At 66.2% G+C, this 112,473-nt stretch carries 110 protein-coding genes, 3 tRNA genes and 7 pseudogenes (2 of these 120 only partly in view); 56 read left to right on the top strand and 64 right to left on the bottom strand.

The window, feature by feature from the left end:
* Both QP029_RS04480 and QP029_RS04475 read right to left on the bottom strand, forming a co-directional pair.
* On the bottom strand, positions 1 to 1,583 hold the 5' portion of the coding sequence (locus QP029_RS04480; RefSeq protein WP_284875643.1) for a DUF885 domain-containing protein. It extends 127 nt beyond the left edge of the window; only the first 1,583 of its 1,710 coding nucleotides appear in the window; the start codon lies at positions 1,581 to 1,583; the stop codon falls past the left edge of the window.
* A complete protein-coding gene (locus QP029_RS04475; RefSeq protein WP_284875642.1) occupies positions 1,580 to 2,200 on the bottom strand; it encodes an LOG family protein in 621 nt (206 codons plus the stop codon). The genes QP029_RS04480 and QP029_RS04475 overlap by 4 nt, the downstream gene beginning before the upstream one ends.
* Positions 2,201 to 2,226: 26 nt before the next feature.
* Here QP029_RS04475 and QP029_RS04470 point away from each other — a divergent pair, with 26 nt between their 5' ends.
* Genes QP029_RS04470 through panC form a run of 6 tightly spaced genes read left to right on the top strand, consistent with a single transcriptional unit; the run spans position 2,227 to position 7,523 of the window.
* Positions 2,227 to 2,988, top strand: coding sequence for an NAD-dependent deacylase (locus QP029_RS04470; protein ID WP_284875641.1), 762 nt, complete (start codon positions 2,227 to 2,229; stop codon positions 2,986 to 2,988).
* 1 nt (position 2,989) lies between these two features.
* Entirely contained in the window at positions 2,990 to 3,436 is a 447-nt protein-coding gene (locus QP029_RS04465) for a hypothetical protein (RefSeq protein ID WP_284875640.1), read from the top strand.
* A gap of 34 nt (positions 3,437 to 3,470) precedes the next feature.
* On the top strand, positions 3,471 to 4,763 hold the full coding sequence (locus QP029_RS04460; RefSeq protein ID WP_284875639.1) for an MFS transporter: 1,293 nt from the start codon (positions 3,471 to 3,473) through the stop codon (positions 4,761 to 4,763).
* Positions 4,764 to 4,822: 59 nt separating this feature from the next.
* A complete protein-coding gene (locus QP029_RS04455) occupies positions 4,823 to 5,896 on the top strand; it encodes an ROK family protein (RefSeq protein ID WP_284875638.1) in 1,074 nt (357 codons plus the stop codon).
* Between the two features lie 17 nt (positions 5,897 to 5,913).
* Complete coding sequence (panB, locus tag QP029_RS04450; protein ID WP_284875637.1) at positions 5,914 to 6,711, top strand: 3-methyl-2-oxobutanoate hydroxymethyltransferase; 798 nt, start codon at positions 5,914 to 5,916, stop codon at positions 6,709 to 6,711.
* A complete protein-coding gene (gene panC, locus QP029_RS04445; protein WP_284875636.1) occupies positions 6,711 to 7,523 on the top strand; it encodes a pantoate--beta-alanine ligase in 813 nt (270 codons plus the stop codon). Before panB ends, panC begins: the two co-directional genes overlap by 1 nt.
* Here panC and QP029_RS04440 read toward each other — a convergent pair.
* Together QP029_RS04440 and QP029_RS04435 are read right to left on the bottom strand one after the other, a co-directional pair.
* Positions 7,520 to 8,026 carry a gamma carbonic anhydrase family protein gene (locus QP029_RS04440; protein WP_284875635.1) on the bottom strand — a complete coding sequence of 169 codons (507 nt, stop codon included), beginning with the start codon at positions 8,024 to 8,026 and terminating at the stop codon, positions 7,520 to 7,522. The genes panC and QP029_RS04440 overlap by 4 nt on opposite strands.
* Positions 8,023 to 8,604 carry an HAD family hydrolase gene (locus tag QP029_RS04435; RefSeq protein ID WP_284875634.1) on the bottom strand — a complete coding sequence of 194 codons (582 nt, stop codon included), beginning with the start codon at positions 8,602 to 8,604 and terminating at the stop codon, positions 8,023 to 8,025. Before QP029_RS04435 ends, QP029_RS04440 begins: the two co-directional genes overlap by 4 nt.
* A gap of 61 nt (positions 8,605 to 8,665) precedes the next feature.
* Between QP029_RS04435 and QP029_RS04430 the strand changes: the two genes are divergently transcribed.
* The 3 genes from QP029_RS04430 to QP029_RS04420 are packed head-to-tail and all read left to right on the top strand — an operon-like array spanning position 8,666 to position 10,230.
* Positions 8,666 to 9,271 carry a DNA-3-methyladenine glycosylase gene (locus QP029_RS04430; RefSeq protein ID WP_284875633.1) on the top strand — a complete coding sequence of 202 codons (606 nt, stop codon included), beginning with the start codon at positions 8,666 to 8,668 and terminating at the stop codon, positions 9,269 to 9,271.
* 9 nt (positions 9,272 to 9,280) lie between these two features.
* Positions 9,281 to 9,685: a four-helix bundle copper-binding protein gene (locus tag QP029_RS04425; RefSeq protein WP_284875632.1), complete on the top strand. Its 405-nt coding sequence runs from the start codon at positions 9,281 to 9,283 to the stop codon at positions 9,683 to 9,685.
* Between the two features lie 38 nt (positions 9,686 to 9,723).
* Positions 9,724 to 10,230, top strand: a complete 507-nt coding sequence (locus QP029_RS04420; protein WP_284875631.1) for a GNAT family N-acetyltransferase — start codon at positions 9,724 to 9,726, stop codon at positions 10,228 to 10,230.
* Here QP029_RS04420 and QP029_RS04415 read toward each other — a convergent pair.
* Both QP029_RS04415 and QP029_RS04410 read right to left on the bottom strand, forming a co-directional pair.
* The gene (locus QP029_RS04415) at positions 10,227 to 10,790 is read right to left on the bottom strand and encodes a hypothetical protein (RefSeq protein ID WP_284875630.1); all 564 of its coding nucleotides are present in this window, start codon (positions 10,788 to 10,790) and stop codon (positions 10,227 to 10,229) included. The two genes, QP029_RS04420 and QP029_RS04415, sit on opposite strands and share 4 nt — an antisense overlap.
* A gap of 18 nt (positions 10,791 to 10,808) precedes the next feature.
* The gene (locus QP029_RS04410; RefSeq protein WP_284875629.1) at positions 10,809 to 11,474 is read right to left on the bottom strand and encodes a DUF1801 domain-containing protein; all 666 of its coding nucleotides are present in this window, start codon (positions 11,472 to 11,474) and stop codon (positions 10,809 to 10,811) included.
* Between the two features lie 95 nt (positions 11,475 to 11,569).
* Between QP029_RS04410 and QP029_RS04405 the strand changes: the two genes are divergently transcribed.
* Positions 11,570 to 12,931: a dicarboxylate/amino acid:cation symporter gene (locus QP029_RS04405; RefSeq protein WP_284875628.1), complete on the top strand. Its 1,362-nt coding sequence runs from the start codon at positions 11,570 to 11,572 to the stop codon at positions 12,929 to 12,931.
* Between the two features lie 84 nt (positions 12,932 to 13,015).
* Here QP029_RS04405 and QP029_RS04400 read toward each other — a convergent pair whose 3' ends face one another.
* Complete coding sequence (locus tag QP029_RS04400) at positions 13,016 to 14,113, bottom strand: Fic family protein (RefSeq protein WP_349293717.1); 1,098 nt, start codon at positions 14,111 to 14,113, stop codon at positions 13,016 to 13,018.
* A gap of 150 nt (positions 14,114 to 14,263) precedes the next feature.
* Here QP029_RS04400 and QP029_RS04395 point away from each other — a divergent pair, with 150 nt between their 5' ends.
* Positions 14,264 to 15,388, top strand: a complete 1,125-nt coding sequence (locus QP029_RS04395; protein ID WP_284875627.1) for an App1 family protein phosphatidate phosphatase — start codon at positions 14,264 to 14,266, stop codon at positions 15,386 to 15,388.
* Between the two features lie 23 nt (positions 15,389 to 15,411).
* Positions 15,412 to 15,906, top strand: coding sequence for a hypothetical protein (locus QP029_RS04390; RefSeq protein WP_284875626.1), 495 nt, complete (start codon positions 15,412 to 15,414; stop codon positions 15,904 to 15,906).
* A gap of 9 nt (positions 15,907 to 15,915) precedes the next feature.
* On the opposite strand, the gene QP029_RS04385 is transcribed toward QP029_RS04390, so the two are convergent.
* The 4 genes and pseudogenes from QP029_RS04385 to QP029_RS04370 all read right to left on the bottom strand — a co-directional run bounded on the left by QP029_RS04385 (position 15,916) and on the right by QP029_RS04370 (position 19,401).
* A complete protein-coding gene (locus QP029_RS04385; protein WP_284875625.1) occupies positions 15,916 to 16,473 on the bottom strand; it encodes an NADPH-dependent FMN reductase in 558 nt (185 codons plus the stop codon).
* 44 nt (positions 16,474 to 16,517) lie between these two features.
* Positions 16,518 to 17,129, bottom strand: a complete 612-nt coding sequence (locus tag QP029_RS04380; RefSeq protein ID WP_284875624.1) for a LutC/YkgG family protein — start codon at positions 17,127 to 17,129, stop codon at positions 16,518 to 16,520.
* Positions 17,122 to 18,601: pseudogene (locus QP029_RS04375) on the bottom strand (LutB/LldF family L-lactate oxidation iron-sulfur protein). The gene QP029_RS04380 and the pseudogene QP029_RS04375 overlap by 8 nt, the downstream one beginning before the upstream one ends.
* Positions 18,598 to 19,401 carry a (Fe-S)-binding protein gene (locus QP029_RS04370; RefSeq protein ID WP_284875623.1) on the bottom strand — a complete coding sequence of 268 codons (804 nt, stop codon included), beginning with the start codon at positions 19,399 to 19,401 and terminating at the stop codon, positions 18,598 to 18,600. The pseudogene QP029_RS04375 and the gene QP029_RS04370 overlap by 4 nt, the downstream one beginning before the upstream one ends.
* Positions 19,402 to 19,503: 102 nt before the next feature.
* Here QP029_RS04370 and QP029_RS04365 point away from each other — a divergent pair, with 102 nt between their 5' ends.
* Positions 19,504 to 20,244 (top strand): FadR/GntR family transcriptional regulator, encoded by a 741-nt coding sequence (locus QP029_RS04365; RefSeq protein WP_284875622.1) that lies wholly within the window; start codon positions 19,504 to 19,506, stop codon positions 20,242 to 20,244.
* A gap of 18 nt (positions 20,245 to 20,262) precedes the next feature.
* Here QP029_RS04365 and QP029_RS04360 read toward each other — a convergent pair whose 3' ends face one another.
* From QP029_RS04360 to QP029_RS04350, 3 genes are read right to left on the bottom strand one after another with little or no spacing between them, the layout of a single operon-like run.
* Positions 20,263 to 21,579 carry a TRAP transporter large permease gene (locus QP029_RS04360; protein WP_284875621.1) on the bottom strand — a complete coding sequence of 439 codons (1,317 nt, stop codon included), beginning with the start codon at positions 21,577 to 21,579 and terminating at the stop codon, positions 20,263 to 20,265.
* Entirely contained in the window at positions 21,579 to 22,217 is a 639-nt protein-coding gene (locus QP029_RS04355; RefSeq protein ID WP_284876149.1) for a TRAP transporter small permease, read from the bottom strand. Before QP029_RS04355 ends, QP029_RS04360 begins: the two co-directional genes overlap by 1 nt.
* Positions 22,218 to 22,222: 5 nt before the next feature.
* Positions 22,223 to 23,278, bottom strand: coding sequence for a TRAP transporter substrate-binding protein (locus tag QP029_RS04350; protein WP_284875620.1), 1,056 nt, complete (start codon positions 23,276 to 23,278; stop codon positions 22,223 to 22,225).
* 281 nt (positions 23,279 to 23,559) lie between these two features.
* Here QP029_RS04350 and QP029_RS04345 point away from each other — a divergent pair, with 281 nt between their 5' ends.
* Positions 23,560 to 23,838 (top strand): DUF1540 domain-containing protein, encoded by a 279-nt coding sequence (locus QP029_RS04345; protein ID WP_284875619.1) that lies wholly within the window; start codon positions 23,560 to 23,562, stop codon positions 23,836 to 23,838.
* 70 nt (positions 23,839 to 23,908) lie between these two features.
* Here the strand turns inward: QP029_RS04345 and QP029_RS04340 are convergent, their stop codons facing one another.
* The 4 genes from QP029_RS04340 to QP029_RS04325 all read right to left on the bottom strand — a co-directional run bounded on the left by QP029_RS04340 (position 23,909) and on the right by QP029_RS04325 (position 27,807).
* Positions 23,909 to 24,676 (bottom strand): hypothetical protein, encoded by a 768-nt coding sequence (locus QP029_RS04340; protein WP_284875618.1) that lies wholly within the window; start codon positions 24,674 to 24,676, stop codon positions 23,909 to 23,911.
* A gap of 152 nt (positions 24,677 to 24,828) precedes the next feature.
* Positions 24,829 to 25,380: an RNase H family protein gene (locus QP029_RS04335; RefSeq protein ID WP_284875617.1), complete on the bottom strand. Its 552-nt coding sequence runs from the start codon at positions 25,378 to 25,380 to the stop codon at positions 24,829 to 24,831.
* A 446-nt stretch (positions 25,381 to 25,826) separates the two neighbouring features.
* The gene (gene amn, locus QP029_RS04330; RefSeq protein WP_284875616.1) at positions 25,827 to 27,254 is read right to left on the bottom strand and encodes an AMP nucleosidase; all 1,428 of its coding nucleotides are present in this window, start codon (positions 27,252 to 27,254) and stop codon (positions 25,827 to 25,829) included.
* 40 nt (positions 27,255 to 27,294) lie between these two features.
* Entirely contained in the window at positions 27,295 to 27,807 is a 513-nt protein-coding gene (locus tag QP029_RS04325) for a ferritin (protein ID WP_284875615.1), read from the bottom strand.
* 54 nt (positions 27,808 to 27,861) lie between these two features.
* On the opposite strand from QP029_RS04325, the gene QP029_RS04320 reads away from it, so the two are divergent.
* A complete protein-coding gene (locus QP029_RS04320; RefSeq protein WP_284875614.1) occupies positions 27,862 to 28,785 on the top strand; it encodes an esterase/lipase family protein in 924 nt (307 codons plus the stop codon).
* Here QP029_RS04320 and QP029_RS04315 read toward each other — a convergent pair.
* Positions 28,782 to 29,735, bottom strand: a complete 954-nt coding sequence (locus QP029_RS04315) for a Sir2 family NAD-dependent protein deacetylase (protein ID WP_284875613.1) — start codon at positions 29,733 to 29,735, stop codon at positions 28,782 to 28,784. The genes QP029_RS04320 and QP029_RS04315 overlap by 4 nt on opposite strands.
* Positions 29,736 to 29,859: 124 nt before the next feature.
* Between QP029_RS04315 and QP029_RS04310 the strand changes: the two genes are divergently transcribed.
* Positions 29,860 to 30,141 carry a hypothetical protein gene (locus QP029_RS04310; protein WP_284875612.1) on the top strand — a complete coding sequence of 94 codons (282 nt, stop codon included), beginning with the start codon at positions 29,860 to 29,862 and terminating at the stop codon, positions 30,139 to 30,141.
* A 44-nt stretch (positions 30,142 to 30,185) separates the two neighbouring features.
* A complete protein-coding gene (locus QP029_RS04305; RefSeq protein ID WP_284875611.1) occupies positions 30,186 to 30,464 on the top strand; it encodes a hypothetical protein in 279 nt (92 codons plus the stop codon).
* A 68-nt stretch (positions 30,465 to 30,532) separates the two neighbouring features.
* Here QP029_RS04305 and QP029_RS04300 read toward each other — a convergent pair whose 3' ends face one another.
* From QP029_RS04300 to QP029_RS04280, 5 genes are all read right to left on the bottom strand, one after another.
* Positions 30,533 to 31,723 (bottom strand): ATP-binding protein, encoded by a 1,191-nt coding sequence (locus QP029_RS04300; RefSeq protein ID WP_284875610.1) that lies wholly within the window; start codon positions 31,721 to 31,723, stop codon positions 30,533 to 30,535.
* Between the two features lie 74 nt (positions 31,724 to 31,797).
* A complete protein-coding gene (locus QP029_RS04295) occupies positions 31,798 to 33,150 on the bottom strand; it encodes an aspartate aminotransferase family protein (RefSeq protein WP_284875609.1) in 1,353 nt (450 codons plus the stop codon).
* A gap of 168 nt (positions 33,151 to 33,318) precedes the next feature.
* A complete protein-coding gene (locus QP029_RS04290; protein WP_284875608.1) occupies positions 33,319 to 33,780 on the bottom strand; it encodes a helix-turn-helix domain-containing protein in 462 nt (153 codons plus the stop codon).
* Positions 33,777 to 34,427: a hypothetical protein gene (locus QP029_RS04285; RefSeq protein WP_284875607.1), complete on the bottom strand. Its 651-nt coding sequence runs from the start codon at positions 34,425 to 34,427 to the stop codon at positions 33,777 to 33,779. Before QP029_RS04285 ends, QP029_RS04290 begins: the two co-directional genes overlap by 4 nt.
* A 74-nt stretch (positions 34,428 to 34,501) precedes the next feature.
* The gene (locus QP029_RS04280; RefSeq protein ID WP_284875606.1) at positions 34,502 to 35,245 is read right to left on the bottom strand and encodes an SDR family oxidoreductase; all 744 of its coding nucleotides are present in this window, start codon (positions 35,243 to 35,245) and stop codon (positions 34,502 to 34,504) included.
* 12 nt (positions 35,246 to 35,257) lie between these two features.
* Between QP029_RS04280 and QP029_RS04275 the strand changes: the two genes are divergently transcribed.
* A complete protein-coding gene (locus QP029_RS04275; RefSeq protein ID WP_284875605.1) occupies positions 35,258 to 36,682 on the top strand; it encodes a succinic semialdehyde dehydrogenase in 1,425 nt (474 codons plus the stop codon).
* Positions 36,683 to 36,686: 4 nt separating this feature from the next.
* On the opposite strand, the gene QP029_RS04270 is transcribed toward QP029_RS04275, so the two are convergent.
* From QP029_RS04270 to bioB, 5 genes are all read right to left on the bottom strand, one after another.
* On the bottom strand, positions 36,687 to 36,851 hold the full coding sequence (locus tag QP029_RS04270; RefSeq protein WP_284875604.1) for a hypothetical protein: 165 nt from the start codon (positions 36,849 to 36,851) through the stop codon (positions 36,687 to 36,689).
* The gene (locus QP029_RS04265; protein ID WP_284875603.1) at positions 36,848 to 37,141 is read right to left on the bottom strand and encodes a hypothetical protein; all 294 of its coding nucleotides are present in this window, start codon (positions 37,139 to 37,141) and stop codon (positions 36,848 to 36,850) included. The genes QP029_RS04270 and QP029_RS04265 overlap by 4 nt, the downstream gene beginning before the upstream one ends.
* A 119-nt stretch (positions 37,142 to 37,260) precedes the next feature.
* Positions 37,261 to 37,500: an antitoxin gene (locus QP029_RS04260; RefSeq protein ID WP_284875602.1), complete on the bottom strand. Its 240-nt coding sequence runs from the start codon at positions 37,498 to 37,500 to the stop codon at positions 37,261 to 37,263.
* Positions 37,501 to 37,573: 73 nt separating this feature from the next.
* Positions 37,574 to 37,744, bottom strand: coding sequence for a biotin synthase auxiliary protein BsaP (gene bsaP, locus QP029_RS04255; RefSeq protein WP_284875601.1), 171 nt, complete (start codon positions 37,742 to 37,744; stop codon positions 37,574 to 37,576).
* Positions 37,744 to 38,739, bottom strand: a complete 996-nt coding sequence (gene bioB, locus QP029_RS04250) for a biotin synthase BioB (RefSeq protein WP_284875600.1) — start codon at positions 38,737 to 38,739, stop codon at positions 37,744 to 37,746. The genes bsaP and bioB overlap by 1 nt, the downstream gene beginning before the upstream one ends.
* A gap of 104 nt (positions 38,740 to 38,843) precedes the next feature.
* Between bioB and QP029_RS04245 the strand changes: the two genes are divergently transcribed.
* Positions 38,844 to 40,172 (top strand): M20/M25/M40 family metallo-hydrolase, encoded by a 1,329-nt coding sequence (locus QP029_RS04245; RefSeq protein ID WP_284875599.1) that lies wholly within the window; start codon positions 38,844 to 38,846, stop codon positions 40,170 to 40,172.
* A gap of 6 nt (positions 40,173 to 40,178) precedes the next feature.
* Here the strand turns inward: QP029_RS04245 and QP029_RS04240 are convergent, their stop codons facing one another.
* Entirely contained in the window at positions 40,179 to 40,943 is a 765-nt protein-coding gene (locus QP029_RS04240; RefSeq protein ID WP_284875598.1) for an Abi family protein, read from the bottom strand.
* A 389-nt stretch (positions 40,944 to 41,332) separates the two neighbouring features.
* A complete protein-coding gene (locus QP029_RS04235; protein WP_284875597.1) occupies positions 41,333 to 41,695 on the bottom strand; it encodes a VOC family protein in 363 nt (120 codons plus the stop codon).
* Between the two features lie 113 nt (positions 41,696 to 41,808).
* Here QP029_RS04235 and QP029_RS04230 point away from each other — a divergent pair, with 113 nt between their 5' ends.
* Entirely contained in the window at positions 41,809 to 42,885 is a 1,077-nt protein-coding gene (locus tag QP029_RS04230; RefSeq protein WP_284875596.1) for an ABC transporter substrate-binding protein, read from the top strand.
* Between the two features lie 12 nt (positions 42,886 to 42,897).
* Positions 42,898 to 44,706: an ABC transporter permease gene (locus tag QP029_RS04225; RefSeq protein ID WP_284875595.1), complete on the top strand. Its 1,809-nt coding sequence runs from the start codon at positions 42,898 to 42,900 to the stop codon at positions 44,704 to 44,706.
* A gap of 143 nt (positions 44,707 to 44,849) precedes the next feature.
* Here QP029_RS04225 and QP029_RS04220 read toward each other — a convergent pair whose 3' ends face one another.
* Positions 44,850 to 45,194: a hypothetical protein gene (locus QP029_RS04220; RefSeq protein ID WP_284875594.1), complete on the bottom strand. Its 345-nt coding sequence runs from the start codon at positions 45,192 to 45,194 to the stop codon at positions 44,850 to 44,852.
* 98 nt (positions 45,195 to 45,292) lie between these two features.
* Between QP029_RS04220 and QP029_RS04215 the strand changes: the two genes are divergently transcribed.
* A complete protein-coding gene (locus QP029_RS04215; RefSeq protein WP_349293723.1) occupies positions 45,293 to 46,252 on the top strand; it encodes an ABC transporter ATP-binding protein in 960 nt (319 codons plus the stop codon).
* Here QP029_RS04215 and QP029_RS04210 read toward each other — a convergent pair.
* On the bottom strand, positions 46,249 to 46,761 hold the full coding sequence (locus QP029_RS04210) for a DinB family protein (RefSeq protein ID WP_284875593.1): 513 nt from the start codon (positions 46,759 to 46,761) through the stop codon (positions 46,249 to 46,251). The genes QP029_RS04215 and QP029_RS04210 overlap by 4 nt on opposite strands.
* Before the next feature lie 10 nt (positions 46,762 to 46,771).
* Entirely contained in the window at positions 46,772 to 47,953 is a 1,182-nt protein-coding gene (locus QP029_RS04205) for an MFS transporter (RefSeq protein WP_284875592.1), read from the bottom strand.
* A 75-nt stretch (positions 47,954 to 48,028) separates the two neighbouring features.
* Between QP029_RS04205 and QP029_RS04200 the strand changes: the two genes are divergently transcribed.
* A complete protein-coding gene (locus QP029_RS04200) occupies positions 48,029 to 48,571 on the top strand; it encodes a hypothetical protein (protein WP_284875591.1) in 543 nt (180 codons plus the stop codon).
* Positions 48,572 to 48,723: 152 nt separating this feature from the next.
* On the opposite strand, the gene QP029_RS04195 is transcribed toward QP029_RS04200, so the two are convergent.
* The gene (locus tag QP029_RS04195) at positions 48,724 to 49,371 is read right to left on the bottom strand and encodes a lipocalin family protein (RefSeq protein ID WP_284875590.1); all 648 of its coding nucleotides are present in this window, start codon (positions 49,369 to 49,371) and stop codon (positions 48,724 to 48,726) included.
* Between the two features lie 548 nt (positions 49,372 to 49,919).
* Positions 49,920 to 50,225, bottom strand: a complete 306-nt coding sequence (locus QP029_RS04190; RefSeq protein ID WP_284875589.1) for a CHY zinc finger protein — start codon at positions 50,223 to 50,225, stop codon at positions 49,920 to 49,922.
* Between the two features lie 35 nt (positions 50,226 to 50,260).
* Between QP029_RS04190 and QP029_RS04185 the strand changes: the two genes are divergently transcribed.
* From QP029_RS04185 to QP029_RS04170, 4 genes and pseudogenes are all read left to right on the top strand, one after another.
* The gene (locus QP029_RS04185) at positions 50,261 to 50,794 is read left to right on the top strand and encodes a DUF488 domain-containing protein (RefSeq protein ID WP_284875588.1); all 534 of its coding nucleotides are present in this window, start codon (positions 50,261 to 50,263) and stop codon (positions 50,792 to 50,794) included.
* Between the two features lie 19 nt (positions 50,795 to 50,813).
* A complete protein-coding gene (locus QP029_RS04180) occupies positions 50,814 to 51,785 on the top strand; it encodes a pirin family protein (protein ID WP_284875587.1) in 972 nt (323 codons plus the stop codon).
* A 331-nt stretch (positions 51,786 to 52,116) separates the two neighbouring features.
* A pseudogene (ctaD, locus tag QP029_RS04175) lies at positions 52,117 to 53,878 on the top strand (aa3-type cytochrome oxidase subunit I).
* A gap of 1 nt (position 53,879) precedes the next feature.
* The gene (locus QP029_RS04170) at positions 53,880 to 54,050 is read left to right on the top strand and encodes a hypothetical protein (RefSeq protein WP_284875586.1); all 171 of its coding nucleotides are present in this window, start codon (positions 53,880 to 53,882) and stop codon (positions 54,048 to 54,050) included.
* A 127-nt stretch (positions 54,051 to 54,177) separates the two neighbouring features.
* On the opposite strand, the gene QP029_RS04160 is transcribed toward QP029_RS04170, so the two are convergent.
* The 4 genes and pseudogenes from QP029_RS04160 to QP029_RS04145 form a co-directional block, all read right to left on the bottom strand.
* A complete protein-coding gene (locus tag QP029_RS04160) occupies positions 54,178 to 55,521 on the bottom strand; it encodes an IS256 family transposase (RefSeq protein WP_284873830.1) in 1,344 nt (447 codons plus the stop codon).
* Between the two features lie 64 nt (positions 55,522 to 55,585).
* Positions 55,586 to 56,478 (bottom strand): annotated as a pseudogene (locus QP029_RS04155) (IS481 family transposase); the annotation flags it as partial.
* 99 nt (positions 56,479 to 56,577) lie between these two features.
* A complete protein-coding gene (locus tag QP029_RS04150) occupies positions 56,578 to 56,943 on the bottom strand; it encodes a GNAT family N-acetyltransferase (protein WP_284875585.1) in 366 nt (121 codons plus the stop codon).
* A 189-nt stretch (positions 56,944 to 57,132) separates the two neighbouring features.
* Entirely contained in the window at positions 57,133 to 57,843 is a 711-nt protein-coding gene (locus QP029_RS04145; protein ID WP_284875584.1) for an IS6-like element ISCef5 family transposase, read from the bottom strand.
* A 1,867-nt stretch (positions 57,844 to 59,710) separates the two neighbouring features.
* Between QP029_RS04145 and QP029_RS04140 the strand changes: the two genes are divergently transcribed.
* The gene (locus tag QP029_RS04140; protein ID WP_284875583.1) at positions 59,711 to 60,979 is read left to right on the top strand and encodes a replication-relaxation family protein; all 1,269 of its coding nucleotides are present in this window, start codon (positions 59,711 to 59,713) and stop codon (positions 60,977 to 60,979) included.
* A gap of 315 nt (positions 60,980 to 61,294) precedes the next feature.
* Here QP029_RS04140 and QP029_RS04135 read toward each other — a convergent pair.
* The 6 genes and pseudogenes from QP029_RS04135 to istA (QP029_RS04110) all read right to left on the bottom strand — a co-directional run.
* Positions 61,295 to 62,146, bottom strand: a pseudogene (locus tag QP029_RS04135) (IS110 family RNA-guided transposase); the annotation flags it as partial.
* An 82-nt stretch (positions 62,147 to 62,228) separates the two neighbouring features.
* Positions 62,229 to 62,405: an ATP-binding protein gene (locus QP029_RS04130; protein WP_349293716.1), complete on the bottom strand. Its 177-nt coding sequence runs from the start codon at positions 62,403 to 62,405 to the stop codon at positions 62,229 to 62,231.
* 87 nt (positions 62,406 to 62,492) lie between these two features.
* Positions 62,493 to 63,239, bottom strand: a complete 747-nt coding sequence (locus QP029_RS04125; RefSeq protein WP_284874266.1) for an ATP-binding protein — start codon at positions 63,237 to 63,239, stop codon at positions 62,493 to 62,495.
* The gene (istA, locus tag QP029_RS04120) at positions 63,236 to 64,798 is read right to left on the bottom strand and encodes an IS21 family transposase (RefSeq protein ID WP_284875189.1); all 1,563 of its coding nucleotides are present in this window, start codon (positions 64,796 to 64,798) and stop codon (positions 63,236 to 63,238) included. Before istA (QP029_RS04120) ends, QP029_RS04125 begins: the two co-directional genes overlap by 4 nt.
* Before the next feature lie 105 nt (positions 64,799 to 64,903).
* Positions 64,904 to 65,548 (bottom strand): ATP-binding protein, encoded by a 645-nt coding sequence (locus QP029_RS04115; protein ID WP_284875582.1) that lies wholly within the window; start codon positions 65,546 to 65,548, stop codon positions 64,904 to 64,906.
* Positions 65,545 to 67,029: an IS21 family transposase gene (istA, locus tag QP029_RS04110; RefSeq protein ID WP_284875581.1), complete on the bottom strand. Its 1,485-nt coding sequence runs from the start codon at positions 67,027 to 67,029 to the stop codon at positions 65,545 to 65,547. Before istA (QP029_RS04110) ends, QP029_RS04115 begins: the two co-directional genes overlap by 4 nt.
* 321 nt (positions 67,030 to 67,350) lie before the next feature.
* Here istA (QP029_RS04110) and QP029_RS04105 point away from each other — a divergent pair.
* The 3 genes and pseudogenes from QP029_RS04105 to QP029_RS04095 all read left to right on the top strand — a co-directional run.
* Positions 67,351 to 68,227: pseudogene (locus tag QP029_RS04105) on the top strand (IS256 family transposase); the annotation flags it as partial.
* 169 nt (positions 68,228 to 68,396) lie between these two features.
* Positions 68,397 to 69,566 carry a DUF262 domain-containing protein gene (locus QP029_RS04100; RefSeq protein ID WP_284875580.1) on the top strand — a complete coding sequence of 390 codons (1,170 nt, stop codon included), beginning with the start codon at positions 68,397 to 68,399 and terminating at the stop codon, positions 69,564 to 69,566.
* Positions 69,563 to 70,885, top strand: coding sequence for an ATP-dependent nuclease (locus tag QP029_RS04095; protein ID WP_284875579.1), 1,323 nt, complete (start codon positions 69,563 to 69,565; stop codon positions 70,883 to 70,885). Before QP029_RS04100 ends, QP029_RS04095 begins: the two co-directional genes overlap by 4 nt.
* A gap of 140 nt (positions 70,886 to 71,025) precedes the next feature.
* Here QP029_RS04095 and QP029_RS04090 read toward each other — a convergent pair whose 3' ends face one another.
* Positions 71,026 to 72,099, bottom strand: a complete 1,074-nt coding sequence (locus QP029_RS04090; RefSeq protein WP_284876147.1) for a hypothetical protein — start codon at positions 72,097 to 72,099, stop codon at positions 71,026 to 71,028.
* 174 nt (positions 72,100 to 72,273) lie between these two features.
* Positions 72,274 to 73,758, bottom strand: coding sequence for an Eco57I restriction-modification methylase domain-containing protein (locus tag QP029_RS04085; RefSeq protein ID WP_284875578.1), 1,485 nt, complete (start codon positions 73,756 to 73,758; stop codon positions 72,274 to 72,276).
* Positions 73,759 to 74,000: 242 nt separating this feature from the next.
* Between QP029_RS04085 and QP029_RS04080 the strand changes: the two are divergent.
* Positions 74,001 to 75,309 (top strand): annotated as a pseudogene (locus QP029_RS04080) (ISL3 family transposase).
* A gap of 258 nt (positions 75,310 to 75,567) precedes the next feature.
* Here QP029_RS04080 and QP029_RS04075 read toward each other — a convergent pair.
* A tRNA-Leu gene (locus QP029_RS04075) sits at positions 75,568 to 75,653 on the bottom strand.
* Between the two features lie 277 nt (positions 75,654 to 75,930).
* Between QP029_RS04075 and QP029_RS04070 the strand changes: the two genes are divergently transcribed.
* From QP029_RS04070 to crgA, 8 genes and pseudogenes are all read left to right on the top strand, one after another.
* Positions 75,931 to 76,776 (top strand): FHA domain-containing protein, encoded by an 846-nt coding sequence (locus QP029_RS04070; RefSeq protein ID WP_284875577.1) that lies wholly within the window; start codon positions 75,931 to 75,933, stop codon positions 76,774 to 76,776.
* A gap of 21 nt (positions 76,777 to 76,797) precedes the next feature.
* On the top strand, positions 76,798 to 77,274 hold the full coding sequence (locus QP029_RS04065) for an FHA domain-containing protein FhaB/FipA (RefSeq protein WP_284875576.1): 477 nt from the start codon (positions 76,798 to 76,800) through the stop codon (positions 77,272 to 77,274).
* Positions 77,271 to 78,725 carry a PP2C family protein-serine/threonine phosphatase gene (locus QP029_RS04060; protein ID WP_284875575.1) on the top strand — a complete coding sequence of 485 codons (1,455 nt, stop codon included), beginning with the start codon at positions 77,271 to 77,273 and terminating at the stop codon, positions 78,723 to 78,725. The genes QP029_RS04065 and QP029_RS04060 overlap by 4 nt, the downstream gene beginning before the upstream one ends.
* The gene (locus tag QP029_RS04055) at positions 78,726 to 80,114 is read left to right on the top strand and encodes an FtsW/RodA/SpoVE family cell cycle protein (protein WP_284875574.1); all 1,389 of its coding nucleotides are present in this window, start codon (positions 78,726 to 78,728) and stop codon (positions 80,112 to 80,114) included.
* Positions 80,115 to 81,559 (top strand): annotated as a pseudogene (locus QP029_RS04050) (penicillin-binding transpeptidase domain-containing protein).
* Positions 81,559 to 83,031, top strand: coding sequence for a serine/threonine-protein kinase (locus QP029_RS04045; protein WP_284875573.1), 1,473 nt, complete (start codon positions 81,559 to 81,561; stop codon positions 83,029 to 83,031). Before QP029_RS04050 ends, QP029_RS04045 begins: the two are co-directional and overlap by 1 nt.
* The gene (pknB, locus tag QP029_RS04040) at positions 83,028 to 85,034 is read left to right on the top strand and encodes a Stk1 family PASTA domain-containing Ser/Thr kinase (RefSeq protein WP_284876146.1); all 2,007 of its coding nucleotides are present in this window, start codon (positions 83,028 to 83,030) and stop codon (positions 85,032 to 85,034) included. The genes QP029_RS04045 and pknB overlap by 4 nt, the downstream gene beginning before the upstream one ends.
* A 50-nt stretch (positions 85,035 to 85,084) precedes the next feature.
* A complete protein-coding gene (gene crgA / locus QP029_RS04035) occupies positions 85,085 to 85,351 on the top strand; it encodes a cell division protein CrgA (protein ID WP_284875572.1) in 267 nt (88 codons plus the stop codon).
* Positions 85,352 to 86,145: 794 nt separating this feature from the next.
* On the opposite strand, the gene QP029_RS04030 is transcribed toward crgA, so the two are convergent.
* The 5 genes from QP029_RS04030 to QP029_RS04010 all read right to left on the bottom strand — a co-directional run bounded on the left by QP029_RS04030 (position 86,146) and on the right by QP029_RS04010 (position 92,292).
* Complete coding sequence (locus QP029_RS04030) at positions 86,146 to 86,589, bottom strand: rhomboid family intramembrane serine protease (protein WP_284875571.1); 444 nt, start codon at positions 86,587 to 86,589, stop codon at positions 86,146 to 86,148.
* A 37-nt stretch (positions 86,590 to 86,626) separates the two neighbouring features.
* Positions 86,627 to 87,831, bottom strand: a protein-coding gene (locus tag QP029_RS04025; RefSeq protein WP_284874050.1) for an IS3 family transposase whose coding sequence is annotated in 2 segments (ribosomal slippage) — positions 86,627 to 87,534 and positions 87,534 to 87,831 — 1,206 coding nt in all. Because the reading frame shifts where the segments join, the coding sequence is not laid out codon by codon here.
* A gap of 378 nt (positions 87,832 to 88,209) precedes the next feature.
* Positions 88,210 to 88,734, bottom strand: a complete 525-nt coding sequence (locus QP029_RS04020) for a peptidylprolyl isomerase (protein ID WP_284875570.1) — start codon at positions 88,732 to 88,734, stop codon at positions 88,210 to 88,212.
* A 72-nt stretch (positions 88,735 to 88,806) separates the two neighbouring features.
* Positions 88,807 to 91,143: a 5-methyltetrahydropteroyltriglutamate--homocysteine S-methyltransferase gene (gene metE, locus QP029_RS04015; protein WP_284875569.1), complete on the bottom strand. Its 2,337-nt coding sequence runs from the start codon at positions 91,141 to 91,143 to the stop codon at positions 88,807 to 88,809.
* Positions 91,144 to 91,305: 162 nt separating this feature from the next.
* A complete protein-coding gene (locus QP029_RS04010) occupies positions 91,306 to 92,292 on the bottom strand; it encodes a methylenetetrahydrofolate reductase (RefSeq protein WP_432418701.1) in 987 nt (328 codons plus the stop codon).
* Positions 92,293 to 92,811: 519 nt separating this feature from the next.
* On the opposite strand from QP029_RS04010, the gene QP029_RS04005 reads away from it, so the two are divergent.
* The 4 genes from QP029_RS04005 to QP029_RS03990 all read left to right on the top strand — a co-directional run bounded on the left by QP029_RS04005 (position 92,812) and on the right by QP029_RS03990 (position 94,637).
* On the top strand, positions 92,812 to 93,018 hold the full coding sequence (locus tag QP029_RS04005; RefSeq protein ID WP_284875568.1) for a CopG family transcriptional regulator: 207 nt from the start codon (positions 92,812 to 92,814) through the stop codon (positions 93,016 to 93,018).
* Positions 93,015 to 93,410 carry a type II toxin-antitoxin system death-on-curing family toxin gene (locus QP029_RS04000; protein ID WP_284875567.1) on the top strand — a complete coding sequence of 132 codons (396 nt, stop codon included), beginning with the start codon at positions 93,015 to 93,017 and terminating at the stop codon, positions 93,408 to 93,410. The genes QP029_RS04005 and QP029_RS04000 overlap by 4 nt, the downstream gene beginning before the upstream one ends.
* A gap of 115 nt (positions 93,411 to 93,525) precedes the next feature.
* Positions 93,526 to 94,404 carry a hypothetical protein gene (locus tag QP029_RS03995; RefSeq protein WP_284875566.1) on the top strand — a complete coding sequence of 293 codons (879 nt, stop codon included), beginning with the start codon at positions 93,526 to 93,528 and terminating at the stop codon, positions 94,402 to 94,404.
* Complete coding sequence (locus QP029_RS03990; RefSeq protein ID WP_284875565.1) at positions 94,386 to 94,637, top strand: hypothetical protein; 252 nt, start codon at positions 94,386 to 94,388, stop codon at positions 94,635 to 94,637. Before QP029_RS03995 ends, QP029_RS03990 begins: the two co-directional genes overlap by 19 nt.
* Positions 94,638 to 94,639: 2 nt before the next feature.
* Here the strand turns inward: QP029_RS03990 and QP029_RS03985 are convergent, their stop codons facing one another.
* The 5 genes from QP029_RS03985 to gyrA all read right to left on the bottom strand — a co-directional run bounded on the left by QP029_RS03985 (position 94,640) and on the right by gyrA (position 99,018).
* Positions 94,640 to 95,560 carry a cation diffusion facilitator family transporter gene (locus QP029_RS03985; protein ID WP_284875564.1) on the bottom strand — a complete coding sequence of 307 codons (921 nt, stop codon included), beginning with the start codon at positions 95,558 to 95,560 and terminating at the stop codon, positions 94,640 to 94,642.
* Between the two features lie 226 nt (positions 95,561 to 95,786).
* Positions 95,787 to 95,859, bottom strand: a tRNA-Ala gene (locus QP029_RS03980).
* A gap of 7 nt (positions 95,860 to 95,866) precedes the next feature.
* Positions 95,867 to 95,943 (bottom strand) — tRNA-Ile (locus QP029_RS03975).
* Positions 95,944 to 96,045: 102 nt separating this feature from the next.
* Complete coding sequence (locus QP029_RS03970) at positions 96,046 to 96,396, bottom strand: DUF3566 domain-containing protein (protein ID WP_284875563.1); 351 nt, start codon at positions 96,394 to 96,396, stop codon at positions 96,046 to 96,048.
* A 3-nt stretch (positions 96,397 to 96,399) separates the two neighbouring features.
* Positions 96,400 to 99,018 (bottom strand): DNA gyrase subunit A, encoded by a 2,619-nt coding sequence (gyrA, locus tag QP029_RS03965; protein ID WP_284875562.1) that lies wholly within the window; start codon positions 99,016 to 99,018, stop codon positions 96,400 to 96,402.
* A gap of 141 nt (positions 99,019 to 99,159) precedes the next feature.
* On the opposite strand from gyrA, the gene QP029_RS03960 reads away from it, so the two are divergent.
* The 6 genes from QP029_RS03960 to QP029_RS14260 all read left to right on the top strand — a co-directional run bounded on the left by QP029_RS03960 (position 99,160) and on the right by QP029_RS14260 (position 101,388).
* A complete protein-coding gene (locus QP029_RS03960) occupies positions 99,160 to 99,372 on the top strand; it encodes a CopG family transcriptional regulator (protein ID WP_284875561.1) in 213 nt (70 codons plus the stop codon).
* A complete protein-coding gene (locus QP029_RS03955) occupies positions 99,369 to 99,623 on the top strand; it encodes a hypothetical protein (RefSeq protein ID WP_284875560.1) in 255 nt (84 codons plus the stop codon). The genes QP029_RS03960 and QP029_RS03955 overlap by 4 nt, the downstream gene beginning before the upstream one ends.
* Before the next feature lie 239 nt (positions 99,624 to 99,862).
* A complete protein-coding gene (locus QP029_RS03950; RefSeq protein ID WP_284875559.1) occupies positions 99,863 to 100,303 on the top strand; it encodes a DUF6918 family protein in 441 nt (146 codons plus the stop codon).
* Positions 100,303 to 100,956 (top strand): metallophosphoesterase family protein, encoded by a 654-nt coding sequence (locus QP029_RS03945; RefSeq protein ID WP_284875558.1) that lies wholly within the window; start codon positions 100,303 to 100,305, stop codon positions 100,954 to 100,956. The genes QP029_RS03950 and QP029_RS03945 overlap by 1 nt, the downstream gene beginning before the upstream one ends.
* Before the next feature lie 63 nt (positions 100,957 to 101,019).
* The gene (locus QP029_RS03940; RefSeq protein WP_284875557.1) at positions 101,020 to 101,283 is read left to right on the top strand and encodes a hypothetical protein; all 264 of its coding nucleotides are present in this window, start codon (positions 101,020 to 101,022) and stop codon (positions 101,281 to 101,283) included.
* Positions 101,284 to 101,310: 27 nt separating this feature from the next.
* A complete protein-coding gene (locus QP029_RS14260) occupies positions 101,311 to 101,388 on the top strand; it encodes a hypothetical protein (protein ID WP_432418718.1) in 78 nt (25 codons plus the stop codon).
* A gap of 81 nt (positions 101,389 to 101,469) precedes the next feature.
* Here the strand turns inward: QP029_RS14260 and gyrB are convergent, their stop codons facing one another.
* The 5 genes from gyrB to dnaA form a co-directional block, all read right to left on the bottom strand.
* A complete protein-coding gene (gene gyrB / locus QP029_RS03935; RefSeq protein WP_284875556.1) occupies positions 101,470 to 103,524 on the bottom strand; it encodes a DNA topoisomerase (ATP-hydrolyzing) subunit B in 2,055 nt (684 codons plus the stop codon).
* A gap of 132 nt (positions 103,525 to 103,656) precedes the next feature.
* Positions 103,657 to 104,202 carry a DciA family protein gene (locus QP029_RS03930; RefSeq protein ID WP_284875555.1) on the bottom strand — a complete coding sequence of 182 codons (546 nt, stop codon included), beginning with the start codon at positions 104,200 to 104,202 and terminating at the stop codon, positions 103,657 to 103,659.
* Positions 104,195 to 105,367 carry a DNA replication/repair protein RecF gene (gene recF, locus QP029_RS03925; protein WP_284876144.1) on the bottom strand — a complete coding sequence of 391 codons (1,173 nt, stop codon included), beginning with the start codon at positions 105,365 to 105,367 and terminating at the stop codon, positions 104,195 to 104,197. Before recF ends, QP029_RS03930 begins: the two co-directional genes overlap by 8 nt.
* Before the next feature lie 28 nt (positions 105,368 to 105,395).
* Positions 105,396 to 106,583, bottom strand: coding sequence for a DNA polymerase III subunit beta (dnaN, locus tag QP029_RS03920; RefSeq protein ID WP_284875554.1), 1,188 nt, complete (start codon positions 106,581 to 106,583; stop codon positions 105,396 to 105,398).
* Between the two features lie 675 nt (positions 106,584 to 107,258).
* Positions 107,259 to 108,821 carry a chromosomal replication initiator protein DnaA gene (gene dnaA, locus QP029_RS03915; RefSeq protein WP_284875553.1) on the bottom strand — a complete coding sequence of 521 codons (1,563 nt, stop codon included), beginning with the start codon at positions 108,819 to 108,821 and terminating at the stop codon, positions 107,259 to 107,261.
* An 835-nt stretch (positions 108,822 to 109,656) separates the two neighbouring features.
* On the opposite strand from dnaA, the gene rpmH reads away from it, so the two are divergent.
* From rpmH to QP029_RS03885, 6 genes are all read left to right on the top strand, one after another.
* Positions 109,657 to 109,800, top strand: a complete 144-nt coding sequence (rpmH, locus tag QP029_RS03910) for a 50S ribosomal protein L34 (RefSeq protein WP_015402223.1) — start codon at positions 109,657 to 109,659, stop codon at positions 109,798 to 109,800.
* A 15-nt stretch (positions 109,801 to 109,815) separates the two neighbouring features.
* Positions 109,816 to 110,199, top strand: a complete 384-nt coding sequence (rnpA, locus tag QP029_RS03905) for a ribonuclease P protein component (RefSeq protein ID WP_284875552.1) — start codon at positions 109,816 to 109,818, stop codon at positions 110,197 to 110,199.
* Positions 110,189 to 110,479: a membrane protein insertion efficiency factor YidD gene (gene yidD, locus QP029_RS03900; RefSeq protein ID WP_284875551.1), complete on the top strand. Its 291-nt coding sequence runs from the start codon at positions 110,189 to 110,191 to the stop codon at positions 110,477 to 110,479. Before rnpA ends, yidD begins: the two co-directional genes overlap by 11 nt.
* Before the next feature lie 6 nt (positions 110,480 to 110,485).
* The gene (yidC, locus tag QP029_RS03895; RefSeq protein WP_284875550.1) at positions 110,486 to 111,454 is read left to right on the top strand and encodes a membrane protein insertase YidC; all 969 of its coding nucleotides are present in this window, start codon (positions 110,486 to 110,488) and stop codon (positions 111,452 to 111,454) included.
* An 82-nt stretch (positions 111,455 to 111,536) separates the two neighbouring features.
* On the top strand, positions 111,537 to 112,181 hold the full coding sequence (gene rsmG, locus QP029_RS03890; protein ID WP_284876143.1) for a 16S rRNA (guanine(527)-N(7))-methyltransferase RsmG: 645 nt from the start codon (positions 111,537 to 111,539) through the stop codon (positions 112,179 to 112,181).
* Positions 112,182 to 112,245: 64 nt separating this feature from the next.
* Positions 112,246 to 112,473, top strand: partial view of a ParA family protein gene (locus QP029_RS03885; protein ID WP_284875549.1) — the start only. The gene runs 738 nt beyond the window's last position; only the first 228 of its 966 coding nucleotides appear in the window; its start codon is at positions 112,246 to 112,248; the stop codon falls past the right edge of the window.

The raw sequence follows: 112,473 nt of genomic DNA, 5'->3' as shown, positions 1-112,473 counted from the left end.
TGGCCGAGGGCGTAGGAGGGGGCCTGGCCGGGCCAGCCGAGGTAGCGGTTGAGCTCGAAACGCAGGTTGGCCTCGTCCATGGCGGAGTTCTCCCGGAGGAAGGACTTGGCGTAGGAGGCGTCCCAGATGCCGGTGCCCTCGGGCACCTTCTTGCCCAGGTGGACGCCGATGTCGAGGACGACGCGGGCGGCGCGGAGCCGCTGGGCGTCGAGAAGCCCCATGCGGGTGCCCGGGTCCTCGTGGTAGCCGAGTTCGGCCATGAGCTGCTCGGCGTAGAGGGCCCAACCCTCACCGTGGCCGGAGTTCCAGCAGGCGACGCGGCGCCAGAGGTTGAGCTTGTCGCGCTCGACGAGGGTCTGGCCGATCTGCAGGTGGTGGCCGGGGACTCCCTCGTGGAAGACGGTGGTCAGTTCCTGCCAGGTGTGGAAGGTGTCCTGCGCCTTGGGCACGGACCACCACATGCGGCCCGGGCGGGTGAAGTCGTCGGACGGCGGGGTGTAGAAGATGCCGCCGGTGCCGGCCGGGTCGATCCGGCACTCGATGGTGCGGACCTGTTCCGGGATGTCGAAGGCGCTGCCGTGGAGGTCGGCGACGGCGCGGTCGGCGGTCTCCTGCATCCATTCGATGAGTTCGTCGGTGCCGTGGAGGGTGTAGCGCTCCTCGGCGTCGAGCTTGCGGAAGGCCTTGCGCGGGGTGGTGTCCTCGCCGTAGAGCTGGCGGGCGATGGCCTGCTGCTCGGCGGTGATCTCGCGGAGGCGCTCGAGTCCCCAGGAGTAGGCCTCGTCGAGGTCGACGGTGTCGCCGACGAAGAGGTGGGAGAAGCGCTGGTAGCGCTCGCGGCCGACGGCGTCCTCGCGGGGGGCGTGGGTGGCCAGCTGCTCGGAGAGCCAGTCGGCCATGTCGGCGAAGGCCTGCTTGGCGGAATGGACCTCGGCGGAGTCGGGGTCGACGCCGAGGCTGTCCAGGAGGGAGTTGGAGTCGGCGAGGTCACCGCACTGGGAGGTCAGTTCGTCGATCTGGCGCAGGGGGGCGACGTGGCCGTGGCCGGAGGCCTCGGAGAGGGATTCGCGGTAGCCGGCGAGGGCGGCCTCGACCTTGGACAGGCGGGAGCGGATGGCGTCGATCTGCTCGGGGGTGTCCGAGGGCATGAGGATGAGGGTGTCGCGGATCGTCTGGACGGGGGAGGCGATGTTGTTGAGCATCGCGAGGTTCTCACCGTGGTGGTGCAGGTCCAGGTCGAGGCAGAGGCGGTCGCGGAGGACGGCGGCGGTGACGTGGTCGACCTCGTCGAAGTCGTCCTCGTCATCGGATTCGTCGGTGCCGTCGTCGAAGGCGTCGACGTCGGCGATCATCTCGCGGGTGCGGTCGGCGACGGCACCCCAGTAGTCGGGGGAGAAGTCCTGCAGTTCGCCGTCGTGGCCGGGGATGCCCCAGGCGGTGGCGTCGGTGGGGCTCAGGGCCGCGAGGTCGTAGACGAATCCCTCGCAGGAGGCGTCCAGCAGCGACGGAGTACGCGGTTCGGTGTCCAGGTCGGTGGAATTCGCCGTCGAATTCGCTGAGGTCACAGCGGTCTCGGAACTCATGACAGGTCAGTGTAGCCGGGGACGTTGCCCGGTTCCCACTTTCCGCCGGGTGCGCTCCAGGTGGCGAAGGCGTCGAGGACGTCCGCCGGGGAATTCTCCACGATGAGCGACTCGACGTACTTGGGTTGGAGGAAGCCCTCCGCGGTGGCGCGTTCGAGCATGGCCACCTGGGGGTCCCAGAAGTCGTCGGTGTTGCACAGGGCGACGGGGCCGCGGATGTGGCCGAGCTGCTGCATGGTGAGGACCTCGAAGAGTTCCTCCAGGGTGCCGGCGCCGCCGGGCAGGGCCACGAAGGCGTCGGCAAGCTGTTCCATGCGGGTCTTGCGTTGCGCCATGGTGTCCACGACCTCGAGGTCGGTGACGCCGGGGTGGGCGAGTTCGAGGTCGAGCAGCTGCTTGGGGATGACGCCGGTCACCGCCCCCTGCTTCTCGACGACCGCGCTCGCCACCTCCCCCATGAGCCCCACCGCACCACCGCCGTAGATGAGGCGCAGGCCCCGGGCCGCCAGTCCGGCGCCCATCTCCCGCGCCGCCCGGGTATAGGAGGAACGGGCCCCGTGGGAGGAGCCACAGTAGACGGCCACCGATGTGATGTGCCCCGGCGCGACGGAATCCATGGCCCGGATTCTATAGCCTGGGCCCCATGGAGGACGCCTTCTCGCACGCCCTGGGCCTGGCCCGCGACGCCCGCCGCATCGAGGTGTTCACCGGTGCGGGCATGTCGGCCGAATCGGGGCTGGACACGTTCCGCGATGCGCAGACGGGCCTGTGGACGCATGTGGATCCGGTGGCGATGGCGTCGGTAGGCTCCTGGGCGCGTGACCCCGAACCGATGTGGGCCTGGTACCTGTGGCGCGCCCAGAAGTGCCGGCAGGTCGAACCCAACGCCGGGCACCGCGCGATCGCCGAGTGGGCCGGGCTGCCGGACACGACGGTGACGGTGACCACCCAGAACATCGACGACCTGCACGAACGCGGCGGCGCGGAGGACGTGGTCCACCTGCACGGTTCCCTGTTCGACTACCGCTGCACCATCTGTTCCCGCCCCTGGCGCGGGCAGGTCGAGTTCCCCGCCGAGCCCGTCGACCGGCTCGCACCCCCGGAGTGCCCGCTTTGCGGCAACCTCATCCGTCCCGGCGTGGTGTGGTTCGGGGAGGCGCTGCCGGAGAAGGCGTGGGCGCGTGCGGAGGCCCGCATGGAGTCCGCCGACCTCGTCATCATCGTGGGCACCTCCGGTGTCGTGCAGCCGGCCGCCGCCCTGCCCCTGCTCGCCGTCCAGCGCGGCACCCCGGTCATCGAGATCTCCCCCGAACCGACCGAGCTCACCCGCTTCGCCGATGTGTCCTGGCGCACGACCGCGGCCCGGGGGCTGCCGGAACTGGTGCTGGGCCTTACTCTGGGGTGACGTGACCACTTCCACCCCCGTGCCTCATGTCCTCGCCGTCCCCGCCGACGAGCACCTCCGCCTGATGTCCTCACCGCAGCGCGTCGACCGCACCCTCGAGCTTCTCGACGCCGACGAGTACCCCACCCTGCGCCTCGGCACCGACCTCACCTGGGTCGGACTGCAGGCGGGCCTGAACAACACGCCCGCCGCCCCGGCGCTCAGTGGCGGTGAGATGTGGCGCCATCACCCGCCGGTCCATGCCCTCGCCGACATGCAGGTGACCATGCTCGCCGACGCACTGGCGGACACCGACCCGGCGACCGTGGAGGAGACCGGCGGCCTCGTCCTGGAGGAGAGTTTCGGCGAGGTCTCCGACGGTGACATCGCCGCTGCCGTCACCCGTCTCACCGAGTTCTTCCGCGCGGCCGCCGACCGCGGCGACGCGGTGATCATCGCGTTCGTGTGATCACGGACGGGCCGTAGGGCTACGATCTCCGTTCGTGAGCTTCCGTGATCTCTTCGCCGACACCCGACCGCTGCAGGTACCGGCCTACCGCCGGTTGTGGACGGCGAACATCGCGACGACGATCGGGGCGCAGCTCACGGTCGTGGCGGTGCCGGCGCAGATCTACACGCTCACCGGTTCCAGTGCGTATGTCGGGCTGACGGGCCTGTTCGGGCTGGTCCCGCTCATCATCTTCGGCCTTTACGGCGGGTCGATCGCGGACAGCCTGGACAAGCGGCTCGTCCTCGTCGGTTCGACCCTGGGGATGATCCTCACGGCCGTGATGTTCTGGGCGTTGACGTGGTCGGGCAACACGAACGTGTGGTGGTTGTTGTGGACCTTCTCGCTGCAGCAGGCGTTCTTCGCGGTCAACCAGCCGACGCGGACGGCGGTGAACCGGGCGATCCTGCCGCTGGATCAGCTGCCGGCGGGTGCGAGCCTCAACATGATGCTCATGCAGGCCGGTGCGATCGTCGGCCCGCTGGTCGCGGGTGCACTCATCCCGTTCATCGGTTTCTCGTGGCTGTACTTCCTCGACGCGCTGCTCCTGCTGCCCACGCTCGGGGCGGTGCTGGCCCTGCCGGCGCTGGCGCCGAAGGAGGTCGGGCAGAAGGCGGGCGTGCACTCGGTGGTGGACGGCCTGCGGTACCTGTGGGGTCAGCCGATCCTGCTGGTGGCGATGCTGCTGGATCTCATCGCGATGGTGTTCGGCATGCCGCGGGCGTTGTATCCGGAGATCGCGGCGGACCGGTTCGGGGAGACGGAGCCGGGCATCATGCTCGCTCTCCTCTATTCCTCCATGGCGGTGGGTGCGGTGCTCGGCGGTGTGTTGTCGGGGTGGGTGTCCCGGGTGGTGCGGCAGGGCCTGGCGGTGATGGTGTGCATCGTCGTCTGGGGCGCGGCGGTCGTGGTGGCGGGCCTGGGTGTCATGCTCAGCCCGGGGACGGTGACGATCTTCGCCTGGTTGGTGGTGCTCATGCTCGTCGTGGGTGGGGCGGCGGACATGTTCTCGGCGTCGTTGCGCACGGCGATTCTGCAGCAGTCGGCGGCGGAGCATGTGCAGGGCCGGATCCAAGGCGTGTACATCGTCGTGGTGGTCGGCGGGCCGCGGTTGGCGGATGTCCTGCACGGGTGGGCGGCGGGGCCGTTCGGTGTGGGCATGGCCACGCTCATCGGTGGCGTGCTGGTCGTCGTGGGGACGGCGGTGTGCGCGCTGGTGGTGCCGTCGTTCAGCCGGTATACCCGGCCCGGGCCGGACACGGTCGACTCCACCGCCCCGACGAACTGATCTGTCTAGATTCAGAGGTCCACATTAGACTGTGCGGTCTAATCATGTATGATCATCCCATGACCACCGCAGGCACCGTCTTCTCCCGACCGCGCACCCCCGCGGCGAAGTGCCTGCATCTCATCCGTCAGCAGCAGACCGTCACCCGCAGCGAACTCGTCGACGCCACCGGCCTGTCGCAGCCGACGATCACCCGCGCGGTCTCCTCGCTCATCGACGCCGGCCTGGTCCACCAGCGCACCGACCTCACCCGTTCCCAGGGCCGGGGCCGCCCCACCATCCCCCTGGAGCTCGCGCCGGGGCCGTGGGTGCTCGCCGGCATCGCCGTGGGCACCTCCACCACCTACATCGGGCTTTTCGACGCCCGGGGGCGCACCATCCGCGACGCGGATGTGCCGACGCCGGTGGCGCGGCTGTCGGAAAGCGACTTCATCGAGCACGTCATGGCGGGACTCAACCGACTCACCGCGGGCCTCGACCGACCCCTGGTGTCCGTCGGGGTGACCACGTCGGGGCGGGTGAGCGGTGACGGTGTCGTCGACGCGCCGAACCTCGGCTGGCACGGTGTCGACGTCGCCGAGCGGCTGCGCTACCAGTTCTCCGTCCCCGTCGTCGTGTCCGCGGCGGTGCCCGCGATCCTCGGCTCCGAGATCCAGTCCGCGGACCTGCCCGCCGGTTCACCGGCGACGATGGCGCTGTTCGCCGACGACTCCCTCGGCGCCGCCATCGCCGACGACGACGGTGTCGCCCAGATCGCGCTGCCGCCGTCCGCGGAGGAGCTCAGCACCGCCGGCGTCCTGCAGGGGCGCTTCGAGTCCCTCTCCGAGGCCGTCCTCGTCGACGACGCCCGCCCACTGCTCGATGACCGCGCCCGCCGCCTGGGCACACTCGCCGCCAACCTGGCCCAGGAGCACCGGCCCGCCACCATCGTCGTCGCCGGCTCCGCCTTCATCGACGATCCGGCCGCCCCGAAACTCTTCGCCGGCGAGGTCCGCAACCGGCTGGGCGGGACCGGGGTGGAACTGCGCATGATCCCCACCCACCGGGAGATCGTCCGCGCCATCGCCCGGGCTGTCGCGCTCGACCAGCTGCTGCGCGAACCCCTCGGCCTGGTGTCGGTCGGATCACACTAGACCTATACTCTTGAGCCATGTCAGCCCGGATGCGCACCCGACACTTCGCCCAGGCCAAGGCCGAGGGGCGGAAGATCTCCTGCCTCACCAGCTATGATGCCCTGACGGCGGCCATCTTCGACGAGGCGGGGATCGACCTGCTGCTCGTCGGCGACTCCGCCGCGAACGTGGTGCTGGGTCAGGCGTCGACGCTGTCGATCACCACCGACGAGATGCTCTCGATGTCGCGGGCGGTCGCCGGGGCCGTGGAGCGCGCCTTCGTCGTCGCCGACCTGCCCTTCGGCACCTACGAGGAGGGTCCGGCCCAGGCGCTGGCGACGGCGGTGCGCTTCATGAAGGAGACCGGCGTCCACGGCGTCAAACTCGAGGGCGGCGTCGAGGTCGCGGACACGATCCGCACGCTCGTCGACGCCGGCATCCCGGTCGTGGGCCACATCGGCTTCACCCCGCAGTCCGAGCACACCCTCGGCGGTTACGTGGTCCAGGGCCGGGGCGGGGCCGCGGAGAAGCTGCGTGCCGACGCCCGCGCGGTCGCCGAGGCCGGCGCCTTCGCGGTGGTCCTGGAGATGATCCCCGCGGACGTCGCCGCCCAGGTCACCGCCGAGCTGGACATCGTCACCATCGGCATCGGCGCCGGCAACGCCACCGACGGCCAGGTGCTGGTGTGGACCGACGCCTTCGGCCTCGGTCGGGGCAAGACCCCGTCATTCGTGCGCCGCTACGCCGACCTCGGCTCCGTGCTTCTCGACGCCGCCCGCGCCTACAAGGCCGACGTCGAGGACGCCTCCTTCCCCGCCGAGTCCGAGTCCTTCTGATGCAGCTGCTGCGCGCCGTCGCCGAGGCCCACGCCTTCCGCCCGGTCGGCTCCGTCGGCCTCGTCCCCACCATGGGCGCCCTGCACTCCGGGCACGGCGAACTGGTCCGGCTCGCCGCCGCGGAGAATGACCACGTGGTGGTCAGCATCTTCGTCAACCCCCTGCAGTTCACCGACCTCGGCGACTGCGAGGACTACCGCCGCTACCCGCGCGACCTCGACCGGGACGTCGCCTTCCTGGAGATCCTCGGAGTCGACGCCGTCGTCGCCCCGTCGGTCGAGGAGATGTACCCCGGCGGGGTCCCGGAGGTGTGGGTCCGTTCCGGCACCATGGGCGAGCGCCTCGAGGGCGCCAGCCGTCCCGGGCATTTCGACGGCGTGACCACCGTGGTGGCCAAACTCTTCGCCCTGCTCGCCCCGGACCGGGCCTACTTCGGGGAGAAGGACGCCCAGCAGCTGGCCATCATCGAGCGCATGGTCGCCGATCTCACCCTGCCGGTGACCGTCCGGCCGGTCCCGATCATCCGCGGCGCGGACGGCCTGGCCGAATCCAGCCGAAACCAGCACCTGACCGCACGGGCACGGGAGCAGGCACTGGTCCTGCCCCGGACCCTGGCCACCCTCGCGGCCGGTGAGGTGACGGTCGATGAGGCCCGCGCCCGCCTCGCCGGGGCGGAGGGTGTCGAGCTCGACCATCTCGAGGTCGTCGACCCCGGCACCCTCCTGCCGGTGGATCACCCCGGCCCGGGGGATCTGGCGGTGGCGGCGATCCACGTGGGTGGGACCAGGTTGATCGACAACCGTCGGCTCTAGAGTTCGGCGTGCTTCTTCGACAGCTCGACGTAGCGGCCGGCGTGCGGGATGAACCCCTCGTACTGCTCGGGCTCCAGCTCCCGGCGGAGCTTGGCGGGCACGCCGGCGGCGAGCATGTGGTCGGGCACCTCAAATCCTTCGAGCACCACGGCGCCGGCGGCGATGAGCGCCCCGGAACCGATCCGGGACCGGGAGAGCAGGGTGGACTTCATGCCCACGAGGGTGCCGTCGCCGACGGTCGAGCCGTGGACCAGGGCCATGTGGCCGACGGTGACGTCCTCGCCGAGGGTGCAGGGGGCGTCGCGGTCGACGTGGAGGACGGAGTTGTCCTGGATGTTGGAGCGGGCGCCAACGCGGATGGCGTTGACGTCACCGCGGAGGACGCAGCCGTAGAACACGGAGGCGTCCGGGCCGATCTCCACGTCACCGATGATCACGGCGGTGGGGGCGACCCAGGCGGTCGGGTGGATGCGCGGGGTCGTCCCCTCGAAGGGAATGATCATGTCAGGACCTCTCGGACGGAGTCGGGGCCGGTGAAGGGCACGGCGCGCAACCCGGCATCCGTGGCGGCGGCCAGGTGGGCGGGATCGGTGTCGAGGAAGACGGTGTCCCGGGCGTGGACGCCGAGCGCGTCGACGGCGACGGCGAAGGCGCGGGGGTCGGGGGCGGCGACGCCGATGTCGCAGGAGAAGGTGACGGCGTCGACACGCTCGATCCACGGATGCTCCGCGCGCACCAGTTTCGCCAGGCTGCACGGCAGATTGGCCAGGATGCCGCAGCAGCGGTCGGCGTCGACCAGCTCCGTGACCACCGTCCTCATCTCCTCATCAGCGACGAGCACGGTCTCGTGGTCGGCGGCGATGGCCTCCATGATGTCGAAGGGAGCCAGGTCCGCGCGGACCTGCAGCTGACGCCAGAAACGTTCATCGCTGACGTCGCCACTGTCGTAGGCGGGACGCAGGTCATGGTAGATCGGCCAGATGCGCTCGTCGCCGCCGACGGTGCGCTCGATGAGACGCCGGTCCGCCTCCGTCCGGGGCCGCATGAGCACTCCGGGCAGTCCGAACAACAGGGCAGTCATGTCGGGGGCTCCTTCCTTGCTGTTTCAAGCTTAACCACGTCTGTGCCTACACTGGGCCGCCATGATCGACTTCTCCGCTCCCGCCGACGTCGTCGCCCCGCAGTTGCTGGGGTGCACGATCATGCACGGCGGTGTCTCGGTCCGTCTCACGGAGGTCGAGGCCTACCTCGGTGCGGACGACGAGGCCGCGCACACCTTCCGCGGGCGGACCCCGCGCAACGCCGCCATGTTCGGCCCGCCGGGCAGGCTCTACGTGTACCTGTCCTACGGCATCCACCTGGCGGGCAATCTCGTGTGCGCGCCGGCGGGCACGGGGCACGGCTGCCTCATGCGGGCCGGTGAGGTGGTGGCCGGCGTGGACGAGGCGTATCGACGCCGCGGCGACGTCCCCTTCCACAAACTCGCCTCCGGCCCCGGGAACCTGGGCAAGTGCCTCGGCCTGGCGTTGGCGGACAACGGCACGCCCGTCGACCTCAGCGTCCGCACCGCGGAACCGGAGTGGGTGGCAGGACCGCGCATCGGCATCTCCCGCAACGCGGAGGCCCCGCTGCGCTTCTGGATCCCGGGTGACCGGACCGTCTCCGGTCGGCGCGGTCGGCCCGGTCGGGCAGGGTCCGGCGGAGACGGTTATGGTGGGGAGGGAAACGTGATCGCCCCCACACCGTGAGGATTCATCATGAGCTCCACCGCCGAGATGCTGACCACCCACCTGAACAACGCCGGCGTTGACACGTCCCTGCTCGCCGCGACGATCGAGGCGCTCAATGACTGCGCCAGCACCTGCACCACCTGCGCCGACGCCTGCCTGTCCGAGGACTCCGTCGCCGACCTGCGCGCGTGCATCCGCAGTGACCAGGACTGCGCCGACATCTGCACCGCCACCGCCCGGGTGCTGGCACGCTTCACCGGTGACAACGCCGTGGTGGTCAAGCAGCAGCTGACCACCTGCATCACCGCCTGCTCCTCCTGCGCCGAGGAGTGCGAGGCCCACGCCGACCACCACGAGCACTGCCGGGTCTGCGCCGAGGCGTGTCGCCGCTGCGAGAAGGCGTGCGCCGAACTGCTCGGTGCCCTTCCGTGATGACCGGGAACGACCGGTCCGGGACGTAGGATGCACCCATGGACACCCTGACGATCCGTCGCGAGGCCGAGGCCGACATCCCGGCCATCCGTGACCTGACCTCCCGCGCCTTCGTGGACAAGCCCTACTCGGACCAGCGGGAGGCCGAGATCGTCGAGACTCTCCGCGACACCGACTCGCTGACCTTCTCCTTCATCGCCGTCAAGGGGCCCGCCGTGGTCGGCCACATCGCCGCCTCTCCGGTGAGCATCTCCGACGGGACGGGCAACTGGTTCGGCATCGGCCCCATCAGCGTCGACCCCGCCACGCAGGGCGAGGGCATCGGATCGCAGCTCATGCAGCGTGCCCTCGACGAGCTCGAGGCGATGGGTGCCGGCGGGGCCGTGGCCCTCGGCGACCCGACGTTCTACCGGCGCTTCGGACTGGCCACCCGCCCGGGCCTGACCTACCCCGGGTTCGACCCGCAGTACTTCCTCGCCGTCGCCCTCGCCGACCCGGACGTCCCCGCCGGTGAGGTCACCTACCACCCGGCGTTCACCGGTTAACCGTTCTTCGGGACCGGGGTCTCCCGCCGCTCGTACTCGAAGCGACGCTTCTCCCCCTCCTGATACACCCGCCCCGGATCCTTCGGGGTCGGGGATTCGGCCGTTCCCGCGGGCACGGTGACCATGTCCACCTCGATCTCCACCGGGGACGCACAGTGGATGAGCAGCTCCCGACCCGAATCAAGCGTGATCCGCACCCCGCTGTCGCGCCACCATTCCCACTCGGTGGTCTGCTCCGGTTTGGTGATCTGCCGGATCCCGTCCTGCACCCGCTGGATCGCCGTGATCGTCCCGGGCAGCGGATACTCCTCCCCGCCCGGGCCCTCCGCCGACAGGGGGTGAACGGTGAGCACCGACTCGACGCGTTCACCCTCGTCACCGAAGTCGATGACCGTCTCCAGATACTCGAGGCTGACATACCCCTGATCGGTGTGCAGCCAGGCGCCGAACGCGCCGACGCCCTCGTCGAGCTCGATGTCCGTGCCGTAGCCGAGCAGTTCCGCGCCGATGAGCTCCGTGAGCCGCGCCAGACTGTCCTGGCTGAGATACGTGGTGATCATGACTGCCTTTCTACCCGCTCAGCATGCCTGCGGCGGGGTCTGCCAGGCGTGGGCGATGAGTTCCTCCAGCACCGCGAGGTCGATGTCCTCCGGCTTGTTCACGTAAACACAGGACACGGCCGCCTGGTGCTTGCCCAGTTTCGCCAGCAGTTCCTCGGAGCGGGGCAGCCCCTGCAGCCCGTAGAGGGAGATCTTCGCCTTGCGCGGGCTGAACCCGACGTGGAAGGTGTCGCCCTCCCGCCCGGTGGCGTAGCGGTAGTGGGTCTGCCCGTAGCCGATCATGCTCGGTCCCCACATCACCGGTTCCGCGCCGGTGGCGCGGTGGAGGATCTCCAGGAGCAGCCGCCCGTGCTCGACCCGGCGCGGGGTGTCCAGGCTCTCGACGAACTGCTCCGGTGACTGGTCGGTGGCGTGCGTCTTCAGGTCCGGGGCGTTGTCGCCGGTGTTGCCGCGGGTCCACTCGGCCTTCCGCTCCTCCGGCGCGGGGGCGCCCGCCATCCCCAGACCCTTCTCCTGCAGGGCCGCCTGGATCCGCTCCAGTCCGCGCTTTCCGACGCCGTGCAGCTCCAGCACCTCCGCCCACGCCACTCCGTCGAGAGACTCGAGATCGCGGTACCCGGCGAGAGTGAGTGCGTCCCGGGCGGGGCGGCCGACACCCGGAATGGAGTCGAAGGAGGTGCTCATGAGGGCAATCCTAGAGAGATTCCTTCGATGTGGAATAGTATTTCCATTCGCAGCGTCATACCCGGTGACACCCCTTCTCCCCGGTAGGAGCATTCATGTCCACCATCACCCACACTGAATCCCGGCGGCGGATCCTGCCGTCCTGGATGACCGGCTTCGGCGCCCAGGTCATCGCGGGCCTCATCATCGGCCTCATCCTGGGCCTGGTCGCCCGGTCCATGGACGCCGGCCTGCCCGACGGGGAGCACGGCTGGCTGGCCGGCATCCTCACGTGGGGCGGCAACACCTACGTCCAGCTGCTCAAGCTCATGATCCCGCCGCTCATCTTCGCCGCGGTGGTCACCTCGGTGGCCAACCTGCGCAAGGTGGCCAACGCCGCCAAGCTCGCCGTGTCCACACTGGTGTGGTTCGCCATCACCGCGTTCTTCTCGGTGCTCGCCGGCATCCTCGTCGGCCTGGTCATGCAGCCGGGTGTGGGCGCAGCTGTCGACGCCTCCGCCGCCGCCGAGCCCTCCACCCAGGGGTCCTGGCTGGGCTTCATCAACTCCGTCGTGCCGTCCAACATCCTCGGTCTCGGGGCCTCCGCGAATGACTCCGGGGTCTCCCTGTCCTTCAACGTGCTCCAGCTGCTGGTGATCTCCCTGGCCATCGGCATCGCGGCCGTCAAGGCCGGCAAGGCCGCCGAACCCTTCCTCGCGTTCACCGAGTCCCTGCTCAAGGTCGTCCAGGTCATCCTGTGGTGGATCATCCGCCTGGCCCCGATCGGCACCGCCGCGCTCATCGGCAAGGCCGTGGCCACCTACGGCTGGGAGGCCCTCGGCTCCCTGGGCAAGTTCGTCCTCGCCATCTACGTCGGCCTGGCCATTGTCATGGGCATCATCTACCCCGTCACCCTCATGATCAACCGCCTGCCGGTCCTCGGCTTCTTCCGGCGCGTGTGGCCGGTGACCTCCCTGGGCTTCGTCACCCGTTCCTCCATGGGCGTCATGCCGGTCAACCAGCGCGTCGTCGAGCAGTCCATGGGCGTGCCCCGCGAGTACGCCTCCTTCGCCATCCCCCTCGGCGCGACCTCCAAGATGGACGGCTGTGCCGCGATCTACCCGGCCATCGCCGCGATCTTCGTCGCCCAGTTCTACGGCATCCAGCTCGGCGTCACCGAGTACGTCCTCATCATCCTCGTCTCCGTCCTCGGGTCCGCGGCCACCGCCGGCACCACGGGCGCGACCGTCATGCTCACCCTCACCCTGTCCACCCTGGGTCTGCCGCTCGCCGGCGTCGGCCTGCTCCTGGCCACCGAGCCGATCATCGACATGGGACGCACCGCCGTCAACGTGACGGGCCAGGCGCTGGTGGCCGCGGTCGTCGCGAAGCGGGCCGGCATCCTCGATGAGGATCAGTGGGACGCCGGGGAACACGGCGCGCTCGAGGAGACCGCCCCCGAGGAAGCTCGGGTCTGAATCAGCATCAGCGCCATATGTCGACGGAATCGACATATGGCGCTGATATGTCGATTCTGGGCCAATAAATCGACATATAGTTCTTTAAGTGCTGGTCAAAATGCTCAGGGCTCGCGTATTGATGAAGATTTTCTGTCGACCGATCTTCAACTCCTGGAGGATCCCGGCCGCGACCAAGCTCGCAAGCCAGCCTGACGCGGTCTGACGCTTGGCAAGTTCCGCGTCAATCACGTCCTGGATCCGCACGTAGGGATTGACCAAAAGAAGCTCCGACACCTCCGCAGCTGGCTGAATATTGCCCAGGGCGCGGATCTCCGCCACAGTCGACTCCTGCAACTCGCGAAGCGAATTGATCAGGCGAATGGCAGAACGCGCCGCCTGCTCTACGCCGCGCAGCATGAACAGGAGCCATTCCTCCCAGGCGCCATGCTCCGTTACTTTCCTCAACAACCTGTAGTACTCGGTTTTATTGGCGACGATGAATCCGGACAGATACAGCACCGGTAGTTCAAGGAGCCCCTCCTGAATGAGGAGCAACACATTGAGGATCCTCCCGGTCCGACCGTTTCCGTCGTGGAACGGGTGAATCGCCTCGAACTGGTAGTGAGTCAGGGCCATGAGCACGAGTGGATCCAGCTCATGGTCGGAATAGATGAACTTCTCCCAGGCGGACAGATGATTCTCAATCACTCTTTGGCCCTCCGGCGGTGTGTACACCCGCGTCTGTGCAACGGGATCACCGATGTAGGTCCCTGGAGTGGAGCGGATCAGTGCAGTTCGCCCCAGAAGGATTCCGCCTACCAGCTCAGCTGTCTTCACCGACACCGGGCGCTCCGCCAGGTGGGTTACTCCAGTGTGGAGAGCCTCCCGGTAGCGCAGGGCCTCCTTCGTCGCCGGAGATGGGTCGAGATCCACGTCCCACGCAGCCCGGAACAGCTCATCGTTGGTCGTGACAATATTCTCGATCTCGGTGGACGCCTGAGCCTCTCGCAGCGGAATCGTCGACGTGATGATGTGGGGATTCGGAATGAGTCGGCAGGCGGTGTCCAATACCGCGAGCTGTTCCCGGGCAGAAATTACCGCTTTGAGAATTCGTACGGTCTCCACCTGCTCCGCCGGGGGAAGCGGGGGCAGGTCGTTGTAGGGAACAGTAGGGTCGAAATTCGCCAGCTCAGGGCTCATGTCGACAGCTTAAACATATGTCGGAAATATGTCGATTCTGAGCAGAAAAATCGACATATGGTTCTCTACTCGCTGGTCAGAGGAGATCGAACCGCTGAGCTCGTCCCCGCGGTCCGGTGTGTGTCCGGCACTCCCGCTACTCTCGTGTGCATGGCCATCGCAGACATCGCCCGCAAAGTAGAGCGCTCCATCAACCGCGTCGGTACCCGGAAGAAGGCCGAGGACGGCTGGGTGCCCACCATCACCGGTTTCTCGGGCTACGGCTCGCAACGCCGGGTGCACGTCGTGGGCCGCGTGCTCATGCAGGATCCCGCGCACGCCGAGAACGACTCCCACCCGGACCTGCCGCCCACCACGCACCACATTCCGCGCAACCCGCAGACCCTGCGGGAGCAGGCGCAGAAGGCGACCGAGGAGGCGCAGCGCGGGTGGCGGCAGTTCTTCACCATCCAGGTCGGTGACCTGCCTGTGACGGTCCGCGCCGGTGACAAGGTGGTCCATTCCCGGACGAACAGCAACGGTTACATCGACGTGCTCGTCGAGGACCACGGCTTCGAGCCGGGCTGGCACGAGGTCACCATCGAGGCGGAGGGCGCTGAGCCGGTGCAGACCCGGGTGCTCATCGTCTCCCCCGGCGCGAAGGTGGGGCTGATCTCCGACATCGACGACACCGTCATGGTCACCTGGCTGCCGCGTGCCCTGCTGGCCGCCTGGAACTCCTGGGTCCGCCACACCAACACCCGCCAGCCGGTCGACGGGATGGCGGAGTTCTACCAGGACATCCTCGACGAGCACCCGGACGCCCCGGTCTTCTACCTGTCCACCGGCGCGTGGAACACCTACGAGACCCTCGAGTCCTTCCTGCTCAAGCACCGTTTCCCCGCCGGCCCCATGCTGCTCACCGACTGGGGTCCCACCCCGACCGGCCTGTTCCGCTCGGGCCAGGAGCACAAGAAGGTGCAGCTGCGGAATCTCATCATCGAGTACCCGGACATCCAGTGGATCCTTGTCGGCGATGACGGCCAGCACGACCCGCTGATCTACGGCGAGGCCGTCTTCGAGCACCCCGACCGCATCGCGGGTGTGGCCATCCGTCAGCTCACCCCGGGTGAGCACGTCCTCTCCCACGGCACCGCCGTCCCCTTCGACGAGGCCGCCGAGGCCGATCAGGGCGGCAGCGTCCCCACCATCTACGGTGCCGACGGCCACGAGCTGCTCACCGAGTACCGGAAGGCGCCGTTCCCGGCGGTGGAGGAGACCGCGGACCGCGTGTAACTCACCGCCGGAAGGAATCCCGCGTGTCGACGCCCGTCCTGTCCCCCACCACTCCCCGCCGCAGCGTCGCCGAGGAGCTGCGAACCTGGCCCGCCCGCCGGTGGTGGTTCGCCCTGGCCACCGCGCTGGTCACCGTCGTGGTCATCGCGGTGCCCACCGTGCTCATCCCGAACCCGTGGTTCAACCGGGACGTCCCGATGACGTCCTGGGCGTGGCCGGTCCTCATTGTCACGAGCCTTCTGGCCGGGCTGGTCGCCGCGACCTACGTCGCCCGCAAGGACGGCGAAGACCCCGACCGGGGTGGAAAACTCGGCGCGGCCGGTGCGTTCCTCACCTTCTTCGCGGTCGGCTGCCCGGTGTGCAACAAGCTCGTCCTGCTGGCCCTCGGTTACACCGGTGCCCTGCAGTTCTTCGGACCCGTCCAGCCGTTCCTCGCCGCCGGCTCGGTTCTCCTGCTGACGGCGGCGCTGGTCATGCGGGTGCGGCGGGAGCGGAGTTGCCCGGTTCCGGCACGCTGAACGGAAAAACTAGGAGCGCACGGTCTTCAGCGCCTCGGACCAGGAGACGACCTGGTCGTAGACGGCCTCGAGAGCAACCGTGGAGCCCTCGGTCGGGGTGAACTCGCTCATGGAGGCGAAGTCGTTGGCGAAGGTGAGGAACACCTGGGCGCGGACGTCGGCCATCTGGAGTTCGGCGGCGATGAGGCGCCAGGCCTCGACGGCGCGGGTGCCGCCGGCGGAGCCGTAGGAGACAAAGCCGATGGCCTTGTTGTTCCACTCCGCGTAGAGGTAGTCGACGGCGTTCTTCAGGGCGCCGGGGACGGAGTGGTTGTACTCGGGGGTGACGAAGATGTAGCCGTCGAAGGAGGCGATCTTCTCCGCCCACTTCTTGGTGTGCTCGTTCTCGTACTGGCCCATGGCGGGCGGGTTGGGTTCGTCGAGAAGCGGGAGGTCGTAGTCGGCGATGTCGACGAGCTCGAACTCGGCGTCGGTGCGGTCCTGGGCATTCTCGTACACCCAGTCGGCGACGGCGGGTGCGTTGCGGCTGGGGCGGGTACTGCCAACGATGATGGCGATGCGGGTCATGTGTTCCTCCTGGTGTGGTCAGTGGGGACAGGGCCGACGATACGTCAGGCCAGGATGATCACGTCGAGCATTCTGGGCCCATGCACGCCCTCGACGCGTTCGAGTTCGATGTCGGAGGTGGCGGACGGCCCGGAGATCATGGTGATCGGCGCGGTGGGTTCGACACGCGCCAGGGCCTCGGGGAACAGTTCGACGACGGAGTCGGCGGGCACGACGCAGATGTGGTGGTCGGGCACCAGGGAGATGGCGCGGCGGCCTTCATCCTCCCGCGCGGTGAGGACGATGGTGCCGGTCTCGGCGCAGGTGACGGTGGAGGAGGTGAGCACGGCGTCGAGGGCGTCGAGCTCGCGCACGCTCAGCTGCGTATCGACGACCCCCTCCACCGACGCCGGCACCCATCCTCCCGGCAGGCCGGCGGGGATCACGACCCGTGCGCCGTCGCCCAGGAGGGCGGCCACACGACCGGGGAGGGTTTCCGCGGTCTCCCGGTACACGCCCGCCCGGTAGTCCACCAGCCGGTCCTCGAGCATGTCGAGGATCTCCTCACGCCCCAGTGCCGAGGATCGGCGGTAGGTGCGGGGGATGGTGGGGGACGCGGGGGCGTCGATAAGCGAGGAGCGGATCCGGGCGAGGATCTCGGTCTTGGCGTCAGTCATTGTCGGCCTCCTGGGATGCCCACCAGTGACGGAAGGACTGCCGCGGTGGGGTGGGGACGATCTCGCTCCTGCGCCCACCCGCCGGCGATGCTGGGCAGCCAGCCGATGCCGCGGCGGCCGACGAGGTGGCCGAGCGGGAGCAGGCGTTCGGCCACCGACATGAACAGGCCGCGGGACATGAGGACGGACGCGCCCTTCATGAGCAGGTCCATCTGGCTGGGGATCGTGTGATTCTCCGCCTCGACGGCCTGGGCGCGGAGATGGACGAGGATGTCGGGGATGTTGATCTTGACGGGGCAGACGTCGTAACACGCCCCGCACAGGGAGGAAGCGAACGGCAGGGAGGCGTTCTCCGCGGAGGTGATGCCCGTGAGCTGCGGCGAGAGGATCGCCCCGATGGGCCCGGGGTAGGTCGAGCCGTAGGCGTGGCCGCCCGCATGCTCGTAGACGGGGCAGACGTTGAGGCAGGCGGAGCAGCGGATGCAGTGCAGGGCGGAGCGGCCGGCCGGGTCGTCGAGGACGGCGGTGCGGCCGTTGTCCAGGAGAATGACGTGGACGTCCTGGGGGCCGTCGTCGGGGGTCACTCCGGTCCACATGGAGGTGTAGGGGTTCATCCGCTCGCCGGTCGAGGACCGCGGCAGCAGCTGGAGGAACACCTCCAGGTCGTCGAAGGTGGGGACGAGCTTCTCGATGCCCATGACGGTGATGAGGGTGTCCGGCAGCGTCAGACACATCCGTCCGTTGCCCTCGGACTCGACGACGGCCAGCGTGCCGGTGTCGGCGACACCGAAGTTCGCCCCCGAGATGGCCACGGAGGTGGACAGGAACTTCTCCCGCAGGTGGGTGCGGGCGGCGTCGGCGAGCTCGGCGGGCTCGGTGGACAGGGAGGCGTCGACGCCGGGCATCTCGTTGAGGAAGATCTCCCGGATCTCGTCGCGGTTGCGGTGGATCGCGGGCACGAGGATGTGGGAGGGCTTGTCGTGGCCGAGCTGGACGATGAGCTCCGCCAGGTCCGTCTCGATCGCCGCGATCCCCTCCCCCGCCAGGTACTCGTCCAGGCCGATCTCCTGGGTGGCCATGGACTTGACCTTGATCACCTCGTCGACCCCGGTGGCACGGACGAGGTCGGCGACGATCTCGTTGGCCTCCGCGGCGTCACGCGCCCAGTGGACGTGCGCGCCGCGGGCGGTGAGGTTGGCCTCGAACTCCTCCAGCAGCTCCGGCAGGCGGGCGCCGACGTCCTGCTTGATCGCCGAGGCGGCGTCCCGCAGGGCCTCCCAGTCGGGCAGCTCGGCCGTGACGTTGGCCCGCTTGGCGCGGATGGTGTGGGTGGCGTGGTGGATGTTGGCGCGCATCTGTTCGTTGCGCATCTGCTCCTTCGCGGCGGCGGGGAAGGCGGTCTCCGCGTGGAGGTTGCCGTGGCCGTGGACCGGGGGACGGGCGACGGGCAGGCCGAGCGGGGTGGGGCTCATCGCCGGGCCCCTTCCGGGATGGAGTGGTCGTAGCTGGTCGGGTCGAGCGGGTGCTCACGGGTGGCGGCGAGGATCTCCGCCAGGTGCAGGGTCGTGGGCCCGCTCCCCCGCTTCCGCATCGCCCCGCCCAGGTGGAGGAGGCAGGCGGCGTCACCGCCGGTGCATATCGACGCCCCGCTGGCCACGATGTTGCCGATCTTCTCCTCCGCCATCGCGCCGGAGACGTCCGGGTTCTTCAGGGAGAAGGTGCCGCCGAAACCGCAGCATTCGGCGGCGTCGGGCAGCTCGCGGTAGTCGATGTCCCCGACGGTGCGCAGCAGGTCCGACTGCCGGTCGCCCAGGCGCAGGAGGCGGGTGCCGTGGCAGGAGGGGTGGTAGGTGACGGTGTGGGGGAACCAGGACCCCAGGTCAGTGGCGGCGTCGGTGACCCCGAGGACGTCGACAAGCAGCTGGGAGAGCTCGTAGGTGCGGCCCGCGAGCTCGGCGGCCTCCCGGGCGAGGGCCTCGTCCCCGCCGGCGCGGGCGACCATGGGCTGCTGGTGGCCGAGGGAGGCGACGCAGGAACCGGAGGGGGCGACGGCGACGTCGAAACGGGCGTCGGCGAAGGCACGGACGTGGTTGCGTACGACGGGCAGCGCGTCATCGAGGTAGCCGCTGTTGACGTGCATCTGCGAGCAGCAGCCCTGGCCGGGCGGGAAGATCACCTCGTGGCCGAGGCGTTCGAGGATGCGGACGGTGGCCAGTGCCACCCGTGGGTACATGGCGTCCACGATGCACGTGGAGAACAGGGCGATTCTCATGGGTCCTCCGGGAGGCGTCTGTGGTCTGACCATAATAGGTCGGTGACGCGGGTCACGCAACCGGGAACGGTCCGCGTATTCTCGCGGGTTAAGATTGTCCGCATGCCTCCCGCCACCCCCCGCGCCTACACCGTCGTCCTCGACTGGCTGGAGGAGCGCCTGCGCGCCGGAGAGATCACCGTCGGCGACAAACTCCCCGGCGAACGCCAGCTCGCCGAGAACTTCAGCATCTCCCGGGCCTCCGTCCGGGAGGCGATCCGCGTCCTCGACGCCATGGGGCTGGTCCGCTCCGCCACCGGCTCCGGCCCCACCGCCGGCGCCGTGGTCATCTCCGAACCCTCCGCCGCCCTGTCCTGGGCCCTACGACTGCACGTGGCCACCCGCTCCCTGCCCGTCGGCGACATCGTGGCCACCCGCCTCCTCCTGGAGACCCAGGCCGCCGTCGAAGGGGCGCTCGCCCCCGACACCCCCGAACGCACCGCCGCCCTGTCCCGGGCGGCGAAGCTGCTGGCGACGATGGACGATCCGGACATGTCCGCCGACGAGTTCCACCGACGCGACGCCGAATTCCACATCCTGCTCACGTCCCTGGCCGGCAACGTCGTCGTGGAGACGGTCATGGACTCGCTGCGCCAGGCCACCATCGGCTACGTCCGGGAGACCGTCGCCGAGCTGCCCGACTGGCGTTCCGTGAGCTGCTCCTTGCAGGACCAGCACCACGGGATTCTCGACGCCGTGATGGACCGCCGGGGCGAGGACGCCGCCGCGCGACTGCGGCAGCACATCCTGTGGTTCTCGGAGCTCGCGCCCGAGATGGGCGACACCACCCCGGAGCGCAGTTGACCGGCGGTTAGCCTGCGGTTAACCGGCGCCCATCAGGCCCATCGTCTCCGGCAGCCACAGCGAGATCTGCGGCACGAACACCACGACGAACAGGGCGATGATGATGGCCACGAGGAACGGCCACAGCTTCGCGATGACCGACTCGATCCGCAGACCCGCCACCTGCGCACCGACGAAGAGCACGTTGCCCACCGGCGGGGTGATCACGCCCACGGACAGGTTCATCACCACCATGGCGCCGAAGTGGACCGGGTCCACTCCGAGCTCCATGACCACCGGCAGGAAGATCGGCACGAAGATGAGGATCGCCGGGGTGGGGTCCATGAACGTGCCGATGAGCAGCAGGATGAACATCATGATGAGCAGGATGACCACCTTGGAGTCGGACACCGCGAGCAGGCCCGAGGAGATCATCTGCGGGATCCGGGCGAACGCCATGACCCAGGACAGGATGGAGGACACCGCCACCAGCAGCATGACGATCGACGTCGTCCGGGTCGCCCGCAGCAGGATGTCCGGCAGATCACGCACCCGGATCGCCCGGTACGCGAAGCCGAGGACCAGGCAGTAGACCACGGCGATGGCCGCCGACTCGGTCGGGGTGAACCAGCCGAGCAGGATGCCGCCGATGACGATGAAGATCATGAGCAACGACGGCACGGCCCGCCACAGGGTGAGCAGCACGACCGAGAAGCTCGGCCGGGCGACGTCGCGGCGGTAGTTCTCCTTCCGCGCCAGCAGGGTGCCCACGATGAGACAGGCGATCACCCACAGCAGGCCCGGGCCGACACCCGCCATGAACAGGGCCGCGATCGACGTCGAGGACACCAGCGAGTAGACGATGAAGGTGTTCGACGGCGGGATGAGCATGCCCGAGGGGGCGGAGGCGACGTTGACGGCCGCGGCGTAGGAACGGGAGTACCCGTCCTCCTTCATCCGCGGGGTCATGACGGTGCCCACCGCGGAGGCGGCGGCGACGGCCGCGCCGGAGACGGCGCCGAACATGGCGTTGGCGACGATGTTGGTCTGCGCCATCGACGCCGGGAGGCGGCCGACGAGGACCTTCGCGGCGTCGATGAGCCGTCCGGCGATGCCACCGGAGTTCATGAGCGAACCCGCCAGGACGAAGAAGGGGATGGCCAGCAGACTGAAGGAGTTGGTGCCGGTGAACATGCGTTGCGCCGCGGCCTGGGCGGCGTTCTCCGGACCGAGGACCGCCATCGCCGCGAGCAGCGAGGACATGCCGATGGCCACGGCGATGGGCACCGAGGCGATGATGAGCAGCACGATGCCGATGAGCAGGATGAGGGCGGCGACCGCCATGGGGGACAGCATTACTTCCGACCACCTTCCGGTGCGGTGTGCGGGGCGGACGTGGCAGGGGTGGATCCCGGGGCCGACGCCGGCGCCGAGGCCGGAGCTGACTCGGTGGCAACCGCGCTGACCTCAGCGGCCTCCTGCGGACGCAGCGGCTCCTCCGGATCCTCGATCTCCGGGTAGGGCTCCTCCTCACCGCGCCACAGGGCGATGAGATCCATGAGGGCGAAGACGGTGATGAACACACCGGCGGCGGGAATGACCAGGTAGACCCAGCCGATGGTGAACGGCAGGGCGGTGAGGTTCTGATTCCACGCGATCGAGGAGGCGAGGTAGCCGCCCCAGATCATGGCGCCGAGCGCGAAGGCGATGATGACCACCTGCACGACGATGGCCAGGACCCGCCGGGCCCGGGGGCCGAAGCGGCGGGCGATGAAGTCGACGGCGATGTGACCGCGCTCTCCGAAGAGGAAGGCCGAGCCGATGAAGGACAGCCACACGAACAGAATCTTCGACAGCTCCTCCGACCACGTCGAGGAATTGTCCAGCACCTGGCGGGTGAACACCTGCCACACGGTCACGCAGACGAGCAGGGCGAACAGGATGATGCTCAGGATCCCGAGGAGGGAGAGCAGGGGCTTCTTGAGGTTGTGCACGGTGATCACTCGCCACTTTCCGGGTCGGTGGACTCAGCGGTGTCGGCGGCGCGCACCTTGTCGAACAGCTCCCGCTGGAACGGTGTGGTGAGGAACTCGTCCTTGATGGGTGCGAGCGCCTCCTGGAAGGCGGCCCGGTCGACCTCGTGGAAGGTCGCCCCGCCGGCCTTGGCGTCCTCGATGGCCTGGGCCGTCTCGGCGTTCCACAGGTCGGTGTGCTCGACCATGGCCTTGTCCCACTCGTCGAGGAAGGCGTCCCGGTCCTGCTCGCTCATGGCCTCGAGCAGGTCGTGGCGCATGACCATGTAGTCCAGGCCGACGAGGTGCTCGGTCTGGCTCCAGTGCTCGGCCACCTCGTAATGGTTCTGGGTGACGTAGCTGACCTCGTTGTTCTCGGCGCCGTCGAGGACGCCGGACTGAATGGCGGTGTACACCTCGCCGTAGGACAGCGGGGTGGCGGAGCCGCCCATGAGCTGGATCATGCGGATGTGCATGTCGGATTCCTGGACGCGGATCTTCCGGCCGGCCATGTCCGCCGGCGTGAGCACCGGCGAGTCGGAGGTGTAGATGCTGCGGCTGCCCTGGGTGAATCCGCCGATGACGGAGATGTTCTGGTCCTCCAGGCTGGTGAACAGCGGTTCCATGAGGTCCTGGTCACGGACGACGCTCATCTGGTGGTCGACGGAGCCGAAGGTGGTGGGCATGTTGAGCACCTGGAAGTCCTTGTTGAGGTTCTCCAGCTGGGTGCCGGAGACGATCGCCATCTCGATGGCGCTCGACATGACGAACTGCAGCACCTCCTGCTGCGATCCGAGCTGCTCGTTGGGGAACACCTCGATGACCCAGCGGCCGTCGGTGCGTTCCTCGAATCGTTTGGAGAGGTTCTCCAGCGCGATGAAGCTGGGGTGGCTCTCCGACTGGTTGAGCGCGAGTTTGACGTAGGTGGTTTTGTCGGGGGCTCCGACGGTGTCCAGGTCCAGTCCGCCGAGGTCGGCGCACGACACCAGACCGAATGCCAGGACAGCCGTGGCGCCGAGGGTGAGGGGTCCTCGTGTACGCACGTGTGCTCCGTTCTAAGGGCGGCTCGGTGCCGCGCAATAGGTCAATGAAACTATCATTAGCGTGCCACAGGCAATAGATAGCATCAAAAATGTCGTGGGCCACACCCGAACGGGGCAGGCGTCGGAGATCACGCCCGCTTATCGACGCCGCCGTGGTCCCCCCACACCGCGCGAAGCGCAGCCTCACCTTCCTTGTTTGCGCTAGTCACCGCGGTTAGAATCGGGTCACATCAGATACGCGGAACACCTGTCCAGCTTTTCGGCTCAAGGAGATTCGCACCATGTCCACCATCACCCAGGTCTCGTCCTGCACCACCACCGCCTGCGCCTTCAACAACGAGGGCTGCACCGCCTTCGCCATCACCGTCGGCGGAGCCGACACCGCGGCGTGCGACACCTTCACCACCCTCGACCTGCGGGCCGGCCTCTCGGACGCCCACGGCCAGGTCGGCGCCTGTCAACGCCTCGACTGCACCCACAATGAGGCGCTGATGTGCACCGCCTCCGGCATCTCCATCACCGGTGACGCCGCCACCTGTGCCGACTACTCAGCACGCTGACCTTTTCCTGAACGGCGAAACGCGCGGAACCCTGTCTCCAGGGTCCCGCGCGTTCCTCGGTTGACGGGTATCAGATACGCGGTGAGGCGTCCCGCACCGAGGTCTGGGCGGCCAGGGCGTCCACGGCCCGGGCCAGGCCTTCGAGGGTGGACACCGGATGCGGGAAGCGCACCAGGACGGTGATCACCCGGACATCGGTGGTCTCCATGACGACGATGCCGGAGCGGTCGACGTCAACCACGGCCAGCCGATGCTGCAGACCCGCACACATCGGCTGCTCCTGATCGGAGAGGACCACACCCGGGATCATCCCGACGAACACGCCGGTGACCAGGCCGGCGAGCTGTCGGTCGGTGAGCCGGGTGATCTCGTCCCGGGCGTCGAATTCCCGCCGGGTGATCTCATCCGGGACCATCTCCCCGAGCCACAGGTCCGCCACCTCGCACCGCGTGGTGCCGTGCGGGGTGCGGATGAACAGGGTCTCCGTGTCCACGATGCCGAACCTCAGGTAGGGCGACGCCTCGATTCCGAGCCCGGGAATCTCGATGTCAGGCTCACACCAGGTGACCAACCCGAGGGCGTGGATGCTGGCGGCGATGATGTCGACGTCCACCTCCATGCCCTTCTTCACCCCGTCGATCCGCACCGGCGTATCCCCCATGCGCTCCGCCTCATCGGCGGTGCACACGACGATGATCCTCCCCTGCTCGTCCACGCCGTGACCGAGAGCGGGGACGGACCGGGCAGGGTCAACGCGGTACGGCACCAGAGCCAGTGCTCCGGTGCCGGACAGGATACGTCGAGCGGTGTTCTCGGCGTAGGTGATCGTGCTTGCCATGTGTTCTCCCTTACCTAAGGTAAGGCTAACCTAGAACACGGGTCGGGGCGGGTCAAGGGTTCCGCGAGAAAATTTCGGCTCCAACGTCTGACACCGGGCGGGAATCCGGCCGAATTCGGCCCCGGTGTCAGACGTCAGTGCTGATTCCGGTGTCAGACCGCCGCCGGCAGGTGGTTCCCGGACCTCCCGGCCGGAATCAGGTGCCCGGCGTCCCCCGCCAGCGCCTGACACAGCTCCGTCTGCAGCCGGGCGGCGATACCGTTGTCCGCCGCCAGGTCCCACTCGGAGGAGCGGCGGGCCGCGACGGCGGCCCGGTCGGCGAACTCGTTGAGCAGATGGCCGTTGTGCCCGCGAACCCAGTGCACCCGGACCGTCACACCCTTGCGGCGCAGGTCATGCAGACGGTGCAGGCATCGGGACTCCTCCGGGCTGCGACCCTGGGTGGCCAGCAGGTCCTCCTGGTTGAGGCGGCGCCACACCAGCTGGGAGTCGGTGAGGATGTCCATGGTCCAGGTCCGCTGCCACCACTTCCGGAGGGCGAGGTCCACGGCCGCGAACTCACCTGCGAGCACCGTCTTCGTACGGATGGCAGCCAGGGAGACGTTGCCCGCGGAGGTGACGACGCCCAGCCCCGTCTCCTTCCCCGGCTGCCCCGGGAGGCGTCGGTGGCGATGACCAGCGGGGCGGCGTCCACCGGAGAACACCGCCGCACCGGCACGGGCTCGCGGGTGACGCGTTCGCGTTCGAACTCGTTCCGGCATCGTCGCCAGGTCCCGGTCAGGCGCTCGCCGCTGACCACGTCGCGCACGATGAGCCCCGGGAACGTCCCGGCCTGTTCCTTCAGCAGGTTCCGGACCACGGGATCGGAGACGTAGAGAATGAACCCGGTGTCCCGGTGCTGTGCCCACAGGTCGAGGAAGGCGTCGATGATTCGACCACGTGGTCCGGAGTCATCCAGCCGGTGCCAGACGGTGGTCACGGATCCTCCGTCCACGGCGTGGGCCACGAGGATCTCGGCTTCCGGCTGGTGACGCTCGGCGAAGGTGCGGTGGTGGAGGACGGCGACGGGGATGGTGGTGACGTTCATGGGGAAAGCCTCCCCCGGGCCGACGACACGACTCGGCGCATCCTCGAACAGGCTCGCGAGCCTCTACCTGAACGGCACCTCACCGATCGTGCGCCGCAGTTTCCTGGTGCGGAGCCGCTCGGGATTGCGCGCCAGAGCTTCCACTGCCCGGACGGCGCACATGACGTGGGCCTCCTTGGAGTTGGAGTAGAAGGCCTGGGCCTGGGCGGGGAGTTTGGGGACGGCGTGCAGGGGGAGGTCGGAGACGGAGAGGAGGGTGCCGTAGGGGACGCGGTAGCGGTAGCCGTTGGTGGCCAGGGCGCAGGATTCCATGTCGACGGCGGCGGCGGTGGAGCCGCGGAGCCATTCCCACAGGTCGCGGGGTGTCTTCCATTCCCAGTTGCGGTCGTCGGTGGACAGGACGGTGCCGGTGCGCATGAGGGATTTGTCGTCACCGTAGATGGCCTCGACGGAGGCTTCGAGGGCGCGTTGGATCTCGGGGACGGCGGGGATGGGGATGTCGCGGCTGATGCGTTCGTTGAGGATGTGGTCCTGGCGCTGGTAGGCGTTGCCGAGGATGAGGTCGCCGATGCGCATGCGGCCGTCGAGGCCGGCGCAGTGGCCGATCATGATCCAGGCTTCGGGGCGCAGGACGGCGAGGCAGTCGGTGATGGTCTTGGCGTTGGAGGGGCCGACGCCGATGTTGAGCATGGTGATGCCGTCGCCGTCGCGGGTGCAGAGGTCGTAGCGGGGCATCTGGTAGGCGGAGCCGAGGTCGAGTTCGGCGGCGTCGATACGCGCGGCGTGGTCGCGGCTGATCTCGCGGCCGGAGGGCAGGACGAGGGAGGTGTAGCGGGAGCCGTCCTCGAGGAGCTGTTCGAAACCGAATTCGACGAATTCGGTGGTGTGCATGGCGTAGTTGGTGAAGAGGATGAACTTCTGCAGGGAGTCGACCTCGATGCCGGTGTAGTGCTCGATGCGGGCGCAGGCGATGTCGAAACGCTGGGGGCCGAAGTGGAAGAGGGGTTTCTCGGGCCCGTGGAAGGCGTCCCAGTCGCTGTCGATGATGCCGTCGTGGACGTGGTCGAGGGTGGGCCGGGGAATGGCCTTGGCGCTGTCACCGGCGCGGCGGGCCTCGGACACGCCTTCGACGCCGCGGATGTACTCGGGCGGGATGCGTTCCTCGGAGGGCCCGACGAAGATGTCGCAGGGGTAGTTGCCGGTCAGGCGGCTGAGTTGTTCGTGCAGGTAGCCGCGCATGAGGTGGGGTTTGGAGAGGGTGGCGGCGTAGCGGCCGGCCTCGTCGACGTAGCCGAAGGGTTCGGAGCGGTCGATGGGCCGCCACTCCTTCACGTCGACGACGACCCTGGGGTAGACGACGTCGCGGTAGTCGACGTAGGTGCCCTCGTCGAGGATGGTGCGCGCCAGGGCGGCGGATTCGTCGTAGAGATCGACGAGGCGGTCGATGGCCTCGTCGACGTCGGTCACCTGGGTCAGTTCGTCAGCGGTCACGGTGCGTCCTCCTGGCCGCCAGGGTAGTGCCGATTCCGGGTTACTGCGGGCCCGGGGCGGGCGTGCGTTCGGAGCCCAGCTCGGCGTCGATACGCAACAGGCCGGAGCCGTTGTCCCCGACGAGGACCAGCTGGTCGACGATCTCGGAGACGGTGGCCTCCTCCTCGATCTGCTCGTTGAGGAACCAGTTGATGAGGGCGCGGCTGTCGAAGTCGTGGACCTCGTCGGCGACGCGCGCGAGGTTGCGGATCATCTCCGAGACCTTCTGCTCGTGCCCGAGCGCCGCGCGGAAGGCGGCGACGGGGGAATCGGCGTGCAGCGGCGGCACCTCCACGGTGCCGAGCTCGACCTTCTCGCCGCGGGCCAGCAGGTGGTCGGCGAGCTTCTTCGCGTGGACGCGTTCCTCGTCGGCCTGGGCGGCCATCCACGTGCTCAGGCCGGTGAAACTCTGGGCGTCAAGATCATAGGCGAGCTGGCTGTAGATGAGGGAGGCCTGGTGCTCGGCGATGACCTGGTCGTTCATTGCGTCTCGGAGTTTCTTGTCCATGTTCATACGCCCATGCTAGGCACATCTGTGGCCCGTGTCACCCACCACTATGGTGGGGTCATGGCCACCGATTACCTGGCTGAACTCCAGCGCGACCTGAGCAACCGCATCACCCGCTACCTGCCCACCCGCATCCCCCGGCGTATCGACGCCGCGCAGGACACCACCGCAGACCCCTCCACCGCCGATCACTCTCCCGTGGAACGCCACATCCCCTCCAGCGCGTTCCCGCTCGGCGCCCGCCTCCCGGCGCGCGGGCACGTGGAGGATGACTGGCGCGCCCGCCCCACCGCGGACCGCCCGTGGCCGGTGATCCTCATCCACGGCACCGGCGACACCAACGGCATCTGGGAGAAGCTCGCCTGGGAGCTGCGGACGGACGGGTGGGCGGTGTTCGCGCCGGAGTTCGGCAACCGCTGCACCCTGCCGGTCGAGGAGTCGGCCGAACAGGTCGGCGCGTACATCGACGCGGTGCTCACCATCACCGGGGCGCGGCAGGCGGTGCTCGTCGGCCACTCGCAGGGTGGGGTGCTCGCCCGCTACTGGATGCGCGTGTTCGACGGCGCCCCGAAGGTGCGGCACCTGGTGTGCCTGGCTGCCCCGAACCACGGGACGACGATGGGCGGGATGCTCTCCTCGGTGCTCACCACCCGTGTCGCCGAATCGATGATGAACTCGGCGGTGCAGTCCTGGTTCGGCCCCTCCGGGTTCCAACTGATCACCGGCCACCCGGTACTCGCCGAGATCAACGCCGACGGCGACGTGGAGGAGGGGGTGGGCTACACGTGCGTGGCCACACGCTATGACGCCATCATCCAACCCCCTGACAGCTGCTTCCTCCACTCCGCCGACCCGGACGCCGACATCACCAACCTCTTCGTCCAGGACGTCGCGCCGAAGGCCCGGATCCTCCACGTGGAGATGCCCACCGACGCCCGCGTGCGCCGCATCGTCCGCGATGCCCTCGACGGCATCCCGCACTAGAGATCGAGGGCGTCGAGCAGGTCGTCGAACGCCGGGGCGACGCGCGTGCGCCACAGCGTGGTCGCGTGCCGGTCCGCCCGCCCCGGACCACCATTGATCACCGCGACGGGCTTGCCCTGCTGCCGCGCATCCAACGCCAGCCGGTAACCGCTCATCACCGCCAGGGAGGAGCCGGCGACGATGAGCGAGGCGGCCTGCCCCAGCATTATCGACGCCCGCTCCTTCCGCGCCGCCGGCACCGGCTCACCGAAATACACCACGTCCGGCTTCAACCGCGGCGACCCGCACCGCGCGCACCCCACCATCCGGAAGCGGTCCACCGTGGCCTGCGGCAACGTCACGTCACCGTCCGGGTTGACCATCTCCGGGTCGAGGAGGATGGACTCGAGGTACCCGGGATTGGCGTCCTCCAGCCGTTCATCGAACTCGTGCCGGTCCTCCCGGTGATGACAGTCCAGACACATCACCGTGTCCAGATCCCCGTGCAGGTGCACGAGATTCTCCGTCCCCGCCTGCCGGTGCAGCCCGTCGACGTTCTGGGTCACCACCCCGCCGATCACCCCGGCCCGCTCCAGCTCCACCAGCGCGTAATGGGTCCGATTCGGCCCCGCCACGTCCATCTGCCGCCACCCGACGAAACTGCGCGCCCAGTAGCGGTGCGACGCCGCCCTGTCATGGCTGAACTCCTGGAAGGTCATCGGCCGGTGCCGGCTGAGACTGCCGCGTGGGCCCCGGTAGTCCGGGATGCCGGAATCCGTGGACACGCCCGCCCCGGTGAGCACCAGCGCCGGGCCATGCCGCAACTGGTCGACGATCTGTTCCAGTGCCTGCCCCGGCGGCGTCGGCGTGGCCGTCTCCTCCACCACCCGGGCGATGGAGCGCAGCGCCGCGCGATGCGAGTCGTTGATGCCGGGGTCGGGGAAGGGGGCGTCGGAAAGCGGGGTGGTCACGACCGCAACCCTACCCCTCACCTCGGTGACCAGCAGGTTCCATGGCGCGGGCAGCGGAGGACCGGCGCAGCCGGGACTTCGTTTACGGTGGTAATGACATTCGCTGTCTCTTATAGGAGGACCCGTGTCCCGCACTCTTCGTCACACCGCTCTCGTCGCCGCTTCCGTCTCCGTTGCGTTGGGCGCGACCGCCCTTGCTCCGGCTGCCGCGGCCGCCCCGAACGACGCCATCAACGTGCAGACCAACAGCGATCCCTTCCAGATCACTGTGTTCCCCCTCGGGTCCTCCGCTGTGGGGCCGGTCAACGCACAGATCGACTCGCTCATTCTTGACGCCGGCGACGTCACAGCCATCCTCGACACCGTGTCGCTGCTCTCCTGGGTCCAGGGCCCGATCGCCCGCTGACCCCTCCCCCGCATAAAACACCGACCACGCAAGGAGTCCCTCCCATGACCCGCACGTCCCGCTACACTGCCATCGCCACCGCCGCCCTCTCCGTGACGCTGGGCGCGGCCGCCCTCGCCCCGGCAGCCAGCGCCGGTGTCGATGACTCGATCAACGTCCAGACCAACACCACCCCCACCCAGATCACGGTGTTCCCGCAGGGTTCGTCCCTGGTCGGACCCGTCAACGTCGAGATCGGCCAGGTCATCGTCGACGCCGGCGACCTCAACGTCATCCTCGACACCGTTTCCCTGCTCTCGCAGGTCATCGGGCCGATCGGCTGATCTGGGCAAACAGGGCGCGGGAGGTCCGCCAGCCGAGCATCGACGACCCTGCTACCCCTGCACCTGACTCATAGCCCGGGGATACGGGGCTGCTCCTCTTCTCCCAGTACGGCATCGAAGGCCTCATTCACGATGTGTCCCCTGAGATAGTCGCGCATGTACGGCAACTCGAACTCGACGTATCCCTGAGCAACCGAACGAATCATCTCAGCCTCTATCAGACGACGCCGATATTGATTAGCGTATTGCGCGGTCACTCCCAGCCGAGTCGCAACCTCCGCTGTCCGCGATGGCCCGTCATCACGCGCCATCGCTGCTAGGTACGTTCTGTCGACATCGGAAAGATCTTCCAGTGCGGGCTCATGAACCAGCTGCCCAAGTTTGCGCTGCGCCTTCGCCACCCCTCGATCTGCGGCTTCACGATAGACGACGTCACCATCGGAGAATCGGAGCGACCATTGCCCGACCAGCTGGATCATGAACGGGTAGCCACCACAGGCGGACACCGCTACCGCGAGTGCGTCTGAAGCCCACCGCCCACCGATATCCTCCACCGGCCCGACGAGTCCGAGCTCCACCTCCACGTCCTGGACTGCCCCCAGCTCCACGCGGTTCGCCCGACGTAGAAATGTCACTGGATTCTGCGCGTCATTACTAGCCAGTAGTGGCCTAATAGCACCTGGAATTCCGGCCATCGCGACAGCGATCTCCGCGTCCTCTCTCACCAGGTGCTGGATCGTTGCACCGAAATCACGGACTTCATCACGGACTGAATAGTGCAATTCATCCAGCGTGATGAGTAGTCCCACGGGGTCCTGTCTCAGGTTCGCATCGAGTTGCCGTTGGAGATCCAGGAATTCAGTCAGCACGTCTCTCAAAGTGGTGTCGGGGCGATGTGACTCGGCGTTCTCCCAGTTAAGTGAGTAGCCGCCCAAAGTGACGGAACTGAGCCGTTGCCGGTGCTCGCGGAGATGACCGACCATGCGACGGTAGGCAGTATCCCGGATCCGATTCACGAACCCGGGCGTGGCAGTTTCACTGATCACCCACCAGGTTCGCTCGGTGGCGGCATTTTCGAATGCATTGAGCAGCACTGTCTTACCGATGCCTCGAGCACCTGTGATCAAAGTGACCCGTTCATGCGACCCGGGCCCTTCGTCCAACGCCAGGGCAAAGTCCTCGAGAACATCACTGCGACCTACAAGCACCGGTGGGGTAGCACCTAGAGTTGCGCGAAACGGGTTGAATTTGCGGGCCATACTCCCAACCTACCGCCCCGGACGTTGTACGGCTTTACATCTTTTTTATTCTTTTACAAAAGACCGCGCCGGCCCTACTCCGCGTACGTGGCCAGTCCCTCGAGTGCCTCGTCGATGATGTCCAGTCCGCGGATGAGATCCTCCTCCGGGATGGTCAGCGGCGGGGCGACGTGGGTGCGGTTCATGCCGACGAACGGCCACAGGCCGGCCTTCTTGCAGGCAGCGGCGAACTCGTTCATCGGCTTCGCGTCGTCACCCTGCGCGTTGTAGGGCACCAGGGGCTCGCGGGTCTGCTTGTTCTTGACCAGCTCAATCGCCCAGAACATGCCCAGGCCGCGGACGTCACCGACGATGGCGTGCTTCTCCCGCATCGCCTCGAGGCGGGGACGGATGACGCGGTCGGCGAGGTCGTTGACGCGGTCGAGGATCTTCTCCTCCTCGAACACCTCGAAGGTGGCCACCACCGGGGCACACGCCAGCGGGTGACCGGAGTAGGTGAGCCCGCCGGGGAAGACCTTCTCGGCGAAGGTCTCGTAGATGGCATCGGACATGACCACACCACCGAGGGGGACGTACCCGGAGTTGGAGCCCTTGGCGAAGGTGATGATGTCCGGGGTGACGTCGAAGTTGTCGAAGGTGAACCAGGTGCCACATCGGCCGAAACCGACCATGACCTCGTCGGCGATGAAGAGGATGCCGTACCTGTCGCAGATCTCCTTGAGTCCCTTGAGGTAGCCCTTCGGCGGGACGATGACGCCCATGCCGCCGACGACCGGCTCCATGATCACCGCGGCGATGGTGTGGGAGCCCTCGAGGATGATCAGCTGTTCGAGGTGCGCCAGCGCGCGCTCGCACTCCTGCTCCTCGGACTCCGACCAGAACGGCGACTGGTAGGTGTAGGGCCCCATGAAGTGGACGACGCCGGAGTCGGTGTGGCGGTTGTTGAAGCGGCGCGGTTCACCCGTGAGCGTGATAGCGGTGGCCGTGGCGCCGTGGTAGCTGCGGTAGGCGGCCATGACCTTGTCGCGTCCGGTGTGGATGCGGGCCATCTTCACGGCGTTCTCCACCGCCTCCGCGCCACCGTTGGTGAAGAAAACGTGGTTGAGACCCTCCGGTGCCACCGAGGTGATGAGGCGGGCGGCCTCGGAGCGGGTGTCGTTGGCGAAGCCCGGCGCGATCGTGCTCAGCTTCGCCGCCTGGTCCTGGATGGACTTCACCAGCGTCGGGTGCTGGTGCCCGAGGTTGACGTTGACCATCTGGGAGTTGAAGTCGAGGTACTCGTTGCCCTCGTAATCCCAGAACACGGCGTTCCGGCCACCCGCCACCGGCATCGGGGTGATCTTGTCCTGGGCGGACCAGGAGTGGAAGACGTGGGCGCGGTCGAGCTCGAAGGCCCGCTGGCCTTCCTCGGGGTTCGGGGTGGTCATGGGTCGTTTCTCCTTCTGCGGGACGGCTGTGTGTCCCACCCTAACCGGGAAGTCGGGATCGCTCCCGTGACCCTCGTGCACAGATTCGTTCATCTTTCCGGCGTCGAGAATGGTGACCTGCGGAAATAGTCCTCACCCCGTCCAGAATGAACGGATCTGTGTACACGCCTACCCCGCCATGCTCGCACTGGGCAGCACACCGACCGGCCAGGGTTTCGGCGGTGCGAGGGCCAGAATGCGTTCCTGCATGACGGCGGAGGGTACGACGCGTCCGGCGAGATAGGTCGACAGGCGGGATGCCGAGGTCCCCAACACTTCAGCCACCTGGTTCTGAGACAACCCGGACATCTCCACCGCGCGCCGCATATCGAACGCGCAGGCACGGCGGTGGCTCCCCTCATCGGAGCCCTCGATGAGGTACGCCACGACCCCGGCACCACCTTCCCGGCCGAGGACATCGCACGCCTCGAGGAACTCCTGCGCCACCTGCGGATCCCGTCGACAGGCGCGGACAATCCGGTGGTAGTGGGAGAGGACGCCCCGCTCGACGGCGATGATCTTCGCCTCAAAAGGCCAGGAGGCCGGATCATCATCAACGTGTGCGTCAACATTGCGGAATGTCATCGTCATAGCCGCGCCCCCACCTTCCGACACAGCGCCTCGACCGTTGACCAGTCGTGCCACCTTCTGTCCAGGTTCCGGTAGCGGGGCAGGTCGTCCAGGACACGGGGGTCGGACACGCTCGGACTGATGAGTGCCTCGGCGAGCCGCACGGTCACCGTTTCCGGTTCTCCGGCGTCATAGAAATCGTCCATGCCGCGCAGCGCCCCAGTCGCGCGGTCTACTGAACCGGCGTCAATGAGCGCCGCCACGTCGAGGTAGTCGCGGACGGATCGTCGTTGCAGCACCAGCCACGCTTTGATCCGGAGCATCTCGTCGAAGGTGGGCACGGTGACCGTTCGACCGTCTCCCAGTGCGACCTCCTCCACTTCGAGTGGTCGGGCGCGTCGTAGCTGCCGCAGGCCGGCCTCCACGCCGTCAAGGCTGCCCATGATGGTCACCGGTGGTCGGGAGTAGCGTTGCGCCAGGACCCATCCCTCCGTGTCCTCCATCGCCTGGAGAACGGTGTCGTACCGGGACACCAGATCCGTGAGTACGTGATCGTGGTCGAAGGACACCCGGTGATGGGCGTAGAGGCCCACTGCGGTTCCCCCGACCCGGACAGCGTCGGGCACGACCTCCTGGAGGCGGGCCGCCGACGCCAGGATCTTGTGCATCAGCGGATCGACGCTGGGCCTCACACTATCTGCCATGTCCCAATCTTATCTGATCCGATAATCCATCTCCACCCCTACCCCGCCAGGAATCGGGTGATCACCTTCGCCATGCGGTCCGAGCCGGACTTGCGCCCCAGGGCCAGGGCCTTGTCCAGGCGGGAGACCCCGTGGTGGACCTTGGCGCGGCCCCAGCGTCCCCGCGGATGGACCGCGTCCCACACGGCGTCGGCGACCTGCTCCGGGGTGATGCGGACGCCGAGGCGGCGGACGGAGGCGGCGTCAACGTCGGCGACCTTGGTCTTCGCCCACAGTGGCTTGATGTCGATGACGCGGATCTGCTCCCGTCGCCATTCCAGGCCGAGCGCCTCGGTGAGGCCGGAGACGAAGAACTTGGACGCCGAGTAGGCGGCGATGTCGGGCTGGCCGTAGATCGCGGAGGCCGAGGACATGTTGACCAGGGTGCCGCCGCCGCGCAGGTACGGGAACGCGGTCCGGGCGCCGAGCACCACGCCGAGGCAGTTGACGTCGAGGAGACGCTCCACGTCGGCAACCGCGGCTGAGGCGAGCGGACCGTCGATGATGATGCCGGCGTTGTTGTCCAGGACGTCGATACGCCCGCCGGTGTGGGTGGCGAAGTCCGCCAGCGCCGCATCCCATGACGCGGCGTCGCGGACATCGAGATGGCCCGCGACAACCTCATCGGACCAGGTCACCGGGTCGATGTCGTAGGCGCCGACGGTCCAGCCCTCGGCGAGGAATCGTTCGGCGACGGCGCGGCCGATACCTGTGGCGGCGCCCGAGATGAAGATGGATGGCATACCGTTGATCCTATGACTGCCGCGACCGCCACCGCAGATGTCCGTGACGCCTTCCTCCGTGCCCGGCGCGCCCAGGCCCAGTGGGCCACCACGCTGATTCCGGACCGGAAACGCATCATGCTCGCCTTCCATGACCTGGTGCTGGACCGGCAGGAGGAGCTGCTCGACGTCATCCAGCGCGAGACCAACAAGACCCGTTCGGACGCGTTCGACGAGGTCATGGACGTGGCCATCACCGCCCGCCACTACGCCTACCGCGCCGCCCGGCTGCTCAAGGACCGTCGGGTGAAGGGGGCGCTGCCGCTGCTCACGCAGACCCGTGTGGAGCGGGACCCGGTGGGGGTGGTGGGCATCATCGCCCCGTGGAACTACCCGCTGAGCCTTGCCATTTCGGATGCGATCCCGGCCCTGCTGGCCGGTAATGCGGTCGTGCTCAAGCCCGACGTGAAGACCCCACGTACCGCGCAGCTGGCCCTCCGGCTCCTGGAGGAGGCCGGCCTGCCCGGGGAGGTCATGCAGGTCGTCGAGGGTTCCGGTGAGACCGTGGGGCAGGGAATCGTCGCGGAGTGTGACTACCTCATGTTCACCGGTTCCACCGCCGTCGGCCGGAAGCTGGCGGCGCAGGCGGGTGAGCGGCTCATCGGTTTCTCGGCGGAGCTCGGCGGCAAGAATCCGCTCATCGTGTGCGCCGACGCGGACGTCGAACGCGCGGCACAGGGGGCGGTGACGGCGTGCTTCTCCAACGCGGGCCAGCTGTGCATCTCCGTCGAACGGATCTACGTGCACGAGGCCGTCGCCGACGCGTTCACCGCCCGCTTCGTCGAACTCACGCAGGCGATGCGTCTCGGCCAGGCCTGGACCGATGACATGGGGGCGCTCATCTCCACCGATCAGCTGGACCGGGTCTCCTCGCTTGTCGACGCCGCCGTCACCGCCGGCGCCCGCCCCCTCACCGGGGGCCGTGCCCTCCCGGACCTCGGCCCCACCTATTACGCCCCGACGGTGCTGGCGGACGTGCCCGCCGACGCCGAGCTGCACGACGACGAGGTCTTCGGCCCCGTCGTCTACCTGGAGACGGTGGCCAGCCACGATGAGGCCGTGGCCCGGGCGAACGATTCCGCCTACGGCCTCAACGCCTCGGTGTGGGGGTCGGTGGGCACCGCCCGGGAGGTGGCGTCGACACTCCACTCCGGCACGGTGAACATCAACGAGGGCTTCGCCGCCGCCTGGGCGTCCGTCGACGCGCCGATGGGTGGCTGGAAGGCCTCCGGTGTGGGCCGCCGGCACGCGGACGACGGCCTGCTCAAATACACCGAACCCCGCACGGTCGCCGTGCAGCGGCTCTTGCCCCTGCGCGGGCCGGCGGGGATGTCAGCCGAGTCCTACGCCACCACCCTGACGTCGGTGCTCAAGGCGGGTAAGCGGATCCTGCGGTAGCGGGTCAGGGCTCATCCTGCGCGGCGGGGATGTCCACCTCCTCCGACGCGGCGGCCTCGCCGAGCTCGGCGGCCTCCGCCTCGTCGGCGTCGCGCACGGCTTCTCCGGCGATGTCCTCGATCTCCTCGATGTCAGCTGGGCGGTCGGGGTTGGTGTCCGGGTGGGTCATGGCTGATCCGTTCGCTCGGGCGGGGTGGTCGGTTCGGGGACGTACTCGGGGTCGGGCTGGGTGACCGGGTCGGGGTTGGTCACCGGCTGGGTTCCGGGCCGGGTGGTGGGGTCGGGGTTCGCGGGATCTCCGGGGCCACCGGGAGTGGTGCCGGAGGGGTTCTTCCCCTTGCCCAGCTTGTCGGAGGCGATCTTTCCCGCCTTGTCCATGACCTGGCGGGAAACCTGCTGGCCCTTCTCCGTCTGGAGGAATCGGGTCGCGGCGCGGGTGGCCTTGCTGATGAGGCTCATGACACTGGTCCTTTCTCGGGGGTGTCCGGGAGTCCCCAAAATACGCCTGCGCTGTGACCGGCGCCATGAAAAGAGCGCCGACCGGGGCAGGTCGGCGCGTCGATGGATGAAAGTGGGGGCTACGGGCGGTCGTCGGCCTGCGGGTCCTCGGAGGCGGGGGCGTCGGTCTCGTTGTCGACGCCACCGATGTGGTCGTCCGCGGCGTCGCGTGCCTTCTGGATGTGCTCGGCCTTGTCCTCGCCGAGACGGTCGGTGGCGTGCTGGGCGCCCTTGTCCATCAGGTCGTCGGTCTTCTGCTCGCCCTTCTCGCTGTTGAGGAACTCGTTGGCCTTGCCCTTGGCGTTGTCCATGATGCCCATGGTGGTCGGTCCTTCCGGTCGTTGAGTGCGGGTACGCCCCCGAAAATACCGCCCCCTACCCCTGTGCGCCACGTCACTTGTCCAGGAGGACGGAGTGCCGGGAACACCGCGCCCGCCAGCCGTCGGGCCGGACCTGGACCGTCATGCGCCGCTGACAGATCGGGCAGCGACGGGGCGGTTCGTACACGGGCACGTCGGCCAGCGTGAGCTCCCCGGTGGTGATTCCTGCGGCAAGCTCATCCATCAGATGACCTGGCCGACGGCCTTGATGGGGATGCGCAGACCCTCGAGCATGTCGAGGTCGCGCTCCATCGGCCGGCCCAGCGTGGTGAGGTAGTTGCCCACGATGAGGGCGTTCGCCCCGCCCTGCAGGCCCTTCTCCACGCCGAGGTCGCCGAGCGTGAGCTCGCGCCCTCCGCCGAAGCGCAGCGTGGTGCGGGGCATGGCGAACCGCAACATGGCGGTGGCGCGGAGGGCGTCGGGGGCGTCGATAAGCGGGCGGTCGGCGAACGGCGTGCCGGGGCGTGGATCGAGGAAGTTGACGGGCACCTCCTCCGGGGCGAAGGCGGCGAGCTGGACGGCGAACTCGGCGCGCTGCGCCAGCGACTCGCCCATGCCGAGGATGCCGCCGGAGCAGACCTCGATGCCGGCGTCGCGGACGAGTTCGAGGGTGCGGTGCCGGTCGTCCCAGGTGTGGGTGGTGGCCACCTGCGGGAAGAAGGAACGGGCGGACTCGAGGTTGTGGTTGTAGCGCTTCACGCCGGCGGCGTTGAGGCGGGCCACCTGCGCAGGCGTGAGGATGCCGACGGAGACGGAGATGTTGATGTCCACTTCCGCACGGACCGCGGCGATGGCCTCCTCGAGCTGGGTCATGAGGCGCTCGTCCGGACCCTTGACCGCGGCGACGATGCAGAACTCCGTGGCGCCGGTCTTCTGCGTCTGCTTCGCGGCCTCGACGAGTTCGGCGATGTCGAGCTGCACCGAGCGCACCGGGGACTCGAACAGGCCGGACTGGGAGCAGAAGTGGCAGTCCTCGGGGCAGCCGCCGGTCTTGAGCGAGATGATGCCCTCGATCTCCACCTCCTCGCCGCACCAGCGCAGGCGCACCTGGTGGGCGAGGTCGAGAAGCTCAGGGAGGTGGTCGTCGTCGAGTTGGAGGACCTCGAGCAGGTCGGCTTCGGACAGCCCCTCGCCCCGGTCGAGGGCGATGCTGCGGGCGCGGGCGAGGATGTCGGTCATGGGCTGCCCCTGGTTGTCGGGTGTGAGTTGAACGGTGTTCAGGGCAGTGTATCTGAACGGTGTTCAATACCGCGTCCGACAACGACTGATTAGGGTGGAATCCCATGTCCCTCTATGACGACACCCTCGACCTGCTCCGCGAGCTCATCCGCAACGCCTGCGTCAACGACCTCACCCCGTCCTCGGGGCAGGAGGTCCGCAACGCCGACACCCTCGAGCGTTTCTTCGCCGACACCCCCGGTGTGGAGATCGCGCGCTACGAGTCCGCCCCCGGTCGGGTCACCATCGTCGTCACCGTCCCCGGCACCGACCCGGCCGCCGAGCCGTTGACACTGCTCGGGCACACCGACGTCGTCCCCGTCGACACGGACCGCTGGACCACCGACCCCTTCGGCGCCGACATCATCGACGGCCGCCTCTACGGCCGCGGCGCCATGGACATGCTGTTCATCACCGCCACTATGGCCGCCGTCACCCGCGACGTCGCCCGCTCCGGCCGCCCGACCGGCACCCTGCACTTCGTGGGCGTGGCCGACGAGGAGGCCCGCGGCGGCCTGGGCGCGAAGTGGCTGTCCGAGGAACACCCGGACGCGTTCTCCTGGCGCAACTGTCTCTCCGAGACCGGCGGCTCCCACCTGCCGGTCGCTGACGGTTCCGATGCCCTGGTCCTGGTCGTCGGCGAGAAGGGTGCCGCCCAGCGTCGCCTCCACGTCACCGGCGATGCCGGACACGGCTCCAACCCCTACGGGCGGGAATCGGCGATCGCGAAGATCGGTGAGGTCGCCCGCCGCATCGCGCTCATCGACGTCCCCGTGTCCGAGGACCCGCTCTGGCAGGGCTTCGTCCGCGCCTTCCGCTTCTCCCCCGAGGTGGAACAGGCACTTCTCGACGGCACCGACACCACCGCCTTCGAGCACTTCGGTGAACTCTCCCGCTACGCCCACGCCCTGTCCCGCCTCACCATCTCCCAGACCGTGGTCCGCGCCGGCAGCGCCATCAACGTCCTGCCCTCCTCGGCGATCCTCGAACTCGACATCCGCCCCCTGCCGGGCACGACCCAGGACGACGTCGACGCCATCCTCACCGACGCCCTCGGCGACCTCGCCGACGATGTCCGCATCGAGCACCTCATCACCGAACCCGCCACCGTCTCCCCCACCTCCGGCCCGCTTTACGACGCCCTCCTCGCCACCTTCGATGAATTCTTCCCAGGCGTGCCCGTCGTCCCCACCGTCGCCGCCGGCGGCTCCGACCTGCGCTTCGGCCGTCGCCTCGGCGGCGTCGGCTACGGCTTCGCCCTCCACGCCCGCCAACGCACCCTCGGCGACGTCTTCGCCCAGCTCCACACCCACGACGAACACATCGACCTCGAGGATCTCGACCTCACCGTGCAGGCCTACCGCTCCCTGGCCCGCCGCTTCCTCGGGGTGTGAGGGGCCTCATGCATGTGCCGCGCTCCGGAGATCTGCCAGCGCCTTCTCAGCGGTGGAATCATTGGTGAGAAACTCTTCAAGATGATGGTCAATGATCCGGGCTAACGTCCGACACGCGGCCAGACCTTCTTCAATCGACCGCCGTAGGGGATGGCCCGAGGGATCTTTCATGCCGGGCATGGAGTATCCGTTGATCAAAGCCTCATGATGGGCGATTCTGTTTCTGAGGACGTGCACTTCCTTGACCACGTCGAAGACCCATTTCCTGGTCAGCTGGACTCCCTGCCCGCCAGCTTCCAGGCTGCTGCCGGGAAAAGCGGCCAGAAGCGTCGGGCGATCCCAGATCAAGTCATGATCGGCACGGTCTCGAGGAGCTGCCAAACCCGTAGTTGTCCCCTCGTCCGGCAGATTCGACCACGTGCGGAACATGTTCGCCGCCAAGAGCCTGCCACTCATCGTCCCTGATGTGCATCTCTCCCTGGTAAAGCTTCCAGGGAGTTGGGCCCACGCCTCGCAGATGTTCTCTGTGGTGCGCCGATCGACCGGCAGTGCCATGTTGCCCGGCCAATCGGGCCCGTATTTCCCCACCAATGCCCTGTCAATCGCATTCCTCAACGCCACTTCCACTATGCCTATCTCAAAGAAGACAGCTGCGGAGAGTTTGCGATCCAGTAAGTACAGTTCCATCGCCCTATTGGGGTCCCCGTGCGCGTGACTGAGGTAGGGCGTCAGCCGCTGAGACGCGATGTGGTCGACATCTGGTACGTACATGTGTGCATATTGCCACGGTGGCGGCACAGCGGTAGGGTGAGAGCCGTATTCCCCCCCGCGTTAGGTCGTCCGCACACCGGATCCGGCCGCGGGGGGTTTGATTTTTTCATTCTGCGCGGGGATTCCGTGAGTCGCTGGAACGGCTCCCTGGCCCGCCGCTTCCTCGGGGTGTGAGTGGCACGTGAATCAGCTCCAGCGTCTGACACCACGGCCGAAAACCGCCCGAAACCGCCCCGGTGTCAGACGCCAGTGCTGATTCGGCTGACGGCCTGCCGAAAAACACCCTTCCCCCGACCCTCCAGGGAGCCCAGTGGCTCCAGCGTCTGACACTACGGCCGAAAATCTCCCGAAACCGGGCCGGTGTCAGACGCCAGTGCTGATCCAGCCAACTAACCGTTGAGGATGCAGAACTCGTTGCCCTCCGGGTCCGCCATGACGGCCCAGGTGTACTCCTCCCGCAGGTCGGCGACCATCGTGGCACCGAGGGACAGCGCCCGCTCAATCTCCTCGTCCCGCGAGGCGCCGCCGCTCGGGCGCAGGTCGAGGTGGGCGCGGTTCTTCACGGTCTTGACGTCCGGGGAGTAGTAGAAGAGGAGCACATAACCATCGGGGCTGATGAGGTAGCACTCCTCCGATCCAGGCCGGTACGACTCGGGTTCGGTGATCTCCCAGCCGAGCAGCTCGCGCCAGAACTCGGCGACGGGATAGGGATCGCGGGCGTCGAAGGTGGTGTGGGACAGGCGAAGACTCATGGGCGCGATGGTACGGGCCCGTTCGCCCTGCGGGATCGCTCAAACAGTGGGACGATGAGTCATCGCCGGCACGGCACCCGAACACTTTCCCGGACTCTCAAGGAATCACCACCATGCGCTCCTTCACCCGCCCGATCACGCACCGCTCGTCTCGTCGCCCGCTGGTGGCCACCGCCGCGGCCGGTGCCGCCGCCCTCCTGCTCGTCGCCTGCGGTGAGCCCACCGAGGGGTCCTCCGATGATGCGGCCACCACCGGGGCCGCCGACGGGGAGAAGACGACCATCACGGTCTACACCTCTGAGCCGGAGGAGAAGGTCGACGAGATCAACGCCGCGTTCATGGCGGCCAACCCCGACATCGAGGTGGAGGTCTACCGCGCAGGTACCGGCGACCTCAACGCCCGTATCGCCGCGGAGAAGGAGTCCGGTGACATTGAGGCGGACGTCCTCTGGGCGGCCGACTCCGCGACGTTCGAGTCTTACAAGGCCGAGGGGGATCTCGCGCAGCTGCAGGACGTGGACACCAGCGCCCTCATCGAGGAGGCCGTCGACGAGGACGACCACTACGTGGGTACCCGCATCATCCCGACCGTGATCGCGTACAACACCGATGTCATCGACGAGGCCGACGCACCGCAGTCCTGGGCCGACCTGGTGGACCCGAAGTACGCCGGCCAGCTGGTCATGCCGGATCCGGCCGTGTCGGGTGCTGCGGCGTTCAACGCGTCGGTGTGGAAGAACGACGAGCAGATCGGTGAGGACTGGATCAACGCCCTGGGTGAGAACCAGCCGATGATCGCCCAGTCCAACGGCCCGACCTCGCAGGAGATCGCGGGCGGCGGACACCCGGTGGGTGTGGTCGTCGATTATCTGGTCCGTGATCTGGCGGCCGCGGGCTCCCCGATCGCCGCCGTGTACCCGGACGAGGGTGCGCCGTACATCACGGAGCCGGCCGGCGTGTTCGAGGATTCGGACCAGAAGGAGGCCGCGGAGCGCTACATCAGTTTCCTGCTCTCCGAGGAGGGCCAGAAGATCGCGGTCGAGCAGGCGTACCTGCCGGTGCGGGAGGACGTCGGCACGCCGGAGAACACCCCGCCGCTGAATGAGATCGCCCTGATGACCCCGGATCTGCAGGTGGTCACCGAGGACAAGGACGCGGCCGTCGAGCTGTTCCAGAACGCCATGCAGTAATCTGCCTCGTTCATGCGACTGTTCACCTCCCTCTCCCTCGTCCGCGTGGGGGTGTGGCTGATCGTCCTCGGACTGTTCGTCACTCCCCTGGCACTGGTCGTGGGTCTCGCCCTCGGCGGTAACCAGATCCCGGTCCTGCTGGACCAGGGGTTGGGGACCGCCGTGTGGAATTCGCTGTACACGACGTTGTTGTCGGCCGTCGGTGCCGTCGTCGTGGGCACCGCGATCGCCCTGGTGCTCGACCGGACGGACGCCCGTGGCACGGGAATCCTCCGACTGTTCCTGCTGTCGCCGCTGCTCATCCCGCCGTTCATCGGGGCGATCGCGTGGCTGCAGTTGTTCGGCCCGAATCAGGGGCTCAACCGTTTCTTCGGCACGGAGTTGTGGGACATCTACGGGGCGGACGGGGTGACGCTGCTGCTCATCCTGCACTCGTACCCGATCGTCTATGTGGTGGTGGGCAGCGCCCTGCGGTCGATGCCCTCAGACCTGGAGCAGGCCGCCCGGATCAGCGGTGCCGGCACGGGCACGGTGCTGCGGACGGTCACGCTGCCGTTGCTGCGCCCGGCACTGTTGTCGGCTTTCACGCTCACGGCGGTGGCCAATCTGGCGGACTTCGGTATTCCGGCGCTGCTGGGGTCGCCGGCGCGGTTCGAGACCCTGGCCACCATGATCTACCGGTTCATGGAGTCCGGGACGGTGGCCAATCCGTTGCAGACGGTCTCCACGATCGGTGTGGTGCTGTTGTTCCTCGGCATCGGTGCGGTCATCGCCGATCATCTGGTGGCCCTGCGTTCGGGCTCGCAGTTGCAGGAGACGGGTGAGGCCCTGCGGTTCCGGCTGGGGGCTGCCCGTTGGCCGGTCACCCTGGTCACCTGGGTCGTCGGTCTGGCGGTCACGCTCGGCCCCATCGCCGGCCTGGCCTACCGCGCCCTGCTGCCTGCTCCGGGCATTCCGCTGACGTGGGAGATGGTGACGCTGCAGAACTTCGAACGCTCACTGGCGAACCCGCGGGTGGTGGAGGGCTTCACCAACTCCGTCACTCTCGCACTCTCGGCCGCGGTGATCTGTGGCGTGCTGGGTTGGCTCATCGGCCTGCTGGTCACCCGCACGCGGCTGGCGGGCAACACGGCACTGACGCTGACGGTGCTGCTGCCCACGGCGCTGCCGGGCCTCATCATCGGCGTGGGGTGGCTCATCCTCGGCCGCTACACCGGCATCTACAACACGATGTGGGTGATCCTCGGCGCCTACGTGTGCGCGTTCACCGCGATGGTGGTCCAGGCGGTTCGCGCGCCGCTGCAGGGCACGCCGCTGGCGGTGGAGGAGGCCGCCCGGATCAGCGGTGCCGGCCGGGTACGTTCCCTGTTCGACACCACCGGGGCCATGGCGATCCCGGCGGCGTTCTCCGGGGCGGTGCTCGTCGCCGTCACTGCTGTCCGTGAGCTCACGGTGTCCATCCTGCTCATCGCCCCGGGCACCACGACCCTCGGCGTGCAGGTGTTCAACCTGCAGCAGGCGGGCAACTACAACCAGGCCTCGGCGCTGTCCCTCATGTTCGCGCTCGTGGGCGTCGTCGCGCTGGCGCTGACGGTGCGCTCCAGAAGTCCGCCCCGAAAGTCAGGAGCTGAAATCTTGTCCTTCATCGATCTCAGTGGCGTCACCGTCACCTTCCCCGACGGCACCGTCGGTCTCGACGGGGTGGACCTCGACGTCCGCGAGCAGGAGTTCTTGGCGCTCATCGGCCCCTCCGGGTCCGGCAACGGAGAACCTCTGATCCTATTCGTGGCATTAGAAAGAAAGTGCTTACCGAAAAGTTAGAAATGGGAGGAGTCTGCTACCAGGCATGGGAAGTGATGGTCAGGTATCGCCAAGCAAAATTGAGAATCCGACGCTCAGTGGGGGTGGTCAGCGCACACAGAATATGAACGTGAAGTGTCTAGTTTGCCGCGCGACGACTCTGATTAGAGGAATTCGCCGCAGCTGGCGCAAACTTCCTCCCCTTCGTCGTACATCATTCCACAGCAGTAGGCTGGGTTGTTGCCCCCGGCATCAAGCTCCTCGGCATCAAGCTCCTCGTAGCAACTTTCGCAGATGTCACTCACGTGGGACGGGCGGCCCTTTTCGCTCAAGCTGATGTCTACCCAGATTAGGTCGTCGCTCTCTTTTCCGCAGTAATCACACGTTGTAATTTCGCTCTCGACAACGGGCTCTTCCTCAGTTCCGCTGTCGCTGTTTCTTTCGAATATCCGACTAAAGAAACCCATGGCTTTCCGTTCATGAATGGGGCTATTTGCTGTCTGTCTCACTTTACTATGTCTCCAGGGCTTCCGGCGGGTTTTATCATGAATATTCTCCTCATGGGAACAAGATCCAAACCGGTGGTTATATGTCGCTTTTGTAGTGCCTGTTAGCTGGACATCATCGTACTAACTTCCCGGGTTCGGTTAAGACGACGCTGCTGCGCACCATCGCGGGTTTCGTCCAGCCCAGCGAAGGCCAGGTGCGTATCGACGCCCGCGACCTCACCCACGTCCCGCCCGAGAAACGTGGGATGGGCATGGTGTTCCAGCAGCATGCCGTGTGGCCGCACATGTCGATGGCGGGGAACGTGGAGTACCCGCTGAAGCGGGCGGGCGTCGAGAAGCGGGAGCGGGTGGAGCGGGTGGAGCGTGCTCTCCGGCTGGTCGGCCTCGACGGTTTCGGTGCACGGAAGCCGGCGAGCCTGTCGGGTGGGCAACGGCAGCGCGTCGCCCTGGCCCGGGCGATCATCGCGGACCCCTCGGTGCTCCTGCTCGATGAGGCGCTGTCCGCCCTCGACGAGCCGCTGCGCGACAGCCTGCGTCGCGAGCTCGTCTCCCTCACCCGGCGCGAGGGCCTGACCACGGTGCATGTCACGCACGACCGCTCCGAGGCGCTGTCCATCGCCGATCGCGTCGTCGTGCTTATCGACGCCCGCGTCCAGCAGGTCGCCGACCCCGCCACCCTCGTGCGGTACCCGGCGTCGCCCGAGGTCGCCGCGTTCATCGCCGACGCCGCCCTCCTCGACGCGGTGCGTCAGGGGGACCGGATCAGCTGTCCGTCCCTCGGCCTGAGCTGGCCGGCCGCGGAGGTGGAGGTCGTCGGCACTCCTTCGGAGTATCTGCGGCTGGCGGTCCTGCCGACGGCCGTCGAGGTCCTGCCCGCCGGCACCCCCGATGCGGCGGCCGCGACCGTCGCCTCCGTGCTCTACGACGCCGGGAACTTCAGCGTCACCGTGGAGACGGAATCCGGCGACCGGTTCCGGGCGACGGTGACCGGCGCGCGGCCGGAGATCGGCGAGGCCGTGGGCCTGCGGATCCATCGGCCACTGGCCTACCCGGTCTAGGCCCGGACCTCCGTCATGCCCGCGACGTACTGGGCCTGCGCGATGTGCTGGACGGCGTCGATGAGGATGAGGGACAGGCGGTCCTGGCGGGTCTCGGGCTTGCCGGCGAACTCACCGATGACCTCGTCGAAGGCGTCCGCATCGAGACTCTCCACGTAGGTGCGCAGGGCCTTGAGGGAGGCGACGATGTAGTCCTCGAGCAGCTGGTGGTCCTCGACGATGATGGTGGCGGCCTCCTCGTCGGTGTGGCCGAAACCGGTGGCGTCCCCCAGCTCGCCGACATTGAAGCGGGCACGGAAGTCCTGGTCCAGCCACACCTGATCCTGGCTGGCCAGGTCCGCGGCACCCATGGCGTCAAGGACGCGGCCGGCGTGCCACAGGTTCCACGCCACGGAGTTCGGATGGCCCGACGGATGCGCGTTGAGCTGGGCGGGGGCTAATTCCGGCAGGCGGTCGAGGGTACCGATCGCCCGGTCGATGAGGTTGAGGTACGTGTCGGTGGTGTTCATGGCCACAAGGTTACGCGCGGCGTCGTAACGCGGCGTTGCCCAGCAGCACCACGGCGACCAGGACGATGACGCCGGTGGCCATGACCGGCATCCCGAAGGTGGAGACCACCGTGCCGGAGACGACGCCGCCGGCGGCGCCGGTGAGGTTCATGGTCAGGTCGCTGCGGCCCTGCAGGCCGGCCTTGTGTTCGGGCGGGGCGGCGGCCGCGACCTCGGCGGAGGAGCCGACGAGTGTGGCGGACCAGCCGAGGCCGAGGAGCGCCAGGGCGGCGACCACGACGGTCTCGTTGCCGGACCAGGGCACGAGCAGGCCGGCCGCGGTGAGCGTCATGCCCATGCCGAGGAGCATGGTCTGCAGGGAGCCGATCTTGTCGGCCAGGAAACCGAAGACGGGAGCGAGGCCGTACATGCCGCCGACGTGGAAGGAGATGGTCAGGCCGATGAGCGTCATGGAGGCGCCGTGGCCGTGCATGTGGACGGCGGTCATGGACATGATGGCGATCATCGCGAAGTGGCTGATGGCGTTGGTGAGGATCGCGGACGCCACCACCGGGTGGTCGCTCAGTCGCACCTTGGGTGCATCGGTGCTGCGTGCGGCCACGGGCGCGGGCTGCGGCCGCAGCATCACCTGGAGGACGAGGATGGCGATCCACTGCGCCACGATGCACACCAGGTATGCGCCGGTGAAGCTCGCCAGACCGAGCGCCTGCCCGAGCGCCTCGGTGGGCCCGAAGAGGTTGGGGCCGAGGACGGCACCGACGGTCGTCGCCCACACGACCAGCGAGATGTCGCGGCCCTTGTGCCTCTCGTCGGCGACATCGGCGGCGGCGAACCTCGACTGCAGGTTCATCGCCACCGCCGCACCGAGGAGGAAGAATCCGAGCAGGACGAAAGGATAGATGACGGTCTGCGCGCCCACCAGGGCCGATGCGGCACCGAGCGAGCCCAGCGCCAGACCCGTGCTTAGCGACGCCCTCCTCCCCCGCCGCTGCACGATCCTCGCCAGGGGAATCGCCCACAGGCCCGCACCGATGGTGGTCACCGTCGACGCCGCCCCACCCCACGCCGGGCCCGCCATCTCCGCCGAGAGCAGCGCCCCCATGGAGAAGGTCACACCGTGCGCCAGTCCCGCCATCACCTGGGCGATCATGAGGGCGGTGAGGACGCGGACGCGGGACGCGGGTTGAGCCATGCGGCCACTATAAGCCCGCCTGTGAGATCACCGTTCCACTTTCACACCGGTCACATCCGTGCCATAGTAAGGCGCATGACTTTTCTCACCCGTCGTTCCGTGACCACCGGTCTGGCCACCGCCGCCATGGCCGTCGCCCTCGCCTCCCCGCTGACCGCCCACGCCGACGTCGTCGATGACGCCCTGGCCAAGCTGCCGTCCGGCCCGATCACCTGTGAGCAGGCCAACCAGTACTGGACCAACGAGGCCGACTTCAACAGCAAGCGCACCCAGGCCCTGGCCGTCGCCCCGTTCCACCCGCGTGGTGGCGAGATCCGCGCCGCCATCGGCCGGGTCGACGAGGCCGCCGACCGTTGTGGTCTCCGCGGTGGCGGCGCCCCGGCGCCGTCGAACCCGGCCCCGGCCCGCCCGTCCAATCCGGCGCCCTCCAACCCGGCTCCGGCGCAGCAGGCCCCGGTCGGCCAGGTCATCTCCATCCCGGTCGCCCCGGGCACCCCGACCGTGAACATCCCGGTGGGTAACGCCGCGACGATCGTGGCCCCGGATGTCGCGAAGATCATCGCCGACTTCCTCGCCCAGTTCACCGGCGGCGCCCCGGCCCTTGGCAGCTCGCTCTAGTCTCACGCACCGACAAGGCCACCGGCCCCCTGATTGTCCAGGGTGGCCGGTGGCCTTGTTTCAATGTTTCACGTGGTCTGGTCTGCCGGCAGGGATGTTGCCCCGCGGCCGCTCCATCATGCGGATTGTTGTGAGCCCGGCCGGGCCGGGCACTACAAGGTGCACAGCGGTGCGACGTCGCCACGCCCGCCCGCCATGGGCACGGTGAGGAAGGTGCAGGAGTTCCAGCCCCGGGACTCGACGATGCCGCGTACCTGCGACCACTGCTCGGCGCTGAGGTTCGGGGTGCGCGAGAGCACGAAACCGGACAGGCGGTTCGGGTCACCGACGACCGACAACGAGTAGTCCTCGGCGAGGTGGGTCACGCGGTAGTTCACCGGGCCGTTCTCGTCCTGGAAGGGGACGCCGGGGAAGTTGACGCGCAGGGAGGCGTCCGACCGCACGGACGCGGTGCCCTCGATGACCGAGCCCGGGCCGACCAGGGTGCCGCAGGCGTTGCGGACCGAGATCGTGGACTCGTCGATGACGCCGTACTCGGCGGTGGTGTCGCGTGCACACTGCAGGGTGTACGGCTGCGGCAGGGCCGCGACCTGGTACCACTGGCCCGAGTATCGCTCGAGGTCAACGGCCTGATCGGTTTCCGGGAGCTCACCGCCCGGCAGGGACAGACCCGGCGGGATGAGCTGAGACGAGCCGCCGCCGATGCGGCCACCGTCGAAGAGGTCCTGGGCTCCGGCGACCGGCACGGTGAGCGCGGCGGCGAGGGTGAGAGTGGTCAGGGTGGTGAGGAGGCGGCGCATCGGGGATGTCCTGTCGTCGAAGGAGTGTGACCCCTCACACACTAGCGGAGGCGAGAAGCGATCCGCAGGAGATATAGACATGAATTTATGACTTCGGGGGCCGGGCCAGTCTCAGTGTCTGGAGGCAACGGTAGCTTGCCAGGTGAAAAGTGATGACCACCTAAGGAGCAGCACAATGTTGGCCACTATCACCGTCCGTGTCCAGGAGTTTGTACACGGCACAGCGCCGGAAACATATCTACTCGTAGGCTTGAACGCCGCAGGAATCTGGCTCTTGGCCGCATTCGGCACCTTCCTCCCCCCTACCGCCTCCCTTCCCCCGACCCTTCAACGGTGGTTCGCGCAGATCCAAGATCTCATCAGTCTCCTTGCCGGCCTCCTGCTGTTCGCCGCTCTCGTGGGTTTTATATGGGGCCATATCCCCGAGGCATTCATCGTGGCAGTTCCAGTGGCCATCTGGACGGAGAGACAACACCAGTCACGTGCCACCTTCGAACGATTGATCGAGCAAGAAAGAGCACTGCTCCCGTCGGGAGCACAAGTCGAACCTAGGTAAGAAAGTACAGAGACGAATGCATGGAACACCCCGGATTGAAGTCATGGCCGCATGACGGGCAGGCGGTGGCCTGGGAGTACACGCCGTACCCCATGGTGTGGCCGCAGTTTCCGCAGAGGACGGAGGCGGGGGCGTCGATACGCATACGTCCGAAAGGATGGGCAGTGAGCTCGTCGTGGCAGGCATGGCACGCCCAGAAGTCATCACAGGTGGCGCAGCGGTTGGCCACGATGTCGCGCTCGCTGCGGTAGTGCGCGCAGCGTCCCTGCGTATCGACGTCCACGCCCCGGATCTTCATGCCCCTCACCGTAGTGCGGGCGTAGCGTCGGGGCCATGAGAATCTTCACCGTCGGCCACTCCACCCATGCCATCGGGGAGTTCGTCGATCTGCTGCGGGCACACGGGGTGGAGCAGGTCGCGGACATCCGGACGGTGCCGAAGTCGCGGCACAACCCCCAGTTCTGGGGCGACGCACTCGAGGCGAGTCTGGGTGAGGCGGGCATCGGTTACCGGTGGTTCCGCCAGCTCGGCGGGCTGCGTAGGACCAGTGATGATTCGCCGAACGGGGCCTGGCGCAACGCGTCGTTTCGTGGGCACGCCGACTACATGCAGACCCCGGAGTTCGCCGACGGCCTGGCGGAGCTGGAGGCCTGGGCCACAGAGGCGCCGACGGCGCTCATGTGTGCGGAGGCGGTGCCGTGGCGGTGCCATCGTTCGCTTGTCGGCGATTCGCTGCTGGTCAGAGGGTGGGAAGTGCTGGACATCTTCAGCCTCACCAAGGCCACGCCGGAGAAGCTCACCGGCTTCGCCGTGGTCGACGGCGATCGGATCACCTACCCGCCGGAGGAGGGGGAACAGAAGCGCTGACCGGGTTGTTGACATGTACATGACTACCCCGAACATCCCCTTCCGTCTGACCACCCCGTGGCAGGGCAGCGACCCCTTCCTCTTCGCCGTCTTCCACAACGACGCCTACCCCGCGGGTGACGCCGACATGGGCCCCGGCGACCACCGCCCCGACGGCTGGCAGATGTACCACGGCCGGAAGATCCCCGGTTTCCCGGCGCACCCGCACCGCGGCTTCGAGACGATCACCGTGGTCAACTCCGGCTTCGTCGACCACACCGACTCCGTGGGTGCGGCCGCCCGCTACGGCCAGGGTGACGTGCAGTGGCTGACCACCGGCGGCGGCGTCACCCACTCCGAGATGTTCCCGCTGGTCAACCAGGATTCCGACAACCCGCTCGAGCTCTTCCAGATCTGGCTCAACCTCCCGCCGGAAGCCAAGACCGTCCCGCCGGAGTTCACCATGCAGTGGGGTGAGGACATCCCCGTCTGGCACTCGCCCGGCGGCGGAACCGTGAAGGTCATCGCCGGCGCACTCGGCGACGTCACCCCGCTCAGCCCGCCCGTCAACTCCTGGGCCGCCGATCCCGCCAACGACGTCGCCGTCTGGCTTATCGACGCCCCTGCGAACTCCACCATCGACCTTCCCGCACCGTCTCAGGCCACCACCCACCGCACCACCTACGTCTTCCAGGGTGACGCCGTCATCGGCGAACACGCCGTCGCCCAGGGCTGGGGCTACCTCCAGGTCGGCACCGAACCCACCACGATGACCGCCGGCGCAGAACCTGTCCGGGCGCTGATCCTCCAGGGGGTTCCCATCGGCGCTCCCGTCCACCAGTACGGCCCCTTCGTGGCCACCTCCCAGACCGAACTGCAGGACGCCTTCGACGAGTACCGCCGAACCCAGTTTGGTGGGTGGCCCTGGCCGACGACCGAGGAGGTCTTCCCCCGGGAGCAGGGACGCTTCGCCCGTTTCCCCGACGGTTCGGAGCAGCGGCCGGGGCAGTAACACGGCGCAGGCATAGCCCGGCGCGCCACCCCCTCCCTGCCCCCGGTACGCAGATGGGTCCGAACTGTTACCTCCGACTTTTCAGGCCCCTCCCGTCGGGATCCGGCCGCTTTCTGAGCACCCCCGGCGCCCAACGCCGCGGGCCCGACACATAAGGCCGGGATATTCTTTGGCGCCCGTCAGGACGGGCACAGTTTGGGGGTTTGTGCACGTCACAACGGTAATGCGCCGGCCCGGGGGACCCGTAGTGCGGGACGTTATACAGGTCTAGGCTGCGGCCTACACAGCCATACACAGTCCCTACGCGTCACTGTCGGGTCAGGAGGATCCCATGACCGCCATCGCCCCCCAACGTGAAGACCATGCACCACCCGAACGTCCCGAACCCACCGGCACCTCAGGTCGGAGCCTCAAGGGTTCGAAGGCGTGGGACATGCTCACCACCACCGATCACAAGCAGCTGGGCATCATGTACATCATCATGGCGCTGAGCTTCTTCGCTCTCGCCGGCCTGATGGCGCTGCTCATCCGCACGGAGCTGTTCAGCCCGGGCCTGCAGTTCCTGTCCAACGAGCAGTTCAACCAGTTGTTCACCATGCACGGCATCGTCATGCTGCTGGTGTTCGCCACCCCCATCGTGTGGGGCTTCGCCAACTATGTCCTGCCACTGCAGATCGGCTCACCCGATGTCGCGTTCCCGCGGCTCAACGCCTTCGGCTTGTGGATCACCGCCACGGGCGGCATCACCATGCTCACCGGCTTCCTCACCCCGGGTGGCGCGGCCGACTTCGGGTGGACCATGTATTCCCCGCTTTCCGACGCCACCCACTCCCCGGCGTCGGCGCCGACCTGTGGATCATCGGTGTCGGCATGACCGGCATCGGCACCATTGTCGCGGCAATCAACATGCTCACCACCATCTTCACCCTCCGAGCGCCCGGCATGACCATGTTCCGGATGCCCATCTTCACGTGGAACATCCTCGTCACCGCGATCCTGTCGCTCATGGTGTTCCCCGTCCTCACCGCCGCGGCCCTGGGCGTGCTCTTCGACCGCCAACTCGGCGGGCACATCTTTGACACCGGTAACGGCGGCACCATCCTGTGGCAGCACCTGTTCTGGTTCTTCGGCCACCCCGAGGTCTACATCATCGCCCTGCCGTTCTTCGGCATCGTCTCCGAGGTCATCCCGGTGTTCTCCCGGAAACCGATCTTCGGGTACGTCGGGCTCGTCTTCGCCACCCTCGCCATCGCGTCACTGTCCATGGCGGTGTGGGCGCACCACATGTTCGTCACCGGCGCGGTCCTGCTGCCGTTCTTCTCCTTCCTCTCCTTCCTCATCGCCGTGCCCACCGGCGTGAAATTCTTCAACTGGACCGGCACGATGTGGAAGGGGCACATCACCTGGGAAACGCCGATGCTCTTCTCTCTCGGTTTCATGGCCACGTTCCTCTTCGGCGGCATGACCGGTGTCATCCTCGCCGCCCTCCCCTGGACTTCCAGCTGGCCGACTCCTACTTCCTCATCGCCCACTTCCACTACACGGTCTTCGGCACCGTCGTCTTCTCCACGTTCGCCGGCATCTACTTCTGGTTCCCCAAGATGACCGGCCGCATGCTCGACGAACGCCTGGGCAAGATCCACTTCTGGCTCACCTTTGTCGGCTTCAACGGCACCTTCCTCATCCAGCACTGGCTGGGCAACATGGGCATGCCCCGCCGCTACGCCGACTACCTCGACTCCGACGGCTTCACCATCCTCAACCAGGTGTCCACCGTCTTCTCCTTCATCCTCGGCTCCTCCCTCCTCGTCTTCGTGTGGAACTCCTTCAAGTCCTGGCGCTACGGCGAGGTGGTCACCGTCGACGATCCCTGGGGTTACAGCAACTCCCTCGAATGGGCGACCTCCTGCCCGCCGCCGCGCCACAACTTCACCTCCCTGCCCCGCATCCGCTCAGAACGGCCCGCCTTCGAGCTGCACTATCCCCACATGGTTGAACGCATGCGCCGGGAGGCCCACACCGGGCGACATGACGAACGTGCGGAGAAGACGCAGTCCCCGGATCCGGCGGAGGTCAGTGCTCCACGACCGTGATGTGCTGATCCGTCCCGGGCCGTTCCACCTCGTCGACGGCGGCGACGGCGAGGTCCTCCGCGCTGATCCGGGAGGTGCCGCCCGGGTCCTGCGCCGGATGGCCGCACCGACCCGGCTCGTCATGTTGCGCAACTGCGGACAGCGCGGCTTTCCTAGGTGTACTTCCCCGTGACGTTGTGAACGCGTTGCAGGGGAGTTAACCCTCCGATAGCAGTGTGAGCCCGGTGGCAATTGTAATCGTGGATGAACCTCGCATACGCTGCGAGCGTGTCAAGTTGTTTGTGTGTGGGGCGTGATTATTAGAGGTAGGGCTCGAAGCGGTCCGGGTAGGCCACAGACATCTGGTTGATGGCCTGCTTCCAGTTCGTCACCCGCCTGCCCTCGATCAGCCGGCCACTGGTAGCCGCGACCCGTTTGCCCTGCTTAGCGCGCTTGGCGGCCCGTTTGTCCTCGATGTTGCAGATCATCAACCACAAGGTTTTGATCGCGGACTCATCGTTGGTAAACTGCACCCGATTCCGGGTGGCTTTGCGCAGCTCGTTGTTCATCGACTCAATCGAGTTCGTGGTGTAGATCACCTTCCGGGCCATGGGAGGAAACTCCAGGAACGGGATGAACCGGTCCCACGCATCGCGCCACACCTTGACTGACTGCGGGTACTTTTCCCCCAGCTCGGAGGCCTCGAACTCCGCCAACGCCGCCAGAGCGGTCTGCTCGGTGGGGGCGGTGTAGATCTTCTTCAGCTGGGCGGACACCGCTTTGCGATCTCCGTAGGCCACCCACCGGTTCGCTGCCCTGATCAGATGGACGACACAGGTCTGGACCATCGAATCCGGCCAGGTGGCTTCCACAGCCTCCGGCAGGCCCTTGAGCCCGTCGCAGCACACGATAAACACATCGTGTACGCCGCGGGTAGCGAGGTTGGCGCACACCTGGGCCCAGAACGAGGCTCCTTCCTCTTTCGCCAGCCAGATACCGAGGATGTGTTTGATCCCGTCCATGTCCACCCCGATAGCCAGGTACGCGGATTTGTTGACCACCCGGCCCCCGTCACGGACTTTGATGCGTAACGCATCGAGGAAGATCACGGGGTAGAACTCCTCGAGTTGGCGGTTCTGCCAGATCAGCACCTCCTCGAGGACCGCATCGGTGATCGCGGAGATTGTTTCATGGGAGATGTCCACGCCCATGGCGGTGACCATGTGGTGCTGGATGTCTCGGACGGTCATGCCACCGGCATAGAGACTGATGATCATGTCGTCGACGTCGGTCAGCCGGCGGGATCCTTTGGGCACCATTGTCGGCAGGAAGGATCCGTCACGGTCCCTGGGAACAGCGACATCGACCGGTCCGTAGTTCGAATCGACCCGCTTGGGGTAGGAACCGTTACGGGAATTGTTCTGACCAGCGGCTTCCTTGCTGTCCCGGTCACCGTGCTGGTAGCCGAGGTGGGCATCCATCTCGGCGTTGAGGCCGCGGTTGATCGAGGCCTGGAGCAGGCCCCGGACGAGATCGTTGGCATCCGTTGTGGAGGTGCCGAGCTCGTCGATCAGTTTCGCCATCTCAGGATTGGCCAGCAGCTTTTCCTCGATCGCTTTGATCTTTGCGGAGTCTTCTGGGTTTCGTCGTGCCACGGTAGTCATTCTGGTTCATCTCCTTGGTGTGAGGGGAATCCCTCACACACAAACCATCTGACACCCTCTACGCTGCCTGCCGGGCCTTCTCACTGTCATAAGCTCTCACATAGGCCCACTCCTGCATCAACGTGCGATTAAACCTCTCGACCTTGCCATTGGTCTGCGGACGATACGGCCTGGTGAACTTATGGACGATACCCTCACCAAGCGCGTCAGCAAACACATGCGCACGGTAGCAACCCCCGTTATCAGTCATCACCTGTTTGACGGTGAACCCGCACCCAGCGAAAAAGGCCCTCGCCCGCTTCCAGAACCCGGCAGCAGTATCTTTCCGCTCGTCTCCCAGGATCTCCGAGTACACCAGCCGTGAATGATCATCGACGGCATGATGCAGGTAGGAATATCCCCGCCCGGGTTTCGCCCCGGCCTTGTACAGCACGTCTCGTCGACGCCCGGCCGCCCGGTCCTGGGCAGAACCGCGCTGATGAACGCGCCATCCACCGCCATCAGGATCTGGCTCAGCTTCTTGATGTCGACATGGACCAGATCACCGGGTGCGTCGCGTTCGTAGCGCACTGCCGGCTGCCTGCGCACCGGCAGTCCGGTGGCCTGGTCGATGCACTCAAGCTTCGGCATCCGGTAGCGGGCCAGGACCCTACCGACGGTGGATCGGGGGATTCCCAGGTGGTATCCGATGCGGTGGGGTCCCCATTGGCGGGTGAACCGAAGTTTGATGATCCGGCGTTCGCGTCGCACGGCAAGCCGGTTAGGACTGGTGGCAGGTCGGCTGGGGTGGTCGTTGAGGTCCTCGGTGGTGCGGGCGCGTGTGACCCAGCGGTTTACGGTTGCCGCAGAGACCTGGTAGCGCTCGGCGACCTGGCGTTGGCTTAGTCCTTCGGTCAGGACAAGGTCGACCATTTTCTTTCTCCCCGTCGGGGTCAACGGTGCGTTACGGTGTGTCACTAGGAACCTCCGGTGTTGGTGTGCGTGTAGTTACCCACCTGCGTACCGGAGGTTCCCTTTATTCGCTCACACCGTTCACAACCTCCCGGGGAAGTACACCTAGGACTGTTCCGGCATCGCCCCGGGCCGCCACATCGCCAGCTCCGGATCCCGGCCGGGCGTCGGAATGGGGTTGACGCCCATGGGGACGAAACCCATCCGCTCGTACAGCTTCGCCGACGCGGGTGTGGACGCCTCGAGGTAGGCGGCGTCGTCACCCACCCGGTCCAGGCCGTGCTCGAGCAGTGCGGTGCCGACCCCGGATCCCTGGGATTCGGGTGTCGCGCCGACCATGTAGAGGTACCAGTGCGGGAACTTCGGATGGTACCCGCTGGCACGCAGGCCCTGAGTCATCTTCCGCGCTAATCGACGCCCCATCAACCTCACCACCTGCGGTGCCACCGCCACCTTCGCCTTCACTCCCATCGAGGATCCCGGCCGGTCCCACAACGCGGCACCGACAATCTCACCGCGCTCATTCTCAGCGACATCGACCTCACCCGAATCCAGGTAGTGATGACGGATGATCGTCTCGATGGTGCTGTTGCAAACTTCAGGCGGAGAGCCGTGACGACCCAGTCTTCATCCTCTGATGCTCGCTGCGGGTCGGCGTTCTCAGGCAGCCTCGAACACCCGGCTGACGATCACCGCATCCGGGTTCGGTTGCCCGTAGGCAAACATCGCGCCCTGGCCTTTCCGTAATGAGTGCATCGCTTCCATCCCTTTCAACGTCCGGTACGCCGAGGTCCGGTTTTTGAACGCCCCCTTCGGTCCGAGGATCCGTTTCAGCCGCCCATGATCTCCTTCAATGACGTTATTGAGGTATTTCACCTGCCGGTGTTCCACGGTCTGCGGGCAGATTCCCTCTGACTTCAACTCGGCGATTGCCCTGGCCAGGGAGGGTGCTTTATCGGTGTTGATCACCCGCGGGAACCCGGTTATCGTGTTCGACCTCAGGGTCTTGGCCAGGAAACGCTTCGCTGCGGCGACGTTACGCTTTTGGGACAGGTAAAAATCCAGGGTATGCCCGCCCGCGGTGATGGCCCGATAGAGGTAGCACCACTTTCCCCCGACCCGGATATAGGTCTCGTCCACCCGCCAGGACCGGGCCTGCCAATCCGGGACTTGTCGGTACCACCGGGTCTGCTTCTCCAGCTCAGGAGCATATTTCTGGACCCAGCGGTAGATGGTGCTGTGATCGACCGGTACGCCGCGTTCGGTCATCATTTCTTCCAGATCGCGGTAGCTGAGCCCGTAGCGGCAGTACCACCGGACCGCCCACAGGATGATTTCACGGGGGAAATGACGACCGGAGAAGATGCCCATGGCTGTGATTATTTCACGCAGGTCTTCCTGTCGCCCGAACTTTGCAACAGCACCGCCTGTGTCTTCACCTCGTGCAGCTCGGTGAGAAACGCAACGATTGCGTCGTGGGTTGCTGTGCGTATTTTGTCTGCGCCCGTGCCGCAGGCGCATGCATGCGAGGGCGAAGCTCACGTCGTGGTCGACGACGGGGGCTCGCTTCGGGCGCGACGAGGTCACGCCGACGATTGCGTCTGGTGGGGCCTTTACCCGAGTGTGTGCCGTCGGCTGTGACCGTGACGGCGGACGGATAAGCGGATGGGCGGGTGCCGCTGGTGCTGACGGAGGCAGGGCAAGGGTCGGGCTTCGCCCACGCGGTCACGCCGACGACACCTCGGTGGGGGCTGCACCGGTGTGCGGGCGCACAGCATCACGCGGCGAAGCCACGCCGACGATGCCTCCAGTGGGGCCTTCGCCCGCGGGTGGGCGGCATGCTTTTCGCGGCGCCGGCGATCCTCCAACTCGGTGGGGCATTCGGCGTGAAAAGGGGTTGCGGTGGCGGCGCGACGCGGGTGATGCGCTCGGGTCGGGCGACGCGTGATCACGGCCCGTGGCGGCATGCGGTGGCGGAAGTTTTCTCCCGAAGAATTCTTCGGCAGGTCCCCTCGTCGTCGACCTCGGCGACGGTGACGGTGCGGGTGTATGACAGCGACACACGGCACCCGGTGAGAGGCACACATCGGTGTCTCGACTCACCGAGTTTTTGTGGCTGCGGCGGCCGCGCACAACCTGCCGATGAGGTCTCGGGCGAAGGCCCTACCGGGTGCCGTCGACAGCAGATTTTCGCCGCGAAAAGCAGGGCGCCCGCCCACGGGTCAAGGCCCCACCAGAGGTGTCGTCGGCGTGACCTCGCCGCGCCCGAAGAACACTACGAAGATGACTTCGCGGCACACACCCAACGCACCACCCGCAGCACCGCTTCGGCGGGACCTGACGGACGGTGGCATAGCAACGACGACGAGGAACGAGGAGGCGTCTGCGCCACCCGGCCGGCACCCGCCGAACCGACCCTTTCGCAAGCCTTGCGAGACACGCCCGGACGACAAGGGAGACAGGCACCGATTGGGGAACCGAGCAAGCGAGGTTTCACAGGCGGAGACTGCCCCTGGAGTCAGTGTCACGGAAGGACCGAAAGGGACGGACCCGAGACTGCCAGACGGACACACCACCACCCCGCAGCGAAGCAAGGAAACGTGTGGGGGTGTGGACGACCGCAGGAGAGGGTAGTCAATCACGTATAGCGCTCCTCCGTGGCCCAGTAAAAGAAGGTGTTTATCCAGGTCAGAGGGTTTGAGGGCAGGGTGAGTGTTTAGGCCGCGGGGTGGTAGACCGCGTGGTGTACTTTTTCAGCGCGATTTCCGGCCCGAAAACAAGACGCCTGCGCGCGCTCGATCGTGAGGTCGTGAGCACTGCCGCTGCGAGATGAGTGCAGAGCGCGACAGCGTCGCTGACACGTCTGAATCAGACGTGTTTTTCCGGCCTCCGCACGACGGGGTGGACGCCGATGATGTCCCATCGTGTCACCACCGGCAGCACACCTGGCGTAAGGGGCGCACACGGGGTGACAAGAGGTGAGAAAAAACTTTGTGGGGTGCTGCGAAACATCCCCGCGTGATGGTGGCCAGCACACCAAGAGAGCGCGTCTTTCCTATCCGACGAGGACGAGGGCTCTCGGCCCGCGCGCCGCAGAGAATCCCGGTGGGTGCCACAGGCGCGGGCGCTGACCGGCGACATCGCAAAATCCTGTCGCGACGTGAGCTGGGCAGAGGCGTGCACACTCGCTGGATACAGTCACCACAACCCGTATCCCCTCAAGCCAAGGAGCTTTGTCATGGCACGTATCGTCAGTGTCTCCGAGCAGGTCCGCATGAGCACACCACCCACTGTGTCCAAGGCACGCGACGCCCGTGAGCGACGCCGTCGCCGCCGGGGCGCTGAGGCCGGCACACGCAGTGGTGACGGGTGGCGTCGCTCCCCCGAAGACGAGCGCCTGTTGACGTGGGCGAGTCGTCTCGGTGCGATCACCATCCGACAAGCGCACCGGTATGTCTATCCGCGCGTGAGCTATCAGACCGCCCGGAAAAGGATTGCCGCGATGGCGCAGGCCGGTTTGCTGCAGCGCATGGATTCCGCCCCGTGGGCGGGCACGGTTGTCTGGCCGACCACAGCCGGTCGGCAAGCGGTCACGGATCCTGAGTCACCGCTGCGCGCCCTGGAGGCGCCGGCGGATTCCACCCTGCCGCACCGACTGCTGGTGGCCGAGGAAGCACTCAAACTGTTGGCGGCGGGAAGAACGATCATCACCGAGCGGGAAATCCGCCTCTACGAAACAGTCTCCGGCGCCAATCACACAGCCCGCGATCAGTTCCTCGCTGAGGCCGGTGTGCGCCGCAGCATCAACGGGTCCGCTGGTGTGGTCCCGACGGTGGAGCGCACCGAGCACGGACGTCTCGAACGCTGGCTGACGCTGCCGATGCCGGGTGTGCACACGGCGTTTCGCATCCCCGATCTCCTGGAGGTCACCGTCCGCGGTGAGCTACGTGCGATCGAGGTCGAGACTGCCCAAAAATCCCTTTCCCGCATGCGCGAGATCCTGGCTGGTTACCGCGACGCCTGCCTTGGTCACAACATGGTGTTGCGGGACGCCGGTTACGATTTGCCGACCGCCGGTGCCCTGCGGCGCCAATTCGTGGGTGTGCGGTGGGTGGTCACCGACCCGGTGATGATCCAGCTGCGCGGTCACCCCGGCGGTGTGGACCCCGTCACCGGAAAAGATGATGTCGGCCTGGTGCGCGAGGTATGGGACAAATCAATGAACACACATTTGTTCTACAAGGAGAAAGACACGTGGGCACTCAGCAAAAAGAACTGGCCACTGAGCGCCGCCGCCCTTGATGTCAGCCACGACCCCGGGCTGGAATATCAACTGCATCAACGCGTCCTGCCGGTGGCGTATCGCACCTCTATGCAGGAGTGGCGAGTGTGGCGAAAAGTCTGGGAAGACGACGTCACAGACGACGCCGAGCCCGTTCCGTTTGTCCAGTGGCTGCGCGCCCCCGGCAACCTCAAGCGATGCCGAGAGGCCATCCACGCCTTGTGATACGTCTCACCATTATTTTTATGCCGCATGGTTTGCGTCGAGGTTGTTATGCGACAGTGAGTGTCTGTCCGGAAGGGGCTGAGGGGGTCATTCACGCCTGATTCATCCCATAAATTTGATCCCCACGTCCGCGGCCTATCACCGTCGCCCGGGTAAAGAGAGTAAACCAATTGGGGGTGTCCCTATGTTGTTGTCAAGGGGCAGACGGTGTACTCACCGAAGGGTTTCGGGGGTAGTGCGTTGCTGATTGCCGGGCATGGCTGAGTAGCTGGCCAAAGAAGACTGCTTTCGACCAGCTCAGCAGCTACTCTTTGTCTATGCGGCGGTTCTGGCAGGCACCTCCTTAAAGAACTCGCCGCGGGTCAACATCGCGTAAATGACGTTGCACCGCCGTCTGGCCAGGCACATCACCGCCGCATTGTGACGCTTGCCTTCGGCGCGCTTCTTCTCGTAGTAAACCTTGGACGCCGGGTGGGACCGCAGGGACGCGAACGCCGAGTAAAACAACGCATTCTTAAGTCTCTTATTGCCCGACCTGGCGGGGAATTCGCCTCTGATGGATGTTCCGGACCGTCGGGTGACTGGGGCGATGCCGGCATAGGCGGCCAGGTGCCCGGCGGACCGAAAGTCAGAACAGTCGCCGACGGCCAGGAGAATATTTGCGGCGGTCTTGATACCCACTCCCGGCATGGACATCAAGACCTCGGAAAGAGGGAAGTCCTGAAGCAACTCCTCGACCTGATCAGCGATGGTTTTCCGCTGGTTCAGCAGGGACTTGATGTTGGCCGCTAACTGCGGAATCACCACCTCAGCTGCCGCGGTGCCGGGCACGGTGACGGTCTGGGCCTTGAGCCCTTCAAAGATCGCGTCCACCAATACCGTGGGATCTTTCGTGGACCGTTTGGCCATCCAGCCCAGTACCCGCTGGTAGCCGGCCTTCTTCAGCTTCGTCGGCCCGCCATAATGGATCAGCATCTCCAAGACCAGAGGCCTGGTGATCACGTCACCGGGCAATGCTCGTTCGAAGCTCGGGTAGATCTGAGTCAGCACACTGCGCAGCCGGTTGATGGTGCGGGTGGCGTCTTTGGCGATGTCGTCATCGAAGCCGGACAGCATCTTCAACGCCGACAGGACCTCATCGTCGCGGTCCACGGACCGCAACGTGTGCAGTGTGTTTTGTCAACTTTTTGTCTGCCAAAAGAGCGCGGAAAACCCGGCCACCTCAGCGGGTTTTCCGGCCATGTGAGCGTCAGGTCATCAGGGCGTGCTTGACGCGGTAGGACTCGCCCGTGAAGTGCAGGAGCCTGCCGTGGTGGACGATCCGGTCGATGACCGCGGCGGCCATATGATCATCACCGAAGACGGCACCCCACTTGGAAAACGCCAGGTTCGTCGTCAGGTGAGTATTCGCAGTTGTGAAGGCCACCCGATCATGCGGTTGGGGGCCAGCGGTATTGCCTGCGGGGGCCGGTGACCGTAGGGATGGGGGCCACCGGCCGACGCTGGGTGTTTCCTACTGGTTCATCGTGACGTGCTCCCGCATGTTGTGGGTGCCGGTGTCGACCCAGATGGTGTTGTGCACGATCCGGTCCATGATCGCATCGGCGTGCACCCCGGATCCGAGCCTTTGATGCCAGTCCTTCTTGGCGTATTGGGTGCAGAACACCGTCGATGCGGAGTCGTAGCGACGCTCGAGCAGTTCCAGCAGCATGCTGCGTATGGCCTCATCCGGATGATCCAGCAGCCACTCGTCGATCACGAGGACAGTGAACGCGGCGTACTTCTTGAGGAACTTCGTCGCTCCCTGGGGTTTGTCGCGTGCGGTGGCCCAGGCTTCCTCCAGATCCGGCATCCGGATGTAGTGCGCCCGATACCGGTGCTGGCAGGCCTGCTTCGCCAGCGCGCACCCCAGGTAGGACTTCCCCGACCCGGTGAAGCCCTGGAACACGACATTCTGGTGGCGTTCGATGAACCCGCAGGTCGCCAAGGTAGCCAGCAGGTTGCGATTCAGTCCTCGTTGCTCGACCAGGTCGATCCGACGCAGATCAGCAGCCGGATAGCGCAGGCCGGCCCGGCGGATCAGCCCGTCGACCTTGCCGTGGGTGAAGGTGGCATACGCCTCATCGACGATCAGTCGCAGCCGCTCCTCGAATCCCATCCCCAGGACGAGGTTCTCGTCTTCGGCGTCGATGGCCTCCAGCAGGGCGGTCGCGCCCATGTCGCGGAGTTTGCGTTTGGTTTCCATGTCGATGCCGCTCATTTCACGTCTCCTGCGTAGTAGTCGGTGCCGCGGACAAATCCGCCTTCCTCCACCGGTTCCTCCCGGGGTGGACGCTGCCGGGCGGCCTGATCCTGTCCGGTGGCCAGGATCGGGTGCAGGTGCACGTACCGCGGGGACCGGACATGCCCGGCCAGCGCCAGCCTGCAGGCGTCCTCGACCCGCTCGGCGGAATACCGCCGCGTCAACCGCAACACCGCCAGGGCGGCATTCAGGCCCTGCTCGTCGACGGCCACCGATTCGAAGATCCGGTTGACCACCACCGTCGCGGACGGACCCACCCGGCCTGCCCACTCCCGCACGCGCGGGGCGTCCCACGGCTGGTAGCGCTCCCCGGCGGGTAGATCAGCGTCGTTGGTGCGGTACTGATTGGCTGATCCCTCGGGAAGCAGCACATGGCTGCTCACCCTTTGCTGGCCGGAGTAGACCTGCAGCACCCGGTCGGTGATCCGCAGATCCACACCCGTACCGATATGGGTGACTGGCACCGAGTAGAAATTCTTCTCCCACACCACGTGCCCGTTGCGCCCGACCCTCCGGCCGTAGACCCACCGGCTGATCTCATAGGCGACCTGCGGAAGCCCGGTCAGCAGGGGGTGTTCCTCGGTGGTGAAGACACTGGCCCGGGAGCCGTCCCGCTTCTGGAAAGGCTCGGCGTTGTAGGCCGCGACCTGGTCGGTGACCGCGGCCGTCAGCTCCGGAAGCGACGTGAACTGCTGGTCACGTAGCTGCGCGATGACCCGCATCGCGACATGCCAGACAGTATTTTCCACGCTCGGTTTGTCCTTCGCTTTGCGCACCCTGCCCGGTAGTACGGCGGCCGAGTAGTGTGCGGCCATCTCACGGTAGGCGTCGTTGAGGACGATCTCACCGTCGCGGGGATGTGTGATCACTCCGGTTTTGAGGTTGTCGGGCACGATCCGCGGTACCGATCCGCCGAAGGCGGTGAACATTGCGACATGGGCCCGCAGCCAGGACTCCTGCGTCATGTCCAGGCTGGGGTAGACGAACGAGTAGCGGCTGAAGGGCAGGCACCCGACGAACAGGTACACCGGCCTCGGGGTGGCGTTGACCGGGTCAAACAGTGTCATCGTCGGTCCGGACCAGTCGACTTCGACGCTCTGGGCGGCCTTGTGTCCGACCCTCGATGCCGCCCCGGTGACCAGGACGTGGCGCTGGTAGGTCCGACAGAACCGGTCGTAACCCATCGCCGGGGCACCGGTGGCCGCACACCTGTCGGTGTACTCGCCGTGCAGCAGCTTCAGGGTCACGCCGACCCGGGCGAGTTCCCGGTGGACGTTCTCCCAGTCCGGCTGGGCGAAGATGCTGTGGTGCTGTCCCCGGCCCGGGAACAGCAGGTCATAGACTTCGTCCTCGGGACGCTCGGCGACATCATCCCAGCTCACACCCGCGGTGTCGGCTGCTTCCAGCACAGCGGTGATGCTTTTTCGGGACATACCCTGTGACGCGGCGATCGTGCGTCCTGACAGGCCCTCGGAGCGTAGCTGGAGTATCAGCTTCGCTCTGATCTTTCGTACCATTGGCTTGCTCCTTCCGCCGTGTGCCCTATACACACGGCGGGAGGAGCGTAAGCGTGGTGGCCCCCGAGCGCACCACGAGTGGCCCCGAGGCCTACGAACCCGTCCTCAGCCTGCCGGCCCCCGGACACGCGACCGGTGGACCCCAGTGAAGCGAATATTCATCAGGATCAGACTGCGCTTTTCGTAGGCGTCGGCGATGACCTGGAACAACAATCTGGCTCCCTCGGTATCGATGGGCAGGTAGCCGAATTCATCGATGACCAGCAGCCGATTCTTGGCCAGACTGGCCAGTTCCTTATCAAGCCTGTCCGCGTCTTTCGCCCGGCGTAGATGCGCGACCAGGGAGGCGGTGGTGAAAAACCTCGCGGGGATGCCCGCCTGGCAGGCCTGGGCGACCAGCGCGCAGGCCAGATGTGTTTTCCCGGTGCCGACATCACCGTAGAAGACCAGATCACCACCGGTGTCGAGGAAGTCCAGACAGCGCAGCTGATCCCGGCCGTAGCCGGCAGGGAAGCCGATGTTGCTCCAGTCGTAACCGTCGAGGGTCTTGATCATGGGCAGTTTCGCCGCGCGTAACAGCCGGGTACTGCGCGCTGTGTGACGGGACTGCTGCTCGGCGATGAGCAGCCCGTGGAGGTACTCGCGTTGCTTCGGGGTGCCTTTCTCAGCCCATTCCGCGAGCACCGCCGCGGTCAGCGAGGTGGCTTTCCCTGCGGTGATGATGTCGACCGCGGTGATCGGTTCTGTCATGCCCCCACCTGGACTTCCTGAGTGTTGGACAGGTGTGCCCGGGTGGTTTTCGGCAGCAGGTCATAGATCGACAGATCTACGCCCGTGGCGGCAGGCTCGGTGCCGTGGGCGATGCGGCGGGCGAGCATCCCCAGTCCGGGGCCGGCGGGATCCTGTCCCACCGCGATCATCTGTTCACAGGCGGTGATGGCGGTGGTGAAGGAGGTGGCGGTGCTGGCCTGGTTGATGCCGGCCAGCATGCGGGCACGGTCGGTGGCGTCGGCGGCGTCGAGCACGTCACGGACGGTGTCGGGCATCAGGGGGCGCACGGGTGAGTTTGTCCAGGCCCCGGGCTTGGCGATCAGCGCCGGCAGCAGGGATATGGGGGTGAAGATCGTCTGATCCTGGTGGTCATAGGATCTGGGGAAGGTCACCACCGGGCGGGAGGTCTCATCCAGGATGTCGATGATGTCATGGCGGATCGCCACTGTCAGTGCCCTGCTGCCGAAGGAGGGGCCGGCGAGGTAGAAGTTGTCGTCGACGGTGATGGTGCCGGTCTTGTCGGCCTTGCGGGATTCGTAGCGCACCGGATCAAAACCGACCCCGGGCAGGTCCAGGCAGGCGGCGAGATCCTCGGCGAACAGCTCGATGATGGGTTGGTGTTTGCGCCAGTGCGGTGTCAGCGCCAGATCCTGACATCGGGTGAGGAAGTTGGTGTTGAGTCCGGTCAGGGTGGTGGCCACAGGTTCGGGGACCATGAGGTTGCGGCGCAGGAACCCGACGGCGTTTTCCACGTTGCCTTTCTCATGACCGGAGTACGGGTTACAGTAGCGCGCCGTGGTTCGGTAGTGCAGCTTGAACGCGGCAAACAGCTTCGACTCGATGACCTTGGCCCCGGTGCGTCGGCCGACACCGGTGGCATTGTCGAAGATCAGCTGCCCGGGCACACCCCCGATGTGTTCGAAGATGGTGCGCAGCCCATGGCAGACACATTCCGCGGTTTCCCCACGGTAAGCCTGGATGAAGCGCATGTTCGAGTAGGGGAACGTCACGATGAGGATGTGCAGGTTCATACGTTCGCCGTCGATGATGGCTTCTGCCTGCCCGAAGTCGACCTGGGCGGTGCCGGGTGCCCAGGTCAGTTCGATGTAGCCGTCACCAGGTTGGCGGTGGGCCTGGCGCCAGGCTTTGATGTAGCGCTGGACAGGTGAATACGAGCCGGCGTAGTCATATTCGGCCACCAGGCGGTCGAAGACGCGTCGGCTGGTGTGGCGTTGCTTGCGGGGGCGTTTCTTATCGTCCTCGAGCCAGCCGTCGATGATGACCTCGAGTCCGTCGAGGACTTTCGATCCGGGACGTTTCATCGTTGGCGGGGTTGGGGAGAAGTCCTCGATGCTGGTGTATTTGGCCACCGAGTCGCGGCTGACGTTGAGTCGGCGGGCGATGTCGCGGCCGGAGACTCCCTGGGAGTCGAGTCTCCTGATATCTTCTACAACGGTCATGGGTACCGCCATCTTCTTTCGGGTTCCTTATCTCTTAGCGCCCCCGCTTGTGAAAAGGGTCGGGAAGCGTCGAGGAGGAACCTATCTAACGGTGGCGGGGCCTGTGACCATTGGCTTTAGGTCACAGCCGTGGATGGGGTGCGGGCCCGGCCACCTGGGGTGAGTGTGATCGTGTCTTCGGGGATAAACACACCGGCAACCGCCGCCGACGGGTGGAAGGCGGGTGTGCGGTGGGGTGGCCGGTTTCCCGTGCTCTTTTGGCAGGAAACCAGCCGCTGAGATAGCCGGGAGATGTTGCTCAACCGGCCCACAAAGAGTTGATCACACACAACAATCTCCGCGATCACCGATGCGGTCCTCGAGGAGGTGATGATCTGGCAGAACCGCCAACTCGAGGAGTTCTACCCCGTGATCTTCCTCGATGCGTTACGCATCAAAGTCCGTGACGGGGGCCGGGTGGTCAACAAATCCGCGTACCTGGCTATCGGGGTGGACATGGACTTCGATCAAACACATCCTCGGTATCTGGCTGGCGAAAGAGGAAGGAGCCTCGTTCTGGGCCCAGGTGTGCGCCAACCTCGCTACCCGCGGCGTACACGATGTGTTTATCGTGTGCTGCGACGGGCTCAAGGGCCTGCCGGAGGCTGTGGAAGCCACCTGGCCGGATTCGATGGTCCAGACCTGTGTCGTCCATCTGATCAGGGCAGCGAACCGGTGGGTGGCCTACGGAGATCGCAAAGCGGTGTCCGCCCAGCTGAAGAAGATCTACACCGCCCCCACCGAGCAGACCGCTCTGGCGGCGTTGGCGGAGTTCGAGGCCTCCGAGCTGGGGGAAAAGTACCCGCAGTCAGTCAAGGTGTGGCGCGATGCGTGGGACCGGTTCATCCCGTTCCTGGAGTTTCCTCCCATGGCCCGGAAGGTGATCTACACCACGAACTCGATTGAGTCGATGAACAACGAGCTGCGCAAAGCCACCCGGAATCGGGTGCAGTTTACCAACGATGATTCCGCGATCAAAACCTTGTGGTTGATGATCTGCAACATCGAGGACAAACGGGCCGCCAAGCGCGCTAAGCAGGGCAAACGGGTCGCGGCTACCAGTGGCCGGCTGATCGAGGGCAGGCGGGTGACGAACTGGAAGCAGGCCATCAACCAGATGTCTGTGGCCTACCCGGACCGCTTCGAGCCCTACCTCTAATAATCACGCCCCACACAAACAACTTGACACGCTCCCAGATGAGCACAGGGTCGGGCCCATGTCCCGGTTATGTTTTGGTTAAATGGATAGACTCATTGAGTGAAAATAATATAGATACTTAGGTTAACGAATCAGGAATCGCGGATTCCAGGATAGAGAGAGTTACCTCATGAAACTTGCTAAATCAGACCTTCAGATTGAAACAATCGTGACTCGTATCAATGCAGGAGAGCTTGATCTCCAACCGGATTTCCAACGGGGGGAGATCTGGGACAAAAAACGGCGGCAGCGCCTCATCGATACGATTCTTAGGGAGTGGTATGTCCCCGGGGTGCATATCGTAAAAAATCCTGAAGGGGAAGAAGTTGTCCTCGATGGGCAGCAACGCCTCGCAGCGATTCGTGATTTTTTCGATGACAAGATGACAATCGATGGCAGCATCGAACCACATGACGACCTGATCGCAAGTCTTGATGGATTGAACTATTCAGAGCTTCCGCCTGCAATCAAGAAAGCTGTGAACAGGTTTGCTTTGCCCACGCTCACGCTTTATGACTATGGCCCGGAGGAGCCAAATGAACTTTTTTTCAGGCTCAATCAATCCTACAACCTGACTCCATCCGAGAAGCGGAATGCTCTCCATGGCAAGCCTCGCGATCAAGTCAAGCAACTAGTTGATGAGTTAACCGATTCTGGACTTCTTCATAGCACGAGAATCGGTTTTACGAACGGGCGATTAGCGTATGACGACATCGTTGCACGAACATGTGTGGCACTCGAGAGAGGCACCCTACGACAGCACATCAACAACAATGTAGTTGAACAATTCTATCGGAAGGCAGCGCCTTTTTCTGGCGAAACTGTAGAAGGTGTCCGAAAGTCTGGAGCAGAGCTACTTCAACAAATCGAACAGAGTGAGGAACGGATTAAGTTCAACAAGGGCACTCTGCAAACATGGCTTTCCTTTTGTTACTGGGCTCCTGTTACCTCTGGAGAGCTTCCGCCGCGGTTGCTCGCACAGTTCGAGATGGATCGCGCGCTTGTTAAAAAGGGAATGCAGCCAATTAACAGGGATAAGAGCGGTGCAGTTATTGAGATACTGCGGCTCTACGATGATCGTGCTTCCTATCGAGTAACAGATGTTTCATCAGTCCTTATACGTGACCTGGCAGTTCATCTTTACTCGGAAACTGTATTCGAAACGCCGCCTCGCCAAGGATCTGATGAATTGATTATGCGGCTAAACAACGATTTAGGATCTGCTCAAACACTTGTTACCGAGTACCTAAACCGCAGTCAATGGGGAGAACAGCTCGTCAAACCTAAGGTTGAACCATGAGACGGGCAGCTGAACAAGATGTGTGGAGAGCTCTCCACAAGAGTCAGCAACAGCAAACAAGTAAGCCTGTCGCTTTTGGCAAAGTCAACTTCGATATATCGGTCCCTTGTACGGTTATCGGAGGGCGAAATGGCGCGGGAAAAACTCGTCTTTTGAAATATATTGAAGATCATCTAGGCGATAACGGTCTGCTGCTCAACCTTCACTTTCTTTGTGAACAGGCGCTCATAGTATTACGGTCGCGCGATGACTTTAGCGAAATGACCCAAGAATTCGAAGTTCTTGGTCCTGATAAAGATCGACAAGATGATGTGCAACGTATCATCGGCCGAGAGTACGAGCGTATTGAATGGTATGCGCTCGAAGTGGAGCCGAGCGATAAGACGGTCGCTGAGCGATTTTGCTGGGGAGGCGAACAACCATTACTCCCGTATTTTGAGGTTCAAAGCCATGGGGTGCGTTATTCCTCAGAGAGTATGGGCTTAGGTGAATTCTCTGTCCATATGCTTTTCTGGATACTTGAACAATATCGCGGAGTCGAAAACCTGACCCTTTTACTCGATGAGCCTGACGCTTATCTCCCCCCAATTGGTGCTTCTGCACTACTCGTCCGTCTCTTGAATATTTGTTTGCAGCGAGGGTGGCGATTAATTATCTCCACTCACTCATCTGAGATGATCGCTGAGGCTCTGGGCGCTGAGGCTTTCATGCTTCTTCGCACTGATGTTGAGGGAGGAATCATAGCAGTTCATTCCCAGGATGATCCCAGTAGCGCCGATACGCTTCTGGCACGCCCGCCGATTCGTCATATTATTTTTGTAGAAGACGAGTCTGCATTCATGCTTGCCCGCATATTGATTGAAAAGTTGGACAGGCGTTTAACTAAGACCAGCGCAATCATTTGGGGGAATGGAGCTGGCTATTTGAGTGCGCTTCAGCAGCATTTGCCACGCCCACCGAGCTCCGATCTTCACTACGTTTATCTTTTTGATGGCGATCAGCATGAAGATTTCAAGAAATCGACTAGTAAACAATGGCCTGCGCTCCTCCTTCCAACTAAAGACGATCCAGATGAACTCTTTCGAACTCTTCGAACTAGTGTTGGGAAACTTGCGGAGCGCTTGCGTATCCCCGGAGAAGAACTCGGTCGCTTCTTGGACAGCATAGAAGGAGAAGATCCGCATGATTGGGTTAATGACTTCGGACATGAGTATGGACGCCAACAGGTGTTGAGGACACTCTCCGAATTATGGGTGGAAAGTAATGAGGCGGCTGTCAGACCTTTCCTTGAAGAGCTTAAAAAAGCCCTTGGCAAATGATCAACCTTGGTATACTTGAGTACTCGGTGTTGATGCAGTTTACCTAGCTTGGATATTCCATCAAATTGCCGCTTTCGTCTTCATTAACTCAATCGAAACCTTTATTCCGCCTTGGAGACTCTCGTCTTGGGCGGAAAAATTCAATCTACAACAATTGAGTTGTGGGTGCTGCCGATTTCGCCTACGGCTGTGGGGTTCGGAGCGGCTGCGCGGCGTCGATTGCGGGCCTCCTTATGCATGGTAATGGGGGTTGCATCCAGTACTCGGTTCACCATAATCGATAGAAACCGCCCTGCAGACAGTGCTCTTGGTACTTCTCTGTGGAGTAGATCAACACGGGGAAAATTAGCCGGGGAGGTAGCTACGTCGTCTTGTGGTGTGGATACCGGAGTATCACTATTATTCTCGGCTCCGTCGACACCAGGTTCAGCAAGTGTTGAAATTTCTGATTCTTCTTCATCGGAGTCTTGAATGAGGTCGTCATAGTCGAACATGATCAGACAGGTCGCGTGGTAGGCGTCTTCTTCATTGCCGAGTTTTCCGAGTAGGTCGATCAGCCATTCTGCGGTGTCAGGTTCTTTGGTGAGAATGTCTGATCGCAGCCCGTAGACGAAGCCGAGTGCAGCCTGGGGATGTCTCATCCTTAGGTTCTTCACGTCACCGTAAGACTCTTCAATTCTGTTGGCGGCGTTTTTTCCGTAGGAGGAGTCCATACGCTTGGTGGAGATCAACAGCTCAGGTCCTGTCGCCCAGTCCGTCATGATCACATCCACCTGCTTGAGATAGTTCTTACCGAGGATGTTTGCGCTTGCAGCGGTCACTCCCCGGATGGAGGATTTTGAGGCCAGTCGCTCCTGTAGGGAGGCTCGCTCTGCACGGGGTAGGGCCGCAAGTAGATGAGAAATCGACATCGGCAGGATGCGGGGGTGTTCGGCTCGGGGCCATGTGTGGTCCGAGTGAAAGCCGGCTCGTCGGAGCTCATAGCTAAGCCATACGTCCAGAGCCAAAGCCGGGACACCACTTTGGGACGTGGCTTTCAGCTGCAGTGGAACGCCGAGTAAGTGTGTCAGCGTATCGAAGTCAGGTTCGTAGCGTAGGGACCCGTCATCATTTGTTGCCCATGGATGGCTGTGCTCTCCTCCGGGTGCTGCCTGCTTGACAATCTCGTCGAACAGGATCCACGCTTTGTCTTTGGCACTTGATTCAGCGGCCACTGATCCCCCTTGCACTACGTCGGTGAGCCATACGCTCACGAGCTTCTCGGACGGCACCGAGATGTCGAAGTATATCTGCATCGATGTTGTGGAAGAGCACATCATCGACAAGGCGGACAGCATCGAGGAGTCTGCTGGTAGCTAGGAGTTTTCTTACTTGATCTTTGATCTTCCTCAGTGCGTCTGCGTGGGTGTCCACCAGGGCGGGGAAGGCGTCAGCCATATATCGGCTTCTCGGGGTTCTAGTTTCAGGACACCGCCGCCATATGCACGTCCGACAATCTCGGCGTGCATGAGTGTGATGGAGTTCAAGCTGGCCAGGGGAAGCAGCTCACGTCCGAGCTCCTGGTACTGGTCTGCTAGGTAGACGCCATGGACTGAGTTCAGGTGGTAGGCCTTGGCTTCGTTGGTTGTCAAGCGTGGGGTATCGGCGTTCATACAGGTCAGTAGTAGGTCTGCCGGAGCTATCAGTGGTACTTGGTACCAGGTTTTGCGGACTCGGCATTTGTAGGCGGTATCAACTCCGGTGTCGTGGCCGGCTTGGATGTAGGCGGCTGCGGCTTCGGAGTGGTGTTCGCTGGGGTGGAACAGACGCGTGGATTTTCCCTCTTGGCCAAGGCGTTGCAGTTGCTTTGTGGTCAGCTCCAACCCGCGTAGGTGGGCACTACCGGGTGGGGACAGCAGGAGGGTCTCGCTGCGTGCAAGGCCTACTTGTTTGACTCGTTGGGGAGATAGCGCGAAGTACTTGTTATTGCCGGTGACAATTCCTAGGGTTGTCTTACCCCATGTCTGGAGACCAGAGAAGGCTTCTTGCGCGGATAGTGCCTGCAGGGCTACGAGTGCTTCTGCCCCGGCGAGGCTGCCCGTCCATTTCCCGGATGCAGTGGGAGGGGTCCAGGAGACCGACTCCTCACTGAGGGAGGCGAGGCTAGTAGCATTTTTCGTCAACCGCATGGTGGCCTCGGTGGTGGGTCCCTGTCCGTAGCCATCAGCTAACAGAAGCACGACGTCTGTTTCAACACCGGGGAAAACCTGTTCGTCGAACAAGACGAGTTGGATATTCGCGAAGTTATCGAACAGGAACTGGCGAACGGGGGCTGCGTAGTTGACACTCATCAGTTCCGCAGGCAACACGAGCCCGAGTCGTCCTCCGGGTTTGAGGAATAGGGCGGAGTGGATAACAAATGCTGCCCAACTCGAGGCCAGCCGGGAGAGGCGTACTCCCGCCTTCAGAGCAGCTTCAGCTGCCCTGATACGGGAGACTCCGGAGAAATCCTGGTAGCGAATATACGGAGGGTTACCAATCACCGCGTCATAGACGGGGTGCGGGGACACAGTGAAAAAGTCACTGATGGTGATCTCCGGGCGGCCCCCTGCGGCCACGACCCGCTCATGTCCGATCGTGGCGCTGTGCTCGTGGATTTCCACACCTTCGATACGAGGGACCGCTGCCGGATTACCCGCGAGGACTTTTAATCGATCCACAGCAGCAACCATGAACGCGGCATCGCCGGCAGAGGGTTCCATGACTCGGTCAGTAGCGTTGCGAATAGCCCAGGTGGAGATGAAGTGAGAAATGCCTTCCGGGGTGAAGAAGGCGCCGCGTGCCTTTCTCAGGGCAGGCGTATCGGCTTCGAACAAGGCTTCCAATTCAGGCATGGGTCTATTGTGCGCATTCTCTAGTCGAAAATACAATGAGACCTCCTTTTCGGGCAACGTCAAGTTGGGTTTCTATCTTTTTCTCCGAGTCGATGAGAAAACGGATTAGGGGCTCTTCCGGATCTGGGGTGCGTAGCCGGGATGAGAGAGCCAGCATGAGGATCGGGACCCACCACAAGATATAGGGGTCCCCGGTGCGAAGATGAAAGCTCCTACACAACCATCTTTCGCCCCGAGGACCTATGCCCGATTCTACGTCTCTTATTGCTGACACCATCATCCGGACCGTTGAACTCGGCCTGACCATCACGGGCGCCGCGATCGATGAGCGCCACACGTGGATCACCTGCCGCCCGGTGGAACAGGATGCCTCCTGCCCGGCCTGCGGTGACGAAGGCCGACTGCGTGATCACCGGATCCGTGAACTCGTGGACCTGCCCGTCGTCGGGCATCCCACCCGGTTACGGATCCGGCTACCCCGGTTCACCTGCACCAACACCGCCTGTGCGACAAAGATCTTTCAACAGCAACTCGTGTGCGCGAAACCGAAAGCCAAGCTCACCGACCGCTGCACCCGCTGGATCCTCCAGCGCCTGGCGATTGACCGCATGAGCGTTGCCGCGATCTCGAAGTCCCTGGACATCGGCTGGGATCTGGTCAACCAGGTAGCCCTCGAACAGGCTTGGGAGCTGATCTACGCTGATCCCACCCACCTGGCCGGAGTCCGCGTGCTGGGGGTCGATGAGCACAAATGGAAACACCGCCGTGGCGACGGTACTCCCGGTTTCGTCACCGTCATCGTCGACCTGACGCCGAACGTGGACGGCACCGGGCCCGCCCGGCTGTTGGACATGGTGCCGGGCAGATCCGCTGAGGTGCTGCGCCGCTGGCTCGCCGCCCGGGAGAAGTCCTTCCGCGACCGGGTGAAAGTCGTGTCGATGGACGGATTCGCCGGCTACCACACCGCCACCACCGAGCAGTTGCCGAAGGCGAGGAAGGTGATGGATCCGTTCCATGTGGTGCATCTGGCCGCTGACAAGCTGACTATGACCCGGCAGCGGATCCAGCAGGACACGTGCGGGCATCGCGGCAGGTCAGGCGACCCGTTGTACGGGGTGCGGCGGATCCTGTTGACCAGGATGGGACTGCTGACCGACAAGCAGAAGGCGAAGCTGGACGCGGTGTTCGCTGATGAGCGGCACACGGCTGTGGATGTCACGCATTGGACGTATCAGGACATCATCGCAGCCTATGAACATCCCGACCGTCGGGTCGGGAAACGCTGGATGTACAAAATCATGTGCCGGATCCGGAAAGATCTCCCCGCCGGGGGTGCAGGAGCTGGGGCAGTTGGGTCGGACGATGTGGAAACGACGGGCAGAGATCCTCGCGTACTTCGACACCGGCGCTTCCAATGGCCCCGTCGAGGCCATCAACGGACGGTTGGAGCACCTGCGTGGCATCGCACTCGGGTTCAGGAACCTCAACCACTACATATTGCGGTCACTGATCCACTCCGGAGGACTCCAGGCCAAGATCAACGCACTCTAAAACCGGAAGGGCCCGTTTACGTTGAGCGACAGTAACTACGTTTTATGCGAAGAAATTTTCCAGCTTCCCTTCACCCCCTTTAGCATCTTGCCCGAACCCCTGCCATGTAACTGATCTCAGCACCAGAACAAGGACTTGCACCCGCAACTCCTCCTCCCCCACATTTCCCGTCACCCCACCCAGAAATGACGAAAAACCGGAGGTCACAAACCCCTTCGAGTTTGTGACCTCCGGTCGTTGCGGTTCGAGAACCGCTCGTGGTGCCCGGGGGGGACTTGAACCCCCACGTTCTTACGAACACTGGCACCTGAAGCCAGCGCGTCTGCCAATTCCGCCACCCGGGCTGGGTGGTTCTACATTGCCCGGTGATTAAATCCGCCGGTCGGTGTGCGACTTCATTAAGATAACAGCCTGCCGGAAATTTCCCAAACAAGCAGGTCATCTAACGTTTCCGCCGGGGGAGGGAACGTGAGTTTCGTCGCGTTCCGGATACTCTCGTCTACGTAACTACGGGGTGTGCCCCTTATACTAGTGTCCGTCATGGGCGCGGGCGTTACATCCCGCGCCAATTGGAGTTGCCGAATCGGCTGATAAGCAGGACGGATAAGGAGGTCGCGCATCATGGCCATGATGGCTCGTTTCGCCAAGTTGGACAGTGCTCTGCAGCGCGGCCTCGACAACGGATTCGCCTTTGTCTTCGGTGGCCGGGTGGTCCCGGCGGAGATTGAGGAGCTGCTCAAGCAGGAGGCGGAGGATAACCTCGCGGTCACGGAGTTTGGTACGGAAGCACCGAATGTGTACGTGGTGGGTGTCTCGTCGAAGGATCTGGAGTCGCTGTCCCAGGCGAATGATCATCTGCCGACCGGTTTCGCGGATCAGATGTCACGGTTCTGCCGTAACCACGGGTGGCAGTTGGCCGGCCCGGTGGTGGTGCGGATCGCGGAGGAGTCCGGTCTGCGGACGGGTCAGTTGCGGGTGTCGTCCTATGCGGACGGTAATCCGGCCGACAGCAGCGGGTTCGATGCGATCAGTGCCGGGGATCCGGCGACTGATCCGCAGGCCGCAGCCGTGAACAAGGATGGTGCGGTCAGCCGCGCGAATGTTTCCCAGGAGGAGAACATGAACGATCACGACGTGCCCACCGAGCTGACGGAGGTGCCGAAGGATCCGGTGGTCAGCCTTCTGCTGCAGGACGGTTCGTCGCGCACGTACCTGGTGCAGGAGGGGTCGAACATCATCGGCCGCAGCAATGACGCGCATTTCCGGCTGCCGGACACGGGTGTGTCTCGGCAGCATGCGGAGGTGACGTGGGATGGTCAGGATGCGGTGCTGGTGGATCTGGAGTCGACGAACGGCACCACGGTCAATGACACTCCGGTGGAGAACTGGCTGCTCGCGGACGGCGATGTCATTACGATGGGCCATTCCCATATTGAGGTCCGCATTGTGGACCCGAATCACCGCTAGTCAACCACAGAGGAGGTAGCCGTGGATTCGATCGTGTTGCTGGTGTTCCGCATCGGTCTGCTCGTTCTGCTGTGGTTGTTCGTGCTCATGGCGTTGCGTGCGATGCGCAATGACGTGAAGGTGGCGGCCGGTCCGGTCGCCACGGGCGCCGGGAACGCTGCGCCGCGGTCACGTGCCGCGGCGGTGGTGCCGGGGCGTCGAGAAGCGGCGCGACAGCTGACGGTGGTGGACGGACCGCTGACGGGGTCCCACATGGAGGTGGCGACCCTGTCGGAGGTGGTGCTGGGCCGCAGCCCGGAGAGTGATTTCCAGGTGGGGGACGATTACGCGTCGTCGCGCCACGCCCGCCTGTTCCGCCGCGGCTCTGACTGGTTCGTGGAGGACCTGGATTCACGCAACGGCACGTTCGTCGGCGGATACCGTATTGACCAGCCTGAACGCGTAGGCGTGGGCACCGACATCAAGGTCGGCCGGACGACTGTGAGGCTGGTTCCGTGACACCGAATTCGACTCTGCGACTCAACTACACCGTCCAGTCGGACCGGGGTCTGGTCCGCGGCAACAACGAGGATTCCGCGTACGCGGGCCGAGATCTGCTCATCATCGCCGACGGCATGGGTGGGCACGCGGCCGGTGAGGTGGCCAGCCAGCTCATGGTCACGCACCTGGAGCGGCTCGACGCCGACCCAGCGGACAATGACATGCTCGCCCTGCTCGGCGGGGTCGCCGATGACGCGAACCGTGAGATCGCGCAGGCGGTGCGGGACCATCCGGAGACCGACGGCATGGGCACGACCCTGACGGCGCTGATGTTCAACGGCCGGGAGTTCGGCATGATCCACGTGGGTGATTCCCGTGGTTACCGGCTGCGGGACGGCAAGCTCAGCCAGGTCACCGTCGACGACACGTTCGTGCAGTCGCTGGTGGACGAGGGCAAGCTCGACCCGGCGGACGTGTCCTCGCACCCGCAGAAGTCACTCATCCTCAAGGCGTACACGGGCCGGCCGGTGGAACCGACCCTGGCCACCCTCGACGCCCGCCCCGGTGACCGTCTGCTGCTGTGCTCGGACGGCCTGTCCGACCCGGTGACCGCCTCCACCATCGAGTCCACCCTGGCCACCGGCACCCCGGCGGATGCGGCGCGCCGTCTCATCGAGCTGGCGTTGCGCTCCGGCGGGCCGGACAACATCACGGTGGTCGTCGCCGATGTCCTCGACGACGACGCACTCGATGACGACGCCCGCGCCGCCCTGCCCTCCGTCCCCGTCACCGCGGGCGCCCTGCTGGGTGAGTCGGAGGAGAACTCGCACCCGGACACCTCCGCCGGTCGGGCCGCCCTGCTGGGCCGCCAGCCGAAGAAGATCTCCCCGGACGGGGAGGTGGAGACCCAGGACATCGGCGCCTCCACCATGGCCCCGCCGGCCACCGGCGCGACCGTCGCCCAGCGGCCGGCGGGAGGTGGTGGCAGGGCCAGGACGTTTCGTCTCTCCGCCCTGATTCTCGCCCTGCTCGCCGTCATCGGCCTGGCACTGGCCGGCTGGTGGGCGTACTCCGCCATGGACCGCACGTACTTCATCGCCACCGCCGACAACGACCACCTCGTCGTCGAGCGTGGCATCGACTACTCCGTCTTCGGCCGCGACCTGCACTCCCCGTACCAGGAGGCCTGTCTCGACGAACGCGGTGACCTGCGGATGGTGGACGTGGGCAGCGCCGAGGAATGCTCCCCCTTCGAAACCACCGACCTCCCTGAGTCCGTCCGCTCGTCGGTCGACGGCCTGGACAGCGGCTCCTACGACGACGTCACCCAGCAGCTGCGCCGCCTGGCAGACGAGGCCCTGCCCGTCTGTCTGGACCGCCCGGCCGGGGACGCCGACACCGCTGACGAGGCGGGCAACGGCGACGGTGACCTCTCCAAACCCGGCGTCAACTGCCGGGAGGTGGCGTAGATGAAAGCCCTCTTCCGTCGCCGCACCGAGCTGGGACTGCTCATCCTCGCCGCGGTCTTCCTCGCCGTCACCCTGGCCAACCTCGAGCTCAGCCAGGGCAACGCCCTGACCACCGACATGCTGTGGCTCATCGGCGGATTCATCGTCGTCTTCTCCATCGCGCACGTCGCCCTGTGTCTGCTCGCGCCGCACGCCGACCAGATCATGCTGCCGGTCGCCTCGGTGCTCAACGGGCTGGGGCTGGTGACCATCTACCGGCTCGACATCGCCAACGGCACCGGCATGGCCACCCGCCAGGTGATGTGGACGCTGGTGGGCATCGTCCTGCTCATCGGCGTGCTCGTGGTGCTGCGTGACCACAAGTCGTTGACCCGCTACTCCTACCTGCTGGGACTTATCGGCCTCGTCCTGCTGGCCCTGCCGCTGGTGTGGCCGACCTCGATCAACGCGGACGCCCGCATCTGGATCAGCATCGGCCCGTTCTCGGTGCAGCCGGGTGAGTTCTCCAAGATCCTGCTGCTGCTGTTCTTCGCGCAGCTGCTGGTGAGCAAGCGTGCCCTATTCAACGTCGCCGGCTACCGCTTCCTCGGCCTGGAGTTCCCCCGCCTGCGTGACCTGGCCCCCATCTTCGCGGTGTGGGCCGTGGCCATCCTCATCATGGCGGTCTCCAACGACTTCGGCCCGGCCCTACTGCTGTTCACCACGGTGCTGGGCATGATGTACCTGGCCACCGCCCGGGCGTCCTGGCTGCTCATCGGCGTGGCCATGGTCGGTGTCGGCGCGTTCGCCGTCTACCAGGTGTCCGCGAAGATCCAGGAGCGCGTGACCAACTTCCTCGACCCGGTGGCCAACTACGACTCCACCGGTTACCAGCTCTCCCAGTCCCTGTTCGGCCTGTCCTGGGGCGGGATCACCGGCACCGGCCTGGGGCAGGGCCACCCGGAGATCGTGCCGGTGGCGCACTCGGACTTCATCCTCGCCGCCGTCGGCGAGGAGCTGGGCCTGATCGGCCTGGCCGCCGTCCTCGTGCTCTTCGCCCTGCTGGTCTCCCGGGGTTTCCGCGCCGCCCTGACGGTGCGTGACTCCTACGGCAAGCTCGTCGCCGCGGGCCTGTCGCTGACCATCGCCATCCAGATCTTCGTGGTCACCGCCGGCATTTCCGCGCTCATGCCCATGACCGGCCTGACCACCCCGTTCATGTCGGCCGGTGGTTCCTCGCTCATGGCCAACTACATCCTGCTCGGTCTGCTGCTGCGGATCTCCAACTCCGCACGCCGCCCGGCCGACAGCACTGGCGCCACGGAGAACCCGGCCGCCCTCGAGTCCGGGAAGGCGGGCGACGGCACCGGCCTGTTCCCGGCGCCCCGACCAGGGGAGGTGACCCGCTAGATGAACCGTTCCATCCGTCTCGTCGCGGGCTTCGCCCTCCTGCTCACTCTCGTCCTGCTGGCCAACCTCACCGTCATCCAGGCCTTCCGCGAGGACGAGTACGCCAACAACGCCCTCAACCAGCGTGGCTTCCTGGAGATGAAGTCCATCCCGCGCGGCCAGATCTCCACCGGCGGGGTGGTGCTCGCCGCCAGCCGGGCTGGCGCCGAGGGGTTCTACGACCGTTCCTACCCGGCCGACAACCCCGCCGCCTATGCCTCGGTCGTGGGTTACCTCTCTGACCAGTACGGTGCCTCCGGCATCGAGGCCTCCTACAACCAGGTGCTCAACGGCACGGATGATGCGCTGGCCACCTCCCGGTGGTGGGACACCATCACCGGCAAGGAGACCGCCGGTGCCAACGTGGAGCTGACTCTCAACCCGAACGCCCAGCAGGTCGCCCACCAGCAGCTGGTGGCCAACGGCTACGAGGGTGCAGCCGTGGCACTCCGGCCCTCCACCGGTGAGGTGCTGGCCATGGCGTCGTCCCCCAGCTTCGACCCGAACCCGATCGTCAACGACGCCACCGCCGAGCAGGCGTGGGCCGAGGTGAACAACCGCCCGGGTAACCCGCTGATCAACCACGCGAGCCAGGAGACGCTGCCGCCGGGGTCGATCTTCAAGATCATCACCACCGCCGCCGGCCTGCAGAACGGCTACTCCGCCGATTCGCGGGTCACCGGTGCCTCGGAGATCACCCTGCCGGGCACGGAGACCACGCTGACCAACTACGGGGTCAGACCTGCGGCGGTTCGGAGGAGGTCTCGCTGGAGACCGCCTTCGCGCTCTCGTGCAACACCGCTTTCGTGGAGATGGGCGTGGACATGGGCCCGGACGCCCTGCGCCAGTCCGCGGAGGCCTTCGGCGTCGGCGAGACCTACGATCTCGGGGTGCCCATGGCGAGCGGCTCGCTCGGCGAACTGCCGGATGCCGCGGCGCTCGGCCAGTCCGCGATCGGCCAGTACGACGTCACCATGTCGGCCCTGCAGGCCGCGGTCATGGCCGCCACGGTGGCCAACGACGGCCTGCGGATGGAGCCCTACCTGGTGGACCGGATCACCGGCACCGACCTGCGGGAGCTGCGCAGCCACGACACCCACGAGGTCACCCAGGCCGTCAGCCCCGAGATCGCCGACCAGCTCACCGACCTCATGTTCGCCTCCGAGCGCAACACCGCCGGTGGCGGGGACAACGGCCTCGCCTCGAAGACCGGCACCGCCGAGCACGGGCCGGAGGGTACGCCGCCGCACACCTGGTACGTGGCCTTTGACCCGGACGCGGACGTGGCGGTCGCGGTCGTCGTGAAGAATGGTGGCGGGTACGGCACCACCGCCACCGGCGGGCAGGTGGCGTCCCCGATCGGCCGGGCCGTCCTCGACGCCGCCCGCAACGAGGGAGGACAGTAATGGCTGACACCGAGGGTCTCGACCGCCTCCAGCGCCTCATCGGCGACGACTACCGCCTGCAGTGGATCATCGGCCACGGCGGCATGTCCACCGTGTGGCTCGCCGACGACATGGTCAACGACCGGGAGGTGGCCATCAAGGTCCTGCGCCCGGAGTTCTCCGACAACACCGAGTTCCTCGACCGCTTCCGCAACGAGGCGACGACCGCCCAGCTCATCGACTCCGACAATGTCGTGCGCACCTACGACTACCGGGAGGTCCCCGACCCGTCGGGACACACCTTCTGCTTCATCGCCATGGAGTACGTCCGCGGCGAGTCCCTGGCGGACCTGCTGGCGCGGGAGAAGCAGCTCGACGAGTCACTCGCGCTCGACGTCCTCGAGCAGACCGCCCACGGTCTGTCCATCATCCACCGCATGGACCTGGTCCACCGCGACATCAAGCCGGGCAACCTGCTGATCACGCAGAACGGCGAGGTGAAGATCACCGACTTCGGTATCGCCAAGGCGGCGGCCGCGGTTCCGCTGACGCGGACCGGCATGGTCGTGGGCACCGCCCAGTACGTCTCCCCCGAGCAGGCGCAGGGCGGGGAGATCACCGCCGCGTCCGACGTGTACTCCCTCGGCGTGGTCGGCTACGAGATGCTCGCCGGACAGCGCCCCTTCACCGGTGACTCCTCCGTCTCCGTGGCCATCGCCCACATCAGCCACGCCCCGCCCGCCCTGTCCACCGGGGTGAGCGCCCCGACCCGGGAGCTCATCGGCATCGCCCTGCGCAAGGAGCCGGGGCAGCGTTACGCCAACGGCAACGAGATGGCGCTGGCCGTCTCCGCCGTCCGTCTGGGCGAACGCCCGCCGCAGCCGAAGTCCGCGGCCATGACCCAGGTCGCCCGGGAGCCCTCCCCGACCGAGTCGACCCGGATGCTCGGCGCGGCGACGCATCCCACGACGGTGCGTCCGGCCACCGCTTCTCGACGCCCCGTCACCTCGCCCGGTGGCATCACCGCCGTCCCCACCCCGGCCGTGGTCCCGGCGCGGCGCTCCGGCGGCGGCGGGTTCGGCGCCGGCATCGCCCTGGCCGTCATCATCGCCGCACTGCTGGCCGGCGGCATCTACCTGGCCTACCAGTCCGGACTGCTCGACGGCGTCACCGGCGGCGGGGAGACCTCCACCCCGGAGACCACGACCTCCGAGCAGGAGATCATCACCGAGTGGGTCACCCCGACGGAGCAGGCCCCGGCGCCCGAGCCCACCCCGGAGCCGAGCCCGGAGGCCATCACGGAGTGGATCACCCCGACCGTGGATTCGCCGTCCCCGGAGCCCGAACCCACCCCGGAGCCGGCACCCACGCAGCCGGCCCAGCCGAGCCCGCCGGCCCAGCCCACCCAGCCGGCGCCGGCGACCCCCACGGACGCCCCGGCCCCGGGGCTGCCCGCCCTGCCGGGGAATCTTCCCGGTCTCGGAGGTAACTGATGACCCTCATCGGCGACCGTTACACCCTCGGTGAGGTCATCGGCACCGGCGGCATGTCCGAGGTCTACGCCGCCGAGGACACCCTCATCGGCCGGGGCGTGGCCGTGAAGATGCTCCGCCTGGAGCTGGCCCGCGACGTCAACTTCCGGGAGCGGTTCCGCCGGGAGGCGCAGAACTCCGGCAGGCTCAACCATCCGTCGATCGTGGCGGTCTACGACACGGGTGAGACGGTCGTCGACGGCATCGACGTGCCCTACATCGTCATGGAGCGTATCCACGGCCGCACCCTGCGGGAGGTCATCCGGGAGGGCGGGCCGTTGAGCCCGGCGCGCGCCGCCCAGACTCTCGTCCCGGTGTGCCATGCGCTGCAGGCCAGCCACGACGCGGGCATCATCCACCGGGACATCAAACCGGCGAACATCATGATCACCAACACCGGTGACGTCAAGGTGATGGACTTCGGCATCGCCCGGGCGCTCGACGACTCGACCTCGGCGATGACGCAGACCTCCGCGGTGATCGGCACCGCCCAGTACCTGTCCCCGGAGCAGGCCCGCGGCAAGGCGGCCGACGGACGTTCCGACGTCTACGGTCTCGGCTGCGTGCTCTACGAGGCGATCACGGGCCGCCCGCCCTTCGAGGGCGAGTCCCCCTTCGCGGTGGCGTACCAGCACGTGCAGGAGAATCCGACCCCGCCGTCGGAGCTTGTGGCGGAGCCGCTGTCGCCGACCGCGGCCATCAACGTCGACGCCGTGGTGCTCACCGCCATGGCCAAGCACCCGGCCGACCGCTACCAGTCGGCCGCCGCGATGGGCGAGGACCTGCAGCGCCTGGGCCGCAACGCGGTCACCGACGCCGCCCGGCACCACATCGCCGCGGAGGAGGACCGGGCGCGGGAGGAGGAGCCCCCCACCGTCGTCGCTCCCCCGGTGCGCCCCACCCGGGTCGCCGGTGCAGCCCCCGCAGCGGCCCCGGCCACCGCTGCGGCTGCCCAGGCAGCCCCGTCGGGTGGCAGCCACCGCCGCGAGGACCGCGGCAACCGCTGGCTCGCGTGGGTCGCCGCCCTGCTCGCCCTCGTCGCCGTCGGCGTCGGCGGCGCGTTCCTGTGGGACCTGGTCCAGGGCCGCGACGACGAGGTCACCATGAGCCAGCTGGTCACGGTCCCGGATGTCACAGGCACCCAGCGGGCGGAGGCCGTCGCCCAGCTCGAGGAGCTGGAGCTGCGGGTCGACGTCAACGAGGAACCCAGCCCCGACATCCCCCGCGGGGAGGTCATCCGCACCAACCCGACCGCCGGGTCCCAGCTGCAGAAGGGCACCGCCGTCACCGTCACCGTGTCCTCGGGCCGGGAGATCACCGACGTGCCGGACGTGCGGGGCATGACCCCGCAGGAGGCGGCCGACGCCCTCGCGGCCGTGGACCTGCAGCTGGAGCAGCAGGTCCGGGAGGTCTCCTCCGAGGACGTCACCGCCGGCCGGATCGCCGAGCAGTCGCCGGCCCCGGGTTCCCAGCTGTCCAAGGGGTCACGGGTGTCGGTGGCGGTGTCCACCGGCCCGGCGCTCGTCCGGGTGCCGTCGATCACCGGCATGCAGCTCGAGCAGGCCGAGGAGACCCTGGCGTCGGTGGGCCTGAGTTCGCAGGTCACCTCCGTCGACTCCTTCGAGCGGGAGGGCCAGATCCTCAGCGTGGCCAACGAGGGCGCGATGGTCGCCCCGGGCACCGCGGTGGGTCTCGAGGTGTCCAACGGGATGCTGGTGACCATGCCGGATCTCACCCGCCTGTCGCAGGCCGACGCGCTGGCCGCGCTGCGTGAGGCCGGCTGGGAGGGCACCGATGCGCAGCTGCGCACCGGCGATCCGGTCCCCACCGGCGCGCTGGTGGACCAGGGTCTCATCGGTGCGCAGGAGCCGGCGAACGGGGCGTCGATACGCAAGGACGCCACGGTGACGGTGCGCTACTGGGAGTTCGACGTGGGCACCCTCATCCCCGGCACGCGCCCCTGACCGGGTGGCGCTGCTACCCTGAATCCACCTGACGTACGGAAAGGCGAGACATGCCCAAGGCAAAGATCACGAAGAGCTCCATCCCCACATCGACCACCCCGACCAACCGCACCCCGGTCAAGATCAACACCGGCGGCACCCCGCTCTGGTACAAGATCCTCATGTTCGGGTTCATGCTGCTCGGCCTGGTGTGGCTCGTGGTCAACTACCTCGCCGGCGACCAGATCCCGTTCATGCTCGAGCTCGGCGCGTGGAACTACGGCATCGGCTTCGGCCTGTTCGTCATCGGTCTGCTCATGACCATGGGCTGGCGCTGACCCACCGGGAGTGAGCGTGGACCGGGCACCGTGGGGGTGGTGGCGCCGGCACGCTCTGCTTGTCGACGTCGCCCTGGTCGCCGTCGTCCTCACCTACAGCCTGCCCATCCTCCCGCAGGTCCCCGGCGCTGACGGCCGGGTGGGCCCGCTCACCGTCGTCTCCCTCGCCCTCGGCGCCGCCTACCTGGCCCCCGTCGTCGGCCGTGGCCCGCCTTCGGCGGCATGGTCGCCCTGGCGCCACCGGCTTCCGACAGCCCGTCGTTGCCCAGACGGTGATCTTCCGGCTTTCTCCCCTGTCGACCGGCTTATGACGCTCACCCGGGCGACCCTGACTGCTGCCCGCCGATCGTCAGGGGTCACCCCTGCCGTCACCCTGCAACCGGGACTGAGCCGGCTTGCCACCACTGACGCCGCCACTGCGGGACGTCACCGTGCAATTCCCTGCGCTCTCCCCCGACCCCGACACGTCGGGGTTGTCCCCACCCCGGTGGACAACCCCGGCGTGTTATTCACCGTTTCTCCACCGGCGGTCGGCGCGGAATCTGTCCACAGGAGTTATCCACACTGTGGATAGTTACAGTGATGTCATTTCTCGAATGGCACGCCGTCGATGGCGAGAACCATGCCTGGACGGTGCGGTTTTCCACAGGTATTCGAACATTCGTGCAGGTGGGGAAAACTGCCCACAGGGTTATCCACAGGGTGTGGGAAAGTTGGGACACATAAACTTCGTCACACTTTCCACAGAATGTTTCACACCCTGTGGATAACTTTTCCCCCACAGTCCCCGGGAATCACACGGCGACGACGAGCGCGCAGGCGATGGCCAGCAGGACGAGGACGCCACCCCAGCGCACCTCGCGGCGGGGCTGGAAGACCAGCATCATCATGAGCAGGCCGCACAACAGACCTCCGAGGTGGCCCCAGAGGGAGACGTTGGCGGCGAGGAAGGTGTAGGCGACGTTGACGGCGATGAGGGCCAGCGGGGCACGCAGATCACCACCGCGCAGGCGGTTGACGCCGACGAGCAGCACCATGAGGGCGAAGACCACGCCGGATGCGCCGGCGGTGGGGGTGTCATAGTCCAGCCACAGGACCGCGGCCGATGCGCCGATCCCGCCGGTGAGGAACACGGCTGCGTACAGGGCCGTTCCCAGGTGACGTTCGATCTCCCGGCCGATGAGCGCGAGCATGATGCAGTTGATGGCCAGGTGGCCGGCGTCGATGTGGAGGAACACGGGCCCGACCCCCGGAAAGTAGACACGGGGGATGTGATCAGGAAGCAGATCTCAGCGTAACAGGACATTGCTCCTCAAACACTGCTGGAGCGAGATACCCGCACCAGGAATGCCGACGCGTGGTGTTGTAGCGGGTACACCAGCGGAAAACAACTCGCCGGCACTGCAACTGATTGGCAAACGTCTTTGCGTCCTGGAGGACCTCACGCTTCAACGCGGCGTTGAAGGACTCCGCCAGGGCGTTATCAGCGCTGCTGCCGATCGCGCCCATCGACTGCCGGATCCCCAGCTGCGTACACGTGTCCTGGAACGCATGGGAAGTGTAGACACTGCCATGGTCCGAGTGAAAAATTGCGTCGTCGAGACTTCCGCGCTGGCCCTTGGCCATCACCAGGGCGTCCTGGACCAGGGAAGAACGCATGTGATCGGCAATCGCGAAGCCGACCAGCCGGCGGGAGAAACAGTCGATGACCGTGGCCAGGTACATATTCGACCCGTCCGCGATCGGCAGGTACGTGATATCGCCGACGTAGACCTGGTTCGGTGCCGGGGCGGTGAACCTCCGGCCGACGAGATCCGGAAACACCGGCTTCCTCCCATCCGAGACAGTCGTGGTGACCTTGCGTTTCTTGGAGTAGCCAACCAGTTGCAACGAGCGCATGATCCGGGCGACTTTCTTGTGATTGACCGGACTGCCGGGCGAGTCGTCGTTGAGTTGCGCCGTGATGCGTTTGGAGCCGTAGCAGCCGCGTTCTGCGGCGAACACGGCCTTGACCCGTGCGCCGAGGATCGCGTCGCTGAGCAGGCGTTGTGTCCTGGCGGAGGAGGTGTTTCTCCATTTGTAATACGAGGACCGGTTGAGTTTCAGAACCTCACATAACCGCTTGACCGAATGGCTGTTCTTGGCGTCGTCAACGAACTGGAAGCGGATCACCAGGTCGTCTCTTCCGCAAAATATTTCGCGGCCTTGCGCAGGATGTCGCGCTCTTCCTTCAGTCGGGCGTTTTCCCGTTCCAGCTGGCGGATACGTTCGGCATCGGTCACCGATGTCGGGGTCTGCGAGGCGGCCTCGGTGCTGGTGGTGGTGCGGGCGCCGGTGCCGTATTTGCGGACCCAGATCTGGAGGGTGTTGCGGTTGACGCCGAGTTCGGTGGCGAGGGCGTTGATCGATACGCCGGGGGAATTCTCGTAGAGGGCGACCGCGTCGTGGCGGAATTCCTCGGTGTAGGTCTTGCTGGGCATGGTGGCAGGTTACCTTTCTTCCCCGGCAGAAAGCCGGGTTGTCGGGTGTCTACCAAACAGGGGTCAGGTCCCACCGCACCGAGGGCGCGGAACCAGTCGAGTCCGTCGGTGGACACGTACGGCCCCCACAGCAGCCACGACTCGGCGAGGGAGGAGCCGGCGATGCTGTTGCGGATCGAGCCGGACTGGGCGGCGGTGATGATCCACACCACGACGGCCGCCAGGGTGGCCAGGGTGGTCACCGGGACGTCGTGGTACCAACGGCGCAGGGTGTCCAACGGTGACTCCTGGGGTACGGGGAGAGAAGGAGGGTGGGGACAGGAAACGACCCGCGCGACGTCGATAAGCAGACGCGGCGCGGGTCGGACCTGGAGGGACTTACTCGGAGATGGTGACGGACTCGATCATCACCGGATCGTTCGGGCGATCCATGCGGTCGGTCGGGGTCTTCGCGATCTCGTCGACGACCTTCTGGGAGGCCGCGTCGGTGACCTCACCGAAGATGGTGTGCGCGTTGTTGAGGTGCGGGGTCGGGCCGACGGTGATGAAGAACTGGGAACCGTTGGTGCCCGGGCCGGCGTTCGCCATGGCCAGGAGGTAGGCGCGGTCGAAGCGCAGCTCCGGGTGGAACTCGTCGGCGAACATGTAGCCGGGGCCGCCACGGCCGGTGCCGGTCGGGTCGCCGCCCTGGATCATGAACCCGTCGATGACGCGGTGGAAGACGGAACCGTCGTAGAACGGGCCCGACTTCTCTCCGGCGGCGTTCTCGGTCTTGTACTCCTTGGTGCCCTGGGCCAGGCCGACGAAGTTCTCGACGGTGGCCGGGGCGTGGTTGCCGAACAGCTCGATGACGATGTCACCGCGGTTGGTGTGCAGAGTGGCAGTTGCGGTCTTGTTGGTCATGCGAGCCATCCTAACGGATCAGGCCCGGTACCCGCGGGAAGCGGATACCGGGCCCGGCCAGATCACGTGCGACTAGACCTTGCCGGCCAGGGACTCGACGACGAGGTCACGGGCCAGGACCATGTTGCGCAGGGCCGGCTCCACCTCGGCGTAACCGCGGGTCTTCAGGCCGCAGTCGGGGTTGACCCACAGGCGTTCGGTGGGCACGTTGACCAGGGCGGCCTTGATGAGCTCGGAGAGCTCGGCGACGTCCGGGACGCGCGGGGAGTGGATGTCCCAGATGCCCGGGCCGATCTCGGAGTGGAAGGACTCGTCGAGGTCGGTGAGCAGTTCCATGCGGGAGCGGGCGGCCTCGATGGAGGTGACGTCGGCGTCGAGGGCGGCGACGGCGTCGATGATCTGGCCGAACTCGGAGTAGCAGAGGTGGGTGTGGATCTGGGTGGCGGGCTTGGCGTCGAGGGCGACGAGGCGGAAGGAGCGCACGGCCCAGTCGAGGTAGGCGGGGCGGGCGTCCTCGCGCAGCGGGAGCAGTTCGCGCAGGGCGGGCTCGTCGATCTGGATGATGTCGATGCCGGCGGCCTCGAGGTCGGCGACCTCGTCGGCCAGGGCGAGGGCGATCTGGTCGGCGGAGACGGACTTCGGGACGTCATCGCGGGTGAAGGACCAGGCGAGGATGGTCACCGGGCCGGTGAGCATGCCCTTGACGTGGCGCTCGGACAGGGACTGGGCGTACTTTGCCCACTCGACGGTCATGGCCTCGGGGCGGGAGACGTCGCCGACGACGATGGAGGGGCGGGTGCAGCGGGAGCCGTAGGACTGGACCCAGCCGTGTTCGGTGGTGACGAAGCCGTCGAGGAGCTCGGCGAAGTACTGGACCATGTCGTTGCGCTCGGGCTCGCCGTGGACGAGGACGTCGATGCCGAGGCGTTCCTGCAGCTCGATGACCTGGCGGACCTCGTCCTTGAGGGCCTCGGTGTACTGGTCGTCGGTGAGGGTGCCGGCGCGGTGGTCGGCGCGGGCCTTGCGGATCTCCGGGGTCTGCGGGAAGGAGCCGATGGTGGTGGTGGGCAGGGTGGGCAGGCCGAGGGACTTCTGCACCTCGACGCGCTCGGCGAACTCCGGGGAGCGGGCGACCTGGCCGTCGGGCAGGGCGGCGACGCGGTCCTGGACGTCCCTGTTGTGGGTGCGGGCCGATTCGCGGCGGGTGCGCACGGCGCGGTCGGAGCGGGCGAAGGCGTCGGCGGCGTCGACGGTGTCACCGCCGACGGCGGTGGCCAGGGCCTGGGCCTCGGTGATCTTCTCGTCGGCGAAGGAGAGCCAGCCGGCGACGTCGACCGGTAGGTTGGTTTCCACGGCGACGGTGTGCGGCACGTGCTGCAGGGACACCGAGGAGCTGACGGCGAGCTTGTCGACGCCGCCCTTCCGCAGCGTCTCCAGCACCTCGAGACGTTCGCGCAGGTCGGCGGCCCAGATGTTGCGGCCGTCGATGACACCGGCGGCGAGGGTGATGTCGGTGCCGGCGACGGCGGCCGCCACGCGCTGCGGGTACTCCGGGTCGGCGGTGAGGGTGACCGGGGCCAGGTCGACCTGGAGGGCCTCCGGGTTGGCGGAGATGACGGCGTCGAGGCCCTGGCGCAGGGAACCGTAGGGGGTGGACAGCAGGACCTGCGGGCGGTCGACCTCGGCGAGCAGCGCGCCGTAGGCGATGGCGGCGTCGGCGGCCAGGTCGGCGTCGGAGGCGACGGTGAGGTCGGCGGTCAGGGCCGGCTCGATGATCTGGACCCACTCGACTCCGGCCTCGGCCAGGGCGGCGAGGACCTCGGTGTAGGCGGCGATGAGGTCGGTGAGGCGGGCCAGCGGGGAGAAGTCGGCGGCGGCGTCCTCGGTGGGCTTGGACAGGGCCAGCAGGGTGACCGGGCCGACGAGGAAGGGACGGACCACGTGGCCGGCGGCCTTGGCCTCGTCGACGATGTCGAGGATGCGCTGCGGGCGCGGGGTGATGACGGTGTCGTCGGAGACCTCGGGCACGAGGTAGTGGTAGTTGGTGTCGAACCACTTGGTCATCTCCAGCGGGGCGCGCTCGGCGTTACCGCGGGCCAGGGCGAAGTACTCGGTGAGGTCGATGTCGGCGGCCTCGCCGCCGATGAGGCCGACGGTGACGGCGGTCTCCAGCACCTGGTCGTAGAGGGCGACGTCGGCGGGGATGGCGTAGTCCTGGTCCAGGCCCAGGTCACGGAGGCGGGCGTAGTTGTCCAGGCGGATGGAGTGTGCCGCGGAGGTGAAGGCGGCCTCGTCGATGCGACCGGCCCAGAAGGACTCGAGGGCCTTCTTCAGTTCGCGGTTGGCGCCGACGCGCGGGTAGCCCTCGATGGTGAAGGTGGGAAACGGTGCGGAGGAGACGGGAGACATGGGGTGGAGCCTTTCCTGGGGATTCACGGAGATTCTTTGGGTTTTAGGGGCTGATCAGGCATGCCGGACTCGCCGTGTCACCCGCGGTGGCGGGTGCACGAGGTGTCAGGTGAGGGTGTTCCGGCCGGTCCGGCGGGGCTGGGGACAGCCCGCCTGGCGGGTTTAGCCGGAGGGCCGGGGGTCGATGCCGATCCGCTGGAGCAGTTCGGTCGTGGTGTCGGGCCGGTTGAAGGTGTAGACGTGCAGGCCTCCGGCGCCGGCCGCCAGCACGGTCCGCGCGAGGTCCACGGTGAGGTCGAGCCCGGCCTCGTATTCGCCCTCCGGGCCGGCCGCCTCCAACCGCCTGATCAGACGGTCGGGGACGGTCAGTCCGGAGAGCTGGCCCATTCGGCGCAACCTCGCCAGCGAGGTCATGGGCATGATGCCCGGAATGAGCGGTATGCGTACACCGGCCAACCGGGCGCGTTCGAGGAAGCGGAGGTAGTCCTCGGCGTCGAAGAACAGCTGGGTGATGGCGAAGTCGGCGCCGCAGCGCTGCTTGGCCAGTAGCACGTCGATGTCCTCGTCCGGGGTGGCGGATTCGGCGTGGCCGCTCGGGTAGGCGGCGACACCGAGGGCGAGACGGCCGGCGCCGAAGCGGGCGGCCTGATCGCCCTCGATCTCCCGGATCAGGCGCAGCAGGGCGTCGGCGTGCGGGAGGTAGCCGGCGGGCATCGCGGTCTGGCCCTCGGCGAAGTCGCCGCGCAGGGCGAGGAAGCCGCGGACACCGGCGTCCATGAGCCGGTCGATCCAGCCGATCAGTTCCTCGCGGGTGCCGGCGGTGCAGGCCAGGTGCGCCAAGGTGCGCATCCGGGTGGTGGCGGTGATGCGGGCGATGAACTCGGCGGTGCCCTCCAGCCAGCCGGAGTTCCGGGAGCTGGTGACGGAGACGTAGTCGGGGTTGTAGGACTCGAGCGTGGCCAGCAGCTCGTCGACCAGGGACTGGTCGGCGTCGTGGCGCGGGGGCATGACCTCGAAGGACAGGGCGGTGCGCTGGGGGATGACCCGGCCGGTGACGGCGGGCTCGGTGCCGGGCTGGTCAAGGGTGTCCAGCGGAGCGGAGGCCGAGAAGCGGGTGTGGGCCCGGTGGCGGGGTGCGGTGCGGTTCATCGGCTCTCCTTTCTCGCTGGTGGTGCCCGGTATCTGGGACGTTGTCGTGAATGTAGCAAGGCGGGGGAAGCCCCCGGGAGAGTCTTTTATTGATAATACGTGTTATTAAGGGCGTGAACTGGCGGTATAGGCCGGCGATCGGGTGAATAAAATTAGTCGGATCGGGTCGGAAAATCGTCGAAAATGAACCAAGCTGTCCATTCCCAATAGTGTTATCTGACCTGCGAATAGGCGGCCGGAACCCCGCTCCCACAGGTACTTTCAAAGGTGCTGGTGCACAGGTGGGCGTAGGGCCACGAACAACCCATTCTACGTCGACTGACCGGCATCATGGCCCAGCTTGCGTACCGCTCGGGCCGTCTCGGAACCCGCCGAACGATCACCGCGACGGTCGGTGACCATCGTCTCCCGGCCTTTCCTCGATCACTGCATCGCCGCCATACCCCGGGCGTTCGGTGACGGCGATCTTCCTACTTCCCCATCCTGTTGTCGGCGGTACTGAAATGGTACCGTTTTGTCATGGGAATTAATGTCCGTCTGACCCCGGAAGAAGATCGACAGCTCACAGACCTGGCATCGGCGGCCGGCAGTTCCAAGCAGCAAATCATCACCGGTTTGATCAGAAAGCAGTGGGAGAGCAACCAGGCATGTCAGGTGGCCGCCCGGGAGTTGGACGATATTCTGGCTGCCCGTGGTGGTCTGATGGAACGTCTCAAAGACGCATGACGGATCCCAGAGATCTGTTTCGGCTGGATGTTCTGCGCCCCTGGCTTGAGGACCACGAGTTCCATTCCCGGGATTGGGGACTGTTGGCCTCAGCTTCGGATAGGCCGTGGGTGACGTTCGCCGGTCGAGAGCTCTACCCGGATGTCTGGCACAAGGCGGGAGCACTGCTCGACAGCATCGAATCCGGCCACCCGTTGCTGGACGGCAACAGACGTCTCGGAGTCCTGCTGGTCTCACTGATGCTCCGGGCACATGGGGTTGATGACCAGAGCATTTCCGATGACCAGTGGTGTGATCTGGTGGTGGACGTCGCCGCGGACCACCCGGATGTGGACACGATCGCAGCAAAGCTCCGTGAGTTGGCCACACCGTCACCACGTGATCGTCAATGAACGGACATCGCCCGCAGCACCCGTCGCTGACGCAGGCTTGTCGGACTCCGGCGGCAGACCTGCGTTCGCCGCTACTCTGGAGGCCAGAACTGACCACATCACCAGAGGAGTCACCATGAACCCCGCAACCCTGAAGATGGCCCTCAACACGGCCATCGCCATCCGCGAGCGTGTGAAGGACTACCGCGAGGAGAAGGCCCGCGAGGCCTACGACCTGCTCTCCGACGCCGCCAGCAACGTCGACGTCGATGACCTGAAGAAGCGTTCCTCCGCTCTGCTCGATGACTCCCGCAAGGAAGCCGGTAATGTCACCCAGGCCGCGCGCGCCCGCCTGGAGAAGGCCCTCGACGAGTTCGATTCCCGCCGCGGCGAGGTGGAGAAGAAGACCGGCAAGCAGCTGAAGAAGGCACGCCGTAACCTGCCGGCCAACCGTCGTAAGGCGGCGAAGCGCCGCAAGGGCCTCGGTGTCGCCGGCGTCCTCGCCCTGCTCGCCTCCCTCGCGGCGGCCGCGTACTACTGGTTCGTCCAGCGTCCGAAGCAGCAGCCGGGCACCACCCCGCCGCGCGTCCAGGACTTCACGGGCAGCCCGGACGAGACCGTGGAGAAGATCGAGTCCACCCTCGTCTACTCCACCACCACCCCGACCGACGGCGCCGCCGGCCCGCTGGCCGAGGATCCGGCCGAGCGCGACGAGGAGCTGCTGGGCAACCTCGATGAGCAGCTGCAGAAGCACCGCTCCGCCGCCCTCGACGAGGCCGGTGTGGAGGAGGACGAGGAGTCTCTCCCCAGACCGAGAGCGTCGACGAGCTCACCGACCCGGACGTCACCCCGGAGCTGGCTGAGGACGACGACAAGAAGGCTTGAGCCTCACCCCGCTTATCGACGCCGCGCGGCACCGGACCCCACGTCCGGTGCCGCGTTCGCCGTTCCCCCACTACACTCGCGCAAGTCAGCCCGCGAGGAAAGGATCAACCCATGCCGAAGAGCGCCCTAATCATCAGTACCTACGACGATCTCACCTTCCGCTTCCCCGCCCAGTCCGAGGAGAAGGACGTCAACGGCCTGCCGGAGGTGAACTACGTCGAGCGGATCCGCGCCGTCCTCGAATCCGAGGACCCTGACGCCGCTTTCGAGGCCGAGGACCTCGACGGTGAGCAGCGCTCCGTCGCGGCGAAGGACATCGCCGGCTACGAACTCGAGGAGATCGAGCCCGCGGACGGACAGTAGGGTCAGCAGACCTGTTCGTGGGACCGGTGTCCGGGGTACTCCAGCTGGATCGTGGAGTGCTCGACACCGAAGGCCCGCAGCCTCCCCTGCGCCCGGTCGAGGACGCCGCAGCTCGGCAGGTGGTCATCGGCGACGACGAGGTGGCACGTGGCCAACGGGGTGATGCCGTCGGTGGACCAGATGTGCAGGTCGTGCACGCCGACCACCCCGGGCAACCCCTCCAGGGCGTCCTGTACCTCCTGCGTGTCCACGCCCCGCGGCACCCGCTCCAGCAGCACCTCCGCCGAATGCCACAGCAGACTCAATGACCGGGGCAGCACGAGCGCCACGATGACCAGTGACGCAACCGTGTCCGCCGCCTGCCACCCCGTGTAGCGGATGACCAGGCCCGCGACGATGACGGCCACCGAGCCGAGCAGATCCGCCATGACGTGCAGGAACGCCCCGCGGACATTGAGGCTGTCCCCCTGCTTCCGCGACAGCACCCACGCGGAGACCGCGTTCGCCACCAGACCGATCGCCGCGACGATGAGCATGAGCGTCGTGTCGATGTCATGGTCCCCGTGCCCCGCGATCCGCCCCACCGCCTGAATGACGATCCAGATGACCACCGCCGTCACCGTCACCGCGTTGACCAGCGCCGCGATCACCTCCGCCCGGCGGTACCCGTAGGTGGCGCGTGACGACGCCGCCCGCTGCCCCACCACCGACGCCACCAGCGCGATGATCAGCCCCGCCGCATCGGAGAGCATGTGCATCGCATCCGAGAGCAGCGCCAGCGACCCGGACACCAGGCCGGCAATGAGCTCCGCGAGGAACACCGTCGCCGTGATGGCGAAGGCGATACCGAGCGCGCCCGTAGCCCCAGCCCCAGACACGTGCGAGTGTCCGTGACCGTGGTGGTGATGGTGATGGCCGCCCATGCCCTGAGCGTAACCCCGTTCCCGTTAAATGAAAAGCAGTTGAAAACAGGGCCTCACGAAGACCCGGGAATCAGCACCAGCGTCTGACACCAGCCGGCCCATTTCGACGCGACCTGGGAAAACACCATGGCGATGTCAGTCAGGACTGCTGGTGTCGTGGGTGGCGAGATCGCACAAGGACCACCCTCCATTCCTGGCGGGTGGTCCTCACATGCGGTCTTAGCTGTGGAGCATAGGAGAATCGAACTCCTGACCTTCTGCTTGCAAAGCAGATGCTCTACCAATTGAGCTAATGCCCCATGTTCCTGGTGGGCCTAGCAAGAATCGAACTTGCGACCTCATCGTTATCAGCGATGCGCTCTAACCGACTGAGCTATAGGCCCTGGGAACGAAAAGTAACATTACCCAGTGGGTCTGCGTAATAACAAATCGCCTGGTCACACGCTATAAATGCGGTGATCCAGACGATCGTGTCACGGGGTGCGCTACTCCAGATCGGCTTGCTCGTGGAGGCTGATCTGCAGGCCGCCGAAGAGGTCGACGATGGCGTTGTAGATCACGGCGGACAGGGGGGCCAGGATGGTGGTGAGGATGGCCATGATGGCGCCCAGGAGGGCGGCGACGGAGATGACCATGCCGAAGGTGATGGACTGGTCACCGCCGATGTCGCCGATCAGGGAGTTGACCTGGTCCCAGATGCCGGCGGCGCTCATGCCGATGTAGAGCAGGGCGACCATGAGCAGCCAGGCGACCAGGCCGACCAGGGACATGGCCAGTCCGACGCGGAAGGCGGACAGTGGCGAGATCCTGGTCATTGCGACGTCACGTGAGGTCATGTCCTACTCCTCGTAGTCGGCCGGGTCGTCGAGCGACTGGATGCCCTCGTCCTGGATGTCGGTCTCGGCGTCGGCATTCCCGGACTCGGCGGCCTTCTTGGCGCGCTCGGCGGGACCGTCGGTCTCACCCTTGGCCACGGCCTCGGCCTCTTCCTCGCCCTGTCCCTCGACGTTCTTGTCGATGGCCAGCAGCTCGACTCCGTCCTCGAGGTTGACCAGGCGCACGCCCATGGTCGCACGGGACGACGGGCGGATCTGGTTGACCTCGGTGCGGATGACGCCGCCGGTGGAGGTGATGGCGAAGATCTCGTCGTCCTCCTCGACGGCGAGGGCGCCGATGAGGCGGCCGCGCTTGGGGGTGTACTTGAAGGTGACCACGCCGAGGCCGCCGCGGCCCTGGGTGGAGTACTCGCTCAGGGGGGTGCGCTTGCCGTAGCCGCCGGAGGTGGCCACGAGGAGGTAGTCGCCGTCGCGGACGACGCACATGGCGAGCAGCTGGTCGTCGCCACGGAAGCGCATGCCCTTGACGCCGGCGGTGGCACGGCCCATGGGGCGCAGCTGGTCGTCGTCCGAGGTGAAGCGGATCGACTGGCCCTGCTCGGAGACGAGCAGCAGCTCGTCCTCGTCGCCGCAGAGGGCGGCGCCGATGAGGCGGTCACCCTCGTTGAGGTTGATGGCGATGAGGCCGGCGGAGCGGGCGGACTCGTAGTCGGTCAGGCGGGACTTCTTCACCCGGCCGTGGGCGGTGGCCAGGACCAGGTAGGGGGCGTCCTCGTAGGACTGGAGCTGGATGACCTGGGCGATGCGCTCCTCCGGCTGGAACTCCAGCAGGTTGGCCACGTGCTGACCGCGGGCCGTGCGGGAGGCTTCGGGCAGTTCGTAGGCCTTGAGGCGGTAGACGCGGCCGAAGTTGGTGAAGAAGAGGATCCAGTCGTGGGTGGAGGCGACGAAGAAGTGGCGGACCACGTCGTCCTGCTTGAGCTCGGCACCACGGACGCCCTTGCCGCCGCGGCGCTGCGACTTGTAGGCGTCGACCTTGGTGCGCTTGGCGTAGCCGGTCGAGGTGATGGTGACCACGACGTTCTCACGGGCGATGAGGTCTTCCTCGGAGACGTCGCCGGTGGCGGCGATGATCTGGGTGCGTCGCTCGTCGCCGTACCTGTTGACGATCTCCTCGAGCTCGTCGTGAACGATCGCGCGCTGACGTTCCGGCTTGGCCAGGATGTCCTTGAGGTCGGCGATGATGCGCTCGACCTCGGCGAGTTCATCGACGATCTTCTGGCGCTCGAGTGCGGCGAGGCGGCGCAGCTGCATGGCGAGGATGTGGTCGGCCTGGGTCTCGTCGACGTCGAGAAGCTCCATGAGGCCGGTTCGGGCCTCGTCCACCGTCGGGGAGCGGCGGATCAGGGCAATGACTTCGTCGAGCATGTCGAGGGCCTTGACCAGGCCACGGAGGATGTGGGCGCGCTCCTCCTTCTCGTCGAGGCGGAACTGGGTGCGCCGGATGATGACCTCGATCTGGTGCGCCACGTAGTAGCGCAGCATCTGGTCCAGGCGCAGGGTGCGCGGCACGCCGTCGACGATGGAGAGCATGTTGGCACCGAAGTTGGTCTGCAGCTGCGAGTGCTTGAACAGGTTGTTCAGGACCACGCGCGGCACGGCGTCACGCTTGAGGGTGACCACGATGCGCAGACCCACACGGTCGGAGGACTCGTCCTCGATCTTGGAGATGCCCGCCAGCTTGCCCGAGGCGACCTGCTCCGCGATGTTGGCGATGAGGTTGTCCGGGTTGACCTGGAACGGCAGCTCCGTGATGACGATCGTCTGGCGGTTGTTGTTCTCCTCGATGGCGGTGACACCGCGCATGCGGATCGAGCCACGGCCGGTGGTGTAGGCGTCCTTGATGCCCGAGTCACCGACGATGAGGCCGGCGGTGGGGAAATCGGGGCCCTTGACAAAGGACATGCACGCCTCGAGCGCCTCCTTCTCGTCGGCGTCGAAGTTCTCCAGCAGCCAGTAGATGGCTTCCGCCAGTTCGCCCAGGTTGTGCGGCGGGATGTTGGTGGCCATGCCGACGGCGATGCCGCCGGAGCCGTTCATGAGCAGGTTGGGCACGCGCGAGGGCAGGACGTCCGGTTCCTGGGTCTTGCCGTCGTAGTTCGGGGAGAAGTCGACGGTGTTCTCGCGGATGTCGCGGACCATCTCCATGGCCAGCGGCGACATCTTGCACTCGGTGTAACGCATGGCGGCGGGGCCGTCGTTGCCGCGGGAACCGAAGTTGCCCTGGCCATCAACCAGCGGGTAGCGCATGTTCCACGGCTGGGCCAGACGCACGAGGGTGTCGTAGATGGCGGTGTCGCCGTGGGGGTGGAACTGGCCCATCGTGTCGGAGACCGGGCGGGCCGACTTCACGTAGCCGCGCTCCGGGCGGTAGCCGGAGTCGAACATCGCGTACATGATGCGGCGGTGGACGGGCTTCATGCCGTCACGGACCTCGGGCAGCGCACGACCGACGATGACGGACATCGCGTAGTCGATGTAGCTGGTCTGCATCTCCTCATTGATGTCGATGGGGAGAATCCGGTCGAAGAGAGTCTCTCCTCCGGTGTTGTCGTCGCTCATTGTCACCTTATTCGTTCGGGGGGTTCAGACCCGTCCATTCTACTCTCCCGCAGCCTCTCTGAGGCCTTCTGCGACGCTTGTCGACGTCGCGATGGTACCACAATGCCACCATCTCACCGTCCACGTGCCATCATGGTGGACATGGCCATGACTCTGCGACTGACCGCCGAACAGGACCGCGCCCTCACCCTCCTCGCCCAGGCGCAGGGGTCGAGCAAGCAGGAGGCGGCCGTGCGCGCCATCGTCGCCGCCGCCTCCCGACTGGTCGCCGACGCCGCCGTCGCCGAACTCGCCCGGGACGTCATCCCGGGCCGGGCCGCCCTGGAGGCGCGTATCCGACAGGCCCGGCCGTGACCCCGGAACAGCTCCTGCGGGTGGCCGAGGAGTTCTGCGCCGTCCACCGGGTCCGGGTGCGCAGTTTCGGGGCTCTCGTCGGCGCCGCGGCGGTGGCCACGGCACGGATCGAGGGCATCCCCGTCCACGCCGACGAGGCCGCGGCGGGCCGGGCACTCGCCGAATCGGTCGTGCGGCTGGCCCCGTTGACCGCCCGGAACGAGGAGTTCGCGGAGGTCGCCCGCGAGGTGTTCCGGCGGCTGCACACCTGAATCCCGAATCGGTTGGCGGCGATCGGAGGGGATGTGTAAAGTCAGTGAACGTTGTGGCTGCAGTCAATCAGAGTGACTCAATGTAACTGGTGTGACTGCGGCGGAAGAGCCGCAACGGCAGCGATCTCCGTCGTTGTTCCCACAGGGGCCCCATCCCTCGGTGAGTTCAACAATGGTGATCGCTTTCTGCTTAAGCTGGACCCCACCAGCCCGTCCTCCCGCCCCGAAAGGCCGTACCGATGTCTGACCTCTCCCAGCTGCTCACCGATGAGAAGCGCCCCGCCGTCACCGCGGACCTGGCCACCTTCGCGGAGGACACCGTCGCGGCCCAGAAGGGCATCACCGGTGCCGCCGTCAAGGCCGCCGTGGGCACCGCGAAGAAGCTCGACTCGGACATCGTGACCAAGGGCGTCAACCGCATGCTCCCGGAGATCCTCGGCGACCTGCAGCCGCACTGGACCGCCTTCACCGCGGACCCCTCGGCCGACTTCGGCAACTTCCTCGCCGGCCGCAGCGACCAGGTCGTCGACGCCCTCATGGCCGTCGCCGACCGCAACGCCGAGCAGATCAACGTCCCCGCCCTGGCCAAGGCGTACAACGCCCTGCGCGGCAAGGGCGCCGGCATCATCGAACCCACCATCCCGGAGCTCGGCCGCATCCTCCAGCGCCACATGAACTGATGCCGCAGGGCACGTTCCGGCTCGCCGCATTCAGCGATCTCCACCTGGGGAAGAAGAAGGGGCCCGGCCTCGACTGGGCCCGATCCGCGTGTGCCGGCGCCGCCACCCGGGGAGCGGACGTCCTCGTCTGCCTCGGCGACCTGGTGGACAAGAAGAAGGGTGGGCCCGGCGACATCGAGGACGCCATCGCCCTGTTCCGCTTCATCACCGAAGACCTGGGCCTGCCGCTGATCCACGTGTGGGGCAACCACGACGTCGGCGCCGGCATCGTCGACACCTTCCCCGCCCTCGACGGCGTGTACCGCCCGGACGGTGCGGAGATCGCCGCGATCACCGTCCCGGGAGTCCCGGCCGTCTTCCACGCCGCCAACGTCATCGCCGACCCGGACCCTCGTGAGGTCGTCTCCCACTTCCCCACCGCCGCCGGCCCGGGCCACGTCGGTCTGCTCCACAGCGAGGTCGAGGGCCAGTACACGAAGAACCCGTGCCTGCCGACCACCGTCGACGCCCTGCTCAGCCACCGCTACGACACCTGGCTGCTCGGCCACGTCCACCAACCCGTCACGCTGCACGAGGCCCCCTTCATCGGGTGGGTCGGCATGGCCTCGATGCTCGAGCTCGACCTTCCGGCGGCGCGACACGCCACCCCATAACGAGGGTATGTAAACTTTCAACCCTTACTTGAGGGTTGAGTCTTTGGCGATTCCGCAGGGCTGGTGCTCGTCCCGATCCTCGGTGTCGCCGGTGTCATCGCACTGCTGACCGGTGGTTCCACCGGCTCATCCGGCTCCTCGGGTGTCGTCGACGCCGAAGAGGAACCGGCTCCCGCCCCGGCACCGGCTCCTGCACCCGCGCCCGCCCCCGCGACACCAGCACCGGCTCCGGGACAGGCGACCACCCCGATCCATGACGGACAGGGTGGACCGGGTACCGCACAGAACCAGGCACAGACCCATGGTCAGGCACAGGATCAGGACTAGCTGGCCAACACCGGTGTCAGCGGCGTCATGTACGTCCTGCTCGCCGGACTCATCGCCGCGACCGTCGGCGCGGTGCTCCTACTCGTGCGCCGCCGCTCAAGCTAGAACGGCCCACAAGCGGAGTCCGCGACCCGTTCCCTCGGTGAGGGGACGGGTCGCGGTGTGTCCGGGGCGTCGAAAAGCGAACTAGACGTCGAGGAAGCGGACGTCCTTCGCCTTGCGGGTGATGAAGGAGCGGCGGGCCGCGACGTCATCGCCCATGAGGATGGAGAACAGCTCGTCGGCGCGCTGCGCGTCGTGGAGGTCGACGCGGCGCAGCAGGCGGGTGTGCGGGTCGAGGGTGGTCTCCCACAGTTCGGACGGGTTCATCTCGCCGAGGCCCTTGTAGCGCTGAATGCCGTCGTCGGTGTTGATCTTGCGGCCGGCGGCCAGGCCCTCGGCGAGCTCCTTGTCGCGCTCGTCGTCGGAGTAGGCGTAACCGGGCTCCCCGCCCCGCCACTTCAGCTTGTACAGCGGCGGGTTGGCCAGGTAGACGTGGCCCTCCTCGATGAGCTGCGGCATGAAACGGAACAGCAGGGTCAGCAGCAGGGTGGCGATGTGCTGGCCGTCGACGTCGGCGTCGGCCATGAGGACGATCTTGTGGTAACGCAGCTTCGACAGGTCGAATTCCTCGTTGATGCCGGTGCCCAGTGCGGTGATGATGGCCTGGACCTCGGCGTTCTTGAGCACCTTGTCCAGACGGGCCTTCTCCACGTTGAGGATCTTGCCGCGCAGCGGGAGGATCGCCTGGTACATGGAGTCACGGCCAGCCTTGGCGGAGCCACCGGCCGAGTCACCCTCGACGATGTAGAGCTCGGAGGCGCTCGGGTCCTTGGAACGGCAGTCGGCGAGCTTGCCGGGCAGACCGCCGAGGTCGGTGGCGGACTTGCGGCGCACCAGCTCACGGGCCTTGCGGGCGGCGATGCGGGCCTGGGAGGAGGAGACGGCCTTGCTGACGATGGCCTTGGCCTCCGCCGGGTTGGCCTCCAGCCAGTGGCCGACGTGCTCGTTGACCATGCGCTGGACGAAGGAACGGATCTCCGTGTTGCCCAGCTTCGTCTTGGTCTGGCCCTCGAACTGCGGGTCGCCGACGCGGACGGCGACGACGGCGGCGAGGCCCTCACGGCAGTCCTCACCGGTGACGTTCGGGTCCTTGTCCTTGATGAGCTTGTGGTCGCGGGCGTACTTGTTCACCAGCGAGGTCAGGGAGGAACGAAAACCCTCCTCGTGGGTGCCACCCTCGTGGGTGTTGATGGTGTTGGCGAAGGTGTGGACGGACTCCTTGTAGGCGGAGTTCCACTGCATGGCGATCTCGACCTCGTGGTCCTCGCCCTTGGCCTCGAACCCGACGATGGAGGGGTGGATGACCGTCTTGCCCTTGTTCAGGTGGTTGACGTAGTCGACCAGGCCCTGCGGGTAGTGGTAGACGGCCTTCTTCTCGCGCTTCTTCGGCGGCTTCGGCGCCTCACCGGCGGAGGCCTCCTCGACCTCGGTGTCGTCGAAGGACGGGCCGTCGAGGGACTGGGCGGTGTCACCCTCCTCGGCGAGTGCCTCGAGCTCGAGCTCCTCCTCGGTGACCCGCTCGTCCTTGAGGGTGATGGTCAGGCCCTTGTTGAGGAAGGCCATCTCCTGGAGGCGACGCGCGATGGTGTCGTAGTCGAACTTCGTGGTCTCGAAGATCTCGGCGTCCGGCCAGAACCGGATGGTGGTGCCGGTGCCGCGGGCGTTGCCGCCCTCGACGAGGTCCTCGGGCACGGAGGCGTTGAAGTTCTGCAGCCAGTGCTTGCCGTCGCGCTTGATGTCGGCCTCGACACGGGTGGACAGGGCGTTGACCACGGAGATACCGACACCGTGGAGACCACCGGAGACGGCGTAGGAGTCGGAGTCGAACTTGCCGCCGGCGTGCAGCTGGGTCATGACGACCTGGACGGTCGGAGCACCCGAGGGGTGCATCTCGACGGGGATGCCACGGCCGTCGTCGACGACCTGGACGCCACCGTCGGCGAGCAGCGTCACATCGACGCGGGTGGCCTCCCCGGCCATCGCCTCATCGACCGAGTTGTCCACGACCTCCCACACGAGGTGGTGCAGGCCACGGGCGCCGGTGGAGCCGATGTACATGCCCGGGCGCTTGCGGACGGCCTCGAGCCCCTCCAGAATGGTGATCGACGACGCGTCATAGTTGTGTTCAGCGGTAGCCACGTGAAACGGCACTCCTCGCTAGCAGGTAATTTCAGACCTCCCCAGTCTACACCCTGTGGGTGCCTACCAGTAACGGGCTCGCACGCGTCGGAAGGCCTTTCTCGCGCGTTTTTGACAGGGTTGCCCCGGACACTATCCGTAGGTGTCGCGCGGACCGCGGCCTTTGACGTGGAGCGGCCCCTTGCGCCAGCTCGGTGCCTTCGGCCCGAAGATCTTCAGCTCGGTGATGATGCCGGGGCCGACCTTTCCGGCGATGGCCTGCAGAATCTGCCGCTGCATCATCCGCAGGTTCGTCGCCCACGCCGTGGAGTCGCACGTGATGAACAGGGTCGTGTCCTTGATCATCTCCACCGTCGTGTGCTGCGCGATCTTCTCGCCGACCAGCTCATCCCAGTGCCCGTTGACCCAGCCGCCGGCCATGCCCTTCTCCCAGCCACGGCGCTGAATCTCGCCGCCGAGCAGGGCACCGAAGGTGTCCACGTCCAGGGGTCGACGTCGTCTGCGCCCGTCCGGCCCACTGGGGATTCCCCGCTTGGCGACGCCCCCCGTCCCCACCGCCTTCGTCCTCCTCGGCGAGGGCGTGCGCCCCACCGGCGGGAGTTGTCCGCCGTTGCGCTGTCGGGCCGCGGAGCGGAGTTTCTCGAAGGCCTCGTTGACCGGATCGTGGTTGTCAGTCATCGTCGCCGCCCTCCAGGACGCTGATGCGTCCCTGATCGGTGTCGGCGACGGTGATGGTGTGACGGGTCACGGCCTCACCGAGGTTGCCGGGCAGATCCCCGTCGACCGCGGCCGTGATGAGCACCTGCTCCGCATCCGCCGCCAACTCGACGAGCTTCTCCCGGCGGCGGGCGTCGAGCTCGGCGAAGACATCGTCGAGGATGAGCACCGGATCGGTCCCGTCGGAGCGCAGCAGCGAGAACTCCGCGAACCGCAGCGCGATGGCGAAAGACCACGTCTCCCCGTGGGAGGCGAACCCCTTGGCCGGCTGATCACCGAGTTCGAGGATGAGGTCATCACGGTGCGGGCCCACCAGGGACATGCCGCGCTCGATTTCCCGCTGTCGTTTCCGGGCGAGCTCGGCGAGCATCTCCGCCTCGAGGACCTCCGCCTCATCCGTGTCGGATTCGACGGTGCAGCGGTAGCTGACCTTCACCTTCCGCGACTCCGGGGCCAACCCGGAGTAGGCGTCGTCGATGTGCGGACCCAGCTCGGCGAGCAACCGGCGACGCGCGGCGATGACCTGCGCACCGAGGGCCGCCAGCTGCGCATCCCACACGTCGAGGGTGGCCAGGGCGCTGGCGCCGTCGGCGTCCTGGTAACCCCGGCGCAGGGAGCCGCCGGCCGACTTGAGCAGGGCGTTACGCTGACGCAGGACCTTGTCGTAGTCCGCCTTCACCCCGGCCAGCCGGGGTGTGCGGGTGGCGATGATGTCGTCGAGGTACCGGCGTCGCTCCGCCGGCTCGCCCCGCACCAGGGCCAGGTCCTCCGGGGCGAACAACACGGTGCGCACCACCCCGAGCAGCTCGCGCGGGGAGCCCAGCTTCGTGCGGTTGATCTGCGCCTGATTCGCGGCGTGCGGCTTGATGAGCAGGTGCGCCGTCAACTCCCGGCCCTGATTGACGGCTGTCGAGGAGATCCGGGCGCTCGTGGCACCGGCGCGCACCAGCGGCGCATCATGGGAGACCCGGTGCGAGGACAGGTGGGCGACATATCCGACGGCCTCGACGATGTTGGTCTTGCCGAAGCCGTTGCGTCCCACGAACAGGGTGATCCCCGGTTCCAGGGTCAGCGAGAGCTGCGGCCAGGACCGGAAATCACGCAGGTCGAGAGTCCTGATGTAGATGGTCGGTCACCTCCCGGACGCCGTGCGATCAGCCCGGCAGACGGACCGGCATGAGCAGGTACGTGAACTCCGTCTCGGGGGTGGGGAAGGTGCCGTCAGCGTCGGCCTCCGGCAGCTCCTCCGGCTCCGGGATGAGGATCGCCGGGCGGGAGGGCTCAGTGAATCCGAAGACGACCCGGTTGGTGTGGACGACACCCAGGCCGTCCCGCAGGTAGCCGGGGTTGAAGGCGATGGTCAGTTCGTCGCGGCCGACGAAGGCGCAGGGCAGGCGCTCCTCGGCGTGACCGGAGTCGGTGCCGCCGGCGGAGAGGATGACCTCCCCCTCGGAGAACTCCATCCGGATCTGCGCGTTGCGCTCGGTGACCAGGCTGACGCGGCGGATGGCCTCCTGGAGCGGGGCGATCTCGACCGAGGCCATGGAGGTGTGCGACTTCGGCAGCAGCGGCTGGATGTTCGGGAAGTCCGCGTCGAGCATGCGTGTCGTGGTCTCCCGGTTCTCGGTGTGGATGCCGAACAGTCCGGCGGCGCCGACCTGGTCGCCCGTGCCCACGGCGATCTCCACCGGATCCGACACATGGGAGTCGAGGGTGCGGGCGTTGTCCGAGAGGGTCTTCGCCGGGATGAGCAGCTTCGCGGACACGTCCGGGGAGGTCGGGTTCCACTCGCAGGTGCGCAGTGCCAGGCGGAAACGGTCGGTGGCGGCCAGGCGCAGGTTCGCGCCGTCGACCTCGATGTGCACGCCGGTGAGCATGGGCAGGGTGTCATCCTTGCCCGCGGCGGAGGCCACCTGGGTGACCGCCTCGGAGAACAGCCGCGGGTCGATGGTGCCGGTGACCTCGGGCAGAGCCGGGATCTGCGGGTAGTCATCCAGCGGGATGAGCGGCAGCTCGAACCGGGAGGAACCGCAGGCCAGCAGGGCCTTCGAGCCGTCGACCTTGAAGTCGACCGGCTTGTTCGGCAGCGTGTTGACGATCTCCGCGATGAGCTTGCCGGCCACCGCGATGCGACCGGGCTCAGCGACCTCGGCGGCGATGCGGACCCGGGTGGAGACCTCATAGTCGAATCCCGCGAACTCCAGTCCGGCGTCATCGGCCGTGATGAGCATGGCACGCAGGACGGGCTGGGTCACCTTGGTGGGCAGGCTTCTTGCCACCCAGGCGACGGCGTTGGCCAGGTCATCCCTGGCTACCCGGAATGACACTGCCTGTGACTCCATGCTTTGCGGTCTCCTCGAACATCGGGCGAATAACAAACACCAACGTACCTCATGGCGGGGGCAACCCGATGTCGGAGTTTGTCATTTGCCCCTCCGGGAGGTGACGGCCCGGAGGGGTGACGGTGACTTCTCCCCACATCCTCTTTCTTCTAGTTGAATTACAAGTTAAAAGATGGGAGTAACAGTAAGTCCTGTGCACTCTGTGGGAAACCACCTGAATCGACTGGTGGCATCGGCGATCCGTCCTGTGATTAGGGGTGTCGGATTCCTGTGGACAACATCGGCTGGCTGTGGACAATTCCGGGCGGCGCTGATTTCTCCACATTCTGTCATTCGTTGTTCCACCACCGCTCCACAGCGGAGGGTGAGTTGTGCACATGCCCGCTGACCACTGTGATCCGCCGTTATGTGACGCGAATCGCTGAATTACATCAGCGTAATTACACAGGTGTGGATAACCCTGGGGACAATCTTGCGCCCCCGGTGCCCCTCCCCCGGTGCCGCGACCGGGCACCCGTGCACAGTGGCAGCGACGTCTGACACCGGGCCGGTTTTCCGGTGTTTTTCGGCCCCGTGTCAGACGCTGGAGCTGATGCACTCGGGCTCACGCATCCAGACAGAGAACAACCCCGGCACCGCGAGGGCAGTACCGGGGTTGGAGACTGGGCGGGCAGGTCAGCCGCGACCGCGGTTCTTGATCAGCTGGGTCAGCTGCTGGATCTCGTCGTAGGTGTCCCGCTTCTCGGTCATCTCCTTGCGGATCTTCCGGTCGGCGTACATGACGGTCGTGTGGTCCTTGCCGCCGAACTGGGCGCCGATCTTGGGCAGGGAGAGATCGGTGAGCTCGCGGCACAGGTACATGGCCAGCTGGCGGGCGTGCGCCACGGCGCGGGTCTTGCCGGCCCCGGTGAGGGTGTCCATGGTGATGCCGAAGTACTCGGTGGTCACCTCCATGATCGTGTTGGCCGTGATCTTGATGTCCGCAGCGTCGGGGAGGATGTCGCGGAGGGCGACCTCGGCCATCTCCTGGTTGATCGGCTCGTTGATGAGCGAGGAGTAGGCGGAGACGCGGATGAGCGCGCCCTCGAGCTCGCGGATGGAGGACTCGAACCGGGAGGCGATGAGCTCCAGGACGGTGCGGTCGACGTGGGTGCCGTCGGCCTGGGCCTTCTTCTCCAGGATGGCGATGCGGGTCTCCAGGTCCGGGGGCTGGATGTCGGTGATGAGGCCGCCCTCGAAGCGGGTGCGCAGCCGGTCCTCCAGGGTGGTCAGCTGCTTCGGCGGGCGGTCGGAGGACAGGATGATCTGCTTGTCCGCCTGGTGGAGGGCGTTGAAGGTGTGGAAGAACTCCTCCTGGGTGCCTTCCTTGCCCTCGAGGAACTGGATGTCGTCGACCATGAGGATGTCGAGGTTGCGGTAGCGCCGCTTGAACGTCTCCTGGCGGTCATCGCGCACCGAGTTGATGTAGTCGTTGGTGAATTCCTCACTGGAGACGTACTTGACCCGCAGTCCGGGCTGCAGCACCTGGGCGTAGTTGCCGGCGGCGTGGAGGAGGTGTGTCTTGCCGAGGCCGGAGCCGCCCCAGATGAACAGGGGGTTGTAGGCGCGGGCGGGGTTCTCGGCGACGGCGACGGCGGCACCGTTGGCGAAGCGGTTGGAGGAGCCGATGACGAAGTTCTCGAAGGTGTATTTCGGGTTGAGTGACTTGTCCCGGTTGGGGTCGTGGGCCGGCTTCTCGCGGTGGAGGCGCTGGCTCTGGTGGTAGACGGGTGCGGCGGGTTCCGGGGCGGTGACCGGCGTCTGTGCAGGTGCAGGTACCGGGGTCTCCACGGGCTGGTCGACCCATGCGTGGGTGGTGGTCCAGCCGGTGTCCTGCGGGGCGGGCTGCTCGACCGGTGCCGGAGCCGGGGGTTCGGGAGTGGCGGGCGTGGCGGGGACAGCCGGGATCGCCTCGGGCTCGACGCTGACCGCGAGACTGCACGGGCGGCCGGTGCGTTCGGAGAGGACCTTGACGATGTGGTCGCCGAAGACGTCCTCGATGACCTCCTTGGCCATCGCGTGCGGGGTGGCCAGCAGGGCGTAGCCGTCGACCAGGACGATGGGTTGGGCCAGGCCGAGGAAGCCACGTTGCTGGTGGGTGAAGGCGGGGATGTCGGAGGCGGGGTCCTCCGAGCGGGCGAGGAGTTCGCCCTTGATGTCCTGCCAGGTGTGCGCCAGCGATGGCTGCTGATCCGCCACGTCGTCCTCGTTCCTCGGTTGTTACTTCTCGTGTGGGCGCGGGGTGCCCTGCCGGTCGTGCGGGTGGGTGAATGACAGACATGACCCGGGTGACGCCGTCCGTCGGAGGGTTGTGCACCGTGTCATTCACAGGCCTTCCCGGTGGGAATCATGGCCTCGACCTCGCCATCCACAATCTTGTCCACAGCTGTGGACAACGCCGACGATGAAACTTATCCACAGCCTAGTCGATGGGCTGTGGATAGTGACGTCGACCGCCGTTAAGGCTGTGACCTGCAGATTTCCCGTCAAGATGAGAAAGTCTCAACTTGAGATTGAAGGTTATCCACAGGCCTGTTGATTCACCGGCTGTGAGTTGTGCTGATTGCTCTATTGTTACCCGCCCGCCGGAAGCGTTGTCTAGCGACCCCGTCGTCACGTCCCCGGCTCGGCGCGGGCGACCGCGAAGGCGCGCTGGGCCGATGGCCAAAGTCCCCGGTGACCAGCCGATAATCTCATTGTTGTCATTTCAGGGGCACCCACGGGAACCCCCGGTTCGGCTCCGCGTGTCGATTTGTCCGCCATGGTTGCCGTCGCGTAGTCTGGCATGGTCTGTCACACCGTCGGGCAGGCCGATCACTCGGCCGCCGGCGGTTGTGTGTGAGAGCAGAGTCGGCACCGAATCCGGGCCGCGGCACCCTGGGCCTTTCCGGCCCCATCCAGCTGCGCGTCTGTGCGGGCCCTGCACGCCACGGACGGAAGAGCATTTTCCGTCGGGGGCATCTCGAACCGTCATGTTCATAGCTTCGGTCGGCCGATCCCGCTCGGTCACCGTGTTACACAGAGGAGTTTTACCGTGGCAAAGGGCAAGCGGACGTTCCAGCCGAACAACCGTCGTCGCGCGCGCGTGCACGGCTTCCGTACTCGCATGCGCACCCGCGCCGGTCGCGCAATCGTCTCGGCACGTCGTCGTAAGGGTCGCGCAAAGCTGACCGCGTAAAGGAGCACACCGACGGTGCTTCCGAAGCAGCACAAGTTCACCTCACCGGCCGAGTTCTCTCGGACGATCAAGCGTGGACGCCGCGCCGGATCCCGCACCGTCGTGGTCCATCTCCTGGACCGCTCCGGCACGCCCGACGCCGATATCGCCGTCACCGGCGGTCCGCGCGTCGGGCTCATCGTCTCCAAGGCCGTCGGGAACGCGGTGATCCGTCACCGCACGTCCCGGCGGCTTCGGCATGTCTGCGCCGCGCTTATCGACGCCCCCTCCCCCACCATCCCCCGCACCTGCGACGTGGTGATCCGGGCCCTGCCTGCGGCAGGGACGGCGTCGACAAGCGAGCTGACGCGGGACATCCGCAAGGCCCTGCGCAAGGTCGGGATTCCGGATGTGCGATGAGATGCCGGCCCCGCGGGGCCCGATGGCGAAAGCCCTCGTGGCGGCGGTGCGCTTCTACCAAAACTACATCTCCCCCCTTAAGATGGGGTCGACCTGCCGTTTCGAACCCACGTGCAGCGCCTACGCCCTGGAGTCGGTCGCCCGACACGGGGCGTTGCGCGGCACAGTCATGGCGATGGCGCGGCTGAGCAAGTGTGGTCCGTGGCACCCGGGCGGGTACGACCCCGTGCGGCCCGAGCGCCGACGCGACCTGACATCCACCAACCTCGAGGAGTTCTGACACACAGTGCTCAACTTCATTTACTGGCCGATCTCGGCCGTCCTGTGGTTCTGGCACAAGGTCTTCAGCTTTGTGCTCGACCCGGATTCCGGCGTCACCTGGGTGCTGTCGATCATCTTCCTGACCTTCACGGTCAAGGCGATCATGGTCAAACCCACCATCAACCAGCTGCGTTCCGGCCGCAAGATGCAGGAAATGCAGCCGAAGATGGCGGAGATCCGGTCGAAGTACAAGAACGACCAGCAGAAGATGATGGAGGAGACGCGCAAGCTCCAGAAGGAGGTCGGCGTCAACCCGGTCCTCGGCTGCCTGCCCGTCCTCATCCAGCTGCCCGTCTTCATCGGCCTGTTCCACGTCCTGCGCTCCTTCAACCGCACCGGTGAAGGCGTCGGCCAGCTGGGGCTGTCCATCGAGCAGAACTACAACACCCCGAACTACATCTTCTCCGTCGACGACGTGCAGTCCTTCCTCGACGCCACCCTCTTCGGCGTCCCGCTGTCGGCCTACATCTCCATGCCGGCCGACATGTACGCCGCGTTCCCCAAGGTGGACTTCACCCGCACCGACATCATGTTCGTGGCCATCCCGCTGGTCCTCATCATCGCCGTGGCCACCCACTTCAACGCCCGGATGTCCATCGACCGGCAGAAGGCCCGCCTGGCCTCCGGCAAGCAGGCCGCCCCCTCCGGCGACAACGCCGAGATGATGCAGACCCAGATGGCCATGATGAACAAGATGATGCTGTGGTTCATGCCGCTGACCATCCTGTTCACCGGTGTCCTCTGGCACATCGGCCTGCTGTTCTACATGGTCTCCAACAACATCTGGACCTTCTTCCAGCAGCGCATCGTCTTCGCCAAGATGGACGCCGAGGAAGAGGCCGAGGAGGAGGCCCGCCGCGCCCTCAAGCGCTCCACCGCCCCCGCCCCGGGCGCCCGCCGGGTGCAGAAGAAGAACAAGAAAAAGAAGAAGTAGACCACGAGGCACCGCAGCCACCGTTATCCCGCCCGCCGCGGGAGAAGCGGTGGCTGTCCCGATTCCGGGGCCGGGTACTCTCATGGGCATGAGTGAGATCCCCGCGCCACCGGAAGCCGCCGACGTCTTCGGCGACCGACTCCCCCTGGCCGAGGCCTACCATCGCTCCCTGGCCACCGACGGATCCACCCGCGGATTCATCGGCCCCCGAGAAGTACCACGACTGTGGGAACGCCACATCCTCAACTGCGCCGTCATCGGTGAGGCCATGGACCACGGCGCCGTGGTCGTCGACATCGGCTCCGGCGCGGGGCTGCCCGGCATCCCGCTCGCCCTGGCCCGCCCCGACCTCGACATCACCCTCATCGAGCCGCTGCTCAAGCGCTCGGTCTACCTCAGCGAGGTCGTCGAGCAGCTCGGCCTGGCCAACGTCACCGTCATCCGGGGCCGGGCCGAGGAGAAGGCGGTGCGCCGACAGGTGGGCACCGTGGACGTGGTCACCTCCCGCGCCGTCGCCCCGCTGGGCAAGCTCGCCGGCTGGTCGCTGCCCCTGGTGAAGGTCGGCGGACACATGATCGCCATGAAGGGTTCCTCGGTCACCGAGGAACTGCAGCGTGACGCCCGCGACATCACCCGCGCCGGCGGCGGGAAGGCTGAGATCCTCACCGTCGGAGCCGATCTGCTCAGCGAACCCACCACACTCATCCGTATCTCGCGGGTGCGGTGAGTGGGACGCACTAAGGTAGGAAGAGCTATGTGGAGTGAAGCCAGGAAGAGGTCAGGTCACGTCGATGGATGACCAGCAGGACGCACAGGTGAGGACACCCGGGATGACGTTGAACGTGCGGAAGCTGCCCCGGCCGGACCAGCCCCGGCTGATCACCGTGGCCAACCAGAAGGGCGGGGTGGGCAAGACCACCAGCTCCGTCAACCTCGCCGCCGGACTGGCCATGCACGGCCAGAAGGTCCTGGTCATCGACCTCGACCCGCAGGGTAACGCCTCCACCGCACTCGGCGCG

This window comes from Corynebacterium suedekumii (genome assembly GCF_030252185.1).
In the GTDB taxonomy this organism is placed as follows: domain Bacteria; phylum Actinomycetota; class Actinomycetes; order Mycobacteriales; family Mycobacteriaceae; genus Corynebacterium; species Corynebacterium suedekumii.
The sequence above is the reverse complement of the archived record's forward strand: the minus strand, read 5'-3'. Positions and strand labels throughout refer to the sequence as shown.

Coding starts and splice junctions, on each gene's coding strand:
- QP029_RS04475 (WP_284875642.1), bottom strand. CDS start 2,200: ATGGATTCCGTCGCGCCGGGGCACATCACATCGGTGGCCGTCTACTGT.
- QP029_RS04470 (WP_284875641.1), top strand. CDS start 2,227: ATGGAGGACGCCTTCTCGCACGCCCTGGGCCTGGCCCGCGACGCCCGC.
- QP029_RS04455 (WP_284875638.1), top strand. CDS start 4,823: ATGACCACCGCAGGCACCGTCTTCTCCCGACCGCGCACCCCCGCGGCG.
- panB (WP_284875637.1), top strand. CDS start 5,914: ATGTCAGCCCGGATGCGCACCCGACACTTCGCCCAGGCCAAGGCCGAG.
- panC (WP_284875636.1), top strand. CDS start 6,711: ATGCAGCTGCTGCGCGCCGTCGCCGAGGCCCACGCCTTCCGCCCGGTC.
- QP029_RS04440 (WP_284875635.1), bottom strand. CDS start 8,026: ATGATCATTCCCTTCGAGGGGACGACCCCGCGCATCCACCCGACCGCC.
- QP029_RS04435 (WP_284875634.1), bottom strand. CDS start 8,604: ATGACTGCCCTGTTGTTCGGACTGCCCGGAGTGCTCATGCGGCCCCGG.
- QP029_RS04430 (WP_284875633.1), top strand. CDS start 8,666: ATGATCGACTTCTCCGCTCCCGCCGACGTCGTCGCCCCGCAGTTGCTG.
- QP029_RS04425 (WP_284875632.1), top strand. CDS start 9,281: ATGAGCTCCACCGCCGAGATGCTGACCACCCACCTGAACAACGCCGGC.
- QP029_RS04420 (WP_284875631.1), top strand. CDS start 9,724: ATGGACACCCTGACGATCCGTCGCGAGGCCGAGGCCGACATCCCGGCC.
- QP029_RS04415 (WP_284875630.1), bottom strand. CDS start 10,790: ATGATCACCACGTATCTCAGCCAGGACAGTCTGGCGCGGCTCACGGAG.
- QP029_RS04410 (WP_284875629.1), bottom strand. CDS start 11,474: ATGAGCACCTCCTTCGACTCCATTCCGGGTGTCGGCCGCCCCGCCCGG.
- QP029_RS04405 (WP_284875628.1), top strand. CDS start 11,570: ATGTCCACCATCACCCACACTGAATCCCGGCGGCGGATCCTGCCGTCC.
- QP029_RS04400 (WP_349293717.1), bottom strand. CDS start 14,113: ATGAGCCCTGAGCTGGCGAATTTCGACCCTACTGTTCCCTACAACGAC.
- QP029_RS04395 (WP_284875627.1), top strand. CDS start 14,264: ATGGCCATCGCAGACATCGCCCGCAAAGTAGAGCGCTCCATCAACCGC.
- QP029_RS04385 (WP_284875625.1), bottom strand. CDS start 16,473: ATGACCCGCATCGCCATCATCGTTGGCAGTACCCGCCCCAGCCGCAAC.
- QP029_RS04380 (WP_284875624.1), bottom strand. CDS start 17,129: ATGACTGACGCCAAGACCGAGATCCTCGCCCGGATCCGCTCCTCGCTT.
- QP029_RS04370 (WP_284875623.1), bottom strand. CDS start 19,401: ATGAGAATCGCCCTGTTCTCCACGTGCATCGTGGACGCCATGTACCCA.
- QP029_RS04365 (WP_284875622.1), top strand. CDS start 19,504: ATGCCTCCCGCCACCCCCCGCGCCTACACCGTCGTCCTCGACTGGCTG.
- QP029_RS04360 (WP_284875621.1), bottom strand. CDS start 21,579: ATGCTGTCCCCCATGGCGGTCGCCGCCCTCATCCTGCTCATCGGCATC.
- QP029_RS04345 (WP_284875619.1), top strand. CDS start 23,560: ATGTCCACCATCACCCAGGTCTCGTCCTGCACCACCACCGCCTGCGCC.
- QP029_RS04340 (WP_284875618.1), bottom strand. CDS start 24,676: ATGGCAAGCACGATCACCTACGCCGAGAACACCGCTCGACGTATCCTG.
- QP029_RS04325 (WP_284875615.1), bottom strand. CDS start 27,807: ATGAACATGGACAAGAAACTCCGAGACGCAATGAACGACCAGGTCATC.
- QP029_RS04320 (WP_284875614.1), top strand. CDS start 27,862: ATGGCCACCGATTACCTGGCTGAACTCCAGCGCGACCTGAGCAACCGC.
- QP029_RS04305 (WP_284875611.1), top strand. CDS start 30,186: ATGACCCGCACGTCCCGCTACACTGCCATCGCCACCGCCGCCCTCTCC.
- QP029_RS04300 (WP_284875610.1), bottom strand. CDS start 31,723: ATGGCCCGCAAATTCAACCCGTTTCGCGCAACTCTAGGTGCTACCCCA.
- QP029_RS04295 (WP_284875609.1), bottom strand. CDS start 33,150: ATGACCACCCCGAACCCCGAGGAAGGCCAGCGGGCCTTCGAGCTCGAC.
- QP029_RS04290 (WP_284875608.1), bottom strand. CDS start 33,780: ATGACGATGACATTCCGCAATGTTGACGCACACGTTGATGATGATCCG.
- QP029_RS04285 (WP_284875607.1), bottom strand. CDS start 34,427: ATGCACAAGATCCTGGCGTCGGCGGCCCGCCTCCAGGAGGTCGTGCCC.
- QP029_RS04280 (WP_284875606.1), bottom strand. CDS start 35,245: ATGCCATCCATCTTCATCTCGGGCGCCGCCACAGGTATCGGCCGCGCC.
- QP029_RS04275 (WP_284875605.1), top strand. CDS start 35,258: ATGACTGCCGCGACCGCCACCGCAGATGTCCGTGACGCCTTCCTCCGT.
- QP029_RS04270 (WP_284875604.1), bottom strand. CDS start 36,851: ATGACCCACCCGGACACCAACCCCGACCGCCCAGCTGACATCGAGGAG.
- QP029_RS04265 (WP_284875603.1), bottom strand. CDS start 37,141: ATGAGCCTCATCAGCAAGGCCACCCGCGCCGCGACCCGATTCCTCCAG.
- QP029_RS04260 (WP_284875602.1), bottom strand. CDS start 37,500: ATGGGCATCATGGACAACGCCAAGGGCAAGGCCAACGAGTTCCTCAAC.
- bsaP (WP_284875601.1), bottom strand. CDS start 37,744: ATGGATGAGCTTGCCGCAGGAATCACCACCGGGGAGCTCACGCTGGCC.
- bioB (WP_284875600.1), bottom strand. CDS start 38,739: ATGACCGACATCCTCGCCCGCGCCCGCAGCATCGCCCTCGACCGGGGC.
- QP029_RS04245 (WP_284875599.1), top strand. CDS start 38,844: ATGTCCCTCTATGACGACACCCTCGACCTGCTCCGCGAGCTCATCCGC.
- QP029_RS04240 (WP_284875598.1), bottom strand. CDS start 40,943: ATGTACGTACCAGATGTCGACCACATCGCGTCTCAGCGGCTGACGCCC.
- QP029_RS04235 (WP_284875597.1), bottom strand. CDS start 41,695: ATGAGTCTTCGCCTGTCCCACACCACCTTCGACGCCCGCGATCCCTAT.
- QP029_RS04230 (WP_284875596.1), top strand. CDS start 41,809: ATGCGCTCCTTCACCCGCCCGATCACGCACCGCTCGTCTCGTCGCCCG.
- QP029_RS04225 (WP_284875595.1), top strand. CDS start 42,898: ATGCGACTGTTCACCTCCCTCTCCCTCGTCCGCGTGGGGGTGTGGCTG.
- QP029_RS04210 (WP_284875593.1), bottom strand. CDS start 46,761: ATGAACACCACCGACACGTACCTCAACCTCATCGACCGGGCGATCGGT.
- QP029_RS04205 (WP_284875592.1), bottom strand. CDS start 47,953: ATGGCTCAACCCGCGTCCCGCGTCCGCGTCCTCACCGCCCTCATGATC.
- QP029_RS04200 (WP_284875591.1), top strand. CDS start 48,029: ATGACTTTTCTCACCCGTCGTTCCGTGACCACCGGTCTGGCCACCGCC.
- QP029_RS04195 (WP_284875590.1), bottom strand. CDS start 49,371: ATGCGCCGCCTCCTCACCACCCTGACCACTCTCACCCTCGCCGCCGCG.
- QP029_RS04190 (WP_284875589.1), bottom strand. CDS start 50,225: ATGAAGATCCGGGGCGTGGACGTCGATACGCAGGGACGCTGCGCGCAC.
- QP029_RS04185 (WP_284875588.1), top strand. CDS start 50,261: ATGAGAATCTTCACCGTCGGCCACTCCACCCATGCCATCGGGGAGTTC.
- QP029_RS04180 (WP_284875587.1), top strand. CDS start 50,814: ATGACTACCCCGAACATCCCCTTCCGTCTGACCACCCCGTGGCAGGGC.
- QP029_RS04160 (WP_284873830.1), bottom strand. CDS start 55,521: ATGACTACCGTGGCACGACGAAACCCAGAAGACTCCGCAAAGATCAAA.
- QP029_RS04150 (WP_284875585.1), bottom strand. CDS start 56,943: ATGGGAGTGAAGGCGAAGGTGGCGGTGGCACCGCAGGTGGTGAGGTTG.
- QP029_RS04145 (WP_284875584.1), bottom strand. CDS start 57,843: ATGGGCATCTTCTCCGGTCGTCATTTCCCCCGTGAAATCATCCTGTGG.
- QP029_RS04140 (WP_284875583.1), top strand. CDS start 59,711: ATGGCACGTATCGTCAGTGTCTCCGAGCAGGTCCGCATGAGCACACCA.
- QP029_RS04125 (WP_284874266.1), bottom strand. CDS start 63,239: ATGAGCGGCATCGACATGGAAACCAAACGCAAACTCCGCGACATGGGC.
- istA (WP_284875189.1), bottom strand. CDS start 64,798: ATGGTACGAAAGATCAGAGCGAAGCTGATACTCCAGCTACGCTCCGAG.
- QP029_RS04115 (WP_284875582.1), bottom strand. CDS start 65,548: ATGACAGAACCGATCACCGCGGTCGACATCATCACCGCAGGGAAAGCC.
- istA (WP_284875581.1), bottom strand. CDS start 67,029: ATGACCGTTGTAGAAGATATCAGGAGACTCGACTCCCAGGGAGTCTCC.
- QP029_RS04100 (WP_284875580.1), top strand. CDS start 68,397: ATGAAACTTGCTAAATCAGACCTTCAGATTGAAACAATCGTGACTCGT.
- QP029_RS04095 (WP_284875579.1), top strand. CDS start 69,563: ATGAGACGGGCAGCTGAACAAGATGTGTGGAGAGCTCTCCACAAGAGT.
- QP029_RS04085 (WP_284875578.1), bottom strand. CDS start 73,758: ATGCCTGAATTGGAAGCCTTGTTCGAAGCCGATACGCCTGCCCTGAGA.
- QP029_RS04070 (WP_284875577.1), top strand. CDS start 75,931: ATGGCCATGATGGCTCGTTTCGCCAAGTTGGACAGTGCTCTGCAGCGC.
- QP029_RS04055 (WP_284875574.1), top strand. CDS start 78,726: ATGAAAGCCCTCTTCCGTCGCCGCACCGAGCTGGGACTGCTCATCCTC.
- QP029_RS04045 (WP_284875573.1), top strand. CDS start 81,559: ATGGCTGACACCGAGGGTCTCGACCGCCTCCAGCGCCTCATCGGCGAC.
- crgA (WP_284875572.1), top strand. CDS start 85,085: ATGCCCAAGGCAAAGATCACGAAGAGCTCCATCCCCACATCGACCACC.
- QP029_RS04020 (WP_284875570.1), bottom strand. CDS start 88,734: ATGACCAACAAGACCGCAACTGCCACTCTGCACACCAACCGCGGTGAC.
- metE (WP_284875569.1), bottom strand. CDS start 91,143: ATGTCTCCCGTCTCCTCCGCACCGTTTCCCACCTTCACCATCGAGGGC.
- QP029_RS04010 (WP_432418701.1), bottom strand. CDS start 92,292: ATGAACCGCACCGCACCCCGCCACCGGGCCCACACCCGCTTCTCGGCC.
- QP029_RS04005 (WP_284875568.1), top strand. CDS start 92,812: ATGGGAATTAATGTCCGTCTGACCCCGGAAGAAGATCGACAGCTCACA.
- QP029_RS04000 (WP_284875567.1), top strand. CDS start 93,015: ATGACGGATCCCAGAGATCTGTTTCGGCTGGATGTTCTGCGCCCCTGG.
- QP029_RS03995 (WP_284875566.1), top strand. CDS start 93,526: ATGAACCCCGCAACCCTGAAGATGGCCCTCAACACGGCCATCGCCATC.
- QP029_RS03990 (WP_284875565.1), top strand. CDS start 94,386: ATGCCGAAGAGCGCCCTAATCATCAGTACCTACGACGATCTCACCTTC.
- QP029_RS03985 (WP_284875564.1), bottom strand. CDS start 95,560: ATGGGCGGCCATCACCATCACCACCACGGTCACGGACACTCGCACGTG.
- QP029_RS03970 (WP_284875563.1), bottom strand. CDS start 96,396: ATGACCTCACGTGACGTCGCAATGACCAGGATCTCGCCACTGTCCGCC.
- gyrA (WP_284875562.1), bottom strand. CDS start 99,018: ATGAGCGACGACAACACCGGAGGAGAGACTCTCTTCGACCGGATTCTC.
- QP029_RS03960 (WP_284875561.1), top strand. CDS start 99,160: ATGGCCATGACTCTGCGACTGACCGCCGAACAGGACCGCGCCCTCACC.
- QP029_RS03950 (WP_284875559.1), top strand. CDS start 99,863: ATGTCTGACCTCTCCCAGCTGCTCACCGATGAGAAGCGCCCCGCCGTC.
- QP029_RS03945 (WP_284875558.1), top strand. CDS start 100,303: ATGCCGCAGGGCACGTTCCGGCTCGCCGCATTCAGCGATCTCCACCTG.
- QP029_RS14260 (WP_432418718.1), top strand. CDS start 101,311: ATGTACGTCCTGCTCGCCGGACTCATCGCCGCGACCGTCGGCGCGGTG.
- QP029_RS03930 (WP_284875555.1), bottom strand. CDS start 104,202: ATGACTGACAACCACGATCCGGTCAACGAGGCCTTCGAGAAACTCCGC.
- dnaN (WP_284875554.1), bottom strand. CDS start 106,583: ATGGAGTCACAGGCAGTGTCATTCCGGGTAGCCAGGGATGACCTGGCC.
- yidD (WP_284875551.1), top strand. CDS start 110,189: ATGTGCGATGAGATGCCGGCCCCGCGGGGCCCGATGGCGAAAGCCCTC.
- rsmG (WP_284876143.1), top strand. CDS start 111,537: ATGGGCATGAGTGAGATCCCCGCGCCACCGGAAGCCGCCGACGTCTTC.